Genomic DNA, 88934 nt, shown 5'->3' on the forward strand with positions numbered 1-88934 from the left:
GGCTCGTCTTTAAACATTGCATGGGGAGTATACCAACCGACTTCTCCATTGGAGTTTGCCGAAAATAACTTGTCTGATTTCGGATACTCTTCAGGTTCATAAGCGATGTCCAAACCACTTTGGTTCATATTTTCAAAAGTCCCACAAAACTGCCAATCGTTAATACTTGGTATTTTAGCTAGGGCGCGGTAATAGCCTTCAAAATCTTGATTACTTCTCGCTGCTATTCCTCGTAAATACTCAAAAGAATGCTTTGCTGCGTTCACTTGGATATCTGCGGATGCGACCACATTGATGGCTTCTAAATTTTTTTGATGAAAGCCTGTTCGAATATAATTATCAAAAATAAAAGGCTTGTTCCACAGCGCGTACATATAGTAATCGAAATCCTTTTGTGCGATAAATTTCTTTAAAAAACCATCAGAACCTCCATTGATACGCCCATTCTCATTTCGGAGAATTTCGTTTGTCAATAAACTTTCAAGCGAAGTATTTGCTGTTTTTTTAAATGTTTTCGAGGCCTTTTTACGCTCATTTTTTAATACTAAATCCCAGTGATCTGCATAAGTTGTTTGTGCACTACTCGGAGTCCATGTTCCCAATATTAAAAGGAACACCAACATACTTTGAAGTCGTTTTATCATAACTAATTTTTCTTAAAACCACGCAAAGCTAAAAAATTAAGAAGCAACTCACAAACTACTCATAATCAATTAATATGACAAAAAGTAATATTTTATCAACAACAAACTAAAAAAATCAGTAAATTAGCAGGCTTCTTTTGAAGCAACCTAAACATTAAAAAAATTATGAGTATGAGTCCTAATGACGATAGAAAAATTATAGAGAAACTACAACAGAAAACTTGGAATGAAATAAAGACCAACGACTCATGGGCTATTTTTAAAATTATGGCTGAGTTCGTTGATGGGTATGAGCGCCTGAGTAAAATTGGTCCTTGTGTATCAATTTTTGGATCGGCACGTACGAAACCAGATCATCCGTATTACAAGCTTGCAGAAGAAGTTGCTTATAAATTAACACAAAACGGATTTGGCGTAATTACCGGTGGTGGTCCAGGAATCATGGAAGCTGGTAATAAAGGAGCCCATGCAGGTAAAGGAACCTCTGTAGGATTAAACATCGAACTCCCTTTTGAACAACACGACAACCCGTGGATAGACCCAGGTAAAAGTTTAGACTTTGATTACTTTTTTGTTCGTAAAGTAATGTTTGTAAAATATTCACAAGGATTTGTAGTAATGCCAGGTGGATTTGGAACACTTGATGAGTTGTTTGAAGCTATCACCCTTATCCAAACGAAAAAAATTGGTCGATTCCCGATTGTATTGGTAGGATCAAAGTTTTGGGGTGGCCTCATTGACTGGGTTAAGAACACCTTGTTAGAAGAAGGTAATATCAGTCCTGAAGATTTGAATTTGTTCAGAATTGTCGATACTGCAGACGAAGCGGTAGAGCACTTTAACAAATTCTACGGTAAGTATAAATTAAAACCGAACTTCTAAAAAAATAATATATATTTAGAACTCGTTACTATTAAAGTAACGAGTTTTTTATTTTATATATGTTTCGAATTCCTTTATTTGTCGTGCTGCTCACCCTACTTGGCCCTTTAGTTTGCAAGGGGCAAACCAACGTCATCAAAGCTAACATTCGTCTCATTGACAGCTTACATCGCTTTCAAATCCAACAAAAAATAACCTTTTACAACACCAGTGACACTTTGCTAACACAGCTGTACCTTCACAACTGGGGAAACAGCTTTAAAGACGATAATACACCGCTGGCAAAGCGCTTTATCGAAGATTATCAAAAGGAATTTCATTTTTCAAAATCGAAAGATCGCGGGTATTCCAATATAAAAAACTTAGCGGTCAATTATCAACAAGTGCCATTTAGTACCGTAAAAGACCAAGAAGATATTGTAAAAATAACCTTGAACCGACCTCTTTTTCCAAAGGACAGTGTACAAATCACCATGCTGTATGAATTACGAGTTCCCAATGCTCGTTTTACAGGCTATGGAAAAACTAAAAGCGGTTACCATTTAAGGTTTTGGAATATCGTTCCTGCCGTATACAAAAATGGCTGGCAATTGATGAGCAATTTAAATTTGGACGACCTCTATCAAGATGTTGCCAACTACGACATTCACTTGCAACTTCCAAAAAAATACCAACTGCAAAGTAACCTCTTTCAGTACGAATCAATCGCCAAAACTTATCGCTCCTATCATCTGGTAGGTTATCGCAAAAAGGATATCATTCTTCACATCAATCCTAAAAAGAGCTTTAAATCTTTTTTGACCAACACACAGGAAATCAAAACCGATGCGTATAGTTCAAAAATTTCAAACAAGACAACCACTCAAATTATTCGTAAGCAGATCGATTTTATAGAACGGTACTTAGGTAAACATCCGCATACTGAAATCTTTGTTGACCGAAGTACGACGCGTAAAAACTCACTACACGAGCTTTACGGACTCCCGAGCTGGTTAAAGCCCTTTCCTAAAAACTTTAGATGGGACGTCAACTTTTTTAAGGCACTTTGTTCGAAATACATAGACGATGTTGTTTTACACAACAAACGCAAGGAGTACTGGTTTGTAGACGCTTTAGAGACGTTTTTAATGATGGAATACCTAAAAACTTACTATCCAGACATCACCATTCTGGGTAAGTACTCTAATTATTGGCCTTTAAAGCACTACAATATCAGCAAACTGAAGCAGCGTGATCGCTTCGCTTTTATGTATCAATTTAGCGCCCGTAAATTTTACGACCAAGCGCTGAACGTCCCTGCCGATTCATTGTCTAATTTCAATAGGAAAATTGTGAGTAAATACAAATCTGGACTTGGATTCAAATACTTGCAAGATTATTTAGGGAAAGACAATTTCCAAAAAATACTTCGCAGTTATCTCTTTAGTGCCAACCTTAATCTCGACAGTCCTCAGGCCTTTTTGGACAGCTTGGAAGCGAAAAGTCCAAAAGATATTAGTTGGTATCGCACAGATTACCTGCAGACAGACAAAAAAATCGACTATAAAATAAGTGCTATAAAAAAAGTTCCCCATCTAGATTCCTTGGATGTGACCATTAAAAACAAAAGGGATTTTGCGGCACCAGTAGCCCTCTACGGAATTGATAAAAAGAAAATTACGTTTAAACAGTGGATCCCTAAAATACAACATACACAAACGGTACGAATCCCAAAAGGAAACTACACAAAACTAGCACTCAATTACGAAAACAGTTATCCGGAATACAATTCGCTTGACAACTATAGAACTACTGGAAACAAACTACTCAACAAGCCGCTACAGTTTCGGTTTTTAAAAGATATTGAAGATCCGTATTACAACCAGTTGTTTTACTACCCAGATATTAAGTACAATCTCTACGACGGAGTAATTTTAGGTATGAAAATTAACAACCAACCTATTATTCCTCATAATTTCAGTTTTACGCTCACCCCTAACTACAGTACGCGTAGTAAAAATTTTACTGGGGCTTTCTCGTTAGGCTACGATCATTTTTTTCAAGGCACTTCCATTTATAAAATACGTTACGGTATTCAGGGTAGCAATTTCCACTATGCCCCAGAACTCGGATACAATACTTTTGTTCCGTATGTGAGCATTGCTTTTCGAAGAAAAACACTGCGAGATGTCGGTTTCAAATCGTTTACCACTCGTTTGTTTTACATCCGTAAGGAAGTAGCTCCCGGAGCCCCTGTGACCGAAGAGGACCGTTATAAGGTACTCAATTTCCGATATATTTATAGCAAGCCCGATATTATTAGACGTTTGCAATATGCAGTAAACCTCGAACTCGGTAATAATTTCACCAAACTCTCTACAGATATTCGCTATCGAAAATTTTTCACTAACGAAAAGAGATTTGACATTCGCGTATTTGGTGGGATGTTTATCACCAACAACTCCAAAGGTGATTATTTCAGTTTTGGCTTAAACAGAAGTTCGGATTACCTCTTTGAACAAAACCTCTTTGGCCGTTCTGAAAACTCAGGGTTGTTCAGTCAGCAATTCGTAATCTCCGATGCTGGATTTAAGTCTAAATACAGCAGTCCACAACGTGCCAATCAGTTTGCCTTGGCGGTAAACACCAGTGTTAGTGTTTGGAGGTGGGTTGAACTGTACAACGATGTTGCCATGCTCAAAAACAAAAAGAGCGATCCTAAATTCTATTATGAGAATGGAATCCGCCTTAATTTTGTTCCCAATATCTTTGAATTCTACTTCCCCATTTACACCAATGAGGGCTGGGAGTTTAATCAAGGATCCTATCCTAGTAAAATTCGTTTTGTTTTCACAACCAACTTAGATCGTATCTATAATTTTATCCGAAGAGGTATTTTATAATATCCTCAATAAAATATCATTTTTTAACATTTTATTGACAATTATTCAATAAAAAGATTGATTTTTAAAATTCAATTAAAAAAACTATCTTTGTGCACGTACTTAAAATTGATGATTATGACGCATAATACTGAATTGGCTAACGCTCAAAAAATTTCTTTTAACGATTTTAAAAACGAAGTACTTGAAGATTACAAGGTTGCTCGCGTAAGTAGAGAGTGTAGTTTACTAGGTCGGAGAGAAGTTTTAACAGGGAAAGCTAAGTTTGGGATTTTTGGAGATGGAAAAGAAGTACCGCAGTTAGCAATGGCAAAGGCCTTCAAAAATGGAGATTTCAGATCGGGATACTACCGCGATCAAACCTTCATGATGGCCATTGGCGAATTGACTGCTCAGCAATTTTTTGCCGGGCTCTATGCGCACACCAACATCGAAGCAGATCCGATGTCGGCGGGAAGACAAATGGGAGGGCACTTTGCTACCCACTCTTTAGATGAAAACGGGCAATGGAAAAATTTAACTGCTCAAAAAAATTCATCGTCAGACATTTCACCTACAGCCGGACAAATGCCGAGGTTACTCGGATTGGCACAAGCCTCAAAAATTTATCGCCACGTTGCGGAACTCAACAACCACGAACGTTTTTCTATTGAAGGAAATGAAGTAGCTTGGGGAACCATTGGAAATGCCAGTACTAGTGAAGGACTGTTTTTTGAAACCATCAATGCTGCCGGTGTATTACAAGTTCCTATGGTCATGAGTGTTTGGGATGACGAATACGGTATCTCTGTACATGCAAAACACCAAACTACCAAAGAGAGTATTTCTGAAATCTTAAAAGGTTTTCAACGTGACGAAAAAGGGAAAGGCTATGAAATTTTCGTAGTAAACGGTTGGGATTACGTGCAGTTAATTGACACTTATAACAAGGCTGCCAATATTGCTAGAACAGAACACGTGCCCGTATTAATTCACGTAAAAGAATTAACGCAACCACAAGGTCATTCCACTTCAGGTTCACACGAGCGCTATAAGTCAAAAGATCGTTTAGCTTGGGAAGGAGAATTCGATTGTATCGCACAAATGCGTCAATGGATCTTAGATTTCGAATTACAAGATGAAAACGGTGTGACACTCAACATCGTTGAATCAGAAGAAGAACTCATCGCTTTAGAAAAGGCCGCTAAAAAGGAAGTGAGCTTAGCAAAGAGAAATGCTTGGGCTGCCTTTACTGGTGAAATTAAGAACGAAGCACTTCAGGCTGTTGATTTGTTAAACCGCCTAGCAGAAAAAAGTAAAAACGGTACGTTTATCAGTAAATTGAGCAATGACTTAAACGCGATTAACGAACCGATTAGAAAAGATATTTTAGTTGCTGCAAGAAAAGCCTTGCGCTATGTAAAAGAAGAGCAGTTCGCTGAAAAAAGCCAACTTCAAACTTTTATAAAAAACTATTTGGATTTAGCGTACGACAAGTATTCTAGTAACCTATTAAGCGAAACCGCTCAAACCCCAATGCAAATCGAAGCTGTTCTTCCAACCTATGAAGAGGAAGAAAAGTTAGTCGATGCTCGTATTATCATGCGAGATAATTTCGATGCGCTCTTAGCCAAGCACCCAGAAGTACTTATCTTCGGGGAAGATGCAGGATATATTGGTGATGTAAACCAAGGATTGGAAGGATTACAAGAAAAGTTTGGAGAATTACGCGTTTCAGATACGGGAATTCGAGAAGCTACCATTTTAGGTCAGGGGATTGGAATGGCCATGAGAGGTCTGCGCCCAATTGCTGAAATTCAATACTTAGACTACTTATTGTATGCCTTGCAAATAATGAGTGATGATTTAGCTACCTTGAGATATCGTACGTACGGAAAGCAAAAAGCACCGTTGATTGTAAGAACTCGAGGACACCGCTTGGAAGGAATTTGGCATGCAGGATCACCTATGGGAGGAATTATCAATAACCTCAGAGGTATGCATGTACTCGTACCGAGAAACATGACCCAAGCAGCTGGATTCTACAATACTTTATTGGAAGGTGATGATCCTGCCTTAGTTGTTGAATGCCTGAACGGTTATCGTTTAAAAGAGCAACTCCCGAGTAACTTAGGAGAATTTAAAACACCTATCGGGGTAGTAGAAACTATCAAAGAAGGTAGTGATATTACCATTTTATCGTACGGATCTACATTGCGTATCGTAATGGATGCCGCTCATGAGTTAGCTCAAGTAGGTATAGATGTAGAAGTTGTGGACGCGCAAAGTTTATTGCCTTTCGACATCGCTCACGACACCGTGAAGTCCTTACAAAAAACAAATCGCCTACTCGTTGTAGACGAGGATGTACCAGGTGGAGCATCGGCTTACTTATTGCAAGAAGTTTTGGAAACACAAAACGGATATCGATTCCTTGACAGCAAGCCTGCTACCTTAACTTCAAAAGCACATCGCCCTGCTTATGGTACGGATGGAGATTATTTCTCGAAACCTTCAGCAGAAGATGTTTTTGAAAAAGTCTATGCCATTATGCACGAAGCAAATCCAACGAAATTCCCAAGTTTATACTAGGTAAAATTTCAAACCCATAAAAAAAAGAGCGAGTTGTGTACAACTCGCTCTTTTTATGTATGGACCTCAGTAGTGATTATTCTTCTTTCTTTTCTTCATCTACCTTAACGTCCTGTACATCTATCGGTGTATTTTTTGATTCGTAATCTTTGATTTTAGCCTCGATAACACTTATAAAAGACGACGACGATAGGTCAGAATTCTTTAACAACTCTTGTAACGCTGCAATACGCTCTGTCATGGTAGGCTTAGCCATAGCCATACTCGCAAATTTAGCAGCGGCGATATCTACGGCATTATTAGAAATATTTGCCGACTTAATCCATCCTTCTTCAATGTATTGTCCTTCGGCTCTTTTACCTTTTACCTTTACCCAATCTCCTTGATTTTCTGTAACCGCGATAATATCCATTACGCTGTACTTCTTTTCTGTTTTGGTAAGTAAATCAGGACGCTTGTAAACGCTTGCAGCCTCTTGCATAACTCCTACTTTACCATCGATTGCTAAAAACCTTGCTGGCGTCCAACCTTCTTTACCATCTGTCAATTGCACCTTTACATACAATTTTTTAGTAGCTTCATTAGTTTGCTCTTCACCAGTAAGCTTTACTTGTTCTCCTAAACTCATCGAAGTAATCCACTTTCCTTTAGGTTCTGCAGTTTCGCGTATAGAAAGCTTGTCGAGCAAACAAATAGCTCCTTTCTCCTCTGCGTTCTTTTCAGCGGTTTGTACTGTAGCCTCTGATGAGCTTCCTTCTGTCGTTTTTGTTTTACTTTCGCAGCTCAATAACATTACAGAAGCCGCCATAATAGCAATTGTTACTTTTTTCATTGATTTGATATTTGTACAACAAAGATATGATATTCAATGAGTATGACAACTCCAATTAGGGGAAGTTCTCATTATTTTTTCTTTAAAATTTGGTCTCCTATAGCGCAGTACAAACAGCGTTTTTTATCGCAAAACTCCGATTTCAACTCCAACAATCCTTGGCTTTCCATGGCGGTATTTGCCTGCACTTGCAAATCCACAAACTTGGCAATCACGGTATTCTTCTCAGCAGGAACAGCACGCAGTAATGCTATTAACTGTTCTGTGATATCGCCACCTAAAAACCGAGCATATACAAACTTCATGGGAATAATAGTATTGATGACTAACAAATTGATAAAGTTTCGTGTCAACCTACGTGATTGTCGCTTTACCGTTTTGTGAAAGCTCACATGTGTATCCCAGAACTCGTGTACTTCTACTTGAAAAATAGCGTAGAGTTCCTCGAGTGTTTCCGATTCCCAAACCCGAGAAAACAACTGTTGATGCGCGTGCAATACCGCCGACAGCTGAGCCATTCTCACCGTCGGAAAATTGGCGGGGCGCATTCTAAAAAATTGAAAACCGTATTGCTTGGGTTCCACTAACCTGAACTTGTGTTCCAAATACTTATATTCGGATTGTAAAAAGCAATAAAAAGGCTCTTCCAACTCGTCGCGTAACATTCCTGCGGTGCCAAAAAGATAGGCCATTAACTGCTCGTGATTCGGTTGCAATTTACGTAGGGTTTTAACATCCACTTGTCGCGCCCACTGAGAAAAAGCAAAACCATTGACTTTAAGTCCAAAGGCCTGTGCGCAAAACTGAAAGAAAACCGCAGTAAAATCATTCTTACTCCCTAACAGCGCTTGTTGTATTTCTGTAGCTTTTCGTTCCAACCGTCGCACGTACAAATTTTCTAACCAGTGATTCACGTATATACTTTGTACAGAAGCCAATTGTTTTTCACAAGGTATCCAAGAGCGATGTTTCGTCAAAAGCACCTGATAATTCCGCAACAGCTTCTTTGAAATAACTCCTTTCAAAACCAAGCATTGCAATAAAACCTCTCCTTTCGTAAAAATTTCCATATCGCATTCCCAAACAACGTGTAAAATAACGGAATCATAATTTACATCGCTTTCGTGTTGATGTACATACCAATCCGATGCAGCTACGTGCATTTCTACATTCCCTATCCAAAGGACTCCATCTATGGTTAACTCTGCCCCTAAAAAATCGGGGCCTGCATTAAAATTCTGGATTCCGGGACGAACGATCTGAATCTGTGCGCCTGTTGTACTTTTTAAGTCCTTGTTCATCAGCAATCGTTGCCTCCAAACAAAATGTAATAATTCTTCTTTCAAAGCCTGTAATTTTATTTTTTTTCTACGACCAAAGCACTATGAAACACCTTTCTAAATCACTATTCATCACGGCTTTCCCTACTTGGGCACTCTTGCTAGCACTGTACAGTATCGGCAATTTTTCATTGCAAAAACTAGGAATCCTACTCTCGAGTATGACCGTAATCGTATTTTTTGCTGGCCTATACCTAAAACCAAGGGCAAGAACTTCTGCCTTCGTTCTTCCCTATACCCTACTCATAGGAACAGGGCTGGCTATTGCGCTCTTCTACTTGGACACTTATGCCGTTTTACTAACGAGCTCTTTAGTAGTCCTTTGGTGGGCTTACTTGTCGTGGTATTCGTACCTACCCGCTGTAAAAGACAGTAAATTGCAACTTCATCAACAACTTCCTAAACTGGAATTTGAAACTTCGGATGGAAAAAAAATTAGTACGGACGAACTTCCTGGAGACTTTAAAATTCTCATGTTTTATCGAGGAAATTGGTGTCCGTTGTGCGTGGCTCAAATAAAAGAAGTAGCTGCACACTATCGAGAACTCCAAGAAATGAATACTACTGTACTACTCATCAGCCCCCAACCCTCTCAACACCATTCTAATCTAAGCAAAAAATTTAACGTTCCGTTTTACTATGTAAAAGACGTCAAGAACCGCGTTGCTCGTGCATTGGGTATAGTCCATCTTCAAGGAATTCCCTTTGGATTTCAACTGCTAGGTTACGATAGTGATACTGTATTTCCGACAGTTATCATCACCGATAAAGAAGGAAATATTATCCATATTGAACAAACCGACAATTACAGAGTACGTCCTGAACCCAGTGCGTACATCTCAATTATCAAACACTATAACTAAAGCCTTCGACACGATTGTTTTTAATAATGCTTTTCCTCGATATAAATCAAAAATCTCACTTACATTTGTTACAAAACAATTCTTATGAACCAATCGATAGAAAATTTACAATGGCGTTATGCCGTTAAAAAATTTGACGATAATAAAAGTCTAAACGACCAACAGATTACCGTACTAAAAGAAGCCTTTAATTTGACAGCTACTTCATACGGTTTACAACCTTTAAAATTAGTTGTTGTACAAAACAAAGACATTCAAGAACAACTCGTAGCGCATTCCTGGAACCAACAACAAGTAGCGCAGGCATCACACGTCCTTGTCATTTGTGTTCCTAAAGAACTTACGGTAGCCGATGTAGATGCGTACTTTGCACTCGTGAAGGAAATCAGAAATACTCCTGATGAGATTTTAAATCCATTCAAGGAAATGTTATCTAATAACATCGCCAACAAATCGGCTGAGGAGCTCCAACAATGGATGCGTAGTCAGGCCTATATCGCTTTAGGGAACTTGTTAACTGTTGCGGCAAATGAACGCATTGATTCGTGTCCGATGGAAGGATTTATCCCGGCCAAATACGATGAAATTCTTGGTCTTGATGCTCACAACCTAACGGCAACACTAGTATTACCAGTAGGATTCCGCGCAGAGGATGACTATATGAAAGACCTTAAAAAGGTACGAAAAAATTTAACGGACATCGTTATCGACATCCACTAAGCATTTTCTAGAAATTGCGAATTATGCTGCGAATTTTACGTAATTTAGTACATTCGTAAATCGTAATTCGTAATTTTTTTTCATGCAACCCATACATAGTTTACTCCTCATCATCGCTTATTTTTCGGTATTGGTTTTTATTGCTTACGTCACCGGAAAATCGGCCAACAACGCCACCTTTTTTAAAGCGAATAATAGCTCTCCTTGGTATCTCGTAGCCTTCGGAATGATTGGAGCTTCCTTGTCAGGGGTCACTTTTATTTCGGTTCCTGGATGGGTAGAGAGTGCACAAATGGGCTATATGCAAATGGTGTTGGGGTATGTTTTGGGCTATGCCGTTATTGGTTTGGTATTACTACCGCTGTACTACAAACTCAACTTAACGTCCATTTACACCTATCTTGAAGAACGTTTTGGGAAGTACACCTACAAAACTGGAGCTTCTTTTTTCCTCATATCCAGAACCATAGGCGCTTCATTTCGCTTGTATTTAGTTGCCAATGTCTTACAACTTATCTTATTTGATTCGTACGGCATTCCGTTTTGGGCAACCGTCAGTTTAACCATACTCCTCATCTGGTTGTACACTTTTAAAGGCGGTATAAAAACCATTGTGTGGACTGACACCTTGCAAACCCTCTTTATGCTCATTGCCGTTGGCGTTTGTATCACGAGCATTGCAGACCAGATGAATATTCATAATTTTATTGATTATATCCAACAGAATCCACTGAGTAAAACCTTTTTCTTTGACGATGTAAAAGCTGGGAATTATTTCTGGAAACAATTTTTCTCAGGGGCTTTTATCGCAATTGTCATGACAGGCTTAGATCAGGACATGATGCAAAAAAACTTGAGTTGTCGCAACTTAAAAGATGCTCAAAAAAACATGTTTTGGTTTACCTTGGTATTGGTTGTCGTGAACTTCTTTTTCCTCGCTTTAGGAGTGTTGCTAACAGATTATGCTGCCAATGAAGGTTTAGCTGCACATAAGGATGAATTATTTCCGAAAGTAGCCATGAGTGGAGAACTCGGTCTCGGTACGGCTATCTTCTTTTTACTTGGACTCATTGCCGCGGCCTATTCAAGTGCCGATAGCGCCTTGACTTCACTGACTACTTCCTTTAGTATCGACATCTTAGAAATCGATAAAAAAGAAAGCGCTGCCGAACGAGAAAGTACTCGAAAAAAAATCCATGTACTCTTCTCCTTATTGCTGGTCGCTACCATTTTAGTGTTTAAATATTCTATTGCAAATGCCAGTGTGATCTCTGAAATATTTCAATTTGCCGGTTATACCTACGGTCCCTTACTCGGACTTTATTCTTTTGGATTGTTCACCAATCAACAGGTAAAAGACCGTTGGGTACCTATAGTATGTATACTCGCTCCTGTTGTTACCTTCTTCATTAGCACTGCCAGCTTAGAACTGTTCAATTTTGACTTTGGATTTTTTATCCTTATCGTCAATGGAATACTCACTTTTACCGGACTAACAGTACTTATTAAAAACAAGACCTATGCCTAAAAAAGGAAAGGAAAAAAATACGGTCAACAAGGCCAAGCACAGTCGATTGATGAAACAAAAACAGAACAAACTACGACTGGAAAAGCAACGTACCAAAGAGCGCCTGAAGGCCATCATAAAAAAAGTAAATGAACACAAAGACAACCAAGATGACAGCACAGCAGATCATTGATAAATTTGAGTTGATAGCTCACCCAGAAGGAGGATATTTTAAAGAAACCTACCGCAGTTCAGAGCTCATAGCAAAAACTGCCTTACCTCCAGTATTTTCAGGGCCTAGAAACTATGCTACGAGTATTTATTTTTTACTCACATCAGAAAAATTCTCTGCCTTTCACAAAATAAATCAAGACGAAATCTGGCATTTTTACACCGGAAGTAGTATTTATTTACACATCATAGCTCCTGACGGCAGCTATACCAAAGTAACTATCGGTAATCGTTTGGAAGATGATGAGCTCCCTCAATTTGTCGTTCCTGCTGGGCATTGGTTCGCAGCGGAGGTCAGTACTCCCAATTCTTATGCTTTTACGGGATGTGGCGTTGCTCCTGGATTCGATTTTGAAGACTTTCAACTTCCTTCAAGAGCCGTGTTATGTGAAGAATTCCCACAACACACAGCACTCATTACCCGATTGACACATCATTAAAAGCCCAAAGTAAAGGGCTTTTTATTTTACGACAAATACTACATTGATCAACGCATTCAAATCTGTTGGTTGCCCAATAATTGTATACGTCAATACGCCATTGGCATTTATAGACATGGTATTGACATTGAACACCGTATTATCAGCAAAAGTCACGTAGTAATACAAATCAGTAGCTGCGTACACAGGAATTGCAGCAGGCGCTCCAGTACTACTAGTCACTGGAGTAGCAAACTGTGCGGTATACTGTGCGTATAAATCTAAGGTAAAGGTTCCATTGGTACTCGCATCAATGGCTATCGAAGGCGGATAAAAAACACGAGCTGCTCTCGAGGTAATTGGCGCTATCGCCTGTACAACCTCTTCAACGGTGGTTTCGTTAGTAGCTCCAGGATCACCGGTTACATTGTCAACATCGACATTTGTGACCAAACTCACTTGGGAAGCATTTTGACTATCCGTTTCGGCTTGCCATCCCGTATTGGTAAAGCGATATACTCGTTGATCGGTAGTATTAAACAACAAGGACCCAATTCCAACCCCTGTTGTAAGGGCTGTCATTTCAGCATTCGTGGCTGTCGGTAACCCCATGAGTGAATTACTATCGATTTGAGCATGGGCTCCCCAACCCATCATCATGGCTACAATCAATAATTTCCGTTTCATCTTTCTATTTTTTTTTACTCAGCTTCTTGCCCTAACAATGTGAATGATACAAGAAATTAAGTTCGTGTTATTGCAAGCATAAAAATACAGTATTTTGCACGTACTATAAAAATTGATAGTATATTTATTCCGAATTTAAAGACAATTACATGTTTAAACGTTTAAAACCGATACTTTTAGGCTTATTGAGCCTGTTTGGTATGACTGAGAGTCAGGGTCAAACCGGACCGGGTGGAGTTGGAACGAGAGACGGAAGCTCGTCTCTGAGTATCTGGTTAACGGCAAATGATTTAAATGCCAATGAAAACACTGCAGACAATCCTGCCAATGGTACCCGTGTAAGTACCTGGAATGACTACAGTGGTAACAACAATAACTTTACGCAATCGGGGAACAACCGCCCTACCTATACCACAACTGGTACCTTTAATGCCGTAAATTTCAATGCAGCACCTGGAACCGCACAATTTATGAACGGAACCATCACCGGTACATTTTCGAATGCCAGTGCCTATTTTGTTCTTAATCCTGTCAATAGCGGGAATTCAAACTCCCTGTTTGACAACCCATCGAGTTCTTTACGTGTTGAACAATGGAGTAATACCAATCGCGTAGGATTTACCCGTTATGGTGTAGGAGACTACCGTACTGGAATCGCTCCTCCTTTTAATAACGACGCCATTTTTTCGTACCATAAAAACACCGGGGTAAATACCATTGAAGTACGGGTAAACAACGCCACTGAAAATTTAGGTATCGGATCGACAACTGCTGGAATTCCGGTTGATCGCATAGGTCGTAACTCCAACGGATCGGATGAAGCGAGCGGTAACTTCTACGAGGTGATTTTCTTCAACACCAGCATTAACAACGCTCAAAAAATTATCGTTGACAACTACCTCTCTGCCAAATACAATAGCATTGCTATCCCTACAGATATTTATACGCAAGACAATGCCGCCGCTGGAAACTTTGATTTTGACGTGGCAGGGATTGGACGTGTTGATGCCAGTAACCTACATACCGATGCTCAAGGTACCGGAGTAATCAGAATCCTGAACCCTACGGGGCTTGGCAACAATGAATTCTTATTATGGGGACACGACAATGGCAATTTTCAACTAAGTAGTACCACCAATGCACCTGACATTATCGCTTCCAGACTACAACGTATTTGGAGAGTCAATGAGGTGAATTCAGGAGGAACAGCAGTCGATGTTGGTGCCGTGGATTTACGCATTGACACCAGCGGACTCACAGGAATTTCTACAGGAAATTTAAGACTCCTAGTGGATACGGATAACGATGGGAGTTTTGCCGATGAAACGCCAATTTCAGGAGCGACCAATTTAGGTAGTAATGTATTTCAATTTGCAGGAATCACTGCACTTACTAACAATGTCCGTTATACCTTTGGACTGGCCACAACTACGATTATCACCAATAGAAGAATCACGATACGCGTCAATAAATAAGTTGACCAAGATCTACATAAAAAACAAGCTACACTGTGAGTAATACAGTACAGTGTAGCTTTTTTCTTTCATATACTCCCCCCAATAATAAAAACAAACAACACTAACAATATAACACTTTTTTAACTTTTTTTAACAAAAAAAACCTCCCTTTACAAAAAAACACCTACAAAAAGTTAACAAGAAAGGTTGAAACCTGCTACTTCATCAACCAACAGATTGCCCAGAAGAAACTATTATTTTCAAGTATAAAATTTAAATCCTAAGGTTTTTGCAGACTTAAAAATTTGTGTTTTTAGCAAAAAATATCATACGCTAGTAAAGCACCGAACGCTTCGGTATAAGATTAGATTGCTAACTAAAAATCAGGATTTACTTTTGAAGAAACAGGAATTGCCATTGTAAAAACATCACAGGCTATGGCGCAAATTGATGTTTAGTGTGTATTCACCATTACAGCAACTACTGATAAAGAACTACAGCAAGGAAGTGCTGTAGCGAATTGTATTGTACTACTCATAAAAATAAAACCGAGTAACCTCGGTTTTATTTATCTATCGATCCTAAAACGCGACCCATAAAATTATTTAAGGCCTCTTTTTTAGGAGTACCGTCTTTGATCATTTTATCAACCTCGATGGCTCCATACATATTGGAAATTAACTCCCCAATCACGTCCAACTCCTCATCTTTTAATGAAGGAACTTCGGTTAATGCCTCTAGCGTTTCGATGGTCTCCAAAACGTAATCTTGATCATTTTCTTCTATAAATGAAGTCAAATGCTTAATCACTGGTAATTTCATATCCCTAAAGTACTTCGCTTACTAATTCTTTTAACACATCAAATTTGTTGGTTTGTGTTTGGTTCACAAACTTACCATCTACAAAAGTTGCAAATGTAGGTAGGTTATCAACGGTAGCTAATTGTCGGCTTTCCGGAAATTTTTCTGCATCCGCAATGACAAAGGCTACCGATTCATTTTCGTTTGCCAATTTCTTAAACTTAGGCTTCATAATGCGGCAATTACCACACCAAGTTGCTGAATATTGTACCACTACGGTTTTATTATCCGAAACAATTTGAGCCAAATTGTCTTGATTTAATTCTTGTAACATTTTTTAAGTTTTTTTAGGATTCTCAAAGAGAATAGTCATGGGCATTAGGCATGCCTCGAAGAGAAAAGTTCGTGTCCGAAAACACGAACTTTGTAATTTATTAGTTTGCTGCTAAGTACTCAGCAGTTGCTTTTGCGTTAGGTTGCATTGCAGTTTTTCCTTCTTCCCAGTTTGCAGGACAAACTTCACCTTTTTCTTGTACGTGCGTGTAAGCATCGATTAAACGTAAGTACTCATTTACATTACGTCCGATTGGCATGTGGTTTACACCTTCGTGTACAACAGTTCCTTCCTCATCAATGATATAAGTAGCTCTGTAAGTTACGTTATCTCCTTCAACTTGAACAGTTCCTGTAGCTTCATCATAAGTTTCGTTAGTGATGTCTAAGATCCCTAAAATTGATGATAAGTTACGGTTGCTATCCGCTAATAAAGGATAAGTAACTCCCTCGATTCCTCCGTTGTCTTTTGATTGGTTTAACCAAGCAAAGTGTACTTCAGGAGTATCACAAGAAGCTCCGATTACGATTGTATTTCTCTTTTCAAACTCTGGTAATGCAGCTTGGAAAGCGTGTAATTCAGTTGGACAAACAAAAGTGAAGTCTTTTGGATACCAAAATAATACTACTTTTTTCTTGTTGTTTACAGCCTCTTCTAAAACATTTACTTTGAACGTATCTCCCATTTCGTTCATTGCATCAACGCTTAAATTTGGAAATTTCTTACCAACTAATGTAGCCATCTTTTTAATTTTTTATATGATTAATAATTTTATTGTGTTCGTTTGAAACACAGGCAAAGGTATTGGGTTTCTATTGATAAAAATTAGATTTCCCCACTTTTTTTCCTATCAAACTATAGAATAAATCAATACCATCAATTAGCAACTATAATTATTTTAAATTAAATTAGTTAAACTTCTACAAAACAAAGAATTAACTTTAAAAAGAAGTACTACTATTAACAAAAACAATTTTACAATAAAAATTATAGATAAAAATTATTGAAACACTTACTGTAATTTTGACCTGAACCTATAAAACGAAACATCATGACAGAATTCAATTCATCAAACAACGCGAGTACTGGTAAATGCCCTTTTGGTTTCGGCCCTCACAATACGGGTGCTGGAGGTGGAACAACCAACAGAGATTGGTGGCCAAATCAACTAAAACTATCGATACTTCGACAACATTCTTCCCTATCGAACCCAATGGGACCTGACTACTCCTACGCGGCTGCCTTTGCTACACTGGATTTAAAAGAATTAGCCGCTGACCTCGATGCTTTAATGACCGATTCAAAAGAGTGGTGGCCTGCTGATTACGGTCATTACGGTCCTTTCTTTATCCGTATGGCTTGGCACAGTGCCGGAACCTATCGTATCCATGACGGAAGAGGTGGTGGTAGTTCCGGATCGCAACGCTTTGCTCCATTAAACAGCTGGCCTGATAACGGAAATCTCGACAAAGCAAGACGATTACTTTGGCCCATTAAACAAAAATATGGAAATAAGTTGTCATGGGCAGATTTGATGATCTATGCCGGAAATAGAGCTTTGGAAACGATGGGCTTTACCACCTTTGGTTTTGGTGGTGGACGCGAAGATATATGGGAACCAGAAGAAGATATCTATTGGGGACCCGAAACTACTTGGTTAGGAGATAAAAGATATACGGGTGACAGAGCATTGGAAAATCCACTCGGCGCCGTTCAAATGGGGTTAATTTACGTGAATCCAGAAGGGCCCAACGGAAATCCTGACCCGATAGCTTCTGCTAGAGATATCAGAGAAACCTTCGGAAGAATGGCTATGAACGATGAAGAAACGGTTGCACTGGTAGCAGGCGGACATACATTTGGTAAAGCTCATGGTGCCGCAGACCCTGATCAATTCGTTGGAAGAGAACCCGAAGGAGCGAGTATCGAAGAACAAGGACTAGGATGGAAAAACAGTTTTAAGTCTGGAAAAGGTGATGATACGATTACCAGTGGTATCGAAGGTGCCTGGACGCCCAACCCTACCCAGTGGGACAACGATTATTTTAGAGTGCTATTAAACTACGACTGGGAACTTACCACAAGTCCGGCTGGTGCACATCAATGGAAGCCTACTGAAGCATCTAAGGCACAACAAGCACCGAGAGCTCACAATCCGAACGAGGGTCAAGATTTAATGATGACCACCGCGGACATGGCTTTAAAACTCGATCCTATTTACGCACCTATTTCAAAGCGATTCTATGAAAATCCAGCAGTCTTTGCCGATGCTTTTGCTCGTGCCTGGTTTAAACTCACCCACAGAGATATGGGACCTAAAAAACTATACCTAGGAAGTGAAGTACCCACTGAAGAGCTCATTTGGCAAGATCCAATTCCTGCCATTGATTACCTTCTTATAGACCACGCTGACCAGCAATCTCTCAAAGAACGTATTGCTGACAGTGGCTTGAGCATTCAAGAACTCGTCAGTACGGCCTGGGCTAGTGCTGCTACCTTTAGAGGTTCTGACAAACGTGGAGGTGCTAACGGTGCACGCATCCGTTTCGCCCCACAAAACGACTGGGAAGTCAACAATCCAGCACAGCTTAAACGCGTTCTAAAGCAACTAACACTCCTTCAAAAAGAGTTTAACGCGACACAAAAAGACGCGAAAAAAGTTTCGCTAGCTGACCTTATTGTTCTCGGAGGAGCTGTAGGAATTGAAAAAGCAGCAGCTGCTGCAGGGTTTGACATCGAAGTACCTTTCAAGCCCGGAAGAAATGATGCCTTGGAATCGCAAACAGACGCCAGTTCATTTGCTGTACTCGAACCCAGAGCTGACGGCTTTAGAAACTACAGAAAAGCAGGTGATCTGGTGAGCTCAGAAGAATTGTTGATCGACCGTGCACAGCTCCTCGGATTAACTGCTCCGGAAATGACGGTACTTTTAGGAGGTATGCGCGTACTGGACAGCAACTACAATCAGTCTAAACACGGAGTTTTAACCCAACGTCCAGGCACTTTAAGTAACGATTTCTTTATTCATCTCTTAGACGATGGGATTGCGTGGGAACCTACTGATCAGCGTCGTGAATACTTTAATGGAACCCGCCGCTCAACAGGAAAGCTCGAGTGGATGGCTAGCAGAGTTGACCTCGTATTTGGTTCGAATTCCGAACTTCGTGCACTGGCAGAAGTATACGCTAGTGAAGATGCGAAAGAAAAATTTATCCAAGACTTTGTAAGCGCTTGGCATAAAGTAATGAATCTCGATCGCTTTTAATCAAGGGCAGCATCCTTAAAATAAAAAAAGAAGAGTAAAATACTCTTCTTTTTTTTGAGAACTATTTGCTAGCAAATAGCTGTACGTCATTTTCTGAGACTTCTTGCTCTCCGAGAATGATTAAGCGTTCGACTACGTTTCTCAATTCACGTATATTCCCGGTCCAATCGTACTCTTGCAATAATTTTATGGCAGCTTCCGAAAACTGCTTTTTAGGAGTTCCTTGTTCGCTGGCTATTTTCTCAGCGAAGAATTTCACCAACAAAGGGATGTCTTCACGACGGTCGTTCAACGCGGGTACTTTGATTAAGATTACCGCTAAACGATGGTACAAATCCTCTCGGAAACGACCTTCTGCAATTTCCTTTTTTAGATCTTTATTCGTCGCCGCAACTACGCGTACATTCACTTTAATATCTTTATCCGACCCTACTCTAGAAATTCTGTTTTCTTGCAAAGCTCTCAGTACTTTTGCCTGTGCTGACAAGCTCATATCTCCAATTTCATCTAGGAAAATAGTCCCTCCATTGGCAGCCTCAAACTTCCCTGCTCTGTCTTTGTTCGCACCAGTAAAACTCCCTTTTACATGACCGAACAATTCACTCTCTATCAACTCTGAAGGAATTGCAGCACAATTGACTTCGATCATCGGGGCTTTTACCCTACTCGACTTCTCGTGTAACCAATGCGCCACCAACTCTTTTCCCGTTCCGTTTGGACCAGTGATTAATACGCGGGCATCGGTATCAGCTACCTTTTCAATTATCTCTTTGATATGATTGATCGCAGCGCTTTCTCCTACCATTTCGTAGCTCTTACTCACTTTCTTTTTAAGGCGCTTATTTTCTACGACCAATTCTTTTCTATCCAGGGCATTGCGAACCGTATTGAGTAATCTATTTAAATCTGGCGGTTTAGAAATATAATCGAAAGCTCCGAGTCGCATGGTATTGACAGCAGTATCCAAATCCCCGTGTCCAGAAATCATTACCATTGGGATTTCGGGCTTAATTTTTCGGGCTTTTTCCAGCACCTCAACACCGTCCATCTTCGGCATTTTAATATCACACAATACCAAATCAAAATCGCGATCTTTAATCATTTCAATTCCGGCCAGTCCATCAGCTGCTTCCTCTACTTCGTAACTGTCATTTTCTTCTGAAATGATCTTTTTTAGAACTCTGCGAATTGCAGCTTCGTCTTCTATAATTAATATTTTACTCATATCTATACTCGCAGCTTTACTGCCTTCATTTTTTTATTTTAGTTATACACTGCACCTATCGTGCCAATTTACGGTGCAGCCGTCGGTTAAAAATACAGATTTTTAAAAAAACAGCTCCCTAAATCCTAATACAATCTTTCCGACTGCTTTTACCCATCACGTAGAAACCAAAGAAACACCAACACACAACAAACTCATTTTTAAACACTTAAAAATTGGAAAACATAAAAAAAAGAACTATCTTACTTTAGATTGGGTTGAAAATCACAACTAAATCACCCCCTTTTGATATTATTTTCCAAGTCAGATAAACGAATTTAAAAACAACGAACTCTATGGAAATTACATCACCCTCTAACGCACAGTCATCCCCTATTGCTGAAGCTTTTTTCAGACCTCTGAGTTATGAGCATCGAGAAATTTTCGCTGCTGCTACCAAATTCATCAACGGATTTGAAATTATCCCAGTAAGCGTCTTTGAAAATGAAAAAACACCCGAGCACCTACAATTTTTATGCAAGGTTAGCTTTCCGTCATCTCCCATTATTTGGGAATGGGTTTTCGGCATCCGCACACAGGAAGAGCAGCATCGCTTGGACGAACATCACTACCCATTAATTCAACTCGCCAACCAGCTCCTCATCAACCCTCAACTCCTCCACAGCATTGAGGAAGCCTTGCAGAAAGCAAAGTTTTACGCCAAGCAGCACATCTCAAAACAAGTATACACGAGTATCGATGAACATCTAAACAAAAACGGATGGCCGGAAACTATAGGGCAGTTTTTCCTGTATTTAAACGAAATTTCAAAATCAAGTAGCTTACAGATTACACTGACAGATAACGAGCAACACACAGAACAGTATATTAACCTAGGCCTTCACTTTTATTGGTTGTTGCAACAAGAAATCACTGTTGACCAAAACACGCAGTACCTGTACAATCACCGCAACCACATTAACGGGTTCAACTTTAAACACTGGGCGGAGCAATTTATGTACTCTTGGGGAACCTATTTACAATCTCCGAGTTCCTTAACGCAATTGCGCAACGAAATCAATACCTTCTTTAACGAAAGTATGTATTTGAAAGGCAGCATGGCTACCCATTGGCATTGCTATCAAGATTACCTGGATTTATCACTACCTGATTCCGATCCTAAATCTGGCATTTCTACCTATCGCAGCATTGATACTCCTAACACAAATGACAGTGTATCGGCACCCTCGGATTGCTACTTCAATCAAGAGCAAGTAATCGATAAAAACGGGCAGTTTCACAGTATACTCATCGCCCCGCATTACAAAACACAGTCCATCCATCAACTCCTAGGAAATACGCCATACAATCATTATTTCTACAACGGAAAAATCGTACACTACAGTATTCCGCAAAACAATTACGCCAGTATTCACGCTCCAGTAATTGGGACGCTTTTACACACAGCATTTAGTATTGGAACAGAAAACCAACTCGTGCAATACCGAAAAGGACAATTCACCATTACGGAAACAGAAGCCTATGGAGGATTCTCCTATGCCAGTTCTAAAGGCGTTTTAATTTTCGACACAAAGGACATTGGTAAAGTGGCTTTGATAGCCATTGGAGATTCGGTAAAAAACGGGGTAGCACTCGCCACTGAATTACAAGGTAGGGCCGTTTGCAAAGGGTACCAATTAGGAAGTTTTAAAAGTAATCACGGGCAACTACTCTTGCTCTTTGAAAATCCTGATATTGCTATCTTTCAACATAAAAACTCCATCAATTCCCAATACGAATACGGAAATAGTATCGGAAAATACCGTTAACATCAATGTTTGATAAGATGGATATCGCGCTGAGGGAAAGGAATACTAATATTGTGTTCTCTAAACAAAGCATCGATGGCAAAGCGCAGCTCGCTCTTGGCTATCATCGCTAAAAAGCTATCATCGATAGTAAACACCAGCTTAAACAGCAAAGCACTATCGCCAAAATCTTCAAACAATACCATCGGCTCTGGAGCACTCAATACTTTTGGGTGTTCTTTAGCCGCTAACAACAACAACTCTTTTACCTTTTCTACATCGCTTCCGTAAGCGACACCAATACTCACATACTCTCGAACAGTACTGCCGTTTTGCGTCCAATTAAACAGACTACTGGTAAGGTATTTGTGATTGGGAATTACCAAAACTTTATTCTCTATGGTAACCGTACGGGTGGTGCGCAACTTGATTTCTACGACGCGACCGACTTTACCATCGAGCTCAATAACGTCGCCCACGTGAACACTCTGGTCAACGATGATAAATATCCCCGAAATAATATCTTGAAAAAATGTTTGCAAAGCCAAACCCACACCGATCAATAAGGCTGCGGAAGCCGCAAAAATCGCCGTAACATTCACCCCTGAAGAACTCAGTGTTACGAGGAAAATGACAATGTATACCAACCAGCTCGCAAATGAAAATACGGTATCAAATTTATTTTGGTCTTCGCGTTCCAACCTTCGAACCACAAATTTCTTAAACGACCTCAATAGTACCGAAGCTACTACAAGAACGATTAACAACAGTAATATTGACTTGATACTGATGCTTATTTCCTTACTAAACTTAAAGGAATAATTTAAAAAGTTGTTAATTTCTTTCACGAGTTAAAAGTACAAATAGCACAGGATAAAAAAAAGCAGTTACTCAAGTAACTGCTTTTTGATATGTTTAACCGCTGTAACGCATCCATTTCCACAAATCTTTATAGGTTGGCTTTTTACCGTACATCAAAATACCTACTCGGTAAATTTTTGAAGCGATCCAAACCATAAAAACAAAGGTTACGATGAGTAACACCATCGATATGAGAATTTCCCACCATGAAACTCCGAACGGAATTCTCATAAGCATCACTATTGGTGATGTAAAGGGTACATAGGAGAAGATTACTGAAATAGGACCGTGAGGATCGTTAATTACAGTAGCAAAACCGACGTATACTCCTAATATCAAAGGCAACATAATTGGCATCATAAACTGCTGGGTATCCGTTTCATTATCCACGGCAGCACCTACAGCAGCAAACAGCGAACTGTATAACATATACCCTCCGAGGAAGTAAAAGATAAAAAGGAAGAACATCTTTACCAAAGGCAACTCAAAAATTGCCTTAAAAATCTCTTGCTCTTTTCCTCCTGCCATCTGTTGCATGTCAGCCACTTGTTCTGGATTTAATTTAGCAGCTTGCATCTCGGTCATATCTATCCCGAATACTGTACTCGCCACTACGCTAATCACCAAGAGGAGTATCCCCCAAATGACAAACTGTAACAATCCTGCACTTGCATTCCCTATAATTTTCCCCATCATCAACTGAAACGGCTTTACCGAAGACACTATGACCTCGATAATTCTACTCGTCTTCTCTTCAATCACGCTTCGCATTACCGAAGTACCGTAAATCATTACGAACATCATGAGTAGGTAACCTGCAATGGCTCCAACTCCAATCTTTAATCCATTGATGAGCTTCGAAGACTTTTCTCCTGAAAAATTGTACATTTTTATTTCGGAAGAAATACGTGACGCTTTAATCTTATTCAAATCGATCCCGAAAGACTCTAACTTCTCATTGCGAATCTTCTTATCGATTTTATCTTCTAAAGAACCGATGACGTTTAAACTAGGAGACTCTTTAGAATAGAAGGTTATGTTCTTTGCCAACAACTCTAAGCTATCTACTTTCGGAATGTGTACCACCCCGTAATAGTCTCCCTCCTTAACTTTTTCTTTGGAATCGTCAATCCCCATTTTAGTAAAATCTTGGAATTTTACCGTTTTGGTATCCTTAAACACATCCTGTGCAAACAATCCTGATTCATCTACAAACACAATTTGCTTCACCTTCTCGTCGTTCTTTTTCATCAGGAAGAAGACCAAGAATCCCATTCCGACCATTATGAGCGGACTCAAAAAGGTCATTACGATAAACGATTTATTACGCACCTTGGCAATAAACTCTCTCTGAATAATTAACTGTAACTTTTTCATCACTAACTATTTTTTTGGATTGCTTGAATAAAGATATCGTTGGCACTAGGCACGAGTTCTACAAAATGCTGTACTTCTCCTCTACTCGTTAAAAAAGACAGTAGCTCATTAGGTGAATCGTTTGCTGATAACTGTACATTCACAGTCAACCCATTTGAGAGCATTTCAAAATCAGCTGGACTTACCTTAAAACGTTCTTTTAACTCGGCATTTACCTGAGTTTGATTAGCCGTGTTTAAACCTACCTGGTAGGTGAACGACCTAAACTCCTTTTTGATATCCGTTAATTTTCCGTCGAGAATTTTATTAGATTTATTGATGAGTGCTATATAATCGCACATCTCCTCTACGCTCTCCATTCTGTGGGTAGAAAAGATGATGGTCGCCCCTTCGTCTCTTAACTGCAAAATTTCTTTGGCAATCAACTGCGCATTAATAGGATCGAACCCTGAAAATGGTTCGTCAAAAATTAACAATTTAGGACGGTGTAATACTGTTACTATGAACTGTACTTTTTGTGCCATCCCTTTGGAAAGCTCTTCAATTTTCTTACCCCACCACGCACCGATTTCAAACTTGTCAAACCAGTATTTCAAGCGCTTTTTTGCCTCTGACTTTGACAAGCCTTTCAGTTGCGCCAGGTACAACGCTTGTTCACCTACCTTCATACTTTTGTACAAACCGCGCTCTTCTGGCAAGTAGCCAATATGCTCTACGTGATGTGGGGCCAAAGCCTCTCCATCTAAGTACACCGATCCGCTGTCGGGTATGGTAATTTGATTGATTATACGAATGAGCGAAGTCTTTCCAGCTCCGTTAGGACCTAACAATCCGAAAACACTACCTTTCGGAATTTGCATAGACACCCCGTTTAATGCAGTATGGTCTCCGTAATTCTTTACTACATTGTCTATTGCTAATAATGTATCCATTACTATGTTTTAGTTGATTAATTGTTTTTCATATCTGATAGCGTAAACAAACTTACAGCTTTTTACACTTTGTTAGTCCTCAATTTTAACAATATGTTACGAAATCTATTCAAATTTTAAACAAAATAGATTTACAGGGCTTAAAAATTGCATTATAATTTACTATGCATGCATAATTTTTTATCAATTTACTATGCATGCATAATATTTTTTTATATATTTGACCCTGTATGGATAAAAACAAATCAATAGATCACCAGCTAAGGGCAACTTGGCAGGCCGTTGCTAAAATGTACAACGAGCAAGCTGCGAAACACAACAGCACCATGGCCACCGCTTTTGCTTTACTCAATATTGATTTCGACGCAGGAACACCTTCCACTGCACTAGGACCATTAATGGGAATGGAGCCGACTAGTTTATCGAGGTTACTCAAAACTATGGAGGACAAAAAACTCATTTACAGAATGAAAAATCCAAATGACGGAAGGAGTGTGATTTTGAAACTTACCGATTTCGGAAAAGAAATGCGAGAAGTTTCTAAAGGTCATGTTTATCAGTTCAACAACAAAGTGCGCGAATACATCACAGATGCAGAGCTGGAAAATTTTTTCAAAGTAACAACAACAATCAATAAACTTATTACAGACAAGTTAGTGTATGAAGACATTAACAAAGACGCTGTATAAAAACAAATATACAAATGACAAGAAGAATTAAAAAAGTAGCAATTGTTGGTTCTGGTATCATGGGATCTGGTATTGCGTGTCATTTTGCCAACATTGGCGTTGAGGTTTTATTATTAGACATTATTCCCCGAGAACTTAACGACAAAGAAAAAGCAAAAGGATTAACTTTAGAAGACAAAGTTGTACGTAACCGATTGGTAAACGATGCCTTGACTGCCTCGTTAAAATCAAAACCATCTCCGATTTACAACAAGAAATTTGCAGATCGAATTACTACTGGAAACATAGAAGACGACTTACACAAAATCAAGGATGTTGATTGGATTATGGAGGTTGTTGTTGAGCGTCTTGACATTAAGCAAAGTGTTTTTGAGAAAATCGAACAATACAGAACTCCTGGAACTATCGTTTCTTCGAATACCTCAGGAATTCCTATCAAGTTCATGAACGAAGGAAGAAGTGAAGACTTCCGTCAACACTTTGCCGTAACGCACTTTTTTAACCCACCGCGTTACTTAAAATTATTTGAAGTAGTTCCGGGACCAGACTGTAAACAAGAAATCACTGATTTCTTAATGGATTACGGTTCTAAGTTCTTAGGAAAAACTTCTGTATTAGCGAAAGATACTCCTGCTTTTATCGGAAACAGAATTGGAATCTTCGGAATTCAATCACTTTTCCACCAGGTAAAAGAATTAGGATTAACCATAGAAGAAGTTGATAAATTGACAGGACCAGTAATTGGACGTCCTAAATCAGCTACTTTCCGTACCGTAGATGTAGTTGGACTCGATACGCTAGTACACGTAGCCAACGGTATTTACGAAAACTGTCCTAACGACGAAGCGCACGAATTATTCAAGCTTCCTGATTTCATCGAAAAAATGATGGAAAACAAATGGTTAGGAAACAAAACCAAACAAGGTTTTTACAAAAAGACGGTAAATGCCGAGGGGAAAAAAGAAATTTTATCACTCGACTTAAACACACTTGAATACCGTCCGAAACAGCGTGCTAAATTCGCAACGCTCGAGTTGACAAAAACTATTGATAAACCTATCGATCGATTTAAAGTATTGGTAGGAGGAAAAGATAAAGCAGGAGCGTTCTACCGCAAAAACTTTGCCGCTATGTTCGCTTATGTTCAAAACCGTATTCCTGAAATTTCAGACGAATTGTACCGTATTGACGATGCGATGAAAGCTGGTTTTGGATGGGAAAATGGACCTTTCGAAATCTGGGATGCCGTAGGTGTTGAAAAGGGGATCGAATTGATGAAAGCAGAAGGATTAACACCAGCTGCTTGGGTAACTGAAATGTTGGCCAAAGGAGAAACTGCTTTCTATACAGTAAAAGACGGTGCTACGTATTACTACGACGTAACCCAACAAGCTCAAGTGAAGAAACCAGGACAGGATGCATTTATCATCCTCGACAACATCCGTAAAACAAAAGAAGTTTTCAAAAACTCAGGTGTAGTGATTGAAGATTTGGGTGACGGTATCTTAAACTGTGAGTTCCAATCAAAAATGAACACCATCGGTGGAGATGTTTTAGCAGGATTAAACAAAGCGGTTGATTTAGCTGAAAAAGATTTCCAAGGTTTAGTGATCGGTAACCAAGGAGCTAACTTCTCTGTAGGAGCGAATATCGGAATGATTTTTATGATGGCTGTAGAGCAAGAATACGACGAGCTCAACATGGCTATTAAATACTTCCAAGATACGATGATGCGTATGCGTTATTCATCGATTCCAACGATTGCAGCACCACACGGAATGACGTTAGGTGGAGGATGTGAATTGTCATTACACGCCGACAAAGTAGTTGCCGCAGCAGAAACGTATATCGGATTGGTAGAATTCGGTGTAGGTGTGATTCCTGGTGGAGGTGGATCTAAGGAAATGGCCGTTCGCGCTCAAGACTTATTCCATCAAGGGGATGTACAATTAAACGTTTTACAAGAGCACTTCTTGACCATCGGTATGGCTAAAGTGGCTACTTCAGCACACGAAGCTTTCGACCTAAACTTATTACAAAAAGGTAAAGATGTCGTAGTGGTAAACAAAGAGCGTCAGATTGCAGAAGCTAAGAAACACGCTATCTTACTCGCTGAATCTGGGTATACGCAACCCGTAAAACGCAAAGATGTACTTGTTTTAGGTAAACAAGCACTCGGAATGTTCTTAGTTGGTACGGATGCGATGAATGCATCAAAATACATTTCTGAACACGATCAGAAAATTGCCAACAAACTCGCTTATGTAATGGCTGGAGGTGACTTATCAGAGCCTACCAAAGTTACAGAGCAGTATTTATTAGACCTTGAACGTGAGGCTTTCTTAAGTTTAACAACGGAGCGCAAAACATTAGAGCGTATTCAGCACATGTTAAAAACTGGTAAACCACTAAGAAACTAAAATCATGAAAACAGCATATATAGTAAAAGGATATAGAACCGCCGTTGGAAAATCAAAAAAAGGTGTGTTCCGTTTTAAAAGAGCCGATGAAATGGCTGCTGAGACCATCAAATTTATGATGGATAAGTTACCGGAATTTGACGTGACTCGTATTGATGATGTCATCGTAGGTAACGCAATGCCAGAAGGATCGCAAGGATTGAACATGGCTCGTATTATTTCGTTAATCGGGTTAGATTCAGTAGATGTACCTGGAGTTACGGTTAACAGATTCTGTTCATCAGGATTGGAAACCATCGGTATGGCTGTTGCTAAAATTCAATCGGGAATGGCGAATTGTATCATCGCTGGTGGTACAGAAAGTATGAGTTCAGTTCCGATGACTGGTTTTAAGCCTGAATTGAACTACGACCTCGTAAATGCAGGTCATGAAGATTACTACTGGGGAATGGGAAATACTGCCGAAGCTGTAGCACAGCAGTACAACGTATCGCGTGCTGACCAAGATCAGTTCGCATACGAATCGCATTTAAAAGCGTTAAAAGCCTTGGATTCGGATCGTTTCCAAGATCAAATCGCTCCTATCAACGTAGAAGAAACTTATATCGACGCTAACGGAAAGCGCGCGACAAAACAATACACTGTAAACAAAGACGAAGGACCTCGTAGAGGAACTAGCGTAGAAGCCTTGGCTAAATTACGTCCCGTTTTTGCCGCAAATGGATCAGTAACTGCAGGTAACTCATCGCAAACAAGTGATGGTGCTGCCTTTGTTATGGTCATGAGCGAAGACATGGTAAAAGAGTTAAACTTGGAGCCTATTGCACGTATGGTAAGCTATGCTGCCGCAGGTGTACCTCCTAGAATTATGGGTATTGGACCCGTAGCTGCCATTCCGAAAGCTTTAAAGCAAGCTGGATTACAGCAAAACGACATCGACTTGATTGAATTGAACGAAGCTTTTGCTTCTCAATCATTAGCTGTTGTTAGAGAACTTGGATTAAATCCTGACATCATTAACGTAAATGGAGGAGCTATTGCCCTCGGACATCCACTAGGATGTACTGGAGCAAAACTATCGGTACAGTTATTCGACGAAATGCGCAAGCGTTCATTGAACAACAAGTACGGTATGGTAACGATGTGTGTAGGAACCGGACAAGGTGCTGCAGGTATTTTTGAATTCTTAAACTAACAAAAACATTAAACAACAATGGAGACCATTAATAAAGATATATTACGCGGAGGACAGTTCCTCGTAAAAGAAACGAAATGTGAAGACGTTTTCACACCTGAAGATTTTTCTGAAGAGCAACAAATGATGCGCGACTCAGTAAAGGAGTTCGTAGACAGAGAAATTTGGCCTAAAAAACCACAATTCGAAGCAAAAGATTACGCATTGACAGAAGAGGTAATGCGCAAAGCTGGAGAGTTAGGATTCTTAGGTGTAGCCGTACCAGAAGAGTACGACGGGCTTGGAATGGGATTTGTTTCTACCATGCTTACTTGTGACTACTTTTCAGGAGCCACTGGATCTGTAGCTACCGCTTTCGGTGCACATACCGGAATTGGTACGATGCCTATCACGCTTTACGGTACAGAAGAGCAAAAGAAAAAATACGTTCCAGCATTGGCTACAGGAACAAAATTCGGAGCTTACTGTTTAACGGAACCAGGAGCTGGATCAGATGCCAACTCTGGTAAAACGACCGCTGCCTTGTCTGAAGACGGGAAGACTTATAAAATTAACGGACAAAAAATGTGGATTTCAAATGCAGGTTTTGCTGAGATTTTCATCGTATTTGCCCGTATCGAAGACGATAAAAACATCACTGGATTTATCGTTGAATACGATCCTAACAATCCAAACGGAATTACCTTAGGTGAAGAAGAGCACAAATTAGGTATCCGCTCATCATCTACTCGTCAGGTATTCTTCAACGATACTGAAGTACCTGTAGAAAACATGTTATCAGAGCGTGGTGGTGGATTTAAAATCGCCATGAATGCCTTAAACGTTGGGCGTATCAAATTAGCGGCAGCCTGTTTAGATGCACAACGTCGTGTAATTACTGAAAGTGTAAAGTACGCTAACGAGCGCGTTCAGTTTAAAACTCCTATCGCAAACTTCGGTGCTATCAAGGCTAAATTAGCTGAAATGGCGACTGCTTGCTACGTTGGAGAGTCTGGAACTTACCGTGCAGCTAAAAACATTGAAGACCGTATCGCTATTCGTCAAGAAGAAGGAAACACGCACCAAGAAGCTGAGTTAAAAGGAGTAGAAGAATACGCAATTGAATGTTCTATCTTAAAGGTAAAGGTTTCTGAAGACGTACAGAACTGTACTGACGAAGGAATCCAAATTTTTGGAGGAATGGGATTCTCAGAAGAAACACCAATGGAGTCTGCTTGGAGAGATGCTCGTATTTCACGAATCTACGAGGGTACTAACGAAATTAACCGCATGTTATCAGTGGGAATGTTAGTAAAGAAAGCCATGAAAGGACACGTAAATTTATTGGAGCCTGCTATGGCAGTTGCTGATGAATTGATGGGAATTCCTTCATTTGACACCCCTGATTACTCTGAATTATTCTCAGAAGAAAAGGAGATTCTCGCAAAATTAAAGAAGGTATTCTTAATGGTAGCAGGTTCAGCTATCCAAAAATTTGGACCAGAATTAGAGCAACACCAACAATTATTAATGGCTGCTTCTGACATTTTAATCGAAATCTACATGGCAGAGAGTGCTATTTTGAGAACTGAGAAAAATGCAAAACGCAGTGGTGAGGCTAGTCAAGAAGTACAAATCGCTATGGCTAAATTGAACTTGTTCAACGCCATCGAAAAAATCACTTCAAAAGCTAAAGAAGGAATCGTTTCTTTCGCTGAAGGTGATGAGCAACGCATGTTATTAATGGGATTAAAGCGTTTTACAAAATACGCTAACATGCCTAACGTAGTTGCTTTACGTACGTTAATCGCAGACAAAATGAACGCAGAAAACCAATACTGCTTCTAATCATATTGCTCGAAAGAGCGAACAAGCTTCTTCAACTTTTATAGGTTTTAGAATTTAGTTGTTTGTTTAAAAGACCGTTAAATTAAGTTTTAACGGTCTTTTTATATACTATTCGGTAAGTTTGTTTTATACTTGCACGACAGATTGCTCACTTTTAAATATCACGGAATGCCTCAACTCGGAATCTTCGGAATTTGTATCCTATTAGCTACTATTGCCTTCTCGTATCAAGGTTTTGAAAACATGTCTTTCTTTAACCGCTACAAGTTCAATGTCGGAGCTATTTTAAACCAGAAAGATTACAAGCGCATGCTTACTTCTGGCTTTCTTCACGCAGACTGGAGCCACCTGCTATTTAATATGTTTAGCTTTTACTCTTTTGCTTCATTGCTAGAGTTTCAATTAGGAATCTTCAACTTTGCACTGTTGTATTTCGCGAGCTTATTAGCCGGTAGTACCCTTTCTTTGTACATGAATAAAAACAATTGGTACTACAGTGCTATCGGAGCCTCTGGAGCAGTTTCTGGGGTTATTTTTGCCGCTATTGCCCTGTTTCCTGACTTGAAATTAAGCCTGTTTTTTATTCCGATAGGAATTCCTAGCTGGTTGTTTGGATTGCTTTATATCGGTTATACTGTTTACGGTATGCGAAGCAATAACGATAATATCGGTCACGATGCCCATTTAGGTGGAGCCATTACCGGACTCATCATTGCCGTACTGCTGTACCCACATGCCCTCGTAGAAAATTACCTTCCGATTTCACTAAGCGTCGTTCCCATCATCGTTTACGTTGTTTATACGCGTACAAACTTTAGCTTTTTACAAAAAAAACCTAACATGAAGGTCTTTCGCAATACCACCAGTAAAACCGTGCAAAGCCTAGATGACCGCTATAACGAAGCGCGTGCTAATGAGCAAAAAGAAATTGATGCTCTCCTCGAAAAAATCAACAGGAAAGGCTACGATAGCTTATCGGAAAAAGAACGTCAAACCCTAGCTCGTTACTCTAAAAATCAAAAAAAATAACTACAGCGGAAACGCCGTAGAGTTTTTAAACGAACGCATCACAAAGGAACTGTGTATTGTAGAAATCCCCTCCACTACCGACAGTTTTTCATTGATGAATTCTTGGAAATCATTCATATCTCGAACGGCAATTTTCAATAAAAAATCAAAATTCCCTGACACGTGATGGCACTCCATAACTTCAGGCAATTGGAGCATCGTATCTTTAAAAGAGTCTATTAAACTACGCTGGTGCTTAAAAAGGGTAATTTGACAGTACGCAATAATTTGCTTGCCAATCTTAGCGCTGTCGAGTAGTACCACGTACTTATCTATATAACCCTCACGCTCCAATTTTTTGATACGCTCATAGGTCGGTGTCGCTGTCAGTCCTACTTTTGCGGCAATTTCTTTCGTGTTTTGCTTGGCATTTTCTTGTAATTCCCTCAAAATTTTCTTGTCGATACGATCCATAATCAGTGGTATTTTCTAAATCTTTATGCTAAGTGTACGTGCTATGCAAAAATAATCTTTAAAATCAAACAAAACAGTATTATAATCTAAATATACTATTATTATGGTAGTATTTTCTTCTAAACACTACATTTGCGGATATAACTTAAGTAGAAATAGCAGATGAACACGAAAGTTAGTACCACAGAAAAATTAACGGCTTTATTAAATGACGTACGCGAAGCGAGAGATTCCTTCTTAGGATATCCGGTGTCAAAAGATTTTAATTACGAGCCGCTATACGAGTTTTTACAGTACCCCATCAATAACTTAGGGGATCCTTTTGAAAGCAGTACCTATAAAGTTCAAACACATGAAATAGAACGCGAAGTCGTTGACTTTTTTGCGAAGCTATTCAGAGCCAACCCGAAAGATTATTGGGGATATGTTACCAACGGTGGATCGGAGAGTAATTTGTACGGATTGTACATCGCTAGAGAGATGTTTCCGAAGGCCATGGTGTACTATTCAGAATCTACCCATTACAGTGTTAAGAAAAATATCCACTTACTCAACATTCCGAGCATCGTAATTCGCTCTCAGGAAAATGGAGAAATCGACTATACCGATCTCGAAGAAACACTAAAATTTAACCGTCATAAGCCCGCCATTGTCTTAACCACTCACGGAACCACAATGAAAGAAGCTAAAGACGATGTTTCACGCGTAAAAAGTATATTGCGAAAACTCGCGATACACGATCATTACATTCATTGTGATGCTGCCTTAGCAGGTTCGTACGGAGCCTTTGCTACCCCGCGAGTACCTTTTGATTTTGTCGATGGTGCTGACAGCATCTCTATCAGTGGACACAAATTTATAGGATCGCCAATTCCGGCTGGAGTTATCGTTACCAAGCGCTCTTTGCGCGATCGCGTTTCTAAAGGAATTTCGTATATCGGTTCTTTAGACACGACCATAACAGGTTCGAGAAATGGGCACAGTCCACTATTCTTGTGGTACGCCATTCAAAAAATGGGTGTTGAAGGTCTCAGAGCTCGTTATGAACACAGTTTAGAAGTTGCTGAGTACTGTAAGCACGAATTGCTAAAACTCGGTATTAACGCCTGGACCAACCCGGGAAGTATCACGGTAGTACTCCCAAAAATGCCTAGCGAGATAAAAGATAAATGGCAGTTAGCAACTGAAGAAAATATTACACACATCATCTGTATGCCCAATGTCACCAAAGCGCAAATTGATGCGTTTATCAGCGATGTAGAACAGGTATTACCGATGCAGGCTGAGCTCGAAGAACCAGCCTATTATTAAAAGAGAGGAAAATTTGGGGAGGGACACCCAGTTGCATTTTATATGCGACAAAAAAAGGAGATCGGTATAGATCTCCTTTTTGCTTTTCACAGCTAGCAATTTTCCCATTAGTTTACTCGCGACCTTTTCTTTTTCAATTTTAGCCAATACAACCCTCCAAAAATCAAGATGAGATCAACACAAATGGCATTACTCAACCAAGCAAAACTCCAAGAATCAAGCAGGTCCGTAGTACTCAAAGCGATCATATTAAAGTGATTGTTGGCTCCGTGGAATACGGCGGCCACCCATATCGAGTGCTTCCAACTACCGAAATAGGCAATGATTAACGAAAAGGCAACACAGGCCAAAGGATACGTAATAAAGGCTTCTAAATACGGATGCTCAGGAAAATTATACCCAGTTAAAGCAACGGGCAAATGCCAAATCCCCCATACAAGCCCTAGCAAAATTGTTCCTCTAAACTCACCAAAAGCCTGAAACATTTTTCCTTGTAAATACCCTCGCCAACCTATTTCCTCTCCTAGTACTAACAAACAGGTTAAAAATAATCCTCCAACGGTACTCAACAGCAATTGGACATGCCCTCCAAATACCGACCAATCGGGCTTACTCCTATACCCCAGTTGTACCTGAAGGTAAAAACCGAGAATCACATAGACAGCCGGAATAACCAAGGCTATTACTATTGATTTCCACGAAGGCTTTACAAACTGTAAATCGCGCCAGGTACCTCCTGCTCTTTTATTAAAAAACACGGCTAACATCGCTGGCAAAAATCCGTAGCAAAGTATCAGCAATACCCGAGGCAAGAGACTCTTAAATTCGATAAGGTGAAGCCCGACAAATCCGATTACCCACGATAATCCCAATACACTGAGTATATAAATTTGTGCTTTTCGTTTGGCGTCGTTCTTAATTTCTGTAGTTGTTGTCGTTATTTGTATCATAGACTGTACTCATTTAATTTTTGAGCAAATCACGTGATAATCAACTAATCAATCGTCTCAACGGAAGCCATGAGACCTTTTTCTTGTTTTTTTTTATACTGTAGTGGTGTTACTCCTTCTCTTTGTTTAAACACGCGATTAAAAGTTGCCTTGGAGTTAAAGCCCGAATCGAATGCTAATGCTAATAGGGTTAACTGTTGTGCTTCTCCTGCCTGTAGGCGTTGTTTAAAATGAGCTATGCGATACGTATTTACGTAATCGTAAAAACTCGTATCGAGCCCTTCGTTTAAGAGTTGTGATATTTTTTTATTACTGACCCCCATGTGGGCTGCAAGGATATCCAAACTCAAATCTTGCCGCAAGTATATGTTCTCTTTTGCAAACAAACGTTCCAATGCAGCACGCAACTCAGTGTCTTCCTCGTTGAGTTCCTTCCCTATTTCTGGAACTACGGCAGTATTGGAAACTCGGGGAGAACTTTCTTCCTCCGCATCGGAAACCAAAAAAATGGCAGGCTGGTGTATTCCCCGATAACACAACCACCATATGAGCCCCACAAAAAAGAGCAAGTTTAATTGCACTGTTAACAGTACCGAATCTTTCCAAAGTAAGAGGGGCACAGCACTCATATCGACTAGGACAAAAATGATTAATCCACGAACCCAAGTTCGATACCATCTCAAATCTCTGTCAGTTAAGGAAGTGTATTGCTGCTTTAATTTTCGTTCGTAAAAACGCAGCCAACGAGTATTTCCAATTAAAAAGTATATGAGATGCAGGATACTAAATACTGCGATCCCTGAATATACCAACATTCCCAAACGGCTCGTCGGCACATAGAAGGCTATTTGCAAATACTTCGGTAAGCTAAACAAAAATACAACGATCGCAAACGGCAATAGATTTCTCAATAAGTTATTTATCGTTTTACTTCGGTTGTATATGGCGTGGATATAAGCCCGTAACAGCGGTCCTAATGCCAGGGGCATACAAATCGCTAAAGGAAGAACTGCTGCCTGCAGCCAAGCCAACTTCATATAGGTGCTGGCATAACCTCCGAAAATAAATGCCAAGCACAAGACCAAAAAAAACAGCAAGCGATGGGCAAAAGATTTTCGAAACCTCTTTGCTAGTAGCACTAGTAAAAACAAAAAGCTGGTCAGACCAGAATAGACTAAAAACTCCACAATTCTTACAATTTACGTTCCGAAGTTAGTAAAATTTAACGGGGTGAAAGCTTCTTGAAGTCCGAAACTTTTCCATTTTATAGAGCGCTCGAACAAGGGGGCACTACAAAAGCAAAAGCCTCCACAAGGGAGGCTTTTGTGATAATTCATAATAGTTAGTGCCTATTCTAAAGCTCCTAAATAACGCTCTGCATCCAACGCAGCCATACATCCTGTACCTGCTGCCGTTACTGCCTGGCGGTATTCTTTATCCTGAACATCTCCTGCAGCAAAAACTCCTGGAAGATTTGTTTTGGTCGACTTTCCTTTGGTAAGTAAATACCCAGTTTCATCCATATCCAATACTCCTTTAAACAACTGTGTATTTGGCGTATGACCAATAGCGATGAACACCCCTGTTACAGGAATATCTGTTTTTTCACCTGATTGATTATTGACAGCGCGCACACCTTCCACTACATTCGTTCCTAATACCTCATCTATTTCCGTATTAAAAAGGACTTCGATATTAGCTGTTTTGCTCACGCGGTGTTGCATTGCTTTTGACGCTCTCATATAATCTTTACGTACCAACATGGTCACCTTATTACAGATATTAGCCAAATAGGTAGCTTCTTCAGCAGCAGTATCACCTGCTCCAACCACTACTACGTCTTGTCCTTTATAAAAGAATCCATCACAAGTAGCACAAGCAGAAACACCTCCACCAATCAAGCGTTGTTCACTTTCCAAACCTAAGTACTTTGCAGTAGCTCCGGTAGAAATAATCACTGTTTCAGCTTCTAATTCTGTTGTTTCGTCAACAACAACCTTATGGATCCCTCCTTCTTCTTTCGAAAAGTCTACCTTGGTCACCATACCAAAACGCACTTCTGTACCGAAACGCTCAGCTTGATTTTTTAAATCTTCCATCATAGCGGTACCATCGGTTCCATTTGGATATCCAGGAAAGTTATCTACTTCTGTAGTGGTTGTTAACTGTCCTCCCATTTGCATTCCCGTGTACATTACTGGTTTCATATCAGCCCTAGCGGCATAAATTGCTGCAGTATAACCTGCTGGTCCAGAACCTATAATCAAACATTTAATTTTTTCTGCCATATCTCTTTTAATTAATGATTACAAATGTAGTTTATTTTTATTTTTTTTCCACGTAGGACTATATAATTTGGTTATTGGTCGATAAAGAAGAAAAATATTACATTTTTTTATTTTTTTCTTGTGCAATCTATTTTTTTTGATACCTTTGCAGTCCCAATGAAAAACGGGGTGTAGCGTAGCCCGGTCATCGCGCCTGCTTTGGGAGCAGGAGGTCGCAGGTTCGAATCCTGCCACCCCGACAAAAACCTTAGAAGTTTGTACAAACTTTTAAGGTTTTTTCATTGTTGGAGGGCGACGAAAAAAAACTTATCCAGTCGTTCGTTATTACTAGATTTCAAATTGTATTTTTACGTGAGCAATCACAAGTGCGTATGAGTTCACCGGAAGAAAGGCGCAGTTGTGAATTGATTTCAAATTGTATTTTTACGTGAGCAATCACAAGTCATTTTTGATAAGGCTTCAATGCCTGACGGTTGTGAATTGATTTCAAATTGTATTTTTACGTGAGCAATCACAAGTCTTAATCTTCTATTAGCTATCCATTCCGAGTTGTGAATTGATTTCAAATTGTATTTTTACGTGAGCAATCACAAGTTGTCCAAGGTTTTGAGGTCAACGAACATGGTTGTGAATTGATTTCAAATTGTATTTTTACGTGAGCAATCACAAGACCACCTTGAATACACGAATAAATTATCTGTTGTGAATTGATTTCAAATTGTATTTTTACGTGAGCAATCACAAGATTACCAACCAGGAGAAGAAGGAGGCCGGTGTTGTGAATTGATTTCAAATTGTATTTTTACGTGAGCAATCACAAGGAAAAATTTTATAGCATACAAGGTGAGGGCGTTGTGAATTGATTTCAAATTGTATTTTTACGTGAGCAATCACAAGTCTAAACTGTCATCAGTACACCCTACAAATGTTGTGAATTGATTTCAAATTGTATTTTTACGTGAGCAATCACAAGTTAGAAGAAATACAGGAAGAAAAAACACATGTTGTGAATTGATTTCAAATTGTATTTTTACGTGAGCAATCACAAGCTATTATGAGCAAAGAATTCTTTTAGGAGTGTTGTGAATTGATTTCAAATTGTATTTTTACGTGAGCAATCACAAGTTGAGCCTTGACGATTCTTTATTGTCTGCTGTTGTGAATTGATTTCAAATTGTATTTTTACGTGAGCAATCACAAGTCATCAGTTAAAAATTCTTCTATGTCTTTGGTTGTGAATTGATTTCAAATTGTATTTTTACGTGAGCAATCACAAGAATCATTTGTATATGAGTTTAATTAAAGTAGTTGTGAATTGATTTCAAATTGTATTTTTACGTGAGCAATCACAAGGGTTGACATCTGCTACCGCTACCGTTGAATGTTGTGAATTGATTTCAAATTGTATTTTTACGTGAGCAATCACAAGTACATGGAAATTGAAGAAACCACGGTTAGTGTTGTGAATTGATTTCAAATTGTATTTTTACGTGAGCAATCACAAGCTTAAAAAAAAGGAAAGAATTGAAAGACTGTTGTGAATTGATTTCAAATTGTATTTTTACGTGAGCAATCACAAGCCAGTCGGCGCAAGGCACTCCTTCTCTTTAGTTGTGAATTGATTTCAAATTGTATTTTTACGTGAGCAATCACAAGGACATTACTACCTTTTCGTCACCTCTGATGGTTGTGAATTGATTTCAATTGTATTTTTACGTGAGCAATCACAAGTCTGGAGCCGGTTCTTCAGCATCTAATACAGTTGTGAATTGATTTCAAATTGTATTTTTATGTGAGCAATCACAAGGTAAATGTTTAAAACCTCCTATTTTAGTGAGGTTTTTGCATGTAATAGAATTTGAAACCTAGAACAATTCTAACTGCTGTACAGGGCTTGGCTTTGGAATTTCCTTCCTACCATGAAAAATCTCCATCATTTCAAATTGCTTGTCAGTTATTTCAAACATGCAAATTTTCCCATACTTTGGCAACATCCCTTTTACTCTGGAATGTCTAGTTGCATAAGTCCATTTGGTAAATGATGATTATCGCAATGAACTAACGCAACACCATTCCCCATTAACTGATTGATTAATTGAGAAGAAATGGTAATTTGATGATGATCTAACATTAACAAAGCCATATCTTCAATAGGCACAGTACCTATTGATTGTTTGGTTTCTAGACTAACGACAACAAGCTGGTTGTGCTTTAGCTTTAGATACGCTGGATTACCAATATAAATAGTTCTTTTTAACATAAAGGTTTGGTTTCAATATAAAAGCCCATATGCATTTGCATAACATCAATATTCTCCGACTTGAACAATTTGACCGAGGTGATTTAATCGTACTTTTTTAATACCTCCAATACGGTTTAATCCCAATCTCTTCCATGCAATTTCTTTTGTGTTTTTGTTATCATCTACAGTTGTTTCTAGATGATGCCTAAAGAAATAGTCTTTAGTCGCAATTTTCTGTACCCTAAAAAGGTAGGGGCTTATACGCGAAGCATTTTTTGTATCCATTAAATCAATTTCATTTACATCAAAATCATCATTTGGAAATACAAACATCTCGTTTTGCTTCATCGTAAATAGCAATTGCCAACCTTCTTTTTCTTTGTACGCTTTATCAATTATAGGCAAGTTTTCATTTACTCTTATTACAGCTTCGTAAAATGAAACTAACTTTTCTTGTAAGTTTCCTTTAGCATCTTTATAAATAGCTACATGATGGTTATTTCCAGTACTGACAAAATCAACAGCCTGCTTAGCACCTTGCTCATTTAATAGCTCTCTTCCTAAATGGTCTTTCTTTGTATGCAATGCTTCTGCGTTGCTAACCCCCGTAATACGAACTCTTTTTACACAAATACCTTTTTCTTTATCTAACCATATTGGATTTTCCTTAAGATTAGAAAAGGCTTTTTTGGCATCATTCTCATGATCTTTTAATCGCTGGCTTAACAGCTGCCTTATTTTTGTATCAATTACTTTTTCTATATTCTTTTGTGTTTTAAAATTTTCTGGGTTTATTCCTTTTCTAATGGTATAGACATCTTCAAAACAAACAACTTCCTTGAGTGGTTTATTTTTACACAAGAGTGGATGCGTTTTTAAGGTTGTACTATTAAAGGCAATTGTTGGATTGTTATCGAATGTTTTTAAGTGTTCAAGTACAATTTTCTTGTATTCTGGGTTTACTATTTGAGCTACTTGGTCTACTTGAAAATTTTTATTGAGCTTTATCGTTTTTTTAGAAGGGCGTTTTATTTTCCCGTAAATAGTTTCTTTATGTAGTTGTCCTCTAGGCGTTAATTGTTTTTTTTGTTTATCACTAGTTTTTGTTTTGGTAATGTTTATGTTACGAGTTGCTACTTTGTTTTTATTTTTAAATGATACTAGTATCGTTTCAATATGTTTTTTTGCTTCAGTTCTAAAATTAGGTACTGGTGCTTTAAACTTGCGTTTACCATTTTGAGTTTCAGTTATTAAATTTTCAATGTTTAATATAATTTTATGCTTCTTGTGATTTGTACGTTTTCGAGCACTTAGATTATTTATGTATTGAATGTGATTATGCGTGGTAAAAGCGACGGTTAAAGCGTCCATTGCATGATGACGATGATCGTTTCTTTTTGTCCAGTTTGTTATGACTTCTCGCCTGTTTATTTTTTCAGTTCCTTTATTTAAACGCTCCTCATATTCCGTGAGTCCTAAAACGCGATATTTTGGTAAATTAAGTTCTTTCATCACATTGATTAACCCCCAATCTTCTCTTAGTTTATCGGTAATACTTCCTGAGGTAATCACTACCTTAGGAAATACCTCAAACAACATTGCTGCGGCTTTTTTAGCGATGTACTGAGAATTTCGAAGGTCTCTTTCAATAAAATCATCTGAAATATCACTTTTAGAGGTTAATAACTTCTTCCTTTTAGCAGGCGATATGTTACCCTCCTTGAATAAACTCTCAACTCTTAATTTATAATCTTCTATTCCTGAATGATTGCTATTGTTAATAAAGTCAAATGCTGTGGTATTGGCTTTTTCTATATTTACTTCTCTAAAAGCGAGTGTCTTGTTTGAAAATGAATCATCGAATACTAAAGCTTTAGGAATAATATGCTCAATATCTATTTTTTTTGAAAAAATGTCTTCTCTATTAATTTTTCTGTTTGTAAACAGAGTTTTATACCCATTACTTGCCAATTCTTCATAGAGACGATAGCGAATAACATCGTTTTTGGTTGGATTTGGAATACCAAAATCTTTAACAATCAGCTTTTTTATATCTAGATTTCTCTTGGTCGCCTCAGCAATATTCCTTGTCATTTTACTTCGTTCATCTGCTGATTTTTTAAGCTCTCTAGCTAATTCTATACGTATTTCATCAGGTTTTCCATAGACGTCTATAATCTGATTAACAACGTTCACAGTTTGGTTTAAAATTTTTTCAACTACTGGGTTCCTTAAACTATTTTTTTTGATGAGTTCAAGTTTTTCTTTGAGTTCTCTATTTTCAAGTTCTTCTTTGGTAAAACTATTAGAGTGGTTATAACCTACGTTTTTACAGGCATCATAAAAAGTATAGCCTTTTTGAAGTTCGGGTAAAATCTTTTTTAAGGCTTTGCTTGACAAATTGCCATAGTCCTGAGGAAAAGAAATACTGGCTAACATTTTTGTATGTTCGGGTTTAAAACCAAAAATTGAGATTAATTTTTTCTTTAAACTAATGGCACTATTTCCATAGATGATTTGATCTTCTCTGCTAACTTTTGTAAAGTCCTCCTCTGTTGCATATAATAAATGCCACAATCGATAACTCGCTTGCCTTTCGAAACTTTTTCCTTGTAGGTTTCCGTCGAATTCTAAAATTTCTTGAACTATTCCTATTTCAGAAAAAACCGCTTTTAACTCTTCTTTGATTGCTCTCGCTGTTTTCTTTTCCCAATCAAAACCATAGCCCTCTAACTCAGCAATTTTTTGAAAAACTTCATACAGTGCTTTATGAGTAGTGTTCCCTTCAATTTTTTCGTAGTTAGCTTTCCAATCACTGAGTTTTCCGAGTACTATATGCTTTTTAAGCATCTTGAGTACACTGGTTGCTTTATGTTCTCCTCTAAGGTTTAATTCTTGAAAAATTTCATCAATTATGTTTCTATCTAAGTCGTTAATGACAATTTGATCGCCTGTTTGCTTATTTGTAAAAACAAGGTTGTTTAGTACCTGCCAAATTTTAACCTCTTGAAAAAGCGGAGATGATTTAGACACCACGCGACGACCAATACGCCTCTTCATTTTTTTATTGGTTGTATCACTGACATACGCTTGCTCCCAACTTTCAAATTGACAAAAGTCTAATTGTCCTTTTTGCGACTTTAATTTTCGTTGATAAAAAATAATAATATCTCGAATCTTCTCTTTTAAAGACAAGGTTAGTTCGTTGTGAAATTGTGCTTGTACAGACCATATTTTTTCAAACTCGTCCATATAATCTTGCCTGTAAAAAACCTGATTTTTAAGTGAAGTATGAGGATCTTCTTGAATTTGTTGATAGAGGTATTCTCCTACGGTTACATGTTTAAAGTGCAACTCTTTACTCCTGTCAGAAATTGCGCCTAAATAATCACTCGACTTATTTAAATCATTATTAATATCCTGAAAAACAACAGCTAAATATTCAAGAGCTAGTTTTTCGTTCAAAGCCATGGAACGCCATAAATAACGTTCTAATCTTTTTTCATTTGCCGTTCCTTTTTGTGTAATCCCAACTAAGTTGAAGGGAGTTTTACAAATCGCCCATGTTTGTTTTTTATTTTTTCCTTGCAGTTCTTTACGTAAAGACGGACTAAGAATTTCTGAATGGTACTTTTGTTGATGTTTCCATATTTTATCGAACTCATTATGCAAATCCGATTTATAAAAATCAGGAATGTATTTTTTATTTTGTTTTAATAAATCTAGTACATACTCTCCTGGTGTTAGGTTGTTTTCGTAAAGCTCTTTTGCTATTGACATTCCATCAATAGCTACCCCTTCTTCTTCATTCCTTGCTTTTCTGCTACTCTTATACCCCCTTTTTTTGTTTATACTGAGTAAAACTCTTGCAAAGTCTTCCAACTCAATTCGTTCTTTTGCAGCCTTTGCTCTTAGATATAACGTTTGATGTGTTGAGTTTTTCCCAATTTCTGTTAATGGAGTTTCTTTTGAGATAATAGTATGATCAATTAGCTCATCAATTAAAGCTTCTCTTCTTAGCTTAAACCGTTGTAAGTTTCTTCTTGCACTTCGTTTTAAGGTTCTTTCCCTATTAGTACCTAAAGGGCGTCCCTTTTCAAAGTCCGTTTTTTCTTCAACAGTCAAAGGAGTAACTCTTACTCCTAGCTTTATAATTTTTGATTCTTCTGTATTGTTTTCAGCTTCTTCTACTAACGCCGAACCGATTGAAGTGATCCCTAAGTCTAGACCTAAAATTCTTTTAGCCATTTTATTTTATTTGGATACGAGTGTATTACACAAAGTGAAATTTGTAGTATTCTTTTTGCTTTTTTAAGAGGAAAAAAACAGCAGTTGTTTCATTAAAAAACGTACTACTTAATGTTCTAAAAGTAATTAATAAAAAATGACCAGATTTACGGGAATCCGTAATGGACTAGTTTTGAAAAGTGTATCTTAGCAGTACAATTTTGAAATCAATTCACAATAAGGATTATTCCGTTGTGAAAACATTCAAAGCGGCAGGGTATTAATTACTTTGTCGCTTTCTTTATTTCCATTTACCGGGAAGCAACAAAAGTCAAAAATTTCACTTTTTTTTGACAGATAAACTCATTTAATTATGTGTAATTTACTAATAAAAGATTGCTTTTTCATCCTTAATTTATCTTTTTATTGACCTAGCATACTAACTCTAAAAACGCCCCTCTCCGAAACCTGAATTAGTAAAACATCGAAAATTAAACACAAACTAAACTCCAATACGAATGGAATATGAATTTTATAACAATCGAAATTGGCAGCATAAATTAATGAGTCTTTAAACAATTACCCGAAAATAGTAGGAATACCACTTCTGTTTTTGTCTAATGTATTGGATTGTTGAGCTATTTTTTTTAGCAGAAATCCCCATTGCCTATTAGAGATATCAATCATAGTATTGAGAGTTATACTCTTTAATTTTTGATATTCTAACTCGTATTCTTATCACTGAATCTTTTGTGCTGGTGTTTCTATGGATTTTGATTTCATAAGTGAAGCTGGTTTGCTCCAGTCTTAGGCACCAGGTTCGCTTAATCAAACCAAAACTGTACTCCTTCCTTGAAAACCATACTTCTATTGAGCTTGTTTATACGTTAATTCGTATTCTTCAACTTGAGAAACGACAGCTACTGTGAAGTCTAAATTGTAATCGTGTTAGGTCCGTTTTTTATTGTGTGGATTTGTATTCATAAAGCAAGTCTAAGTTTGTCTGAACTTATTTTAGGACGGGACAAGTTTTAAAACCTTGAAAACCAACCATATTTGCATATTATTTAAAAACTTCTTAGTTTTGAATGACCTTAACGCTCATTGAAACAGATTTTTTCTGAATTAAATTGTAAAAAAAGAATCAAACGCAAAGGTATCACCCTAATGCGACTACTAACGCACATCTTAGATGAGCGATACAAGGCAGTACTCTGACTTATGAAAAGTTGTCAAAAAGGTGTTCTGTATCGTTATCAACCGTTAAAAAAGGAAGAAAGGAAGTTATTAAAACGATAATTCCAATGTTCCTAAAAATATTGCGCTCCTTCTGTTTCCACAAAAACTGTATTAGTTTCGCAGTGCTTTTTATAGCCCGCCCAAGCAAAGTAACGCACGCCGTATTCCAAAAGAACAAAAGGAAAAGGACAAGCTATTTAAAACTTATACCCCTGGTTAATTACCTATATAGATGTTACGTATTTATCGAGAATAGAAGATAAAAGAAAGTACTTATTTGCAGCCATTGATGGGGCACCCCACATAGTGTACTATCGAGTTTATGTAAATAAAAGTTCCAAAAAATCACAAGATTTTTTTTCAAAAGTATTTAAATATTTATCCATTCAAAATCACTCATATTTTAACCGATAACAGCTTGGAGTTTACCAACTCTTCACTCAAATTCAAAAAAGGTGAACTCTCTAAAAAATTTTCTCGTTTTGAGAAACTTTGTAATATTCAGAGTATCGATCACCATAAAACTGGACCTTTTACTCCAAGAACTAACGGCATGGTTATTAAAGATGAACCAAAGTACTAAAAATCAAACGATAAAACGAATCACATACTAGAACGAAACCCACCTCGACCAGCATCTGACGAAGTTTTTCAAGGCAGCTAACACCAGTCGAAGTGATCGAGAGGACTACCGAGAGAATGAGAGCTAAACAAGCCATTTGAAGCATTAAAAAAGTGGTACGAATTAGCAACCAATATTTTTCACCGTACCTCCGAACTTTAACTCAAATTAACCTACTCTATTAATTTGGTATTTAAGCCCCAACATTGCGAAACACAACAAAGACACTTACAATGAGATAACAACATTTAATAAAATTACCACTTAATCTGTTTACAATGAATAAGCGATCAAATAAGAAATTTTATGTATCAAAATTAGTTGGTAGGCTTAAAAAATCCGACAGGAAAGCTTTCAACCAATTATTTGAATTGTTATGGGAAAACACATTTACCCATGCTGCTTACATGGTCACCGACGAAGATGTGGCTAAAGATATAGTACAGGACATCTGGTTGGATATTTGGAACCGTAGGAAAACCATAAAGAACCACGATTTTGAAAGGTATATATACAAAGCCGTAAGGAATAACTGTTACAAACATTTTAGATCAGCCAAATTGAAACCCGTTCAACTGGAAGTTATCAAAACATTGAACCTAAAATATGAAGCGGCCATTGATGAATTGCACGATTTAGAAGAAAAAAAGGTACTGATCAGCAGCACTTTGAAGCAGCTTCCACAGAGATGTCAACAAATTTTTAGAATGAGTCGATATGACTTGGTTCCCAATGAACAAATTGCTGAACGATTGGGAATTTCCAAAAGATCGGTAGAAAATCAACTTTCCCTGGCTTTAAAGGCTATTAAGAGCACATTTTTAGCACCTTATAAGATATCAGCTATTTCATTTCTTCTGATGTTTTTCAGCTGACATCACCCCTTATTTTGATAACATAGATATGTTAAAAAAATGTTAAATTCGTTTTTTAACTGTGAGTATACCTGCCTTTTGGGACTTTCTATACACAATGCTACACTTAGAAGTAGATGGAAGAAAAGGAGTTCAAAAAGTTTTTCGATAACTATTTTGAAGACACTTTGTATTCAAAAAGAGGCCGAAGTACTTAAAAGTTTTGATAAAAAACCACAAAATAGTACAAATCCCATTTTTAGAAACGAAGACCACTGGTTGCAGGCATAAGAAGTCTATTCAAGGAGGGCGATCAAAGAAAAAAAAAGTTTAAATCCCACGGTTAAGGATAGCAGCGAGCGTAGCTCTTTTGATCAACTTGAGTTTTGGTGTTTATTTTCTCCTGCAAGAAGATTCAGTGCCCACATCGGTGAATTACATTTCAAAAACCAGGTAATGAGGACAAAATCCAACATTACTCTTCCAGATGAAACAAAGATTAATTAAACTCAGGGAGTTCCTTATCGTTTCCAGAGCATTTTGAAGGCAATACCCAAAAATGGTCTTAAAAGACGAAGCTTTCTTTGATGTTGTCAAAAATCAGAAAACCCCTTTTAAAATAACTACGGAAAATTTAACAACAATTATGTGTGTACTTCATTAAACATTAATGCTTACGATACCAATGATTATGTTGCTGTCACCTCGGCCACAGAAAAAGTAAAAGTTGCCTCTGAACTGAATACACTATGACAAAGACAAGCATGGTTACCAACCAAGTAGATACAACCAAAAATTGGGATGGTGTCATCCAATTTAAAGATGTAACGCTACAGGAAGTTATGGAAAAATAGTTCAATGGATCTATTGAAATTCTGGACAAACACTCTGTGCGATACAGATTTTCTGGGAAATTCAACAATGAGAAATTGTAAACAATTCTAATAAATCTAACTAACCTGCACCCCGTATTAGCCATAACAATCGAATCAAAAGATGCTGTAAATAACCGATAAAGCTCAATATAATTCGGTCAAAAACAAACTAAAAAAGAACTAACCAGTAGGTGCTTTTTTAATTGTAAATATTGAAAACTTAAAAAATAGTAATACTTAATCGAATTATGAAAAGTTTAAAAGCAATTGCTATAATAGTAACATTACTTGTTTTATTACCAGAAACAGCTAAAGCACAAAAAATAATTCCCAATGATAGATATGGTACTGGGCTCTTTATATTGAAATCAAATAATGCACCTAGCCAACAAGGTTCATTTTGTGACCAGCCCGAGTACATTGGTAATTATTATTGGAGCAATACCGGAACAAATCAGAGAGGTATTGCATTTTGGACAGGCGGATCGGATTGTGATCTCAATAGCTCAGTAGTTCGAATGTTAATTCGAAGGGACGGAAAAGTAGGTATCGGAACCAACAATCCTACACGCCTTTTAGATTTAAACGGTGCGTTCCGAGTGCGTTCTGGAGGTGTTAATGGTGATCCTTTAATAGATTTAGACCATTCAGATACTACGGGTTGGTCAAGGATAAACTCCGAGGGCAAATTGGCCTTGGCGGCAAATGATAAGTTAACAGGAAGTAGCAGTTTGCCACATTTATTTATTGATACAGATGGCTCAATTTTTGTAACAGGTGGCGCTAATTTACCTTCTGTTAGCTCTCAAAGTAGAAGTAAGTACAGCTTATTTGTACAAAAAGGGCTATTATCTGAAGACTATGGGCTAGCCCCTCAAGCAACATGGGCTGACTATGTATTCTCTAAGAACTACAAATTAATGCCTTTAGAACAATTATCAACTTACATTCAAAAGTACAAGCACTTGCCTAATATACCTACAGCAAATGAGATTTCCAAAGATGGATATTCCCTACATAAGATGAATGTTAGGTTAACAGAGAAAATAGAAGAGCTAACATTGTATACCCTCAAGCAGCAAGAAGAATTAGATAAAGTAAGAAAAGATTTCGAAGCACTATTGAAATTGGTTAAACCCATACTACAGCAAAAAGTAACTCTAAAAAATCAAAAAAATGACAACTAATACTGTTTTACAAAACATCTTAAAAAAGTACTTTATTAAGAACTTTTGTTCCGTATTTTTCTTGTTATCATTTGCAATCGCGAGCAGTCAAAACCCTGTAAGCGTAACGGGTGAAATTGCCTTGAGGAGTATTTTTGATCCTAAAGCAGATCTTTCTGGAGGTATCATAGGAGAAGTAAAACAAGGAGGAGATATACAAATTGAAGTCTGGACGTATAACGAGTCTAAAACATCAAGGAAGGGGACACTTCTATATCTTATCAAATCCGATGTTACTTCCCTGGAATTTTCTGGAACTCCTTTTACTTACACAAGTAAGTCAAAAATCCCCAACCACCTAGATGCCAAATGGGTCGAACATTACCCCAATACTTGGGTGAGTGATGACATTAAAAGCGCCCTTTGGGGCATTGATAAAACTCGATATGACGATACTGGTAAAACTTCTATTTATGATTTTCTTTCATCCAGTCAAAAAGTTCAAATATTTATGTACGCAACCAATGCTGAATTTTTGGAGGCAAAAATACCGGGATTAGGAATTTTAAGTCCGACTGGTGGTAATATTCTTTTTGATTCAAATCATTTTTGCCATAACATAAAAAATTCAGACCATCCTATTTGTAGAACATGGACAAAGATTAAAACTCCCAAATTAAACCAAGGATCCGATTTGGTTTATGCGGCCCATAGAGGCTACTGGGGGTACGATTTAGGGGACGGCCCACCAGAAAACACTCCAGAAGCAATTCAATCGGCTTTAGATTACACCACTATTATTGAGTCCGATATTATGCGTACTAAAGATAACCAAATGGTCGTAAGTCATGACTATAATTTGCACCGACTAACCAATTATTCTGGACCTGATACTGACTATATATTTGATAAGAACTTAAGTGAGCTTACTTCGTTAAAATTAAAAAGGCGCAATGAGTCTACTAGCAATAATAATTTCATCACATTTTCCGATTTAATTGATGAGATGGTCGCAAAGAACACAGTTTTGACTATTGATATCAAAGGGGCAAGACCGCGATTAAACCCTTACACCAAAGTGTGTGAGGCTAGATGTAACTACGATCCCAGACAAAATCCAAATGCCTATCAATTACAAAAAGAGGACTTTATGCTGATACTCAGAAAATGTATCGAAGTAGCAAACACAAAAAATGCCCTGCAATATGTGGCTTTTAAAACAACATATACATACAACGATATTTTACAGAATATGCCGACAAGTTTTGATAAAACTCTTTTGACCAAAGTACTTTATTTTCCGGTAATACAGCCCGGTAACGATGTTAATGTAAAGGTTCAATTCATAGATGATTGGTACAACCAAGCAGGTGAAAGAATTATGGCTTATGAAACCAACTTCAAAAGTACCGATGAAAGCTATCTTCAACCTTTTACTAGACATGGTAAGCAGTTTCAAAACCTGTTACATTACGTTTATGATCAAACTAAATTAAGACCTGGTATATATCCCGAAGAAGCTATGGGACCTAAAGGAATAGTTGACAGATGGGCTCAGTGGTTAATTAAAAATGCATCAACAGACATAAGGGGAGACCATTATTACCTTATGAGTGTTCCCTATTTCAGAATATCAGTATTAACAACCGACAGGCCCGATGTTTGGTCACAAATTCAAGCTAACTTCAATTAATATAGGTTATGTTAAGATCAATATTTAACAAGTTATTTAGTAGTACCCAAATCGCTTTTTTTTGGATAGTAATTCTATCTTTTCAATTTTCATATAGTCAGGCTGGTCCTTATGCTTATTTTGCTCCACATGGAAATACGGTTTATACCAGTCCCTCCAGTGGCAATCACAATTTCCAGTATACTCCCATGAATCATTTAAGCAATTTGTCAAGCAATACGGACGGTCTAGTTGCAGAAGCAAATTTTGAAGCAGTTAAGAATGGAGATAAATTACTAAAATTTAGCACTAATGGAGGTATTTTGTTAGAGGTTTTTTATAAAAATGAAACCATGTTACTTCGAAGGTATCACAGTAACGGATCTCATTTTGATTATATTTTGTTCGACCCCTTATTTCGTACTTCAGGCTATACACCAATTGATGCTATATGGACGGTAAACTTTTTTTTTACAGCTCATTTTATTTGGATTGAAGTGCAGTTAAATCAAACTCCATTGCCAACCACAACACAATATTTATCCCTTGCATATTTTGGCTTAGACTATAATTTTGACACAGGACATTCCAATATGTCAGAGTTCTTAAACAGAAAGAACAGTGCGAGAATCAGTTGGGGGTCAAATCTAAATAGTTCAGGGTTTAAGATACCGGGGGTATTAAAAATATACGAGTTTAACTATGCCAACCTTTCAAAAGATATTCAGGAAAAGTTTTCCTATCCAATACAACAAAGCGCCAAATCCTCGTTGCCTAAAACTGAATTAGAGGAGGATCATGAGAAGACGTTGCCTCCTAATGAAAATACAACAAAGGAGTCGACCAACCCTATACAGGGGATTGATCAAAAGTTGGTAGTGTATCCAAATCCATCCAATGAATATCTTATGATCAACATCAATTTAGAGAAAAACAAACGAGTACAATTAACAATATTCGATATCTCAGGAAGACCATTATATACCTCGAATAGATACTTAAAAAAAGGGAATAACTCCATTTTGATACAACATAATGAAATAGGACTTAGATCATTTAATTCCCAAACACTCCTTTTAAAGGTTAAAGGGAACAAATTAGATGCAAAGGAAAAGATTATTGTCAACTAACTCGAGAAACTCAATTGTATGATAAAATAACTAACTACAAAACAAAAAAAGGCAGCCTGACCTATCTACTGTGCGAGTAATAACAGACTGCCGGAACGTTTAACAGCAACAAAAACAGAAACTATTAAACTAAAAAAGATGAAATATTATTTAAAACACCCATTCTTGATAATGGTAACAAAACTAAGTATTTATCTAGTACTATTCTTTACGGCACGTCCCATTTTTGCCGATAATATGAATGGCAAAAACTTAGAGACTACAAAAATATCATATTCAGATGAAAAAGCTACTTTATTGAAGGTTTTGAAACCTTTTGAAAAACAATCGTCCTTTCGATTTTTATACGATAGTGATCTAAGTAGAATGAAAACAACGTTTTCATATGATACCGTTGAAATTTTAAGGTGGGATGTCTTAAGGATATTATCAAAGGACGTCCGCCTTAAATTCAATCAGATAAATCGCAGTATTTCGAAAAACGCAGTGCCCAAAAAAGAGAAGAAAATCATGGAGGCTAAACCCATTCTCAAAGAAATTACCGGTAAAGTCACTGACCTAAACGGAGAACCACTACCAGGTGCAAACATTGCCGTAAAAGGTTCTAATGTGGGTACTACTACCAATTTTGAAGGCAAGTTTATTCTTGAAATACCCGATGACGCAAAAATACTGGTTGTATCCTATATAGGATTTAAAACCCAGGAAATCCCTATTCATGGAAAAACAGATTTTACCATTGTAATGCGAGAAAACCCTCAGGCCCTCGATGAAGTTATAGTACGTGGATATCGAAAAAGTTTGAATAAGGCAGTGGAAATTAAAAGGCAGACTATAAATACCGTAGATGCCATTGTTGCGGAAGATATAGCCAAGTTCCCACAATCCAATTTGTCTGAAGCCATTCAAAGAATCTCAGGTATTCAAATAAGAAGGGACAATGCAGGTGGAGTTGGTAACGAGGTAAGTGTTCGAGGTTTACCGCCTGAATACACCCAAGTAACCCTTAACGGGCAAGCGGCCCCCAACTCTAGCGAAGCAACAAGAACCTATAACTTTAACACACTTCCTGCCGAGTTATTTGGCACGGTAGAGGTTTTCAAATCTCCAACCGCTAAACTAGATGAAGGTGGTATTGGTGGTATAGTAAACCTCAAAACAAGAAAGGCACTTGACATTACCGACAGAATATTGGTAGCTTCCGTAGAAGGCTTATACAATACACAAGGTGCTAAAACAACGCCGAAATTAAGTCTTGTTTACGGAAAAAAATGGAACGATAAATTTGGTATTATAACAGGTATAACTTTTAACAGGTACTTAAATGCCTCCCAAGGTTATGACGTAGTACGATATAAAGACCAGTCTTTTGATACCGATGGTGATGGAACAGATGATATTGTTGATGTAAGGATACCACTTCCACGATATGTGCACCAAGGACAAGATGTAGGTAGATTTGCCTTTAATTTTGGCACTCAATACCGTCCTTCTAAAAATTTCACGCTCACTTTTGATACCCTATATTCCAAAAACAAACAAACAGAAACTAGATATGCGCCTATCTTTTTCATACAAGGTACCGATGCAATCGATGTAGAAAATGACGGACCTCTATTACTTTCAGCAACTTTTCAAGATGTTCGTATTGTACTTGAAAATCAACAGCAGTTAAATGATACCGATGTTTTTCAATCCAATTTGGCCGCGAAATGGTGTTTAGATAATGATTGGCAAATAGAATCCACACTATCGTATGGAACCAATAAAAGGTTCATCGATAGACCGCGATATTATGCTCAAAATATAAATAGTGTTTCTTACAGTATTAAGGATGACGAAAGATGGTTTGATTTACAAACACCGACTGATTTAACAGACCCATCCCAATTTACCGTAACCGAAGTTCGCGCCCGTAATTTAAATTTAAGCGACAAGATATTTTCAGGGCAATTTGACATTACAAAGAAAATGAACATCCTACAATTGGATTTTGGTGCCAAATTCAGAAGTAGAAATAAAGAGCGTACTTTTTTTGATAACAGAATTAGAGGCCTAAGCGATCCTTTTGCCCCCATATCAACCTTATTTACAGGGTTCTTAAACAATGTTGATAAAGCTACCGGACCAGAAGAATTTCTGGTTCCTGATTGGGATAAGGCAAAAGCACTTTATGCATCAAAGATAGACCTTACCAATGCCGAACGCAAAGATGCATTTTTTGATATCACAGAAAATATCGCAGCATCTTATGTAATGGGAACTTTCAAATGGGATAAATTCAAGCTAAATGCTGGTGTTAGACTAGTCAATACCTCCTTAACAGCAAAAGGATTGGAATTGGATAAAACTACTGGAAATTATACAGACAGGGAGGTAAAGTCAAGTTATACCGACTTTTTGCCAAGCATTAATTTAAACTACGAAATCAGCAAAGGATTGTTTGCTAGAGGGGCTTTTGCAAGAGTAATGACAAGACCAAACCTTAGCGACCTAACCTCGTATAGGCAAATAGATGACGTAAACCTGACCATTTCAGAAAAAAATCCAGATTTGAAACCTTTTAGGGCCAATCAGTATGAAGTTGCCCTGGAATGGTATCCAACAAGGGAAACACTTATCTCAGGTGCCTTTTTTGTAAAAGATATTGAATCGTTTATAACTACTAAAATTGGACCCGTTCAATTTAATGGTCAAACTTATACGTCCAAAAAACCAGTAAATGGAAACAATGCCTCCATAGTTGGTGTGGAATTGAACTATCAACAACCATTCACCTTTTTACCAAGTCCGTTAGATGGTTTGGGTATCGTAGTCAATTACACGCTTTCTGATAGCAATTTTGAAGAAACCATTGATTTAGGAAAGACTGAAAAATATGGTTTACCCAATAATTCTAAACATTCATTTAACCTTATTGGTTACTACGAAAAATATGATTTCAGCATTCGTGTGGCCCATAACTATCGAAGCAATTTTTTACGTAGCAAACCAGTACCAGAAGATGGTTTAAAATACAGGGATGGTTACGGACAAACCGATATTTCGGCTGGTTATGACTTTTCAGATAAAATTGGCATAACCTTAAATGTTCTAAACGCATTTAATTCTCAGCGATTTGAATACATTTTTGATAAGCGATTTCAGGATAATATTTCCGTTTTTGGAACTACATGGCAGTTCGGAGCACGATACTCCTTCTAGATAAACTAAAGCCTCTCGCTAAAGGCAGGAAGTTTTAAAATTTTGAAACCTTTTAACAAACCAATCCCAAACGATTCTTAAATCACTTGTTTAAAAGTGACTATAAAGTAGTTGCTTGGTTGAGTAACTAAAGATTATTTTGAAAGTACCTAAAAAAATAACATTATTAACAACATTATTCTGTATTGGATTTACCTATTGCCAAGAAAAAAAAGCAATAATAGCTGATAGTTTGATATGGCAAAAAGGTTATCTAGATATTCATTTCATCCACACTGGCAAAGGCAATGCATCTTTTATGGTATTTCCGGACGGTACAACATTGCTTTATGATGCAGGAGACGCAATCTCAGGGGGAAAAAAACCTAGGTATCCATCCTTTGAATCGGATTCGTTTACAGTAGGACAGATTATTCATAAATATATTAAAGCCTTTTCCCCTAATCAAGAAATCGACTATGCTTTAATATCTCACTTTCATGCAGACCATTATGGAGCCTTAAGAAATGGCTTAATAAAATCCAATAAAGGAGATTTTTACCTGACTGGGATAACCGAAGTCGGCGAATTAATTCCTATCAAAAAACTCATAGATAGAGGGTATCCGAATTACGATTATCCTATCGACAGAAGATTTAAACCAGGTGACAAGAGCACTTTAAAATCAAAGGAAAAGGACAGTACCTTTCTAAATTACCTCAGCTATATTCAAACACATCAAAAACAAGGTGGTTTAGTCGTTGAAAAGTTTTTGGCCGGTAGTAATCGACAAATTAAAATGGTAAATTCCCCTGAGTCCTATCCTGAATTCAGTGTTCAAAATTTAAAAGTCAATAATAGGATTTGGACGGGAAATGGAAACAACATAAGGGAATTGGAATTTAAGCCACCATTGATAAACAAGTTTGGGTATTACAATGAAAACCCATTGAGCCTTGCTCTAAAAATAGCGTACGGGGATTTCGATTACTATGTAGGTGGCGACACGTCGGGAGTTGACGACTACCCCGATTATGACATAGAATCTGAAATGATTGAAATCATTGGTGAAGTAGATGCCATGACTCTGGACCACCATGGGTATAAAGATGCGTCTAATACCTTGTTCCTAAAACACCTAAGACCACAGGTCATTGTACATCAAAGCCTGCATGATCCACATTTTTCCGAAAATATTCAACAGAACCTTCTAAAAACCAAGTCGGATGTGTTTTCGTTATTTGTCGGAGATAAAATAAAAAACAAATACGGCAATCAGATCGATACAATCTATAAACAGAAAAAGGGACATTTCTTTATAAGAGTATATCCAAAAGGGCAAAAATTCGAGGTCATCACTTTAAAACCAGACAGTTCCCTTTCCCTAAATAAAAAATATGGTCCTTACACATCAAAAAAATAACATTTTACACGATAAGTAACATGAAAAAAAAAACACTTAAAGCCTTCCTATTAATGGTTGTTCTTGTATTTGCTTCCTGCAAACAAAAGCGAGAAACCCAACCCTTACATTCCATAAAAGATAAGCATTCAAACACTTTAAACGATATATCGCATTTAAAAAACAAACTGAAAACCCCAAACGATAAGGACATCATGGTCATCGCCCACCGTGGTGATTGGCGCAACGCCCCAGAAAACTCATTACAAGCCATACAAAACTGTATCGATATGGGCGTGGACATGGTAGAAATTGATGTACGTACCACCAAAGATGGGCATCTGGTACTGATGCATGACCAAACCGTAGACAGAACTACAACCGGAAAGGGCAAAGTTTCAGAAATAACATTAGATAGTTTACGAACCCTGTACCTTAAAAATGGTGCCAACCATCCCACCCACCACAAAATACCTACCCTTGAGGAAGCCATGCAAGTAGCCAAGGATAAAATACTGGTGAATCTAGACAAGAGTTATCAGATATTTGACAAAGTATACGAGGTATTGCAAAAAACGGGTACGACCGACCAGGTAGTAATGAAAGGTAAAGTACCTCTGCCACTAGTAAAACAGGAGTTTGGCAAATATCTGGATAAAGTGACCTTTATGCCCATAGTAGATGTGAATGAACCCGATGCCGAACAGATAATAGATGCGTATTTGCAAGAGTTAAAACCTGTGGCATTCGAGGTACTTTTTAAAAAAGAAACACCCAAAGTATATGAACTAATACGGAAAATAGACGATGCTGGTTCACGAGTATGGGTGAACACGCTTTGGAAATCATTGAATGCCGGTTATGACGACGATACGGCGATTAAAAACACTGATAGCATCTACGGCTTTCTGATAAAAAAGGGTACGGGCATGATACAAACGGATAGACCTCAATTGTTATTAGACTATTTGCGTAAAAAAGGACTTCATGAATAGTAATTTGAGTTCGTTTGAAATGTTAAAAATTAAAGAAAATGTTAGAATATTTCAAAAAATCACCGCCTGTTGATCCAATTTTAGAAGAATCAGAACAAAAGGCCTTTAATAAAAAATTTAAGTGGGAAGTATTCCTATCGGCTACCATAGGTTATGGACTATACTATGTTTGCCGTTTGAGCCTCAATGTGGTTAAAAAACCCATAGTGGATAGCGGTGTACTCACCGAATCTCAATTGGGCATCATTGGTTCTGCCCTATTCTTTAGCTATGCCGTTGGCAAGTTCAGCAATGGCTTTTTGGCAGACTACAGCAACATACGTCGCTTCATGAGCCTAGGACTTTTGGTGTCTGCCTTGACCAATATGATTATGGGGTTTACGAGTCTGTTCTTATTCTTTGCCATTTGTTGGGGTGTGAATGGTTGGGTACAGTCCATGGGCGCACCATCGAGTGTGGTATCGTTGTCGCGTTGGTACAATGACAAGGAACGTGGGACTTTCTACGGCTTTTGGAGCACCAGCCATAACATCGGAGAGGCACTGACCTATATCCTCACGGCCGTAGTGACCTCCTATTTTGGGTGGCGTTGGGGTTTTCGTGCAGCTGGACTTATCGGGATAACAGGGGCTATCCTTATTTACTTTTTCTTCCATGATAGTCCTGAGAGCAAGGGGCTGCCAGCGGTAAACCCCGAAACCTCCAATAAAAAGACAAGTACTTGGCAAGAGCAGAAACTCGCCCTTAGGAATCCTCATATTTGGATGTTGGCGCTTTCGAGTGGCTTTATGTATATCTCCCGTTACGCCGTGAACAGTTGGGGACCTTATTATTTTGAGGCTGCCAAGGGCTATTCACTTACCCAAGCAAATTCTTTGGTAGCTATAAGTGCCGTATGTGGAATTTTAGGCACAGCTTCTTCAGGATTTATATCAGACAAATTTTTCAAGGGACATCGAAATATGCCTGCCTTTCTATATGGATTGATGAATATTGCAGGGCTTTCATTGTTTTTGCTCGGCCCTCAAGGTCTCTGGTGGGTTGATGCCCTGAGCATGGTCATCTTCGGATTGGCAATCGGAGCTTTGATATGCTACCTAGGAGGCTTGATGGCCGTTGATATAGCCTCAAAAAAAGCTTCAGGTGCGGCATTGGGAATGGTAGGAATCATGAGCTATGCCGCAGCGGGCATCCAGGACATTGCCAGCGGTTATATTATAGAAGGCAATAAGAGCGTAGTCAATGGAGAAACGGTCTATGATTTTTCTACTATTACAGTTTTCTGGATAGGTGCGGCTATTCTTTCAGTTCTGTTTGCTTTATTAACATGGAAAAAAACTTAAAGCATCCCCTTAAAACATACAATAGACACTATCATTTTTGATTCGGGTGTGGACATCATGGATTTGGAAGTCGGCAGGACCGCTGAAGGTTTTAAACACATGGGAATAACCGACAACACAAACGAAACAGGGAATCATGATACCAATCAAGTAAAAGAAATATTCGAATAAAGTATAAATTCACATAACTCTATAATTCATAACACTATAAAATTAGCAAGGCGTACTATACCAAATTTACTTAGTGGCATCTGACGCTTTTTAAGTATCTTTCCCCGACATCAAAAATAACGGGCCTGCTTGTATCACCTAATTAAATGTTTATGCACAAGCATGCCATAAAAACGATTATGAAAATTAGAGAAGCACATAGTGGTGTTGGCAGGAAATGGAAATCTGACGGAACTAAAAAAACATTGAATTCCCGATATACTCAACTTGAATTGAACATTACTTGGGAAAATACCCTTACTTACTCTCGAATGGAAACGGTAGATTTCTTATTAGAAATTGGAGCTGATTTTTCCAATTACAATCATCAAGCTGTCTACAATACAATTCACAACAACGAGGTGAACACAATAATGAAGAGCATCACAGCGCAACGAATATAAAATAGCGGATGAATCGCGTAATCTGAAGAAAATAAATCAAGCATCAATAATAATCCGAAAAGAGAAGGTATAAAATCCGCTACTTTTCAACTACAACAACCTTGACAATAAGCTAAAAAATGACAAACGAAAAAAACAAAATCATCGGAATTAGATTGGCATCAATGCTTTTAGACCATTTCATTATGACTTTTGGAATTGTAATAATTCTATTTATCCTTGCAGGAATTGGGCTCTTATTATTGGGAATCCCTACGAACGATGATCTACCTGAATGGTTTATAATCATTCCCCTATTTTTGGGAACAATGATCTTCTCCATATACTTAAACAAAGATGCAATTAGAGGAAAAAGTCCCGCTAAAAGAATTCTTGGACTGGTAATTATTGATTATAAAACAGGAGAAATAGCGAATCCTTTAAAATCATTCATTAGAAACCTAACCTTAATCTTTTGGCCAATTGAGGTTATTTTTTCTCTTTTCTCACCCGAACGTAGAATTGGAGATCATATCGCGGGTACAAAAGTAATTTCTGATGATAAAACTTTGAAAACTGAATTAAAAATTGGTCAAATTATAATAAGCCTAGTAATCGGAATGCTATTCATGGCTTTAATTACGGCATTACAATTCACACTAGCAGGAACATTTAGAAGCATGATGAACTGGTAAAAGGTCAGTTACCAGGAAACTATAGCTGCAATCACGGCAGATTCGACTAGGACAGTAGCCATTGAGAGTCACTAAGATCATCGCCAAAACTAAAATTTTGGCGTAGCTGGACCTCATAGATGATAATACGAGACCGTTGTACAACATCGTTTACGTTGCATTAAAATGAAACTCGATGAAAAATGGAAAACATAGCCCCCCGGATGGCTGGTTGCTTTAGCAAAGGATCAAATTCCAGATAGGCCTAAAATAGTATCAGCTTTATCAAATTGAGTAAATGCTAAACGTGAAAGTAACGCGTCTAACTACTTCGTTAGTAGCGACACTCCCAATCAGCCTAACGCTGAATGGCAATTTGAAGAAAATATTACACTGGAAGACAAAGAAGAAGAGTACAATTGTTCTCGATGTGCTAAAAGGGAGTAAGATTTTGGGAACAGAACATCTGAAATACCTAAAATAAACCGTTCGAAAACAAATACAGCGTGTCCTGTACGATATGTACAAACTTGTTGAAAACCACTTAAACCTATGAATATGAAAAAAATTATTGATATCACATTAAGACCTACTACTCAAAATGATTTGGAAACGCTCTTCAAATTTCAACTCGATAAAAAAGCAAACTATTTAGCCGCTTTTACGTCAGAAGATCCTACTGATAAAAAAGCGTATACGGAAAAGTGGACAAGGTTATTGGCTGACGAAAGAATAACTACTAAAACTGTGATTGAAGATGGTACTATTGTAGGAAGCATTACTAAATATGAAATGAATGGAAATGCAGAAATCACGTATTGGATTGGAAAAGAATTTTGGGGTAAAGGAATTGCGAGTTCTGCTCTAAGGGAGTTTCTTAAGTTAGAAACGACAAGACCAATATATGGACGTGTTGCTTTTGATAATATCGGTTCTCAAAAAGTCTTAACGAATTGTGGATTTACTAAAATCGGAACAGAAAAAGGATTTGCAAATGCTCGTATGAAGGAAATTGAGGAGTTTGTGTTTGAATTACAACAGTAAATAAACCACTAGTAATAGCCATAAACTAAAAAACTACAGTACAAAACTATACCCACACTTACAAATTAACTTGGGGCTAGAAGTAATAGCATAAGGCCCTTTTGATACCTAGAAACCAACACAACTAGACAACGACAGGGCCGTTTTTCCGACAAAAAAACATCCTAGTAAAATAAAACAAACTAAATAACAAAGTTTTTATTAATTTTAGTTAGCTTAAAAATTAATAGGTTTTGGTCAGAACGGACAAGTATATTTCACTAGATGATATTTATAGATATGACAAATTACTAGATTTACATATTCAAAGTCACAAAGTAAAGAAAGGAGAAGTATTTCTTAAGCAAGGTCATAAATGTGATTATTTCTATTACATCACGAAAGGCTTGATGCGAATATTTTATTTCGATTTAGACGGCAATGAAGTAACGCATTGGTTTTCTAATGAAGATATGATGATCACCTCACCAGACAGTTTCTATAATGACAGGGAAAATATTTTAAATTTTGAAGCTTTAGAAGATTGTGAATTTTTGTTAGTGACCAGAGAACATTTAAAAACAGCATCTAAAAACATCCCGAATTTCGATGTCATCTACAGAAAACTCATCGTTGATTTTACAGTTGCATTAAGCAGGAGAGTAATGAGTGTCCATACAGAGTCAGCAGAATACAGGTACCTCAAACTAATAAAAGAATACCCCACAATTTTTCACCGAGCCAAACTATCTCATATCGCTTCTTACCTGGGCATAACCATACAAAGTTTAAGCAGAATACGAAAGAAGCTGATTTCCTAATTTTTTACCCTAGGGTAAAAGAACTACTTTTTTCGCAACAGAACTTTGCAGTGTAATAATTCACAGGGCATTTCCCTTTTTATTTTAACACTATGAAGTACGAAGCTATTAAACACTCTTGCAGTGGTCATTTTATTCATTTAGAAAACACAAGAGCTTTTGTGTACGAGAAAGGTGCTGGAGAAACGGTAATATGTTTCCATGGCGTACCAGCCTCATCTTTCCTCTACCGCAAACTAATCCACGAGTTGGCCGCTAAAAACCTACGAGCTATCAGCTTTGATTTATTGGGTATGGGTTTAAGTGATCGACCTGAAGATTTCAACTACAATTGGACAAATTTAGGTGAATGGACCTTGGAATTGATCAATGCGTTAGAACTTACTAATTTTCATATCATACTTCATGATATAGGAGGCCCAATAGCCTGTGAAATAATCTCAAAGATCCCCGAACGCGTACTTTCAGTAACTATTTTAAATACGCTACTAACCAATCTCCCCGAGTTTAAGAAACCTTTTCCTATGTCGCTATTCGAGAAAAAATATCTTGGAGAGTTTGCTCTTAAAACAACTACTGCGCTTGTCTTTAAGTATTTGATGTACCTTAGAGGTATTCATAATAAAGAAGCATTTAATTTAACAGAAGCTCAGGCATATGTCGACTTTCTCAATGGCGATGACAACGGAAAAAGTTTTCTTAAGATTATGAGAAACTTTGAAACTACCCAAGAAAAAGAAGCCGACTATATCAGCAGTCTAACAAATTTATCGGTCCCAAAACAAATTATTTGGGGAATCAATGACAAAGGGCTTACACTTAAAGAATACGGTATACCTCTGCAAAAAAAATTAAACATTCCTCTAATACCACTCCCTGGATCACATTTCTTACAAGAAGATTATGCTCATGAAATTTCTGAATACTTCGTACAGTTGATTTTAAAATAGTGCAATGGTTTTTGCTTACAGTTAAGGCTTTACTACAACGATAAAAACAATCTAAACACTATATCACATGCCTGTACTCAATAAAATACTCATAACCGTTGGAGAAAATCATTTCTCAAATAAAATGATGAGAAGCCTGGAACAAATAGTTGTTCAGAACTATAAAATACACATCAGTAAAAGCAAAACTATTGTCGTATGGAATATTATTGCGCAGGGGAATGCGTACAATAATTATCAATTGAAGCCCCCTTCAATCATAACATTTGGTTGTGAGCAGCACATTTCACAAAACCAACGAATCAATTTTTTTAAGTCCCTCTCAAGAGACTGGATTTTACTAACGAATCAGCATTTAAATGATATCCTAATTGGTGCATTCGACGAAACGACATTCAATTCTTTATTAAAAAGAAATAGTAGTCATTATTCATTATTAGGAAAAGTAAAATACTATACTTCCCTTATAACACAACTACTAACAACCACACTAAAAACAGGACTTTACACAATCAATTCAACCAATAAAAGAAAATAAAATGCCTGTTTATACAGTCTTTACAGAAAACTATTTAACGCCGATTCAAAAGAAACGTATCTCAAAAAAAATTACGGATCTACACAGTACAGTTACCAACGTCCCTTCCGAATTAATCACCGTCTTGTTTAGGTCAGGCTTTCACTTAGAAAAGGACTACGAGCTTATTATCTCAGGCATCTTAAGAACAGGAGGAAATAGAACTGATAGCATGTTTAAAACATTAGGGATTGCCTTAGTAAACGAATTATCTCAAGTGATCGCCATAGATCAAAACAAGATCCATTGGGACTTTTTAGAGGTAAAAGCCAAATGGGTTTTTGGACGAGGTGCTGTACTACCCAGCCCTGGTAAAGAAGCGCAATGCTGTAAATAGAATTTCAATGCAAGCTAATATCAAAGGATTTTTTACCCTATGGTAAATTACTGACCAACAACCAATTGTAACTTGCACTCAGATAAAAAACAAGTAAACATATAAAACAGATCGTATGAAAACAACAGAGAAAACAGCCTTGATAACCGGTGCTGCAAGTGGAATTGGAAGAGAGTTTTCAAGAATTCACGCAAAAAGAGGAGGTAATATTATCGCCGTAGACATGAATGCAGAAGGTTTAAAAAACTTAAAGACCGAACTGGAAAATGAACATGGTATAAAGGTCTATACTATCGTTAAAAATCTCACTCAATTATCGGCTCCCCAAGAGATCCATGATGAGTTGTTAAGTCATGAAATAGCAGTAGATTATTTAATTAACAATGCTGGTTTTGGTGGCGTAGGAGCCTTTCATGAAAGAGACTGGGCAAAAGACCAGGCTATGATTCAGGTGAACGTACTAGCCCTAACCTCCTTAACAAGGCAATTTTTGCCTGATTTCGTAGCGCGTGATTCTGGTAAAATACTAAATGTTTCATCAACAGTGAGCTTAGTACCAGGTCCTCTTCAAGCGGTCTATTTTGCTACCAAAGCTTATGTAACCTCCTTTAGCAATGCGCTATCAGGTGAATTAAGCGGCACGGGAGTATCTATGACCGCCTTATTACCCGGCGCAACAAAAACAGCTTTTGGAGATGCTTCAGGTATGAATAAAACTCCAATTTATAAAAGACCAGCCAGTGCCAAAGAGGTAGCCGAAGCAGGTTATAATGCAATGTTAGCAAGCAAAATTGAAGTTATAGCAGGATTGCCATGGGAACAACGCATGGAATTAAAATTCATTCCATTTATGCCTAAAAAGGCGCTGATAGAAAGAATGAAAAAACAATCAACCCACTAATTTTCATCAAAAATAAAAACATGAATACAACCACAGAAAATAAAGAACGTACTTTTGAAGTAGCCGTAAACCAACTAGTTGCAAACCAACGCGCATATTTTAATAGTAATGCAACGAGATCGTTAGACTTTAGGCTTACTCAGCTTAAAAAACTCAAAGCCTTGCTATTAGAAAATGAAGAAGCCATGCACAAAGCGATTTTTAAAGATTTTGGAAAATCTAAGTATGAAAATCAGCTCACAGAATTCTTCCCTTTGATTGATGAAATCAACATTTCAATAAAAAATTTAAAGAAATGGATGCAACACAAATCGGTAAAAACAAATTTGTTAAACTTCCCAGCTAAAAGTTACTTGGTTCCAGAGCCTCTTGGTGTAACCTTGGTCATTGGCGCTTGGAATTTTCCTTACAATCTTTCCCTTACTCCTTTAGTTGGTTCCATGGCTGCCGGAAATACTACTGTGTTAAAACCTAGTGAACTTCCGGAAGAAACGAGCAAAATAATGGCTAAAATTATCAATGAAAATTTTGATCCTAACTATTTAAGAGTTGTTGAAGGCGCTATTCCTGAAACTACTGCACTTTTAAAACAACGTTACGATAAGATTTTCTTTACGGGAAGTCCTATGGTAGGAAAAATTGTAAACAGAGCTGCAGCAGAACACTTAACAGATGTTACCTTAGAATTAGGAGGTAAAAACCCTGTTGTATTTCATAAAGACGCCGCCTTAAAAACAGGTGTAAAAAGAATGATTTGGTCAAAATTTGTGAATTCAGGTCAATTATGTATTGCCCCCGACTACGCGCTCGTTCATAAAGATGTAAAAGAGGAATTCTTAAAATTAGCGGTAAAGGAAATTGAGAAAGCCAATTTTTCTGCAGAGAATAATAATTTCGTTCAAATTATTAATAAAAGGAACTTTGATAGAGTTGTCGGGCTAATCGATGCTGACAAAGTATATTATGGAGGCACTTACGACAGCGCTGATAGAAGAATTACTCCTACAATTCTAGACAACGTATCATTAGACGATGCAGTAATGCAAGAGGAAATTTTCGGTCCTATTTTACCGGTAATTGAATACGAAACAATCGATGAAGCCTTCGCACTTATAAAAGGAATTGAAAAACCACTAGCTGCCTATTTATTTTCTGACAGTAACACTGTAAAAGAACGTTTCTTACATGAAATCCCTTTTGGAAGTGGAGGGATAAACGACTGTGTTATGCAGGTTACCAACCCTAATATTCCTTTTGGTGGTGTTGGGAATAGCGGTATGGGCCGTTACCATGGAAAATACAGTTTTGAGTGCTTTTCGCATTTTAAAGGAGTACTTGATAAACCTACGGCCATAGAAACCAATCTAAAATACTACGGATACAGTGAAAAACAACTAAAAGTAATAAAAGCTTTAAGCTAATTTTTATATCAACTTTTAATCACGTTGTGCTAAAAATGACGTGTATTAACCTTAATTAATTATCTAAAATGAGTAGCGAGAAAGATAAAATAACTCAAATTAAGAAGAAAATCATTTTTGCATTATTAATGGGATCCATTACAACAGGAATAATTTCATTCTCTTTGATACTGATCAATATAGGATACGATGAAAACTTTTTTTCCAATTGGTTTAAGTCATGGGCATACGCATATCTTTTTGTCATCCCCGCAATTCTTTTTATAGCACCACCCGTAGAAAAGTTTGTAGAATTTATTATAACAAAAGCTTCATAGACCGTCGAGAAAGAACTCCTGAATTAGTACAATTTCAAAAGAAATCTATAATAGTATAGGTTTCTTTTTCTATGAAATAAAGCTTTAACCTTATAGATTGTTATAAGAATCCATAAATCAAATCTTAATGAAGTGCTTTTGCTACTATTTAAGTATCTTTCCCCGACATCAAAAATAACGGGCCTGCTTTTACTGCCTAGTTAAATGCGTATACACGAGCGAGCATGCCATAAAAAACGATTATGAAAATTAGAGAAGCACACAGAGACGAGTTCACCATTTCAACGGACAAGGATAAATTGGACCTAAAAAGCATCCATAAATTTCTAGCAAACGAAACCGATTGGGCTCAGGGAATTCCCTTCGACACTGTAAAAACTTCAATTGAAAACTCCTTGAATTTTGGTCTCTATCACGAGAACAAACAAATTGGCTTTGCCCGAATAATTTCGGACTATTCGACCATCGCTTATTTAGGAGATGTGTACATCCTCAACGAATACCGAGGCAAAGGCCTTAGCAAATGGCTGATGCAAGAAATCACCGAACACCCCAACCTTCAAGGATTACGACGCTGGATTTTATTGACAGATACAGCAGCATGGCTGTACAAAAAGTTTGGCTTTACAGCACTACCGCATCCTGAAGTCTACATGGAAAAACACATTCCGAATATTTATCAGCGTTAGGATGATAGCACAGCTATCTCCTATGCGACCTAAAGAAACTACACTCTTTTTTGAGTTGCTCGGATTTTACCCCAGCTACCATCAACTTCCGCTTCCTAAAGAGAAAATTATCATGTACCTTTAGCTATATCAAATTGCCTTCAAGTGAAAAAAGTCAAAATCCTAGTGTACGGAATCATTTTAGCATTGCTCTTATTCCTAGTCAGCCATTACATTCATATCAATCCCCGATACCACATTGGTCAGAAAATCGATTCACATCGAGGAGTTGCTGTCTATTACAACGGTCCGGTGCATCGTGTAGAAGGTAGAAACCTCGATAAGAGCGGTTATAATATTGGTTTGAAATACCAGTGTGTTGAATTCGTAAAAAGATTTTACCTCAAAGCGCTACATCACAAAATGCCGAACAGCTATGGTCATGCCAAAGATTTTTTTGACAGATCAGTAAAAGACGGGAACAAAAACAACCAGCGAAACTTACGGCAATATACCAACCCTAGTACTACGAAACCTCAACTTAATGATTTGCTAATTTTCGATGCCACACTCACCAACAAGTATGGCCATGTAGCCATCATCACCGAGGTCACCGAAAACAGTATTGAAATCATCCAACAAAATACAGGTCCCTTTGGAAATTCTAGAGAACGAATTCCTTTGGAAAAGCGAAAAAATCAATGGTATCTACAACACCAACGGCTGCTGGGATGGTTGCGGAAATAATGAGTACTTCAAGTCCATTTCTCGTCCGTTTTTTTCACGGTGTATCAAAAAGTTTTGCCTAGCTACTAATCTCAGCGTTAAAATTGACTAATTCACAGGTTCGGACACCCTGTTTTCGTGTGCTGTTATCCGGCATACTATTGAGATTTTGATTTTTTTTTAAAAAACCATGTAACATTTTTTTAATAGTGCATCTAAAGGGAAATCAAAACTTAAAAAAAATGAAAAATACCGTATTACTCATTGTCTTGTTACTTACCTACTGCGCTAACTACGCTCAACAAAAACAATCGCCAATTCACGTAGAAGTAGTAGGTAAAGGTGCTCCCATTCTGTTGATTCCTGGATTTACCGTACCTGGCGACATTTGGCAACCCCTGGCCAAAAAACTCGAAAAAAATTACGAATGTCACCTCGTGACCTTAGCGGGTTTTGGCGGTAAGGAGCCCATCGCTTTTCCTTGGTTACCTACAGTCAATACCGCTCTTAAAAACTACATCCTAGAAAACAACCTACAGCACGCTACTGTTATCGGACACAGTTTAGGTGGAACTATTGCTACTTGGCTCGCCACTCAACAGGAACTCCAACTAAAAAACATCGTTCTCGTAGATGCACTCCCTGCCTCAGGGGCTTTGATGATTCCCAATTTTAACCCCGACAACTTACAGTACAATAGCCCCTACAACCAACAACAACTCGCTATGAATACGGAAACCTTTACACAAATGGCCACTGCGATGTCTAAAAACATGAGTCTGAATCGCGCTGCGCAAACAAAAATCAAAAACTGGATCCTAACCGCTGATCGAAAAACCTATGTTTACGGTTATACCGATTACCTCAAACTAGACCTTAGGGAGGCCTTAAAAAAGATATCCATTCCGGTAACCATCATAGCAGCCTCACAACCCTACGGTGAAAAAGCAGTAACCCAAACCTATAAAAATCAGTACGCAAACCTAAAAGATTATCAGTTTATCATAGCCGACAACAGTGCGCACTTTATCATGTTAGACAAACCTAATTGGTTTTTAGAGCAAATACAAATAACTTTAGCGTCAAAAAAATGATTTCAGAGCAAGAATTTACACAAATCTATACCTCGCTAGCTTCAAAAGTATATCGATTGTGTTTAGGCTATGCCACCGGGAACGACGAACTTGCCAATGAATGGCTGCAAGAAACTTTTATAAAAGTATGGAATCACAGACATTCATTTCAGGGAAATTCATCAATAGACACCTGGATATATAGAATTGCTGTAAATGTTTGCTTAGGAGATTTACGCAAGTCCCGAAAAAACATTCCCATTCATGACGATTTATTGTCCGATTCCAGCGATGATGACACCCCAAGAGACACCAATGAAGACCTAAAAAAAATGTACCACTGTATTGACCAGTTAAACGAGCAGAACAGAGCGCTTATACTGTTGGAATTAGAAGAAATACCTCAGGCCACCATCGCCGACACTGTTGGACTAGCACACGGAACATTGCGAACGCGTTTAAGTCGTATTCGAAAATCACTTTTAAAATGTATTACCAATGGAAAATGATAATTTAGACAAACTATGGGGAGCCCAAGCAGCGCCTTCTCTAATGCAAACTCCTCACGATATCCTCGCTAAAGCTAAGCAGCAACGCAACAAACAATACATCAGCATTAGCATTATGTCATGCACTGTTGTAGTACTCATCAGTTACGCCCTTTTTTATTCCTACTTTCAATGGAACTCGTTTAATGGAGGATTATTCCTAATGATATTCAGCCTAAGCTTCCGAATAGTTTTGGAATTCTATTCATTACACCGTAAGGAGCAACAACTGATTTCTATGACTCAAAAATCCTACCATCGCTATTTAAAAAAGTATTACAAAACCAGACGTCTCATTAACTGGGCGATTACCCCAGTCTGTATTGCGGTGTATACCTTCGGATTTTACTTGTTATTACCTTACTTCAAAGCCTCTTTTTCCTCGGGCTTCTACACCTATGTTTTAATTTCAGGATTTCTCTCCATCGCCATCATCACGGTAATTATTGCCAATACCATCCGTAAAGAAGAACGATTTTTAAAACATTTAACGAAGCAATAAACAGTGGTGAAGCTACTTGCAACAACAAGGCAATACTCTAAAATTAAAAACTTTTACTCAGAAAAACTTAGGCTCTAAATTCTTCTGAGTAAAATTTCCATTCTCCGGATAGCTCGCTGCAATCAAAAATGCCAAGGTGCTTTAAAAACCTCAACTCCTTTTTAATTTTATTGTAAAAATTCCTTACCGAAATACTACTTCTCTACAACTTTTGCTACGCGATTTGTACGATCATCTTTCGTTAAGGTCAATCTGATAATACTATTTTCACCTGCCTTCAAACTGTGTGGCACTCCTCCTTCCAGAGCAATTAAATCGCCTTTCTTTAGCGGATGACTGGTACCTTGTACATCAAAGTCAATACTCCCCTCTACTATTTCAACAACGATAGGAAAAGCCGTTTTGTGTTCCTTCATCAGCGTTCCTCGATGCATGGCAATTCTGATTTCTTTGGTAAAATCAGTTTCCAACAAAACCTTTATTAGAGGCTTGTCCGGGTTAAATACTGTATCCTGATAAATATTTGCTGTAGTCATAGGTTTAAAATTTTACTGTTTTACATAGGTTTCCCAAGTAGTTACCGACTGGTACTTTGTTTTATACAACGCTTCTAGGTCTGTGGCCCAAGTAGTTGTCAATTGCACAGAATCACGAGGTGCTAAACTTTTAAAGAAAACTTGCAAATAGCGATTTTTATGCTTCCCTACCCACCTGCGTTCTCCTGAATGAAAGCTCAACTTCGTTACTGCTTCTCCGTCAAATTCCAGCAAGGTATCACTGATTACGAGACGGTGATTTTCATGAGTATAACTTCCGGTAAGTTCCAAAACATCCAAATCATCAGCACCGTTTCGTGCGTATAAATTCCAACCGTGATCCTCAGTGGTTTCTGGGGCGGGTACCTCCATATCGATAGCTTCTCTCAGCCCTTTCTCCTTACATTTTCTTTTGTACAACACAAGGGTATTAGGGGTCTTTTCCTTAAAAAAAAGCACGTATACCACGCCGTTTTCATCTTCTCCTATCCATTTACCCTTCGCTTTTTCGTACGATAATTTCTTCATGGTATACTGGGTTGCATACACCTTTCCTTCCATGGTATACACAATACTATCAGGGTAAAACGCATGAGTAGATACTTGTTTGCCCATCAGGTTAAAAGCCCAGCTGTAATTCCCGGTATAAGAAAAGTGATCTTTTTTTAACTCACTTGCGAACTTTTGAGTCTCCGCATCGCTGTTTTTATAACTACACGCGAAAAAAAACAGCAGTACAATACCTAGTTGAAATGTTTTCATAATACACCTATTCAATTCATTATTTAGAACGACTTAAAATTACGCATTTAATCGCTACCGGTATATGATTGAAATCATAATAAAAGTCCCAGCAAAATCAAATAAAGCAACTAAGTTGCTTTTAGTGAGTATAATCCTTAATTTTACCCCGTACAAAAACTCACATCATGAATCGCAAATTACCTGTAACCGTCTTAAGCGGCTTTCTAGGAGCCGGTAAAACGACCTTACTCAACCATGTACTTCACAACAAACAAGGACTTAAAGTCACTGTTATAGTGAATGATATGAGCGAGGTAAACGTCGACGCAGCCCTAGTCAAAAACGAAAATGCTCTTTCCAGAACAGAAGAGAAATTAGTAGAAATGAGTAATGGTTGCATCTGCTGTACCCTACGGGAGGACCTAATGGTTGAGGTAGAACGCTTGGCAAAAGAAGACCGTTTTGACTACTTACTTATTGAAAGTACTGGAATCAGCGAACCCGTTCCGGTAGCGCAAACCTTTTCTTTTGTTGACGAAGAAAACGGGATTGACCTGTCTCGTTTTAGCTATGTAGATACCATGGTCACCGTGGTCGATGCTTATAATTTCTTTAACGATTTCGGAAGTCCTGAACTTTTGATGGACCGTGACCTTACCGATATTGAAGGCGACCACAGAACCATCGTCAATTTACTCACGGACCAGGTGGAATTTGCCGATGTAATCATCCTCAATAAGACAGACCTAGTAACCGAAGTTCACTTGGGCGTACTCAAAGCGACCTTGCAAAAATTAAATCCCAAAGCACGTATACTCGAAACGAGTTACAGTAAGATTGATCCCAGTGAAATTTTAAATACTGGACTGTTTAACTTTGAGGAGGCAGAACAGAGTGCTGGTTGGATTGAAGAGCTGAATAAACCCTCTCATACTCCAGAAACCGAAGAATACGGAATTGGGTCGTTTGTATACAGAAGTAAAAAACCGTTCGATCCAGAACGATTTCTCCGTTATATTCAAGAAGACTTCCACGATAATATCATTCGCAGTAAAGGACTTTTTTGGATCGCTTCTAGACCTGAACAAGCTCTTGTTTGGGGGCAAGCAGGTGGTTCCTTAAAAGCCGACAGCGCAGGTGTTTGGTGGAGTAGCATGAACTTTGAACAACGCACGCGTAATGCCGTTTTTATTGAAAACCAACAGCATATCGAAAAAGATTGGCACCGAGAATTTGGAGATCGAAAAAACGAATTGGTTTTTATAGGACAAAACCTAGACCAAGAAGAGATTATTGCCAACCTCGACGCTTGCCTAGCTACCGATCAAGAATTGACTACCCAATCATGGAAAACAGGATACGAAGATCGTTGGCCAGTGGAACGCGCTTATCCTATGCACTAGATTTCAACTACCTTGAAAGTTCATTTGAATTTTCAAGGTATGTATATCTAGGCTGAGATTCCCCTATTATCATAACTCCAGTTCATAGAGTATACGGTTAAAAACACATACTACACTACCGACAATCCTTTTTTAAAGGCCTCATAAGTAGCGGCAATTTGTTTATACGAATTCGCTTTATCTTCCCGTACCCCTTCCAATCGCGTATCGATATTTAATCCCGGATGAAAATCTTGAATATAGTCTTTACTCCAAAGCATTAGTTCAATCAGGATAGGAATCAGGCCTATGCCTTTATCCGTTAATGTATACACTTTTACTTTTAAATTATTCGGTCGCGTCCCCTTTTCAACAATCTCAAACTTCTCCAACATTTTTAACCGAGAGGCTAAAATATTGGTCGCAATATGTTCTTGGCTCTCTACAAAATCCTTAAAAGTACTTTTCTCCTCAAACAACATCTGCTTAATAATTACCAAGGTCCACTTATCTCCTATCACGTCCAACGCCGAAGTTACAGGACATTTACAGCGAAAAAAGTCGTTCATTTTCAAAAATTTAAATTATTACTTGCAAAACAAAAGTAATAAATATAACTTTGCTTGCAAAATAAAAGTAAATGAAAAAAGTACTATTAACAGGAATTTCGGGCTATATAGGTCAGCACTGTGCTGTAGCCCTTTTAAAACAAGGTTATGCAGTGAAAGGTTCACTCAGAAGTTTAAAAAAAGCTGCTGCCATCACTGCCATTATCGAAAAGGAAGTTGATCCGAAAGGAAAACTTAGCTTTTGCACATTAGACTTATTGAGCGATACGGGTTGGGATGAAGCCGCCGAAGATTGTGATTTCTTAATGCATGTAGCTTCTCCGTTTTTCTCAAAAATACCAAAAGACGAAAACGAACTGATCAAACCGGCAGTGGAGGGAACGCAAAGAGCCTTAAAGGCAGCGCACAAGGCTGGTATCAAACGGGTGGTACTTACCTCTTCTATGGTAGCCATGCTCGGGTCAGTTTCAGGAGATGAACACATTGACCAACAAAGTTGGACAGATGTAACAGCCAAACACGCTACTGCCTATTTAAAAAGTAAAACACTCGCTGAAAAAAGCGCTTGGGAATTTGCCAATACGCACGGAATGGAACTGGTAACTATACATCCTGGTCCTGTATACGGTCCTAGTTTATCTGACAATCTTTCTGGTGAATCGATGACGCTCTTTAAACGCATTCTTACAGGACAACTTAAGCAGATGATACACGCCAGTATCAATATGTCAGATGTTCGCGACGTTGCTAAAATTCACGCTTTGGCTTTAGAAAATGAAAGTGCTAAGGGACAGCGATTGGTTGTAGCAACCGATAGGGCTCATAGTTACCAAGAAGTGATTCAATTACTAAAATCGGAAGGTTATCAGCGCGTAAGCACCAGTATGGCTCCTACTTTTATGGTAAAACTACTCGCTAATTTTAACAGTGAAATGAAAGGGATGCTTCCCTACGTAGGAAAAAAATACGAAGCAGATATCTCGACTACCAAAACTTTATTTGATTGGGAACCGATTCCGTTTAAAACAATGATTTTAGATACTGCTGCCTCTGTGAGTACCATCCTGGCAAAACGCGATTGAGTCTATCAGTTCGAATAAAAAGAAATATAGCTCCCCGCGCTGTATTTCTTTTTTTCAATGGAAACAACTTAATCTTTATCGTTATCTGAGTATAGAGAAGTCAAACAGATGTATTGAACAATTCTATACTTTTTTGAGTTGTTATTAGGAGTTCCTTCTTAATTTTGCAGTAGATTCCCGTTGATATGTCCAAAGAGTGCTGTAACATACAAGCCTTAATTCAAGAGTTTTACGATTACCTGAAACATTATATCTTAAAAAAAGTTCAGGACCCCGTCATTGCCGAAGATCTCGTTCAAGAGGTTATGCTTCAACTGGTCTTAGCACATCAAAAGTCTACACAAGTACAGCACCTCAAAGCATGGCTTTTCCAATTGACCAGAAATACCATCTACGATTATTTTAAAAAGCACCAAATTTCGTATCGGGAAGACGAACTATTCACAGAGGAGGTAGATGAAGACACGGAAGTACTTGCCGTGGCCGATTATATCGTTCCCATGCTATCCTTGCTCCCTGAAAAATACGCACTGCCTCTGCGTTTGAGTGATATTGATGGGCTCCCTCAAAAAGCCGTAGCCCAACAACTCAAACTCGGTCTCTCTGCCACAAAAATGCGTATACAACGAGGTCGTCAACAACTCAAAGAACTCTTTGTTTCCTGTTGTAATTTACACTATGACGCACAAGGAAACATGGTCAGTTGTACCATCAAAGAGCATTGCCAGCCGCTTCATGACATTCAACAAGCACTTCAAAAACACTCATTTTAAGTAACTTCAAAAAAAATCTGAAAAAAAATGTGTCTTTTCGCATACAGACACAGACTTCATAATAAAGTTTAACTTAAAACCATTATTATGAAAATCAATATCAAGATTTTACACGCTTCTTGCTGTGCAAGAAATTCTTTCATTAAAAATCAATTGGAAAGGCTTGCAAACGAACACGACCTCTCTGTTCATATTGAGGAATTCTCTGAAATGCAAGACACACTCATTTACGGTACAACAGAGTTCCCAGCTTTAGTCATTGACCAAAAAGTATATCCGTACAAGCACTATCAATCCGACACTGATTTGACAACCTTATTAAAAGCCTCATAATGGAAAAATTAGTAACGATTTTAACAGCTTTTGCGGACCTACTCGTGTTTGACTGGCTCGGATTCGATACGGACTCCTTACTGGCAAATGCCCTGCATTTTTTCATCATCGGATTCAGTGAAATTGTGGTTTTGGTCATTTTAGTCACCTATTTGATGGGGATACTTACCAGCTACCTCCCTATGAATCGGATTCGATTGTTTCTGGAAAAACACAAAAAATCAGGGCTGGGGAATATCCTAGCGTCCTTATTAGGTGCCATCACCCCTTTTTGTTCTTGTTCATCGATACCGCTCTTCGTCGGTATGATGCAATCTCGAATTCCCCTAGGTATCGCTTTGTCCTTTCTGATAACCTCTCCTTTGGTGAACGAAATTGCCATCGCCATTTTCTGGGCAACCTATGGTTGGAAAGTAACAGTCATTTACGTACTATCAGGCATCGTCTTGGGAATTATCGGAGGAATCGTTTTGGATGCCATGGGGATGTCAAAATACCTCGCAGACTGGGTACAAAATTTAGCAGTTTCAGAAACGACGAATACCACTGACCATCGTCCCTTTCTCGTTCGATTTCCTGAAATCCACCGAGAAGTGATCCAGACCCTAAAAAAACTGATTCCCTATATCTTTATAGGGCTCGCCATAGGATCGGTTATCCACGGGTACGTTCCTGAATCCTTTTTTGAACAGTACATTTCAAAATCGAATCCCTTTGCGGTTCCTATTGCCGTCATCACCGCAATCCCTCTGTACATCGATGCCGTGGGTATACTTCCTATTATCGACTCATTAGTCAACAAAGGAGTGCCTTTAGGAACTGCCATTGCTTTTATGATGGCTGCGATAGGCCTATCAGTACCCGAAGCCTTACTATTGAAGAAAGTTATGAAAAAACCATTAATCATCGCTTTTTTTACCACCATAGGTTTAGGTATGATACTCTCAGGTTTTTTGTTTAACCAACTATTTTAATCATCTATGAAATCCTTATTATCATCCATAGGCGCCGTAGCTACCGCACTATTAGCCTGTACCTGCTGTGTGGGCCCTCTGTTGGCCTTGGCCGGAATGTTGGGTGCTACTGCAGCCCAGTTAGTTTGGCTTGCAAGCATTAAACCCTACCAAATTACAGGAAGTTTATTAATAGTTAGCTACAACCTATACCGTGCTTATTTCCCGCCAACACCACAAGCCTGTTGTGAAATAAATACAGGCACTCCTAAAAAGGAATTGAGTAAGCTGGAAACCAAAAGCATCCATTTTTTTTCATCGAAATTATTTTTGTGGATTGTCGCTGCCTTAACCGTTGGCTTCTCCATCCTACCCTATTTCTTCAATTAAAAATCAAACCATATGAAAATCAACAAGAACTACCTAAGTATGTTCCTCCTAGTGTTCAGTATGAGCTGCAAGGCTCCTCAAAAAGAGCAAAGGCTCCCAAAAACTGTACACGAACTCAATAACAACACGAACATCAGTAAAAAAACCTTCCGTTTGCAAGGGTATACCAAGTCTTGCTGCACCAGTATCGTTAATTACGCCCTCAAAGAAGTTCCCGGATTTATCAAATCGACTTCCCAAACCGACACCGGAGAAATTACTGTTTGGTTTGACCGTAACCACACCAAAGAAGCCAATATTATTCGCGCTATTAACCAAACTCCTTACCGAGTTCTTCCGTAAGTGGAATCACCAACTTTTGAGAACCTGCAAACTGTACTCTCAAAAGTTGGTTTATTTAACACATTGTCATCTTTAGCAAGGAACTTTCTCCGTATCTTTGCCCTGCTATGAAAAAAAATTGCTTACCTCTTTTGAATTCTTTTTACCATTCATAGCACAAACTATTTTATAAAATTAAGTATTATGAAGAAATTTGTGATTGCCGGGCTTTTGGCCTCACTAACTGCCTGCTCTGGAAATGATGGTGCCGATGGTGCACCAGGTGTGAGTAGCCTTACAAAATTAACCGATGAAGCCGCTGGAAGTAATTGTAATTACGGTGGTGTAAAAATCGAAACGGGACTGGATAGTAATACCAACCACACCCTTGACCCGAATGAAGTACAATCAACTACCTATGTCTGCAATGGTTACAACAGCGATTTTCAAGACGAAAACCGCATTGTCCTTTTTAGCAGTGGTAGTGGAGCCTCTGGAACCAGCTTAGAAGAAGGTCGCGTCTTTGGTGAAATTCTCAAATTTGACAAGAGGCACTGGAAAAATGCAACTTCTATTAGCTATGTTGCTTGGGCCTACAGTGAAAAATCGTCGAATACATGTTACGTTGAACTCGTCAATATGACCGACGATAAAGTAATTGCTAAAAGTACCCTTAAAACCAATAGCACTCGCTACCCAGGAACCTTATTAATTTCTCCTGAACTCATTGCAGAACTCCCAGAAAAAGAAATTACCCTCGGTTTAAGAATGCGTACTCAAAACAATGGTACCACAGTTTACATGGGCCGTAAAGCAGAGTTAATTATAAAACGATAAGCAGCATGATGATACCAAAAACAACGTTACGTGTACTGTGCTTATCTCTCGGATTGCTCTTTTCATGCCAAGCCAATGACGGGATAGATGGTGCCAATGGAAAAAATTCCTTGACCGTCATTTCAAAAGAAATTGCAGGCCCTCATTGTCCTTATGGCGGAGTTAAAATTACTGCAGGTGTTGACCAGAACAGTGACAATCAACTGAGTGAAGATGAAATTTCAGACGTTAAATACGTATGCGATGGCATTGACGATCCCATAAGTAAAACCACCCGTATTTTGATACACAATGACAATGGTGGAGCTACTGGGGCCTCAAGTACGACAGGAAACCAATACCCCGCTATCGTCAAATTTGACAAGCGCAATTGGAGCAATCTTACTTCTATCAAATACAGTACAAACATTCGTACAGAAGACGCAAGTGTTGAAGCCATTACCTATCTTTACGCTGGATATACCTGGCGTAAAATCCCTGGTTCAGAAATCAAAACAACTAGTACGACCTATAAAAACCTCTTATCGGACGAATTGATCGATGCCTTTCCTAACGGCGAATTCATGCTAGGATTAGGATTAAAAGCAGCATCTAATTCTTCGAAAGTTGTTTTTCTGTCAAAAAAAACAGAACTTATTTTAACGCAAAAAAAATAGGTACAGCGTGCACACTAAGCTGTTGCAAAATAACTTAGTGTGCCTTTTTATAAATTTCCAAACACTATGAATACACCACTGATACTCGAATGGCGTTTTACCATGCATCAACGCATTCAACTGACCGTCGTTATTGGCGGGGCTATTTCCTTGAAAGCCGTTTCTTTGTTGGTCGACAACAACGCCCCAAAATTCACGGTCTTGGCGGTACTTTTATTCCTAGTTGTAGGAGCATTAATTTGCTTAGCATGCACGAAACGAGGAGTTTTCAAATCGGATAACAATTTGTATCGAGGCTTGTATTTTAGATCACATTGTTTACTCAAAAAGAAAATTTCTCTCACAGACAAGACGAAAGTGACCGTACTAGAGCTCAATAAGCGTCAAAAGTCAGCTTGGTTTTCTGATGCCAAACCAGACCATAGCATCAGCTATGCTCGTTACGATGTAACCTTATTAAATGATAAACACACAGAAAAAGAATTGTTAGTTTCCTTAGATACTAAGGAGCTTGCCCAAAAGACAACAGCGTTTCTCGAACAACAATTCGGGCTTGTAGAAGAAGTGTACAGTCCTGATTTTAGATAATTCCCCCGAGTACTGAACCTTACTCAAGGGAATTTGAACTGAACTAAATGGCTACTAGAACGTATAGCCTAAAAAATGCATATAGTCAAAATTTGACTGATCCTGAAAATTCATGAGTGCGATTCCAATTCCAGCAATCCCGTGTGACAAGGACAACTGTGCGTTGGTATCGAATTTATTAAACGTTGTATCGAAACCTGCCCATGCAGTGGTTTCTGATTTAAACTCCTTGGTTTTGGAAGCCCAATAAGCAATGGTTTCCTCTAACCCTTCGATATCACTATTTTCTTTTATTTTTTGAAAGAGCGATGCGATTCCCAATACTCCGTAAAACAAATTAGCATCGGTTACGTGTACGCCTTCGTCATCTTTAAACTTCGCAACTTCCTGAATTAAATTAGTAGCGAGCGGTCGGTACTCTTCCATATTACAGAAATTCACCACGCGTAAAATTCCATAGGCAATACCGAGGTCGCCATATACCAACCCAAAGGAAAAAGAAGATTTTTTCTGCACCTCATCGGCACAAAATGGAAATACTGGCATTCCCGTTGGGTTCTTTTGCGCCTCCATAAAAATCATTGCGCCCTTAATCAAATCGTATACTTGGTTTTCTTCGATTTTTAATTGATATAAGCTCACCAAAAAATCGACAATTCCCATAATACCGTGCTTTATCCCTAATTCTACTAAGAACTTACCTCCTCTCGGGATCGTCGATACCCAATAAATACCTCCTGACTTCGCATCTTCACGTGCGAGTTCTTGTACTTTTTCAAATACCTTGCTCAGCAGTTGTTGATAACTCCCTGGATTTCTCTTTTCGCGGAGTACAAAATAATTGGCGTACTTTAAACTACCTGCAATAGGATTTAAGTTATTCTCGTCCAAGCTCTCCATTAAAAGCTCCTCCAAAATTGTATCATTACTACTGATAAATCCTTCTGCTTCTTCTCTACTCAACAAGCCTTGACTCGCATAAAAGTCGACCAAATTGGCAATATCGATAATATCGGCAACGATATCGTACCCTTTGTACTCATCGTTAAGTCCTTTCATGGCATCGTGTAACACCTCCATGCTTTTGTCCATGTCATTTTGGTAATAATAGAACAGTGATACACCTGCCAATCCGTTCAATACTCCCATAGAGGTAAACACCGCTTTGTTTTCTGCTAAGTTTACTTCGATTTCTTTAATAAGTTCCTTTGTATCCATAACTAGCTTCCTAATTCTAATTGATTTTTAACTAAACTGAAATAATCTCCTTTCTTATTCACCAACTCATCGTGGCTTCCTACCTCACTAATCTTTCCTTTGTTCAACACCACAATTTGATCTGCGTCTTTTACCGTACTGAGTCGGTGTGCAATAATCACTACCGTACGGCCCTTAAAAAATTGAAATAAGTTATGGTGGATAATTTTTTCATTTTCCGCATCTAAGGCAGAAGTTGCCTCATCAAAAAATACGTAATGCGGATCCTTATAAATAGCCCTGGCAATCAGTAAGCGTTGTTTTTGCCCTCCTGACAATCCACTTCCGGCAGCTCCAATGGTCGTTTCATATCCTTGAGGTAACGATTCGATATACCCGTCAATATTTGCCATTTTTGTGGCCATCTTCAATCGTTCCTCATCAATTTCTGTATCAGCCATAACGATGTTTCTAGCAATTGAATCGGAAAATAAAAAGCCATCTTGCATCACTACTCCACAATTTTCACGGATACTCTTTGGAGAAACTTGAAGTATGTTTTGCCCGTTGTAACTCACATGACCACTTACAGAGTCATAAAACCTCAACAACAGTTTCATCAGTGTTGTTTTTCCACTTCCACTAGCTCCTACTATGGCAGTTACCTTCCCATCAGGGATATACATATCTATATCTTCAAGCACATAGGGAGAACGAGGACCTTCGTATTGAAAAGACACATTGCTCAATTTGATTCCTTGGTTTAACTGCGTCGTATGCAATTGTAATTCCTGATAATTTTCTTGCTCCTCAGGATCCTCATTTTGTACTTCATTTAATCGAGCCAAACTCAATTTTGCGTCCTGCAGCGATCTCAAAAACACGATGAGTTGATCGACAGGTGAATTCATCATTCCAATAATATACGAGATACTCAACAGGGCTCCGAGGGTCATGTCACCTTGCACTACCAAGAGTGCTGTATAAAAAGACACGACTATATTTTTTACGTGATTGATAAAATTAAATCCAGAACTTTGGATCTGATCGAGGCGCAAAATCTTTAAGTTGATTTCAAAAAGCTTGTTTTGCACACCTCTCCATTGCTCACATTTATAATCTTCAAAACTGTTCAGTTTCATTTCAGTGACACCGTTGAGAATTTCATAAACTGTTTCTTGAGAGTTACTATTTTCAACAAATCGGTGATAGTCGAGTACTTTTCGTTTTTTAAGAAAGTAATTTGACCATAAAATAGACAGGACTGTCAGCGAAGAGTATATGAGTACTATGGTCACATTATAATACGCCAGCACTACAAAAAACACCGAAAAGGTAATCGTTGAGAAAAATGTCGTAATCGATTGAGATGTCAAAAACTGCTCAATGCGATCGTTGTCTTGGATGCGCTGTTGAAAATCGCCTACTAGCTTTGAATCAAAAAATCGCAGTGGTAAATCCAATGTTTTAAGTAGGAATTCCGAAATAATTTGTATTCCTATTTTGGTTCCTACCACGAGGAGCGACCAGTTTCTCAAAATCTCAATTACAATGACTCCTAGGTACAAACTCAATTGAGAGAACAGGATAAACTGAATATAATCTACATTTTTCTGGTTTATTCCTCTATCGATCAAATACTGCGCTAAAAACGGAAATATCATATTGATTAAACTCCCCAGCAGCATAAGCGAAAAAACGATGCCTAATTTCTTTTTGTGCGGTTTAAAATAGCTCAGAAAAAACTTGAGAGAAAGCTTATCTTTTTGCTTGAACTCACGCTCGTAAAAGGCTTCCGTGGGCTTGAGGAAAAAGATGATTCCCTGTTCCTTTTCTCCCAACCAAGATTTTGCAAACTTCTCATCGTCCAAACTTATAAATCCATGACCTGGATCTGCTATTTTCCACTTCTTTTTCGTTCCAAACGTACCTTTCTCATACCCTTTTAAAACCACAAAGTGATTGCTATTCCAATGGATAATACAAGGGTAATTTTCGAAATCCATCTCTTTTAAATCTTCCAAAGTCATCGCTCCAGAAAGCGTTTCAAATCCAAGGCTCTTGGCCCCTTCATCAATTCCGAGTAGCGATACTCCTTCTTTGGTAATAAAACACTTTTCTCGTAAATCACTGAGAGATATTTCTTTTCCGTAGTGGCTAGCAACCATCGCTAAACAAGATGGGCCACAATCCATTTTATCGTATTGTCTAGTAAGTTTCATTCTGAATGGTTTTTTTGTTACTGTATTTTAATTTTCCGAGCTGCTTGTTGTAGTACCTTTCTAACAATCCGTAAATTATTAATTCGTGAAATCTCGGATTGGCTTGAATAATTCTGTTGACGTGCATGTGAATATAACTGCGAACGAGTTCTTCGCGTTTTTCAAAAGCCGCTGGAGTCAGCTCAACCGCTTTTAAGGCGTTCAATCGCTGTACGTACAGTCCGGAGAAATCTGAGGGCTCTCCCTGTACTGCTGCTGTAATCTCGGCATCGTACTTGCGGAATTTACTATTGACATCTTTTTTGACGCTCGCCACTTGCCCATACTCGATCCAGAAACTCTGAAACATGGCTTTCATCACTTTATGGCGTCGTTCTAAATCAATTCCTAAATAGTTAAAATAGTCATCGATAGACTTCAACATATACAACCAACGCTTTCCTAGTCGCAATTGCTTCAATCCTCTCAACAAGGCCACGGTAAACTCTGAATCAATGTGGAAAATAGTTTCTGAACTTTCGATGTTTTCCCAATGATAACGCTCTAATTCACGATTGTAGGTCGACAGGTCGAGCTTCCATATTTTATGCTCGTCGAGCAAGGTCGCTAGTTCTCTATGGATAATCGTAGACACCTCTCCGTATTGTGCTTGATCTTTGAGATGGAATCGCACTCGAATATGGAAATCTGGATCTGCATACCTGATAAAAAACCATTTATCAATCTTCCCTGACTCTTGCAATTTCTGCGCTATCAGCGCGATATTTTTAGTGACAATTTGATCGGCAGTAATCCTACCGGTATACAACTTAAAATACACCCATTCATCTCCGTAAATAAAACTTCGTTTTACCTCTGTGGCCTTCGGCGCTACTTTTGGAGTGCTTTTAGCGAGCAATGCATAGTCATTCTCCGATTGAACAATACTGATACACTCATTTGCAAATCGAGTTCCTGGTTCATTTACATCGTATATACACTCTGTAATTCGAAGTGTCTTTTGCTTTAACAATTCATCAAACAATACTTTAGCCGTATTGGTGTTTTGAAGATCGATGATCATTTTATCTTCTCCGAACACGGTGATATACACAAAGCGTGGCACCGCTCTATTTTTCAAATCCTCTAATAATTCGAAGCGATTTTTATAGGCCGAGTTTTTTAACAACCACGAGGCTTTTCTCAATACGATATCCGATCCATAACTTATTCTCGGAACATTTTCAACATCGCGAATGGCAAAACCGCCAAAATCAATAGAATAATCATTGTGGTGATCCTGATCTTGCAAATCACATAAAAAGTGATACAAGGGCAACGAATCGTAGTGGAAATTCTGAGCCGAAGTTAAGTAGGGAATCACCTCTTTGTTCTCTCGCTTAGAACGCAATACTACCCTGTTTCTCTTAACACTTACATACAAATCATTTACAGCTATCGTCGGCATGCCTTCCGTTGTTTTTGAAAGTATGCTCAACTCAGCATCTCGCTGCACGTGTCGCATCAATATATTCCCCGACCTCGTATTTGGCAAATGCATTACTTCAGCGGTTATAGCTCCGTTAAAAAGTGTTTTTTCTTTCTCCGCAACCGTTTTTACCAAGCGTTGAACTTCTCGATCTGTATTGCTAAATCGCCCCAAGAGATTCGCTCCTGAAACTCCTCCTACTTTCCCTAAAAATAACTGATCACCGTGTACACTATAGGTCATGGCAAAAGTCCCATTTTTAGGACTGCGCACATTTTTATACGCTCCTAAATCTACCTTTTTGAGGTCAATGGTGCCTCCAATTGGAGTTTGCATCATCAAATTCATCCAAAAATCGTGAATTTCCGTATCTATTTTTCGCTCTCTCACGGTGTTTTTAGCAGCTGGCATGGTCACGTCATCAATTAGATCTGAAAAAACCACATCGTCCTGCAAATTTGGAAGGTAGGCAATGCCTAACTCATTGTCCAACACCTTAACCAATGGGAGCTCGGCATCTTCGTAACGGCGGTAAAAGTTTTCTTTAAAACGATCCAAATTACTTTTTCGCTTGATAGTACTCTTTGATATCTTTGACAGCAATCCTAGTACTCCCGATAACTTGGTATCAACCTGCTCATCTAAGGTCACCGTCGACTGGTGCTTTTTGAGATTAGAATTAATCACGTATTTCTTGTCAAAAGGCACCTCTATACTCCTTAATACGCTGTAGATCGCTTCGTATTTTTCTTTGGTATTAAACACGGCTTTATCCAGACTACTCAAGTGTTCTCTCACCGTTTTTAGCGTCTGAAATACGCCGGCTAGTTTCGAATCAGAAACGATGAGGTCTTGATATTCTTCATAGAAATCTAACAACTGCCCTAGCGGATTCGGTTGATTTAGACTCAACTCCAAGGAGCTCAAGTATATTTTTGAATCCATTAACTCGCGTAAATAAGCCTCCACATCCTTCGGATCTACGCCTTCCACTACCGTTAAAACGCGCTTTTTCAACTGTCTAAAACTCAAACCGTCTTGCAACTCCTCAAGCAGGTAATCAATAAGCTGATCGCGATCTACCGATGACAGGGTATAACTCGTTTTACCTCCCTGGTATTGCGGCTCGATAAAGCGAAAACTAGCTCCAATTTTGTACAGGGTATTGTTTTTGCGAAGGCTCACATTTTCTCTAACTATAGGATATTCGTGTAAATGGTGAATTACGCGTAATAAATACTCCATATCCAAGGTTGAATAGCGTTGATACCCAGGAGTTTTTTGCTGCTTATCAAGCACTGAATAGGAAGTAAAAAGTCCGAAAGGGACCGTATTGGATATCGCACGTAGGTAATATTTTAAAATCGCATCATTGATTTTTCCTCGCTTTTTCTCTTTGCGTACTACTTTTCCCCACTCACTGTGTAAAGAAGGAGACGCTAGGTATACCGCCTCGGCAAATTGTTCTTGTGAATACAAGGCATCAATAAAGGTATCCAATGCCGCTTCTTCTCGAGGTATATTTTGGTAATCACCCAGAGAGAACAATGGCTCTCTGACTAATTTTTCTGGAAATAGGCTTAAATTTTTCATATCGGTTCAGTTCAGTTCGGTTCGGTTCAGTTCAGTTTGTTGATAGCGCTCCTGTTTAGGCTACCATTTTAGCTAGATTTTCAATTTTCTTTTCATTGTTTTTTTCGATGTCGTAAATAATGATCTCATCGATTTGATAGGTATCAAAGTAGGTATTCACTAAAGATCTTAAGCGCTCAGTACTGAGTTTTAAAATGGTCATACCGTTGTACTGCATTTTTTCGATGGTTTGAGAACCCTCGTCTATGCTCACCCCTATAGCGATGTTCACCGTTGGATTCTCTCCGTGCTTGTTATAAAAATCTTTTCTAAAATTCAACAGGTGTTCAATACCGTAATCCTTATCGTAGAGATCGTCACCGTGCACTAGCGATCTGCAATAATTCAATCGGTATTTCAGAGCGGTGTCTAGGTGTTTGTACGATGATGACAAGTACCAGGTTTGAGGAATACTCCCCGAAAAAGGCGGTAAAAGTGTTTCGAACTCCTCTAAATTTTCGCGTTCTTCGTAAAACAGCTTATGAATACTCGCTATGTTTTTTTGAAATAGTTCGAAGTGATTTTGGGATTTATCAACATTGAGGAAATCGTGCTTAAGTTTATTGATATTATGCCCTTTTGACAAGCCAAAATCTATTCTATCATGAAACAAATTATTTAAAAATTTATAATTTGATGCCAAGGTATAAGGTGAATAATAATTGATAATGGACCCTGCAGATCCCACCTTGATTTTCTCTGTACTCCCTGCGATGATTGTCATTAACATCTCTGGGTTCGTATAAGATGTTAAAGTAGAGCTGGTGTGGTGTTCCGCCAGCCAAAATCGCTTTAAATCCATCGCTTCTGCAGCACTTGCATAGGCCACAATATCAACCAGTGTCTGTTGTGTATTTTTATTATCTCGTTCCCCTAATTCGAGTATTCCTAATCTATTTTTTCTCATGATATAAAAGTTTTTAGAGCATTAATACGGACCAATCGCTTTCTACTTGCATTTCGTATTCTAAAAGGGCTAGTGTGGTGCCCGGAAGATTGTTTAGAAAACTCAAAGGATGCGATTCACTGGAATTGTCTAACAGAAAATTAACTGTCTTCTTATACCAGAAGTCGGCAGCTCGTTTTAGTTGTTGATTTTTGGTGTTTCTATAAAGTTTGGTATACATTTTTAAAGCCCCTGAACTCCCGTAAAAAAAGCGGTGATCTTTTATTCTCGTTTCTTCCTCTCGTTTCCTGGTAACACTTGACACGGCAATCTCTTCTGCCAAAGCCATGAGCTCAGGAGTGAGGTACTTGGGTTTTAAAGAGTATACTAAGGTTGAAAAATTCACATCAGAATTAGACCAGGCCAGTACGGCACGATAGTTTAACTCTTCAGGATACACCGAAGGTTTGTGAATACTTCTAGGGAGAAAATAGCGTTTTCCTTCCAGGTAGATTTCCTTGTTATCGATGAGTTCTTTTAGCTTTTTTAACAAACCGGTAATCATCAATGCACATTTCGGACAATCTACGTCGTTCAATACTTTCACTATAGCACAAATGCCGTGTGCATATCCTATGTGTACTCCTTCTAGGTAGTGCGATTCGTTATAAAAAAAGGCGTGGTTATTAGCCGAGTATATTTCGTACATTTTTTCTACGATTCCGCAGGTATATTCTTTGGCATTTACTGTTGCCAGGTAATGCAGGATCCCCACTGGTCCTCGCAAAAAGTCAAAATTATTTTCTTCTAGCAATCGGTGAGCTTCTGCGCTTACCACTTCATTAATTGTCGCAATTTGATCTGCATACGCATCGTCGATAATACCATCTTCAAGCAATAAATACAATACAAACCCCAATCCACTTAGTCCATTTTCCAGGCTGCTGTCTTTCAATACGGATGATTTTTCGTCATTTACATTGTCTAGAACAATCTTTAAAAAGTATTCGATCTTTGTGAGGTACGACTCCTTCTTAAAAATTCTGTAGAGCATCAAATTGTAAAAAACCATTCCTAAATTTCCATTGAGCAGACCGTCTGATTCCATGTACTGAAATTTGGTAGACTGTATGTAGTTTAAAAGATATTGGGTGATGTTCATAACGAGTATATTTAGATTATTAATTGCGATTGTTAAATTCAGAAGGATAGCCGGTTACTACTATCCTTCTAAATTTGATAACTGTCTAGCGCTCTATTTGCTCTTTCTTATCACAAGACAATAACAAACAAGATCCTGCTGGAGCTTTTTCTCCAGTTCCTCCTTTTAAGTTTGCTAATTGAGAATCTTGTAATTTAGTTACAGCTTCTTTGTTTAACTTTAATCCGTTGTTTAATTTGATAGTGTTCATCTTTTTTAGTTTTTTGGGTTAGTTACTTCTTATTTTTCAACTGCTTGACCGTCACAAGACAATAAAACACATGATCCTGCTGGTGCCTTTTCTCCGGCTCCTCCTTTAAGATCTGCTAATTGAGAATCTTGTAATTTCGTTACAGCTTCTTTGTTTAATTTTAATCCGTTGTTTAATTTGATAGTGCTCATTTTTTTTAGTTTTTTTGGTTAGTTACTTCTTATTTTTCAACTGCTTGACCGTCACAAGACAATAAAACACATGATCCTGCTGGCGCCTTCTCTCCAGCTCCTCCTTTAAGATCTGCCAATTGAGAATCTTGTAATTTAGTTACTGCTTCCTTGTTTAATTTTAATCCGTTGTTTAATTTGATAGTGCTCATCTTTTTAAGTTTTTTTGGTTAGTTAATTTTTATCTTTCGATTGATTGCTCTGATGCTGACTTGTCACAAGACAATAAAACACATGATCCTGCTGGTGCCTTTTCTCCGGCTCCTCCTTTAAGATCTGCCAATTGAGAATCTTGTAATTTCGTTACTGCTTCTTTGTTTAATTTTAATCCGTTGTTTAATTTGATAGTACTCATCTTTTTAAGTTTTTTTGGTTAATAATTTTTAGCGTTGAATCGCTTCTTCTTTATCTCCTGCACAAGACATTAAGTAGCATGACTGTGACAAGGCTTCAACTACAGCGCCTCCTTTAAACTGCGACAACTGTGAGTCGTGAAGCTTAGTAATCGTCTTTTTATTCAGGTTTAATTCCGAATTAAATTTGATTGTTTTCATAGTTTATTCTTTCAATGCTATTTTATTTTTCTACAGCTTGCTTATCACAAGACAATAACAAACAAGATCCTGCTGGCGCCTTCTCTCCAGCTCCTCCTTTTAAGTTTGCCAATTGTGAGTCTTGTAATTTAGTTACTGCCTCTTTGTTTAATTTCAATCCTTTGGTGATGTTGATTTTGTTCATCGTTTCTAGTTTTTTGGTTATTTTATTGTGTGAATTTTTGGGATGCGCGATTAACGCTCAATTGATTGCTCTGATGCTTTGTCACAAGACAATAACAAACAAGATCCTGCTGGTGCCTTTTCTCC

Annotated in this window: 80 protein-coding genes, 1 tRNA gene, 2 pseudogenes and 1 CRISPR repeat array (1 of these 84 only partly in view); of the genes and pseudogenes, 51 read left to right on the forward strand and 32 right to left on the reverse strand. The window is 38.1% G+C overall.

The window, feature by feature from the left end; all coding sequences use genetic code 11:
• On the reverse strand, window positions 1-644 hold the 5' portion of the coding sequence (locus tag ACXAG7_RS09495; protein ID WP_476666673.1) for a transglutaminase domain-containing protein. 3142 nt of this gene lie to the left of the window's left edge; the window shows 644 of its 3786 coding nt (coding positions 1-644); its start codon is at window positions 642-644; its stop codon lies beyond the left edge, outside the window.
• A gap of 165 nt (window positions 645-809) precedes the next feature.
• On the opposite strand from ACXAG7_RS09495, the gene ACXAG7_RS09500 reads away from it, so the two are divergent.
• From ACXAG7_RS09500 to ACXAG7_RS09510, 3 genes are all read left to right on the forward strand, one after another.
• On the forward strand, window positions 810-1526 hold the full coding sequence (locus tag ACXAG7_RS09500; protein WP_408045058.1) for an LOG family protein: 717 nt from the start codon (window positions 810-812) through the stop codon (window positions 1524-1526).
• 59 nt (window positions 1527-1585) lie between these two features.
• Window positions 1586-4408: a gluzincin family metallopeptidase gene (locus ACXAG7_RS09505; protein ID WP_476666674.1), complete on the forward strand. Its 2823-nt coding sequence runs from the start codon at window positions 1586-1588 to the stop codon at window positions 4406-4408.
• A 117-nt stretch (window positions 4409-4525) separates the two neighbouring features.
• The gene (locus ACXAG7_RS09510) at window positions 4526-6979 is read left to right on the forward strand and encodes an alpha-ketoacid dehydrogenase subunit alpha/beta (RefSeq protein ID WP_476666675.1); all 2454 of its coding nucleotides are present in this window, start codon (window positions 4526-4528) and stop codon (window positions 6977-6979) included.
• Window positions 6980-7055: 76 nt separating this feature from the next.
• On the opposite strand, the gene ACXAG7_RS09515 is transcribed toward ACXAG7_RS09510, so the two are convergent.
• Together ACXAG7_RS09515 and ACXAG7_RS09520 are read right to left on the reverse strand one after the other, a co-directional pair.
• Window positions 7056-7811, reverse strand: a complete 756-nt coding sequence (locus ACXAG7_RS09515; RefSeq protein ID WP_476666676.1) for an SH3 domain-containing protein — start codon at window positions 7809-7811, stop codon at window positions 7056-7058.
• Between the two features lie 71 nt (window positions 7812-7882).
• Window positions 7883-9157 (reverse strand): DUF2851 family protein, encoded by a 1275-nt coding sequence (locus ACXAG7_RS09520; RefSeq protein ID WP_476666677.1) that lies wholly within the window; start codon window positions 9155-9157, stop codon window positions 7883-7885.
• Window positions 9158-9195: 38 nt separating this feature from the next.
• Between ACXAG7_RS09520 and ACXAG7_RS09525 the strand changes: the two genes are divergently transcribed.
• The 5 genes from ACXAG7_RS09525 (at window position 9196) to ACXAG7_RS09545 (ending at window position 12912) form a co-directional block, all read left to right on the forward strand.
• Window positions 9196-10014, forward strand: coding sequence for a peroxiredoxin family protein (locus tag ACXAG7_RS09525; protein ID WP_476666678.1), 819 nt, complete (start codon window positions 9196-9198; stop codon window positions 10012-10014).
• An 84-nt stretch (window positions 10015-10098) separates the two neighbouring features.
• Window positions 10099-10734, forward strand: coding sequence for an NAD(P)H-dependent oxidoreductase (locus ACXAG7_RS09530; protein WP_408045064.1), 636 nt, complete (start codon window positions 10099-10101; stop codon window positions 10732-10734).
• Window positions 10735-10816: 82 nt separating this feature from the next.
• Complete coding sequence (locus ACXAG7_RS09535; RefSeq protein ID WP_476666679.1) at window positions 10817-12262, forward strand: sodium:solute symporter; 1446 nt, start codon at window positions 10817-10819, stop codon at window positions 12260-12262.
• A complete protein-coding gene (locus tag ACXAG7_RS09540; RefSeq protein ID WP_408045066.1) occupies window positions 12255-12434 on the forward strand; it encodes a hypothetical protein in 180 nt (59 codons plus the stop codon). The genes ACXAG7_RS09535 and ACXAG7_RS09540 overlap by 8 nt, the downstream gene beginning before the upstream one ends.
• Window positions 12391-12912 carry a cupin domain-containing protein gene (locus tag ACXAG7_RS09545; protein WP_408045067.1) on the forward strand — a complete coding sequence of 174 codons (522 nt, stop codon included), beginning with the start codon at window positions 12391-12393 and terminating at the stop codon, window positions 12910-12912. The genes ACXAG7_RS09540 and ACXAG7_RS09545 overlap by 44 nt, the downstream gene beginning before the upstream one ends.
• A gap of 21 nt (window positions 12913-12933) precedes the next feature.
• Here the strand turns inward: ACXAG7_RS09545 and ACXAG7_RS09550 are convergent, their stop codons facing one another.
• Window positions 12934-13578, reverse strand: a complete 645-nt coding sequence (locus tag ACXAG7_RS09550) for a hypothetical protein (RefSeq protein WP_408045068.1) — start codon at window positions 13576-13578, stop codon at window positions 12934-12936.
• A gap of 149 nt (window positions 13579-13727) precedes the next feature.
• Between ACXAG7_RS09550 and ACXAG7_RS09555 the strand changes: the two genes are divergently transcribed.
• Complete coding sequence (locus ACXAG7_RS09555; RefSeq protein ID WP_408045069.1) at window positions 13728-15053, forward strand: DUF8202 domain-containing protein; 1326 nt, start codon at window positions 13728-13730, stop codon at window positions 15051-15053.
• Window positions 15054-15599: 546 nt separating this feature from the next.
• On the opposite strand, the gene ACXAG7_RS09560 is transcribed toward ACXAG7_RS09555, so the two are convergent.
• The 3 genes from ACXAG7_RS09560 to ACXAG7_RS09570 all read right to left on the reverse strand — a co-directional run bounded on the left by ACXAG7_RS09560 (window position 15600) and on the right by ACXAG7_RS09570 (window position 16912).
• Window positions 15600-15857: a DUF6952 family protein gene (locus tag ACXAG7_RS09560; RefSeq protein ID WP_408045070.1), complete on the reverse strand. Its 258-nt coding sequence runs from the start codon at window positions 15855-15857 to the stop codon at window positions 15600-15602.
• Window positions 15858-15861: 4 nt separating this feature from the next.
• Entirely contained in the window at window positions 15862-16170 is a 309-nt protein-coding gene (locus ACXAG7_RS09565) for a thioredoxin family protein (RefSeq protein ID WP_408045071.1), read from the reverse strand.
• A 100-nt stretch (window positions 16171-16270) separates the two neighbouring features.
• Window positions 16271-16912 (reverse strand): peroxiredoxin, encoded by a 642-nt coding sequence (locus ACXAG7_RS09570; protein ID WP_408045072.1) that lies wholly within the window; start codon window positions 16910-16912, stop codon window positions 16271-16273.
• Window positions 16913-17221: 309 nt separating this feature from the next.
• Here ACXAG7_RS09570 and katG point away from each other — a divergent pair, with 309 nt between their 5' ends.
• On the forward strand, window positions 17222-19435 hold the full coding sequence (katG, locus tag ACXAG7_RS09575; RefSeq protein WP_476666680.1) for a catalase/peroxidase HPI: 2214 nt from the start codon (window positions 17222-17224) through the stop codon (window positions 19433-19435).
• 61 nt (window positions 19436-19496) lie between these two features.
• Here katG and ACXAG7_RS09580 read toward each other — a convergent pair whose 3' ends face one another.
• Entirely contained in the window at window positions 19497-20660 is a 1164-nt protein-coding gene (locus ACXAG7_RS09580; protein ID WP_408045074.1) for a sigma-54-dependent transcriptional regulator, read from the reverse strand.
• A 335-nt stretch (window positions 20661-20995) separates the two neighbouring features.
• On the opposite strand from ACXAG7_RS09580, the gene ACXAG7_RS09585 reads away from it, so the two are divergent.
• Complete coding sequence (locus tag ACXAG7_RS09585; protein ID WP_408045075.1) at window positions 20996-22468, forward strand: phosphatidylserine decarboxylase; 1473 nt, start codon at window positions 20996-20998, stop codon at window positions 22466-22468.
• Between the two features lie 2 nt (window positions 22469-22470).
• On the opposite strand, the gene ACXAG7_RS09590 is transcribed toward ACXAG7_RS09585, so the two are convergent.
• The 3 genes from ACXAG7_RS09590 to ACXAG7_RS09600 all read right to left on the reverse strand — a co-directional run bounded on the left by ACXAG7_RS09590 (window position 22471) and on the right by ACXAG7_RS09600 (window position 25617).
• Window positions 22471-23295, reverse strand: coding sequence for a mechanosensitive ion channel family protein (locus ACXAG7_RS09590; protein ID WP_408045076.1), 825 nt, complete (start codon window positions 23293-23295; stop codon window positions 22471-22473).
• A 67-nt stretch (window positions 23296-23362) separates the two neighbouring features.
• On the reverse strand, window positions 23363-24685 hold the full coding sequence (locus ACXAG7_RS09595) for an ABC transporter permease (protein WP_408045077.1): 1323 nt from the start codon (window positions 24683-24685) through the stop codon (window positions 23363-23365).
• A 2-nt stretch (window positions 24686-24687) separates the two neighbouring features.
• On the reverse strand, window positions 24688-25617 hold the full coding sequence (locus ACXAG7_RS09600; protein WP_408045078.1) for an ABC transporter ATP-binding protein: 930 nt from the start codon (window positions 25615-25617) through the stop codon (window positions 24688-24690).
• Window positions 25618-25847: 230 nt separating this feature from the next.
• Here ACXAG7_RS09600 and ACXAG7_RS09605 point away from each other — a divergent pair, with 230 nt between their 5' ends.
• The 5 genes from ACXAG7_RS09605 to ACXAG7_RS09625 all read left to right on the forward strand — a co-directional run bounded on the left by ACXAG7_RS09605 (window position 25848) and on the right by ACXAG7_RS09625 (window position 32777).
• A complete protein-coding gene (locus ACXAG7_RS09605) occupies window positions 25848-26306 on the forward strand; it encodes a MarR family winged helix-turn-helix transcriptional regulator (RefSeq protein ID WP_408045079.1) in 459 nt (152 codons plus the stop codon).
• A 14-nt stretch (window positions 26307-26320) separates the two neighbouring features.
• Window positions 26321-28726, forward strand: a complete 2406-nt coding sequence (locus ACXAG7_RS09610) for a 3-hydroxyacyl-CoA dehydrogenase/enoyl-CoA hydratase family protein (protein WP_408045080.1) — start codon at window positions 26321-26323, stop codon at window positions 28724-28726.
• Window positions 28727-28730: 4 nt separating this feature from the next.
• Window positions 28731-29921 carry an acetyl-CoA C-acyltransferase gene (locus ACXAG7_RS09615; RefSeq protein ID WP_408045081.1) on the forward strand — a complete coding sequence of 397 codons (1191 nt, stop codon included), beginning with the start codon at window positions 28731-28733 and terminating at the stop codon, window positions 29919-29921.
• A gap of 18 nt (window positions 29922-29939) precedes the next feature.
• On the forward strand, window positions 29940-31748 hold the full coding sequence (locus ACXAG7_RS09620; protein WP_408045082.1) for an acyl-CoA dehydrogenase family protein: 1809 nt from the start codon (window positions 29940-29942) through the stop codon (window positions 31746-31748).
• A 168-nt stretch (window positions 31749-31916) separates the two neighbouring features.
• Window positions 31917-32777, forward strand: a complete 861-nt coding sequence (locus ACXAG7_RS09625) for a rhomboid family intramembrane serine protease (protein ID WP_476666681.1) — start codon at window positions 31917-31919, stop codon at window positions 32775-32777.
• Here the strand turns inward: ACXAG7_RS09625 and ACXAG7_RS09630 are convergent, their stop codons facing one another.
• Window positions 32778-33230 (reverse strand): Lrp/AsnC family transcriptional regulator, encoded by a 453-nt coding sequence (locus tag ACXAG7_RS09630; protein ID WP_408045084.1) that lies wholly within the window; start codon window positions 33228-33230, stop codon window positions 32778-32780.
• 162 nt (window positions 33231-33392) lie between these two features.
• Between ACXAG7_RS09630 and ACXAG7_RS09635 the strand changes: the two genes are divergently transcribed.
• Entirely contained in the window at window positions 33393-34541 is a 1149-nt protein-coding gene (locus ACXAG7_RS09635; protein WP_408045085.1) for a histidine decarboxylase, read from the forward strand.
• Window positions 34542-34648: 107 nt separating this feature from the next.
• Here the strand turns inward: ACXAG7_RS09635 and ACXAG7_RS09640 are convergent, their stop codons facing one another.
• The 3 genes from ACXAG7_RS09640 to trxB all read right to left on the reverse strand — a co-directional run bounded on the left by ACXAG7_RS09640 (window position 34649) and on the right by trxB (window position 37779).
• Complete coding sequence (locus ACXAG7_RS09640; protein ID WP_408045086.1) at window positions 34649-35491, reverse strand: CPBP family intramembrane glutamic endopeptidase; 843 nt, start codon at window positions 35489-35491, stop codon at window positions 34649-34651.
• A 44-nt stretch (window positions 35492-35535) separates the two neighbouring features.
• The gene (locus tag ACXAG7_RS09645) at window positions 35536-36678 is read right to left on the reverse strand and encodes a helix-turn-helix domain-containing protein (RefSeq protein WP_476666682.1); all 1143 of its coding nucleotides are present in this window, start codon (window positions 36676-36678) and stop codon (window positions 35536-35538) included.
• A gap of 162 nt (window positions 36679-36840) precedes the next feature.
• The gene (gene trxB / locus ACXAG7_RS09650; protein WP_476666683.1) at window positions 36841-37779 is read right to left on the reverse strand and encodes a thioredoxin-disulfide reductase; all 939 of its coding nucleotides are present in this window, start codon (window positions 37777-37779) and stop codon (window positions 36841-36843) included.
• A 164-nt stretch (window positions 37780-37943) separates the two neighbouring features.
• Between trxB and ACXAG7_RS09655 the strand changes: the two genes are divergently transcribed.
• Window positions 37944-38018, forward strand: a tRNA-Pro gene (locus ACXAG7_RS09655).
• Window positions 38019-38099: 81 nt separating this feature from the next.
• Window positions 38100-39586: direct repeats of the CRISPR family, unit length 46 nt; unit sequence GTTGTGAATTGATTTCAAATTGTATTTTTACGTGAGCAATCACAAG.
• A 213-nt stretch (window positions 39587-39799) separates the two neighbouring features.
• Here ACXAG7_RS09655 and ACXAG7_RS09660 read toward each other — a convergent pair.
• From ACXAG7_RS09660 to ACXAG7_RS09670, 3 genes and pseudogenes are all read right to left on the reverse strand, one after another.
• A pseudogene (locus ACXAG7_RS09660) lies at window positions 39800-40039 on the reverse strand (CRISPR-associated endonuclease Cas1); the annotation flags it as partial.
• 45 nt (window positions 40040-40084) lie between these two features.
• On the reverse strand, window positions 40085-44269 hold the full coding sequence (cas9, locus tag ACXAG7_RS09665; RefSeq protein ID WP_476666684.1) for a type II CRISPR RNA-guided endonuclease Cas9: 4185 nt from the start codon (window positions 44267-44269) through the stop codon (window positions 40085-40087).
• A 720-nt stretch (window positions 44270-44989) separates the two neighbouring features.
• Window positions 44990-45193 (reverse strand): annotated as a pseudogene (locus tag ACXAG7_RS09670) (IS3 family transposase); the annotation flags it as partial.
• Window positions 45194-46387: 1194 nt separating this feature from the next.
• Between ACXAG7_RS09670 and ACXAG7_RS09675 the strand changes: the two are divergent.
• The 23 genes from ACXAG7_RS09675 to ACXAG7_RS09785 all read left to right on the forward strand — a co-directional run bounded on the left by ACXAG7_RS09675 (window position 46388) and on the right by ACXAG7_RS09785 (window position 69860).
• Entirely contained in the window at window positions 46388-46984 is a 597-nt protein-coding gene (locus ACXAG7_RS09675) for an RNA polymerase sigma factor (protein WP_476666685.1), read from the forward strand.
• 1102 nt (window positions 46985-48086) lie between these two features.
• Window positions 48087-49025, forward strand: coding sequence for a hypothetical protein (locus ACXAG7_RS09680; protein WP_476666686.1), 939 nt, complete (start codon window positions 48087-48089; stop codon window positions 49023-49025).
• Complete coding sequence (locus tag ACXAG7_RS09685) at window positions 49015-50697, forward strand: glycerophosphodiester phosphodiesterase family protein (RefSeq protein WP_476666687.1); 1683 nt, start codon at window positions 49015-49017, stop codon at window positions 50695-50697. The genes ACXAG7_RS09680 and ACXAG7_RS09685 overlap by 11 nt, the downstream gene beginning before the upstream one ends.
• A gap of 8 nt (window positions 50698-50705) precedes the next feature.
• Complete coding sequence (locus ACXAG7_RS09690) at window positions 50706-51806, forward strand: T9SS type A sorting domain-containing protein (protein ID WP_476666688.1); 1101 nt, start codon at window positions 50706-50708, stop codon at window positions 51804-51806.
• Window positions 51807-51944: 138 nt separating this feature from the next.
• Window positions 51945-55010 carry a TonB-dependent receptor gene (locus ACXAG7_RS09695; protein ID WP_476666689.1) on the forward strand — a complete coding sequence of 1022 codons (3066 nt, stop codon included), beginning with the start codon at window positions 51945-51947 and terminating at the stop codon, window positions 55008-55010.
• Window positions 55011-55149: 139 nt separating this feature from the next.
• Window positions 55150-56412 carry a ComEC/Rec2 family competence protein gene (locus ACXAG7_RS09700; protein ID WP_476666690.1) on the forward strand — a complete coding sequence of 421 codons (1263 nt, stop codon included), beginning with the start codon at window positions 55150-55152 and terminating at the stop codon, window positions 56410-56412.
• A 20-nt stretch (window positions 56413-56432) separates the two neighbouring features.
• Window positions 56433-57386: a glycerophosphodiester phosphodiesterase family protein gene (locus ACXAG7_RS09705; RefSeq protein ID WP_476666691.1), complete on the forward strand. Its 954-nt coding sequence runs from the start codon at window positions 56433-56435 to the stop codon at window positions 57384-57386.
• Between the two features lie 38 nt (window positions 57387-57424).
• Window positions 57425-58729 carry an MFS transporter gene (locus ACXAG7_RS09710; protein WP_476666692.1) on the forward strand — a complete coding sequence of 435 codons (1305 nt, stop codon included), beginning with the start codon at window positions 57425-57427 and terminating at the stop codon, window positions 58727-58729.
• 350 nt (window positions 58730-59079) lie between these two features.
• Window positions 59080-59343: a hypothetical protein gene (locus ACXAG7_RS09715; RefSeq protein WP_476666693.1), complete on the forward strand. Its 264-nt coding sequence runs from the start codon at window positions 59080-59082 to the stop codon at window positions 59341-59343.
• 119 nt (window positions 59344-59462) lie between these two features.
• Complete coding sequence (locus ACXAG7_RS09720; RefSeq protein ID WP_476666694.1) at window positions 59463-60017, forward strand: RDD family protein; 555 nt, start codon at window positions 59463-59465, stop codon at window positions 60015-60017.
• 537 nt (window positions 60018-60554) lie between these two features.
• Complete coding sequence (locus ACXAG7_RS09725; protein ID WP_408045091.1) at window positions 60555-61040, forward strand: GNAT family N-acetyltransferase; 486 nt, start codon at window positions 60555-60557, stop codon at window positions 61038-61040.
• A gap of 233 nt (window positions 61041-61273) precedes the next feature.
• Window positions 61274-61840 (forward strand): Crp/Fnr family transcriptional regulator, encoded by a 567-nt coding sequence (locus ACXAG7_RS09730; RefSeq protein WP_408045092.1) that lies wholly within the window; start codon window positions 61274-61276, stop codon window positions 61838-61840.
• A 92-nt stretch (window positions 61841-61932) separates the two neighbouring features.
• Complete coding sequence (locus ACXAG7_RS09735; protein ID WP_408045093.1) at window positions 61933-62790, forward strand: alpha/beta fold hydrolase; 858 nt, start codon at window positions 61933-61935, stop codon at window positions 62788-62790.
• 67 nt (window positions 62791-62857) lie between these two features.
• On the forward strand, window positions 62858-63328 hold the full coding sequence (locus ACXAG7_RS09740; protein WP_476666695.1) for a hypothetical protein: 471 nt from the start codon (window positions 62858-62860) through the stop codon (window positions 63326-63328).
• 1 nt (window position 63329) lies between these two features.
• Window positions 63330-63704, forward strand: a complete 375-nt coding sequence (locus tag ACXAG7_RS09745; RefSeq protein WP_476666696.1) for a tautomerase family protein — start codon at window positions 63330-63332, stop codon at window positions 63702-63704.
• 115 nt (window positions 63705-63819) lie between these two features.
• Window positions 63820-64605 carry an SDR family NAD(P)-dependent oxidoreductase gene (locus tag ACXAG7_RS09750; protein ID WP_476666697.1) on the forward strand — a complete coding sequence of 262 codons (786 nt, stop codon included), beginning with the start codon at window positions 63820-63822 and terminating at the stop codon, window positions 64603-64605.
• Window positions 64606-64625: 20 nt separating this feature from the next.
• On the forward strand, window positions 64626-66026 hold the full coding sequence (locus ACXAG7_RS09755; RefSeq protein WP_476666698.1) for an aldehyde dehydrogenase: 1401 nt from the start codon (window positions 64626-64628) through the stop codon (window positions 66024-66026).
• 68 nt (window positions 66027-66094) lie between these two features.
• Entirely contained in the window at window positions 66095-66343 is a 249-nt protein-coding gene (locus tag ACXAG7_RS09760; RefSeq protein WP_476666699.1) for a DUF2798 domain-containing protein, read from the forward strand.
• Window positions 66344-66585: 242 nt separating this feature from the next.
• Entirely contained in the window at window positions 66586-67032 is a 447-nt protein-coding gene (locus ACXAG7_RS09765) for a GNAT family N-acetyltransferase (RefSeq protein WP_476666700.1), read from the forward strand.
• Between the two features lie 144 nt (window positions 67033-67176).
• Complete coding sequence (locus ACXAG7_RS09770; protein WP_476666701.1) at window positions 67177-67758, forward strand: CHAP domain-containing protein; 582 nt, start codon at window positions 67177-67179, stop codon at window positions 67756-67758.
• Between the two features lie 221 nt (window positions 67759-67979).
• Window positions 67980-68831, forward strand: coding sequence for an alpha/beta fold hydrolase (locus tag ACXAG7_RS09775; protein WP_476666702.1), 852 nt, complete (start codon window positions 67980-67982; stop codon window positions 68829-68831).
• The gene (locus ACXAG7_RS09780; RefSeq protein WP_476666703.1) at window positions 68828-69319 is read left to right on the forward strand and encodes an RNA polymerase sigma factor; all 492 of its coding nucleotides are present in this window, start codon (window positions 68828-68830) and stop codon (window positions 69317-69319) included. Before ACXAG7_RS09775 ends, ACXAG7_RS09780 begins: the two co-directional genes overlap by 4 nt.
• Window positions 69309-69860: a hypothetical protein gene (locus tag ACXAG7_RS09785; protein ID WP_476666704.1), complete on the forward strand. Its 552-nt coding sequence runs from the start codon at window positions 69309-69311 to the stop codon at window positions 69858-69860. The genes ACXAG7_RS09780 and ACXAG7_RS09785 overlap by 11 nt, the downstream gene beginning before the upstream one ends.
• Before the next feature lie 194 nt (window positions 69861-70054).
• Here ACXAG7_RS09785 and ACXAG7_RS09790 read toward each other — a convergent pair whose 3' ends face one another.
• Both ACXAG7_RS09790 and ACXAG7_RS09795 read right to left on the reverse strand, forming a co-directional pair.
• Window positions 70055-70396, reverse strand: a complete 342-nt coding sequence (locus tag ACXAG7_RS09790) for an AraC family ligand binding domain-containing protein (RefSeq protein WP_408045103.1) — start codon at window positions 70394-70396, stop codon at window positions 70055-70057.
• A 12-nt stretch (window positions 70397-70408) separates the two neighbouring features.
• Window positions 70409-71158, reverse strand: a complete 750-nt coding sequence (locus ACXAG7_RS09795) for a hypothetical protein (RefSeq protein ID WP_476666705.1) — start codon at window positions 71156-71158, stop codon at window positions 70409-70411.
• Between the two features lie 167 nt (window positions 71159-71325).
• On the opposite strand from ACXAG7_RS09795, the gene ACXAG7_RS09800 reads away from it, so the two are divergent.
• Complete coding sequence (locus ACXAG7_RS09800; protein ID WP_476666706.1) at window positions 71326-72543, forward strand: GTP-binding protein; 1218 nt, start codon at window positions 71326-71328, stop codon at window positions 72541-72543.
• Between the two features lie 110 nt (window positions 72544-72653).
• Here the strand turns inward: ACXAG7_RS09800 and ACXAG7_RS09805 are convergent, their stop codons facing one another.
• A complete protein-coding gene (locus tag ACXAG7_RS09805) occupies window positions 72654-73091 on the reverse strand; it encodes a winged helix-turn-helix transcriptional regulator (protein ID WP_476666707.1) in 438 nt (145 codons plus the stop codon).
• 71 nt (window positions 73092-73162) lie between these two features.
• Between ACXAG7_RS09805 and ACXAG7_RS09810 the strand changes: the two genes are divergently transcribed.
• From ACXAG7_RS09810 to ACXAG7_RS09850, 9 genes are all read left to right on the forward strand, one after another.
• The gene (locus tag ACXAG7_RS09810; protein ID WP_476666708.1) at window positions 73163-74173 is read left to right on the forward strand and encodes an NAD-dependent epimerase/dehydratase family protein; all 1011 of its coding nucleotides are present in this window, start codon (window positions 73163-73165) and stop codon (window positions 74171-74173) included.
• A gap of 185 nt (window positions 74174-74358) precedes the next feature.
• A complete protein-coding gene (locus ACXAG7_RS09815; RefSeq protein WP_476666709.1) occupies window positions 74359-74946 on the forward strand; it encodes a sigma-70 family RNA polymerase sigma factor in 588 nt (195 codons plus the stop codon).
• Between the two features lie 87 nt (window positions 74947-75033).
• Window positions 75034-75279: a thioredoxin family protein gene (locus ACXAG7_RS09820; RefSeq protein WP_408045111.1), complete on the forward strand. Its 246-nt coding sequence runs from the start codon at window positions 75034-75036 to the stop codon at window positions 75277-75279.
• Window positions 75279-76253 carry a permease gene (locus ACXAG7_RS09825; RefSeq protein ID WP_476666710.1) on the forward strand — a complete coding sequence of 325 codons (975 nt, stop codon included), beginning with the start codon at window positions 75279-75281 and terminating at the stop codon, window positions 76251-76253. The genes ACXAG7_RS09820 and ACXAG7_RS09825 overlap by 1 nt, the downstream gene beginning before the upstream one ends.
• A gap of 6 nt (window positions 76254-76259) precedes the next feature.
• Window positions 76260-76622 (forward strand): hypothetical protein, encoded by a 363-nt coding sequence (locus tag ACXAG7_RS09830; RefSeq protein WP_476666711.1) that lies wholly within the window; start codon window positions 76260-76262, stop codon window positions 76620-76622.
• A 12-nt stretch (window positions 76623-76634) separates the two neighbouring features.
• Window positions 76635-76964 carry a heavy-metal-associated domain-containing protein gene (locus tag ACXAG7_RS09835; protein WP_476666712.1) on the forward strand — a complete coding sequence of 110 codons (330 nt, stop codon included), beginning with the start codon at window positions 76635-76637 and terminating at the stop codon, window positions 76962-76964.
• Between the two features lie 183 nt (window positions 76965-77147).
• Window positions 77148-77780, forward strand: a complete 633-nt coding sequence (locus ACXAG7_RS09840) for a DUF7151 family protein (protein ID WP_408045115.1) — start codon at window positions 77148-77150, stop codon at window positions 77778-77780.
• A gap of 5 nt (window positions 77781-77785) precedes the next feature.
• The gene (locus ACXAG7_RS09845) at window positions 77786-78436 is read left to right on the forward strand and encodes a DUF7151 family protein (RefSeq protein ID WP_476666713.1); all 651 of its coding nucleotides are present in this window, start codon (window positions 77786-77788) and stop codon (window positions 78434-78436) included.
• Between the two features lie 66 nt (window positions 78437-78502).
• Window positions 78503-79024 (forward strand): hypothetical protein, encoded by a 522-nt coding sequence (locus ACXAG7_RS09850; RefSeq protein WP_408045117.1) that lies wholly within the window; start codon window positions 78503-78505, stop codon window positions 79022-79024.
• 54 nt (window positions 79025-79078) lie between these two features.
• Here the strand turns inward: ACXAG7_RS09850 and ACXAG7_RS09855 are convergent, their stop codons facing one another.
• The 11 genes from ACXAG7_RS09855 to ACXAG7_RS09905 all read right to left on the reverse strand — a co-directional run bounded on the left by ACXAG7_RS09855 (window position 79079) and on the right by ACXAG7_RS09905 (window position 88809).
• The gene (locus ACXAG7_RS09855) at window positions 79079-80242 is read right to left on the reverse strand and encodes a lanthionine synthetase LanC family protein (protein WP_476666714.1); all 1164 of its coding nucleotides are present in this window, start codon (window positions 80240-80242) and stop codon (window positions 79079-79081) included.
• Window positions 80243-80244: 2 nt separating this feature from the next.
• On the reverse strand, window positions 80245-82443 hold the full coding sequence (locus ACXAG7_RS09860) for a peptidase domain-containing ABC transporter (protein WP_476666715.1): 2199 nt from the start codon (window positions 82441-82443) through the stop codon (window positions 80245-80247).
• Window positions 82430-85504, reverse strand: coding sequence for a lantibiotic dehydratase (locus tag ACXAG7_RS09865; RefSeq protein WP_476666716.1), 3075 nt, complete (start codon window positions 85502-85504; stop codon window positions 82430-82432). Before ACXAG7_RS09865 ends, ACXAG7_RS09860 begins: the two co-directional genes overlap by 14 nt.
• A gap of 55 nt (window positions 85505-85559) precedes the next feature.
• Window positions 85560-86450 carry an LLM class flavin-dependent oxidoreductase gene (locus tag ACXAG7_RS09870; protein ID WP_476666717.1) on the reverse strand — a complete coding sequence of 297 codons (891 nt, stop codon included), beginning with the start codon at window positions 86448-86450 and terminating at the stop codon, window positions 85560-85562.
• A gap of 13 nt (window positions 86451-86463) precedes the next feature.
• Window positions 86464-87591 (reverse strand): lanthionine synthetase LanC family protein, encoded by a 1128-nt coding sequence (locus ACXAG7_RS09875; RefSeq protein WP_476666718.1) that lies wholly within the window; start codon window positions 87589-87591, stop codon window positions 86464-86466.
• 85 nt (window positions 87592-87676) lie between these two features.
• Window positions 87677-87841 (reverse strand): class I lanthipeptide, encoded by a 165-nt coding sequence (locus tag ACXAG7_RS09880; RefSeq protein WP_408045123.1) that lies wholly within the window; start codon window positions 87839-87841, stop codon window positions 87677-87679.
• Between the two features lie 29 nt (window positions 87842-87870).
• Window positions 87871-88032, reverse strand: coding sequence for a class I lanthipeptide (locus ACXAG7_RS09885; RefSeq protein WP_476666719.1), 162 nt, complete (start codon window positions 88030-88032; stop codon window positions 87871-87873).
• 29 nt (window positions 88033-88061) lie between these two features.
• Window positions 88062-88223 (reverse strand): class I lanthipeptide, encoded by a 162-nt coding sequence (locus ACXAG7_RS09890; protein ID WP_476666719.1) that lies wholly within the window; start codon window positions 88221-88223, stop codon window positions 88062-88064.
• A gap of 29 nt (window positions 88224-88252) precedes the next feature.
• Window positions 88253-88426 carry a class I lanthipeptide gene (locus ACXAG7_RS09895; protein ID WP_408045125.1) on the reverse strand — a complete coding sequence of 58 codons (174 nt, stop codon included), beginning with the start codon at window positions 88424-88426 and terminating at the stop codon, window positions 88253-88255.
• Window positions 88427-88454: 28 nt separating this feature from the next.
• Window positions 88455-88625: a class I lanthipeptide gene (locus ACXAG7_RS09900; protein ID WP_408045126.1), complete on the reverse strand. Its 171-nt coding sequence runs from the start codon at window positions 88623-88625 to the stop codon at window positions 88455-88457.
• A gap of 22 nt (window positions 88626-88647) precedes the next feature.
• Window positions 88648-88809 carry a class I lanthipeptide gene (locus tag ACXAG7_RS09905; protein WP_476666720.1) on the reverse strand — a complete coding sequence of 54 codons (162 nt, stop codon included), beginning with the start codon at window positions 88807-88809 and terminating at the stop codon, window positions 88648-88650.
• Window positions 88810-88934: the final 125 nt, after the last annotated feature.

It is taken from the genome of Tenacibaculum sp. AWR4_210, from assembly GCF_056160945.1.

What these genes read in the sequence shown, in the direction of transcription:
- ACXAG7_RS09500 (WP_408045058.1), top strand. Translation starts at nt 810, where the DNA reads ATGAGTATGAGTCCTAATGACGATAGAAAAATTATAGAGAAACTACAA.
- ACXAG7_RS09505 (WP_476666674.1), top strand. Translation starts at nt 1,586, where the DNA reads ATGTTTCGAATTCCTTTATTTGTCGTGCTGCTCACCCTACTTGGCCCT.
- ACXAG7_RS09510 (WP_476666675.1), top strand. Translation starts at nt 4,526, where the DNA reads ATGACGCATAATACTGAATTGGCTAACGCTCAAAAAATTTCTTTTAAC.
- ACXAG7_RS09515 (WP_476666676.1), bottom strand. Translation starts at nt 7,811, where the DNA reads ATGAAAAAAGTAACAATTGCTATTATGGCGGCTTCTGTAATGTTATTG.
- ACXAG7_RS09525 (WP_476666678.1), top strand. Translation starts at nt 9,196, where the DNA reads ATGAAACACCTTTCTAAATCACTATTCATCACGGCTTTCCCTACTTGG.
- ACXAG7_RS09530 (WP_408045064.1), top strand. Translation starts at nt 10,099, where the DNA reads ATGAACCAATCGATAGAAAATTTACAATGGCGTTATGCCGTTAAAAAA.
- ACXAG7_RS09535 (WP_476666679.1), top strand. Translation starts at nt 10,817, where the DNA reads ATGCAACCCATACATAGTTTACTCCTCATCATCGCTTATTTTTCGGTA.
- ACXAG7_RS09540 (WP_408045066.1), top strand. Translation starts at nt 12,255, where the DNA reads ATGCCTAAAAAAGGAAAGGAAAAAAATACGGTCAACAAGGCCAAGCAC.
- ACXAG7_RS09545 (WP_408045067.1), top strand. Translation starts at nt 12,391, where the DNA reads ATGAACACAAAGACAACCAAGATGACAGCACAGCAGATCATTGATAAA.
- ACXAG7_RS09550 (WP_408045068.1), bottom strand. Translation starts at nt 13,578, where the DNA reads ATGAAACGGAAATTATTGATTGTAGCCATGATGATGGGTTGGGGAGCC.
- ACXAG7_RS09555 (WP_408045069.1), top strand. Translation starts at nt 13,728, where the DNA reads ATGTTTAAACGTTTAAAACCGATACTTTTAGGCTTATTGAGCCTGTTT.
- ACXAG7_RS09560 (WP_408045070.1), bottom strand. Translation starts at nt 15,857, where the DNA reads ATGAAATTACCAGTGATTAAGCATTTGACTTCATTTATAGAAGAAAAT.
- ACXAG7_RS09565 (WP_408045071.1), bottom strand. Translation starts at nt 16,170, where the DNA reads ATGTTACAAGAATTAAATCAAGACAATTTGGCTCAAATTGTTTCGGAT.
- ACXAG7_RS09570 (WP_408045072.1), bottom strand. Translation starts at nt 16,912, where the DNA reads ATGGCTACATTAGTTGGTAAGAAATTTCCAAATTTAAGCGTTGATGCA.
- katG (WP_476666680.1), top strand. Translation starts at nt 17,222, where the DNA reads ATGACAGAATTCAATTCATCAAACAACGCGAGTACTGGTAAATGCCCT.
- ACXAG7_RS09580 (WP_408045074.1), bottom strand. Translation starts at nt 20,660, where the DNA reads ATGAGTAAAATATTAATTATAGAAGACGAAGCTGCAATTCGCAGAGTT.
- ACXAG7_RS09585 (WP_408045075.1), top strand. Translation starts at nt 20,996, where the DNA reads ATGGAAATTACATCACCCTCTAACGCACAGTCATCCCCTATTGCTGAA.
- ACXAG7_RS09595 (WP_408045077.1), bottom strand. Translation starts at nt 24,685, where the DNA reads ATGAAAAAGTTACAGTTAATTATTCAGAGAGAGTTTATTGCCAAGGTG.
- ACXAG7_RS09600 (WP_408045078.1), bottom strand. Translation starts at nt 25,617, where the DNA reads ATGGATACATTATTAGCAATAGACAATGTAGTAAAGAATTACGGAGAC.
- ACXAG7_RS09605 (WP_408045079.1), top strand. Translation starts at nt 25,848, where the DNA reads ATGGATAAAAACAAATCAATAGATCACCAGCTAAGGGCAACTTGGCAG.
- ACXAG7_RS09610 (WP_408045080.1), top strand. Translation starts at nt 26,321, where the DNA reads ATGACAAGAAGAATTAAAAAAGTAGCAATTGTTGGTTCTGGTATCATG.
- ACXAG7_RS09615 (WP_408045081.1), top strand. Translation starts at nt 28,731, where the DNA reads ATGAAAACAGCATATATAGTAAAAGGATATAGAACCGCCGTTGGAAAA.
- ACXAG7_RS09620 (WP_408045082.1), top strand. Translation starts at nt 29,940, where the DNA reads ATGGAGACCATTAATAAAGATATATTACGCGGAGGACAGTTCCTCGTA.
- ACXAG7_RS09625 (WP_476666681.1), top strand. Translation starts at nt 31,917, where the DNA reads ATGCCTCAACTCGGAATCTTCGGAATTTGTATCCTATTAGCTACTATT.
- ACXAG7_RS09630 (WP_408045084.1), bottom strand. Translation starts at nt 33,230, where the DNA reads ATGGATCGTATCGACAAGAAAATTTTGAGGGAATTACAAGAAAATGCC.
- ACXAG7_RS09635 (WP_408045085.1), top strand. Translation starts at nt 33,393, where the DNA reads ATGAACACGAAAGTTAGTACCACAGAAAAATTAACGGCTTTATTAAAT.
- ACXAG7_RS09640 (WP_408045086.1), bottom strand. Translation starts at nt 35,491, where the DNA reads ATGATACAAATAACGACAACAACTACAGAAATTAAGAACGACGCCAAA.
- trxB (WP_476666683.1), bottom strand. Translation starts at nt 37,779, where the DNA reads ATGGCAGAAAAAATTAAATGTTTGATTATAGGTTCTGGACCAGCAGGT.
- cas9 (WP_476666684.1), bottom strand. Translation starts at nt 44,269, where the DNA reads ATGGCTAAAAGAATTTTAGGTCTAGACTTAGGGATCACTTCAATCGGT.
- ACXAG7_RS09675 (WP_476666685.1), top strand. Translation starts at nt 46,388, where the DNA reads ATGAATAAGCGATCAAATAAGAAATTTTATGTATCAAAATTAGTTGGT.
- ACXAG7_RS09680 (WP_476666686.1), top strand. Translation starts at nt 48,087, where the DNA reads ATGAAAAGTTTAAAAGCAATTGCTATAATAGTAACATTACTTGTTTTA.
- ACXAG7_RS09685 (WP_476666687.1), top strand. Translation starts at nt 49,015, where the DNA reads ATGACAACTAATACTGTTTTACAAAACATCTTAAAAAAGTACTTTATT.
- ACXAG7_RS09690 (WP_476666688.1), top strand. Translation starts at nt 50,706, where the DNA reads ATGTTAAGATCAATATTTAACAAGTTATTTAGTAGTACCCAAATCGCT.
- ACXAG7_RS09695 (WP_476666689.1), top strand. Translation starts at nt 51,945, where the DNA reads ATGAAATATTATTTAAAACACCCATTCTTGATAATGGTAACAAAACTA.
- ACXAG7_RS09705 (WP_476666691.1), top strand. Translation starts at nt 56,433, where the DNA reads ATGAAAAAAAAAACACTTAAAGCCTTCCTATTAATGGTTGTTCTTGTA.
- ACXAG7_RS09710 (WP_476666692.1), top strand. Translation starts at nt 57,425, where the DNA reads ATGTTAGAATATTTCAAAAAATCACCGCCTGTTGATCCAATTTTAGAA.
- ACXAG7_RS09715 (WP_476666693.1), top strand. Translation starts at nt 59,080, where the DNA reads ATGAAAATTAGAGAAGCACATAGTGGTGTTGGCAGGAAATGGAAATCT.
- ACXAG7_RS09720 (WP_476666694.1), top strand. Translation starts at nt 59,463, where the DNA reads ATGACAAACGAAAAAAACAAAATCATCGGAATTAGATTGGCATCAATG.
- ACXAG7_RS09725 (WP_408045091.1), top strand. Translation starts at nt 60,555, where the DNA reads ATGAAAAAAATTATTGATATCACATTAAGACCTACTACTCAAAATGAT.
- ACXAG7_RS09735 (WP_408045093.1), top strand. Translation starts at nt 61,933, where the DNA reads ATGAAGTACGAAGCTATTAAACACTCTTGCAGTGGTCATTTTATTCAT.
- ACXAG7_RS09740 (WP_476666695.1), top strand. Translation starts at nt 62,858, where the DNA reads ATGCCTGTACTCAATAAAATACTCATAACCGTTGGAGAAAATCATTTC.
- ACXAG7_RS09745 (WP_476666696.1), top strand. Translation starts at nt 63,330, where the DNA reads ATGCCTGTTTATACAGTCTTTACAGAAAACTATTTAACGCCGATTCAA.
- ACXAG7_RS09750 (WP_476666697.1), top strand. Translation starts at nt 63,820, where the DNA reads ATGAAAACAACAGAGAAAACAGCCTTGATAACCGGTGCTGCAAGTGGA.
- ACXAG7_RS09755 (WP_476666698.1), top strand. Translation starts at nt 64,626, where the DNA reads ATGAATACAACCACAGAAAATAAAGAACGTACTTTTGAAGTAGCCGTA.
- ACXAG7_RS09760 (WP_476666699.1), top strand. Translation starts at nt 66,095, where the DNA reads ATGAGTAGCGAGAAAGATAAAATAACTCAAATTAAGAAGAAAATCATT.
- ACXAG7_RS09765 (WP_476666700.1), top strand. Translation starts at nt 66,586, where the DNA reads ATGAAAATTAGAGAAGCACACAGAGACGAGTTCACCATTTCAACGGAC.
- ACXAG7_RS09775 (WP_476666702.1), top strand. Translation starts at nt 67,980, where the DNA reads ATGAAAAATACCGTATTACTCATTGTCTTGTTACTTACCTACTGCGCT.
- ACXAG7_RS09780 (WP_476666703.1), top strand. Translation starts at nt 68,828, where the DNA reads ATGATTTCAGAGCAAGAATTTACACAAATCTATACCTCGCTAGCTTCA.
- ACXAG7_RS09785 (WP_476666704.1), top strand. Translation starts at nt 69,309, where the DNA reads ATGGAAAATGATAATTTAGACAAACTATGGGGAGCCCAAGCAGCGCCT.
- ACXAG7_RS09790 (WP_408045103.1), bottom strand. Translation starts at nt 70,396, where the DNA reads ATGACTACAGCAAATATTTATCAGGATACAGTATTTAACCCGGACAAG.
- ACXAG7_RS09795 (WP_476666705.1), bottom strand. Translation starts at nt 71,158, where the DNA reads ATGAAAACATTTCAACTAGGTATTGTACTGCTGTTTTTTTTCGCGTGT.
- ACXAG7_RS09800 (WP_476666706.1), top strand. Translation starts at nt 71,326, where the DNA reads ATGAATCGCAAATTACCTGTAACCGTCTTAAGCGGCTTTCTAGGAGCC.
- ACXAG7_RS09805 (WP_476666707.1), bottom strand. Translation starts at nt 73,091, where the DNA reads ATGAACGACTTTTTTCGCTGTAAATGTCCTGTAACTTCGGCGTTGGAC.
- ACXAG7_RS09810 (WP_476666708.1), top strand. Translation starts at nt 73,163, where the DNA reads ATGAAAAAAGTACTATTAACAGGAATTTCGGGCTATATAGGTCAGCAC.
- ACXAG7_RS09815 (WP_476666709.1), top strand. Translation starts at nt 74,359, where the DNA reads ATGTCCAAAGAGTGCTGTAACATACAAGCCTTAATTCAAGAGTTTTAC.
- ACXAG7_RS09820 (WP_408045111.1), top strand. Translation starts at nt 75,034, where the DNA reads ATGAAAATCAATATCAAGATTTTACACGCTTCTTGCTGTGCAAGAAAT.
- ACXAG7_RS09825 (WP_476666710.1), top strand. Translation starts at nt 75,279, where the DNA reads ATGGAAAAATTAGTAACGATTTTAACAGCTTTTGCGGACCTACTCGTG.
- ACXAG7_RS09830 (WP_476666711.1), top strand. Translation starts at nt 76,260, where the DNA reads ATGAAATCCTTATTATCATCCATAGGCGCCGTAGCTACCGCACTATTA.
- ACXAG7_RS09835 (WP_476666712.1), top strand. Translation starts at nt 76,635, where the DNA reads ATGAAAATCAACAAGAACTACCTAAGTATGTTCCTCCTAGTGTTCAGT.
- ACXAG7_RS09840 (WP_408045115.1), top strand. Translation starts at nt 77,148, where the DNA reads ATGAAGAAATTTGTGATTGCCGGGCTTTTGGCCTCACTAACTGCCTGC.
- ACXAG7_RS09845 (WP_476666713.1), top strand. Translation starts at nt 77,786, where the DNA reads ATGATGATACCAAAAACAACGTTACGTGTACTGTGCTTATCTCTCGGA.
- ACXAG7_RS09850 (WP_408045117.1), top strand. Translation starts at nt 78,503, where the DNA reads ATGAATACACCACTGATACTCGAATGGCGTTTTACCATGCATCAACGC.
- ACXAG7_RS09855 (WP_476666714.1), bottom strand. Translation starts at nt 80,242, where the DNA reads ATGGATACAAAGGAACTTATTAAAGAAATCGAAGTAAACTTAGCAGAA.
- ACXAG7_RS09860 (WP_476666715.1), bottom strand. Translation starts at nt 82,443, where the DNA reads ATGAAACTTACTAGACAATACGATAAAATGGATTGTGGCCCATCTTGT.
- ACXAG7_RS09865 (WP_476666716.1), bottom strand. Translation starts at nt 85,504, where the DNA reads ATGAAAAATTTAAGCCTATTTCCAGAAAAATTAGTCAGAGAGCCATTG.
- ACXAG7_RS09870 (WP_476666717.1), bottom strand. Translation starts at nt 86,450, where the DNA reads ATGAGAAAAAATAGATTAGGAATACTCGAATTAGGGGAACGAGATAAT.
- ACXAG7_RS09875 (WP_476666718.1), bottom strand. Translation starts at nt 87,591, where the DNA reads ATGAACATCACCCAATATCTTTTAAACTACATACAGTCTACCAAATTT.
- ACXAG7_RS09880 (WP_408045123.1), bottom strand. Translation starts at nt 87,841, where the DNA reads ATGAACACTATCAAATTAAACAACGGATTAAAGTTAAACAAAGAAGCT.
- ACXAG7_RS09885 (WP_476666719.1), bottom strand. Translation starts at nt 88,032, where the DNA reads ATGAGCACTATCAAATTAAACAACGGATTAAAATTAAACAAAGAAGCT.
- ACXAG7_RS09890 (WP_476666719.1), bottom strand. Translation starts at nt 88,223, where the DNA reads ATGAGCACTATCAAATTAAACAACGGATTAAAATTAAACAAGGAAGCA.
- ACXAG7_RS09895 (WP_408045125.1), bottom strand. Translation starts at nt 88,426, where the DNA reads ATGAGTACTATCAAATTAAACAACGGATTAAAATTAAACAAAGAAGCA.
- ACXAG7_RS09900 (WP_408045126.1), bottom strand. Translation starts at nt 88,625, where the DNA reads ATGAAAACAATCAAATTTAATTCGGAATTAAACCTGAATAAAAAGACG.
- ACXAG7_RS09905 (WP_476666720.1), bottom strand. Translation starts at nt 88,809, where the DNA reads ATGAACAAAATCAACATCACCAAAGGATTGAAATTAAACAAAGAGGCA.